This is a genomic window from Bradyrhizobium sp. LTSP849 (genome assembly GCF_000938255.1).
GTDB lineage: Bacteria > Pseudomonadota > Alphaproteobacteria > Rhizobiales > Xanthobacteraceae > Bradyrhizobium.
This window is the reverse complement of record NZ_JYMR01000051.1, coordinates 57672-171710: the sequence shown is the minus strand read 5'-3', so window position 1 is coordinate 171710 and position 114039 is coordinate 57672. Positions and strand designations below refer to the sequence as shown.

The 114039-nt window shown below is 63.7% G+C and carries 109 protein-coding genes (2 of these 109 running past the window's edge); 45 read left to right on the top strand and 64 right to left on the bottom strand.

Translation table 11 applies throughout. The annotated features are described in order from the left end of the window. On the bottom strand, positions 1-1237 hold the 5' portion of the coding sequence (locus UB31_RS29440) for an ABC transporter substrate-binding protein (RefSeq protein ID WP_050044879.1). It extends 665 nt beyond the left edge of the window; 1237 of the gene's 1902 nt are visible here — the first part of the coding sequence; it begins with the start codon at positions 1235-1237; its stop codon lies beyond the left edge, outside the window. A 507-nt stretch (positions 1238-1744) separates the two neighbouring features. Between UB31_RS29440 and UB31_RS29430 the strand changes: the two genes are divergently transcribed. Continuing rightward, on the top strand, positions 1745-3145 hold the full coding sequence (locus UB31_RS29430) for a tannase/feruloyl esterase family alpha/beta hydrolase (protein WP_045008620.1): 1401 nt from the start codon (positions 1745-1747) through the stop codon (positions 3143-3145). 213 nt (positions 3146-3358) lie between these two features. On the opposite strand, the gene UB31_RS29425 is transcribed toward UB31_RS29430, so the two are convergent. The 5 genes from UB31_RS29425 to UB31_RS29405 form a co-directional block, all read right to left on the bottom strand. Continuing rightward, positions 3359-4063, bottom strand: a complete 705-nt coding sequence (locus UB31_RS29425; protein WP_045008621.1) for an ABC transporter ATP-binding protein — start codon at positions 4061-4063, stop codon at positions 3359-3361. Further along, on the bottom strand, positions 4056-4832 hold the full coding sequence (locus UB31_RS29420) for an ABC transporter ATP-binding protein (protein ID WP_045008622.1): 777 nt from the start codon (positions 4830-4832) through the stop codon (positions 4056-4058). The genes UB31_RS29425 and UB31_RS29420 overlap by 8 nt, the downstream gene beginning before the upstream one ends. Further along, positions 4832-5773, bottom strand: coding sequence for a branched-chain amino acid ABC transporter permease (locus UB31_RS29415; protein ID WP_045008623.1), 942 nt, complete (start codon positions 5771-5773; stop codon positions 4832-4834). The genes UB31_RS29420 and UB31_RS29415 overlap by 1 nt, the downstream gene beginning before the upstream one ends. 3 nt (positions 5774-5776) lie before the next feature. Next, on the bottom strand, positions 5777-6649 hold the full coding sequence (locus tag UB31_RS29410; protein WP_045013414.1) for a branched-chain amino acid ABC transporter permease: 873 nt from the start codon (positions 6647-6649) through the stop codon (positions 5777-5779). A gap of 92 nt (positions 6650-6741) precedes the next feature. Beyond that, positions 6742-7923, bottom strand: a complete 1182-nt coding sequence (locus UB31_RS29405) for an ABC transporter substrate-binding protein (RefSeq protein ID WP_045008625.1) — start codon at positions 7921-7923, stop codon at positions 6742-6744. Between the two features lie 154 nt (positions 7924-8077). On the opposite strand from UB31_RS29405, the gene paaG reads away from it, so the two are divergent. Genes paaG through paaZ form a run of 3 tightly spaced genes read left to right on the top strand, consistent with a single transcriptional unit; the run spans position 8078 to position 12341 of the window. After that, entirely contained in the window at positions 8078-8869 is a 792-nt protein-coding gene (gene paaG, locus UB31_RS29400; RefSeq protein WP_045008862.1) for a 2-(1,2-epoxy-1,2-dihydrophenyl)acetyl-CoA isomerase PaaG, read from the top strand. Between the two features lie 52 nt (positions 8870-8921). Next, entirely contained in the window at positions 8922-10256 is a 1335-nt protein-coding gene (gene paaK, locus UB31_RS29395) for a phenylacetate--CoA ligase PaaK (RefSeq protein WP_045008626.1), read from the top strand. Positions 10257-10262: 6 nt separating this feature from the next. Further along, positions 10263-12341 (top strand): phenylacetic acid degradation bifunctional protein PaaZ, encoded by a 2079-nt coding sequence (gene paaZ / locus UB31_RS29390; RefSeq protein ID WP_502691294.1) that lies wholly within the window; start codon positions 10263-10265, stop codon positions 12339-12341. A 42-nt stretch (positions 12342-12383) separates the two neighbouring features. Here the strand turns inward: paaZ and UB31_RS29385 are convergent, their stop codons facing one another. Next, positions 12384-13043, bottom strand: coding sequence for a TetR/AcrR family transcriptional regulator (locus UB31_RS29385; protein WP_045008627.1), 660 nt, complete (start codon positions 13041-13043; stop codon positions 12384-12386). Positions 13044-13283: 240 nt separating this feature from the next. Continuing rightward, complete coding sequence (locus UB31_RS43060; protein WP_502691296.1) at positions 13284-13547, bottom strand: phage integrase central domain-containing protein; 264 nt, start codon at positions 13545-13547, stop codon at positions 13284-13286. A 141-nt stretch (positions 13548-13688) separates the two neighbouring features. On the opposite strand from UB31_RS43060, the gene UB31_RS29380 reads away from it, so the two are divergent. The 8 genes from UB31_RS29380 to UB31_RS29345 all read left to right on the top strand — a co-directional run bounded on the left by UB31_RS29380 (position 13689) and on the right by UB31_RS29345 (position 20932). Continuing rightward, a complete protein-coding gene (locus UB31_RS29380; RefSeq protein WP_197087466.1) occupies positions 13689-13919 on the top strand; it encodes a hypothetical protein in 231 nt (76 codons plus the stop codon). A 37-nt stretch (positions 13920-13956) separates the two neighbouring features. Beyond that, complete coding sequence (locus UB31_RS29375; RefSeq protein WP_045008629.1) at positions 13957-14355, top strand: hypothetical protein; 399 nt, start codon at positions 13957-13959, stop codon at positions 14353-14355. 520 nt (positions 14356-14875) lie between these two features. Further along, positions 14876-15781 (top strand): STAS domain-containing protein, encoded by a 906-nt coding sequence (locus tag UB31_RS29370; RefSeq protein WP_045008630.1) that lies wholly within the window; start codon positions 14876-14878, stop codon positions 15779-15781. A gap of 2 nt (positions 15782-15783) precedes the next feature. After that, on the top strand, positions 15784-16173 hold the full coding sequence (locus tag UB31_RS29365) for an STAS domain-containing protein (RefSeq protein ID WP_045008631.1): 390 nt from the start codon (positions 15784-15786) through the stop codon (positions 16171-16173). Next, entirely contained in the window at positions 16154-16558 is a 405-nt protein-coding gene (locus UB31_RS29360) for an anti-sigma regulatory factor (protein WP_045008632.1), read from the top strand. Before UB31_RS29365 ends, UB31_RS29360 begins: the two co-directional genes overlap by 20 nt. Then, on the top strand, positions 16558-17550 hold the full coding sequence (locus tag UB31_RS29355; RefSeq protein WP_045013413.1) for an ATP-binding SpoIIE family protein phosphatase: 993 nt from the start codon (positions 16558-16560) through the stop codon (positions 17548-17550). The genes UB31_RS29360 and UB31_RS29355 overlap by 1 nt, the downstream gene beginning before the upstream one ends. 5 nt (positions 17551-17555) lie before the next feature. After that, entirely contained in the window at positions 17556-19325 is a 1770-nt protein-coding gene (locus UB31_RS29350; protein ID WP_245306098.1) for an ATP-binding protein, read from the top strand. Continuing rightward, positions 19322-20932, top strand: a complete 1611-nt coding sequence (locus UB31_RS29345; protein WP_045013411.1) for a response regulator — start codon at positions 19322-19324, stop codon at positions 20930-20932. The genes UB31_RS29350 and UB31_RS29345 overlap by 4 nt, the downstream gene beginning before the upstream one ends. Positions 20933-20942: 10 nt before the next feature. On the opposite strand, the gene UB31_RS29340 is transcribed toward UB31_RS29345, so the two are convergent. Both UB31_RS29340 and UB31_RS29335 read right to left on the bottom strand, forming a co-directional pair. Beyond that, positions 20943-21509 carry an SET domain-containing protein gene (locus tag UB31_RS29340; protein ID WP_045013410.1) on the bottom strand — a complete coding sequence of 189 codons (567 nt, stop codon included), beginning with the start codon at positions 21507-21509 and terminating at the stop codon, positions 20943-20945. Positions 21510-21733: 224 nt separating this feature from the next. Continuing rightward, entirely contained in the window at positions 21734-22456 is a 723-nt protein-coding gene (locus UB31_RS29335; protein ID WP_045013409.1) for a TetR/AcrR family transcriptional regulator, read from the bottom strand. 108 nt (positions 22457-22564) lie between these two features. Here UB31_RS29335 and UB31_RS29330 point away from each other — a divergent pair, with 108 nt between their 5' ends. The 5 genes from UB31_RS29330 (at position 22565) to UB31_RS29310 (ending at position 26110) form a co-directional block, all read left to right on the top strand. Next, a complete protein-coding gene (locus UB31_RS29330; protein WP_045013408.1) occupies positions 22565-23962 on the top strand; it encodes a carotenoid oxygenase family protein in 1398 nt (465 codons plus the stop codon). A gap of 43 nt (positions 23963-24005) precedes the next feature. Next, positions 24006-24488 carry an MAPEG family protein gene (locus tag UB31_RS29325; protein WP_050044878.1) on the top strand — a complete coding sequence of 161 codons (483 nt, stop codon included), beginning with the start codon at positions 24006-24008 and terminating at the stop codon, positions 24486-24488. A gap of 76 nt (positions 24489-24564) precedes the next feature. After that, entirely contained in the window at positions 24565-25140 is a 576-nt protein-coding gene (locus tag UB31_RS29320; protein ID WP_045013407.1) for a hypothetical protein, read from the top strand. A 12-nt stretch (positions 25141-25152) separates the two neighbouring features. Continuing rightward, positions 25153-25707 (top strand): inner membrane-spanning protein YciB, encoded by a 555-nt coding sequence (locus tag UB31_RS29315; RefSeq protein WP_045008640.1) that lies wholly within the window; start codon positions 25153-25155, stop codon positions 25705-25707. 106 nt (positions 25708-25813) lie between these two features. Beyond that, positions 25814-26110, top strand: coding sequence for a hypothetical protein (locus UB31_RS29310; protein WP_045013406.1), 297 nt, complete (start codon positions 25814-25816; stop codon positions 26108-26110). Between the two features lie 120 nt (positions 26111-26230). On the opposite strand, the gene UB31_RS29305 is transcribed toward UB31_RS29310, so the two are convergent. Both UB31_RS29305 and UB31_RS42880 read right to left on the bottom strand, forming a co-directional pair. Next, entirely contained in the window at positions 26231-27886 is a 1656-nt protein-coding gene (locus tag UB31_RS29305) for a fumarate hydratase (protein ID WP_045013405.1), read from the bottom strand. 251 nt (positions 27887-28137) lie between these two features. Then, the gene (locus UB31_RS42880; RefSeq protein WP_283806053.1) at positions 28138-28305 is read right to left on the bottom strand and encodes a type II toxin-antitoxin system RelE/ParE family toxin; all 168 of its coding nucleotides are present in this window, start codon (positions 28303-28305) and stop codon (positions 28138-28140) included. A 309-nt stretch (positions 28306-28614) separates the two neighbouring features. Here UB31_RS42880 and UB31_RS29295 point away from each other — a divergent pair, with 309 nt between their 5' ends. The 3 genes from UB31_RS29295 (at position 28615) to UB31_RS29290 (ending at position 30279) form a co-directional block, all read left to right on the top strand. Beyond that, positions 28615-29094: a hypothetical protein gene (locus tag UB31_RS29295; RefSeq protein WP_045008865.1), complete on the top strand. Its 480-nt coding sequence runs from the start codon at positions 28615-28617 to the stop codon at positions 29092-29094. A gap of 220 nt (positions 29095-29314) precedes the next feature. Continuing rightward, entirely contained in the window at positions 29315-29488 is a 174-nt protein-coding gene (locus UB31_RS42275; RefSeq protein WP_197087467.1) for a hypothetical protein, read from the top strand. 116 nt (positions 29489-29604) lie between these two features. After that, positions 29605-30279 carry a methyltransferase family protein gene (locus tag UB31_RS29290; protein ID WP_045013404.1) on the top strand — a complete coding sequence of 225 codons (675 nt, stop codon included), beginning with the start codon at positions 29605-29607 and terminating at the stop codon, positions 30277-30279. A gap of 1 nt (position 30280) precedes the next feature. Here UB31_RS29290 and UB31_RS29285 read toward each other — a convergent pair whose 3' ends face one another. Further along, on the bottom strand, positions 30281-30988 hold the full coding sequence (locus UB31_RS29285; RefSeq protein ID WP_045013403.1) for a glutathione S-transferase: 708 nt from the start codon (positions 30986-30988) through the stop codon (positions 30281-30283). Between the two features lie 193 nt (positions 30989-31181). Then, on the bottom strand, positions 31182-31853 hold the full coding sequence (locus UB31_RS29280) for a hypothetical protein (protein WP_045013402.1): 672 nt from the start codon (positions 31851-31853) through the stop codon (positions 31182-31184). Between the two features lie 308 nt (positions 31854-32161). On the opposite strand from UB31_RS29280, the gene UB31_RS29275 reads away from it, so the two are divergent. The 4 genes from UB31_RS29275 (at position 32162) to UB31_RS29260 (ending at position 35689) form a co-directional block, all read left to right on the top strand. After that, positions 32162-33163, top strand: a complete 1002-nt coding sequence (locus UB31_RS29275; protein WP_045013401.1) for an NrtA/SsuA/CpmA family ABC transporter substrate-binding protein — start codon at positions 32162-32164, stop codon at positions 33161-33163. Positions 33164-33177: 14 nt separating this feature from the next. After that, a complete protein-coding gene (locus UB31_RS29270) occupies positions 33178-34002 on the top strand; it encodes an ABC transporter permease (RefSeq protein WP_245306097.1) in 825 nt (274 codons plus the stop codon). A 20-nt stretch (positions 34003-34022) separates the two neighbouring features. Further along, a complete protein-coding gene (locus tag UB31_RS29265; protein WP_045013400.1) occupies positions 34023-34862 on the top strand; it encodes an ABC transporter ATP-binding protein in 840 nt (279 codons plus the stop codon). A 101-nt stretch (positions 34863-34963) separates the two neighbouring features. After that, the gene (locus tag UB31_RS29260) at positions 34964-35689 is read left to right on the top strand and encodes a Crp/Fnr family transcriptional regulator (RefSeq protein WP_045008649.1); all 726 of its coding nucleotides are present in this window, start codon (positions 34964-34966) and stop codon (positions 35687-35689) included. 10 nt (positions 35690-35699) lie between these two features. Here the strand turns inward: UB31_RS29260 and atzF are convergent, their stop codons facing one another. From atzF to flgB, 9 genes are all read right to left on the bottom strand, one after another. After that, complete coding sequence (atzF, locus tag UB31_RS29255) at positions 35700-37085, bottom strand: allophanate hydrolase (RefSeq protein WP_045013399.1); 1386 nt, start codon at positions 37083-37085, stop codon at positions 35700-35702. Between the two features lie 168 nt (positions 37086-37253). Continuing rightward, positions 37254-38246 (bottom strand): Tim44 domain-containing protein, encoded by a 993-nt coding sequence (locus UB31_RS29250; RefSeq protein WP_045013398.1) that lies wholly within the window; start codon positions 38244-38246, stop codon positions 37254-37256. A 314-nt stretch (positions 38247-38560) separates the two neighbouring features. After that, the gene (cckA, locus tag UB31_RS29245) at positions 38561-41134 is read right to left on the bottom strand and encodes a cell cycle histidine kinase CckA (RefSeq protein WP_045013397.1); all 2574 of its coding nucleotides are present in this window, start codon (positions 41132-41134) and stop codon (positions 38561-38563) included. 154 nt (positions 41135-41288) lie between these two features. Next, positions 41289-42368, bottom strand: a complete 1080-nt coding sequence (gene flhB, locus UB31_RS29240; protein ID WP_045008653.1) for a flagellar biosynthesis protein FlhB — start codon at positions 42366-42368, stop codon at positions 41289-41291. Positions 42369-42379: 11 nt separating this feature from the next. Next, entirely contained in the window at positions 42380-43150 is a 771-nt protein-coding gene (gene fliR / locus UB31_RS29235; RefSeq protein WP_045008654.1) for a flagellar biosynthetic protein FliR, read from the bottom strand. A 17-nt stretch (positions 43151-43167) separates the two neighbouring features. Continuing rightward, a complete protein-coding gene (gene fliQ / locus UB31_RS29230) occupies positions 43168-43431 on the bottom strand; it encodes a flagellar biosynthesis protein FliQ (RefSeq protein WP_007612284.1) in 264 nt (87 codons plus the stop codon). A gap of 156 nt (positions 43432-43587) precedes the next feature. Continuing rightward, on the bottom strand, positions 43588-43896 hold the full coding sequence (gene fliE, locus UB31_RS29225) for a flagellar hook-basal body complex protein FliE (protein ID WP_045008655.1): 309 nt from the start codon (positions 43894-43896) through the stop codon (positions 43588-43590). A gap of 16 nt (positions 43897-43912) precedes the next feature. Beyond that, the gene (gene flgC, locus UB31_RS29220) at positions 43913-44338 is read right to left on the bottom strand and encodes a flagellar basal body rod protein FlgC (RefSeq protein ID WP_045008656.1); all 426 of its coding nucleotides are present in this window, start codon (positions 44336-44338) and stop codon (positions 43913-43915) included. 18 nt (positions 44339-44356) lie between these two features. After that, positions 44357-44761: a flagellar basal body rod protein FlgB gene (gene flgB, locus UB31_RS29215; RefSeq protein WP_045008657.1), complete on the bottom strand. Its 405-nt coding sequence runs from the start codon at positions 44759-44761 to the stop codon at positions 44357-44359. 351 nt (positions 44762-45112) lie between these two features. On the opposite strand from flgB, the gene UB31_RS29210 reads away from it, so the two are divergent. Together UB31_RS29210 and fliP are read left to right on the top strand one after the other, a co-directional pair. Continuing rightward, the gene (locus UB31_RS29210; RefSeq protein WP_045013396.1) at positions 45113-46081 is read left to right on the top strand and encodes a flagellar biosynthetic protein FliO; all 969 of its coding nucleotides are present in this window, start codon (positions 45113-45115) and stop codon (positions 46079-46081) included. After that, positions 46078-46833 (top strand): flagellar type III secretion system pore protein FliP, encoded by a 756-nt coding sequence (gene fliP, locus UB31_RS29205; protein WP_045008659.1) that lies wholly within the window; start codon positions 46078-46080, stop codon positions 46831-46833. The genes UB31_RS29210 and fliP overlap by 4 nt, the downstream gene beginning before the upstream one ends. Before the next feature lie 165 nt (positions 46834-46998). Here fliP and UB31_RS29200 read toward each other — a convergent pair whose 3' ends face one another. The 8 genes from UB31_RS29200 to fliL all read right to left on the bottom strand — a co-directional run bounded on the left by UB31_RS29200 (position 46999) and on the right by fliL (position 54848). Next, positions 46999-47235: a hypothetical protein gene (locus UB31_RS29200; RefSeq protein WP_045013395.1), complete on the bottom strand. Its 237-nt coding sequence runs from the start codon at positions 47233-47235 to the stop codon at positions 46999-47001. Positions 47236-47335: 100 nt separating this feature from the next. After that, positions 47336-47617 (bottom strand): helix-turn-helix domain-containing protein, encoded by a 282-nt coding sequence (locus UB31_RS29195; RefSeq protein WP_045013394.1) that lies wholly within the window; start codon positions 47615-47617, stop codon positions 47336-47338. Further along, on the bottom strand, positions 47614-47937 hold the full coding sequence (locus tag UB31_RS29190) for a type II toxin-antitoxin system RelE/ParE family toxin (protein ID WP_045013393.1): 324 nt from the start codon (positions 47935-47937) through the stop codon (positions 47614-47616). Before UB31_RS29190 ends, UB31_RS29195 begins: the two co-directional genes overlap by 4 nt. Before the next feature lie 98 nt (positions 47938-48035). Continuing rightward, entirely contained in the window at positions 48036-51812 is a 3777-nt protein-coding gene (locus UB31_RS29185) for a tetratricopeptide repeat protein (protein WP_045013392.1), read from the bottom strand. Positions 51813-51914: 102 nt separating this feature from the next. Next, on the bottom strand, positions 51915-52673 hold the full coding sequence (locus tag UB31_RS29180) for a MotE family protein (RefSeq protein ID WP_045008661.1): 759 nt from the start codon (positions 52671-52673) through the stop codon (positions 51915-51917). 9 nt (positions 52674-52682) lie between these two features. Beyond that, the gene (locus UB31_RS29175; protein WP_045008662.1) at positions 52683-53129 is read right to left on the bottom strand and encodes a DUF6468 domain-containing protein; all 447 of its coding nucleotides are present in this window, start codon (positions 53127-53129) and stop codon (positions 52683-52685) included. After that, complete coding sequence (gene fliM / locus UB31_RS29170) at positions 53126-54328, bottom strand: flagellar motor switch protein FliM (protein WP_045008663.1); 1203 nt, start codon at positions 54326-54328, stop codon at positions 53126-53128. Before fliM ends, UB31_RS29175 begins: the two co-directional genes overlap by 4 nt. A gap of 19 nt (positions 54329-54347) precedes the next feature. Further along, the gene (gene fliL, locus UB31_RS29165) at positions 54348-54848 is read right to left on the bottom strand and encodes a flagellar basal body-associated protein FliL (protein ID WP_045013391.1); all 501 of its coding nucleotides are present in this window, start codon (positions 54846-54848) and stop codon (positions 54348-54350) included. Positions 54849-55233: 385 nt separating this feature from the next. On the opposite strand from fliL, the gene flgF reads away from it, so the two are divergent. From flgF to UB31_RS29140, 5 genes are all read left to right on the top strand, one after another. Continuing rightward, entirely contained in the window at positions 55234-55995 is a 762-nt protein-coding gene (gene flgF, locus UB31_RS29160) for a flagellar basal-body rod protein FlgF (protein ID WP_045013390.1), read from the top strand. A gap of 16 nt (positions 55996-56011) precedes the next feature. Further along, positions 56012-56800 carry a flagellar basal-body rod protein FlgG gene (gene flgG / locus UB31_RS29155; protein WP_045008666.1) on the top strand — a complete coding sequence of 263 codons (789 nt, stop codon included), beginning with the start codon at positions 56012-56014 and terminating at the stop codon, positions 56798-56800. A gap of 10 nt (positions 56801-56810) precedes the next feature. Beyond that, the gene (gene flgA / locus UB31_RS29150; RefSeq protein ID WP_045008868.1) at positions 56811-57929 is read left to right on the top strand and encodes a flagellar basal body P-ring formation chaperone FlgA; all 1119 of its coding nucleotides are present in this window, start codon (positions 56811-56813) and stop codon (positions 57927-57929) included. 3 nt (positions 57930-57932) lie between these two features. Further along, positions 57933-58700 carry a flagellar basal body L-ring protein FlgH gene (gene flgH, locus UB31_RS29145; protein WP_045008667.1) on the top strand — a complete coding sequence of 256 codons (768 nt, stop codon included), beginning with the start codon at positions 57933-57935 and terminating at the stop codon, positions 58698-58700. Positions 58701-59021: 321 nt separating this feature from the next. After that, positions 59022-59840 carry an N-acyl homoserine lactonase family protein gene (locus UB31_RS29140; protein WP_045013389.1) on the top strand — a complete coding sequence of 273 codons (819 nt, stop codon included), beginning with the start codon at positions 59022-59024 and terminating at the stop codon, positions 59838-59840. Between the two features lie 183 nt (positions 59841-60023). Here the strand turns inward: UB31_RS29140 and UB31_RS29135 are convergent, their stop codons facing one another. After that, positions 60024-60803, bottom strand: coding sequence for a 2-keto-4-pentenoate hydratase (locus tag UB31_RS29135; RefSeq protein ID WP_045013388.1), 780 nt, complete (start codon positions 60801-60803; stop codon positions 60024-60026). 83 nt (positions 60804-60886) lie between these two features. Further along, complete coding sequence (locus UB31_RS29130) at positions 60887-61915, bottom strand: SDR family oxidoreductase (protein WP_045013387.1); 1029 nt, start codon at positions 61913-61915, stop codon at positions 60887-60889. A 114-nt stretch (positions 61916-62029) separates the two neighbouring features. Here UB31_RS29130 and UB31_RS29125 point away from each other — a divergent pair, with 114 nt between their 5' ends. Further along, positions 62030-62422, top strand: a complete 393-nt coding sequence (locus UB31_RS29125; RefSeq protein ID WP_045013386.1) for a winged helix-turn-helix transcriptional regulator — start codon at positions 62030-62032, stop codon at positions 62420-62422. 280 nt (positions 62423-62702) lie between these two features. On the opposite strand, the gene dksA is transcribed toward UB31_RS29125, so the two are convergent. Together dksA and UB31_RS29115 are read right to left on the bottom strand one after the other, a co-directional pair. After that, complete coding sequence (gene dksA / locus UB31_RS29120; RefSeq protein ID WP_008554760.1) at positions 62703-63068, bottom strand: RNA polymerase-binding protein DksA; 366 nt, start codon at positions 63066-63068, stop codon at positions 62703-62705. A gap of 226 nt (positions 63069-63294) precedes the next feature. After that, on the bottom strand, positions 63295-63906 hold the full coding sequence (locus UB31_RS29115) for an NAD(P)-dependent oxidoreductase (RefSeq protein WP_045013385.1): 612 nt from the start codon (positions 63904-63906) through the stop codon (positions 63295-63297). Between the two features lie 156 nt (positions 63907-64062). On the opposite strand from UB31_RS29115, the gene UB31_RS29110 reads away from it, so the two are divergent. Then, positions 64063-64434, top strand: a complete 372-nt coding sequence (locus UB31_RS29110) for a winged helix-turn-helix transcriptional regulator (RefSeq protein WP_045008673.1) — start codon at positions 64063-64065, stop codon at positions 64432-64434. Between the two features lie 37 nt (positions 64435-64471). Here the strand turns inward: UB31_RS29110 and UB31_RS29105 are convergent, their stop codons facing one another. Continuing rightward, positions 64472-64885 carry a flagellar assembly protein FliX gene (locus UB31_RS29105; RefSeq protein WP_045013384.1) on the bottom strand — a complete coding sequence of 138 codons (414 nt, stop codon included), beginning with the start codon at positions 64883-64885 and terminating at the stop codon, positions 64472-64474. A gap of 268 nt (positions 64886-65153) precedes the next feature. Here UB31_RS29105 and UB31_RS29100 point away from each other — a divergent pair, with 268 nt between their 5' ends. The 4 genes from UB31_RS29100 to UB31_RS29085 all read left to right on the top strand — a co-directional run bounded on the left by UB31_RS29100 (position 65154) and on the right by UB31_RS29085 (position 67674). Continuing rightward, a complete protein-coding gene (locus tag UB31_RS29100) occupies positions 65154-66278 on the top strand; it encodes a flagellar basal body P-ring protein FlgI (protein ID WP_045013383.1) in 1125 nt (374 codons plus the stop codon). After that, the gene (gene flgJ, locus UB31_RS29095; protein ID WP_045008676.1) at positions 66278-66646 is read left to right on the top strand and encodes a flagellar assembly peptidoglycan hydrolase FlgJ; all 369 of its coding nucleotides are present in this window, start codon (positions 66278-66280) and stop codon (positions 66644-66646) included. Before UB31_RS29100 ends, flgJ begins: the two co-directional genes overlap by 1 nt. Positions 66647-66657: 11 nt before the next feature. Next, complete coding sequence (locus tag UB31_RS29090; protein WP_045008677.1) at positions 66658-67155, top strand: hypothetical protein; 498 nt, start codon at positions 66658-66660, stop codon at positions 67153-67155. Positions 67156-67314: 159 nt separating this feature from the next. Beyond that, entirely contained in the window at positions 67315-67674 is a 360-nt protein-coding gene (locus tag UB31_RS29085; RefSeq protein WP_045013382.1) for a hypothetical protein, read from the top strand. A 3-nt stretch (positions 67675-67677) separates the two neighbouring features. On the opposite strand, the gene UB31_RS29080 is transcribed toward UB31_RS29085, so the two are convergent. From UB31_RS29080 to UB31_RS29055, 6 genes are all read right to left on the bottom strand, one after another. Then, entirely contained in the window at positions 67678-68046 is a 369-nt protein-coding gene (locus tag UB31_RS29080; RefSeq protein ID WP_045008679.1) for a hypothetical protein, read from the bottom strand. Between the two features lie 12 nt (positions 68047-68058). Further along, positions 68059-68427 carry a flagellar biosynthesis regulator FlaF gene (gene flaF, locus UB31_RS29075; protein ID WP_045008680.1) on the bottom strand — a complete coding sequence of 123 codons (369 nt, stop codon included), beginning with the start codon at positions 68425-68427 and terminating at the stop codon, positions 68059-68061. A 293-nt stretch (positions 68428-68720) separates the two neighbouring features. After that, a complete protein-coding gene (locus UB31_RS29070; protein WP_045013381.1) occupies positions 68721-71006 on the bottom strand; it encodes a DUF1522 domain-containing protein in 2286 nt (761 codons plus the stop codon). A 248-nt stretch (positions 71007-71254) separates the two neighbouring features. After that, positions 71255-73537 (bottom strand): DUF1522 domain-containing protein, encoded by a 2283-nt coding sequence (locus UB31_RS29065; RefSeq protein ID WP_045013380.1) that lies wholly within the window; start codon positions 73535-73537, stop codon positions 71255-71257. 323 nt (positions 73538-73860) lie between these two features. Then, a complete protein-coding gene (locus tag UB31_RS29060; RefSeq protein WP_045013379.1) occupies positions 73861-76143 on the bottom strand; it encodes a DUF1522 domain-containing protein in 2283 nt (760 codons plus the stop codon). Positions 76144-76502: 359 nt separating this feature from the next. Further along, on the bottom strand, positions 76503-78782 hold the full coding sequence (locus tag UB31_RS29055) for a DUF1522 domain-containing protein (protein WP_045013378.1): 2280 nt from the start codon (positions 78780-78782) through the stop codon (positions 76503-76505). A gap of 320 nt (positions 78783-79102) precedes the next feature. Between UB31_RS29055 and flbT the strand changes: the two genes are divergently transcribed. Beyond that, positions 79103-79528 carry a flagellar biosynthesis repressor FlbT gene (gene flbT, locus UB31_RS29050; RefSeq protein WP_045008685.1) on the top strand — a complete coding sequence of 142 codons (426 nt, stop codon included), beginning with the start codon at positions 79103-79105 and terminating at the stop codon, positions 79526-79528. A gap of 85 nt (positions 79529-79613) precedes the next feature. Here the strand turns inward: flbT and UB31_RS29045 are convergent, their stop codons facing one another. The 9 genes from UB31_RS29045 to UB31_RS29005 form a co-directional block, all read right to left on the bottom strand. Continuing rightward, positions 79614-81113, bottom strand: coding sequence for a pyridoxal phosphate-dependent decarboxylase family protein (locus tag UB31_RS29045; RefSeq protein WP_045013377.1), 1500 nt, complete (start codon positions 81111-81113; stop codon positions 79614-79616). Continuing rightward, complete coding sequence (locus UB31_RS29040; RefSeq protein WP_045013376.1) at positions 81110-82363, bottom strand: ATP-grasp domain-containing protein; 1254 nt, start codon at positions 82361-82363, stop codon at positions 81110-81112. Before UB31_RS29040 ends, UB31_RS29045 begins: the two co-directional genes overlap by 4 nt. A 1-nt stretch (position 82364) precedes the next feature. Next, positions 82365-84014 carry a hypothetical protein gene (locus UB31_RS29035; RefSeq protein ID WP_045013375.1) on the bottom strand — a complete coding sequence of 550 codons (1650 nt, stop codon included), beginning with the start codon at positions 84012-84014 and terminating at the stop codon, positions 82365-82367. Then, positions 84004-84786, bottom strand: coding sequence for a hypothetical protein (locus tag UB31_RS29030; protein ID WP_045013374.1), 783 nt, complete (start codon positions 84784-84786; stop codon positions 84004-84006). Before UB31_RS29030 ends, UB31_RS29035 begins: the two co-directional genes overlap by 11 nt. 71 nt (positions 84787-84857) lie before the next feature. After that, entirely contained in the window at positions 84858-86750 is a 1893-nt protein-coding gene (locus UB31_RS29025; protein WP_045013373.1) for a flagellar protein, read from the bottom strand. Positions 86751-86770: 20 nt separating this feature from the next. Beyond that, positions 86771-88651: a flagellar hook-associated protein FlgK gene (flgK, locus tag UB31_RS29020; RefSeq protein ID WP_045013372.1), complete on the bottom strand. Its 1881-nt coding sequence runs from the start codon at positions 88649-88651 to the stop codon at positions 86771-86773. A gap of 35 nt (positions 88652-88686) precedes the next feature. After that, a complete protein-coding gene (locus tag UB31_RS29015; protein ID WP_045013371.1) occupies positions 88687-90945 on the bottom strand; it encodes a flagellar hook-basal body complex protein in 2259 nt (752 codons plus the stop codon). Positions 90946-91184: 239 nt separating this feature from the next. Continuing rightward, a complete protein-coding gene (gene msrB / locus UB31_RS29010; RefSeq protein WP_045013517.1) occupies positions 91185-91697 on the bottom strand; it encodes a peptide-methionine (R)-S-oxide reductase MsrB in 513 nt (170 codons plus the stop codon). A gap of 86 nt (positions 91698-91783) precedes the next feature. Next, positions 91784-93241: an NAD(P)/FAD-dependent oxidoreductase gene (locus UB31_RS29005; protein ID WP_045013370.1), complete on the bottom strand. Its 1458-nt coding sequence runs from the start codon at positions 93239-93241 to the stop codon at positions 91784-91786. Between the two features lie 93 nt (positions 93242-93334). Between UB31_RS29005 and UB31_RS29000 the strand changes: the two genes are divergently transcribed. The 3 genes from UB31_RS29000 to UB31_RS28990 all read left to right on the top strand — a co-directional run bounded on the left by UB31_RS29000 (position 93335) and on the right by UB31_RS28990 (position 94974). Further along, complete coding sequence (locus UB31_RS29000) at positions 93335-93871, top strand: SixA phosphatase family protein (protein WP_045013369.1); 537 nt, start codon at positions 93335-93337, stop codon at positions 93869-93871. A gap of 71 nt (positions 93872-93942) precedes the next feature. Then, entirely contained in the window at positions 93943-94368 is a 426-nt protein-coding gene (locus UB31_RS28995; protein WP_045008695.1) for a universal stress protein, read from the top strand. 144 nt (positions 94369-94512) lie between these two features. Beyond that, positions 94513-94974: a hypothetical protein gene (locus UB31_RS28990; RefSeq protein WP_045013368.1), complete on the top strand. Its 462-nt coding sequence runs from the start codon at positions 94513-94515 to the stop codon at positions 94972-94974. Between the two features lie 22 nt (positions 94975-94996). Here the strand turns inward: UB31_RS28990 and UB31_RS28985 are convergent, their stop codons facing one another. From UB31_RS28985 to UB31_RS28945, 8 genes are all read right to left on the bottom strand, one after another. After that, positions 94997-95671 carry a bestrophin-like domain gene (locus tag UB31_RS28985; RefSeq protein WP_045013367.1) on the bottom strand — a complete coding sequence of 225 codons (675 nt, stop codon included), beginning with the start codon at positions 95669-95671 and terminating at the stop codon, positions 94997-94999. 86 nt (positions 95672-95757) lie between these two features. Continuing rightward, positions 95758-96798 (bottom strand): SphA family protein, encoded by a 1041-nt coding sequence (locus tag UB31_RS28980; protein ID WP_045008870.1) that lies wholly within the window; start codon positions 96796-96798, stop codon positions 95758-95760. Positions 96799-96827: 29 nt separating this feature from the next. Beyond that, a complete protein-coding gene (locus UB31_RS28975) occupies positions 96828-98147 on the bottom strand; it encodes a TAXI family TRAP transporter solute-binding subunit (protein WP_045013366.1) in 1320 nt (439 codons plus the stop codon). Positions 98148-98248: 101 nt separating this feature from the next. Continuing rightward, positions 98249-99253, bottom strand: a complete 1005-nt coding sequence (locus tag UB31_RS28970; protein WP_045013365.1) for an HAD family hydrolase — start codon at positions 99251-99253, stop codon at positions 98249-98251. A gap of 54 nt (positions 99254-99307) precedes the next feature. Further along, positions 99308-101023: an arylsulfatase gene (locus tag UB31_RS28965; protein ID WP_502691291.1), complete on the bottom strand. Its 1716-nt coding sequence runs from the start codon at positions 101021-101023 to the stop codon at positions 99308-99310. A 51-nt stretch (positions 101024-101074) separates the two neighbouring features. Beyond that, entirely contained in the window at positions 101075-102049 is a 975-nt protein-coding gene (locus UB31_RS28960; RefSeq protein WP_045013364.1) for a formylglycine-generating enzyme family protein, read from the bottom strand. A 340-nt stretch (positions 102050-102389) separates the two neighbouring features. Next, the gene (locus UB31_RS28955; protein WP_045008701.1) at positions 102390-102737 is read right to left on the bottom strand and encodes a hypothetical protein; all 348 of its coding nucleotides are present in this window, start codon (positions 102735-102737) and stop codon (positions 102390-102392) included. A 1055-nt stretch (positions 102738-103792) separates the two neighbouring features. After that, positions 103793-104029: a DUF1127 domain-containing protein gene (locus UB31_RS28945; protein WP_045008702.1), complete on the bottom strand. Its 237-nt coding sequence runs from the start codon at positions 104027-104029 to the stop codon at positions 103793-103795. 185 nt (positions 104030-104214) lie between these two features. Here UB31_RS28945 and UB31_RS28940 point away from each other — a divergent pair, with 185 nt between their 5' ends. Then, positions 104215-105558 (top strand): aminotransferase-like domain-containing protein, encoded by a 1344-nt coding sequence (locus UB31_RS28940; RefSeq protein ID WP_045013363.1) that lies wholly within the window; start codon positions 104215-104217, stop codon positions 105556-105558. Between the two features lie 8 nt (positions 105559-105566). Here the strand turns inward: UB31_RS28940 and UB31_RS28935 are convergent, their stop codons facing one another. Then, the gene (locus tag UB31_RS28935) at positions 105567-106166 is read right to left on the bottom strand and encodes a YdcF family protein (RefSeq protein WP_045013362.1); all 600 of its coding nucleotides are present in this window, start codon (positions 106164-106166) and stop codon (positions 105567-105569) included. 62 nt (positions 106167-106228) lie between these two features. Further along, positions 106229-106816 (bottom strand): hypothetical protein, encoded by a 588-nt coding sequence (locus tag UB31_RS28930; RefSeq protein ID WP_045013514.1) that lies wholly within the window; start codon positions 106814-106816, stop codon positions 106229-106231. Between the two features lie 65 nt (positions 106817-106881). Here UB31_RS28930 and UB31_RS28925 point away from each other — a divergent pair, with 65 nt between their 5' ends. Then, the gene (locus tag UB31_RS28925; RefSeq protein WP_045008705.1) at positions 106882-107316 is read left to right on the top strand and encodes a hypothetical protein; all 435 of its coding nucleotides are present in this window, start codon (positions 106882-106884) and stop codon (positions 107314-107316) included. 8 nt (positions 107317-107324) lie between these two features. Here the strand turns inward: UB31_RS28925 and UB31_RS28920 are convergent, their stop codons facing one another. The 3 genes from UB31_RS28920 to UB31_RS28910 form a co-directional block, all read right to left on the bottom strand. Continuing rightward, positions 107325-109724, bottom strand: coding sequence for a bifunctional diguanylate cyclase/phosphodiesterase (locus tag UB31_RS28920; protein WP_045013361.1), 2400 nt, complete (start codon positions 109722-109724; stop codon positions 107325-107327). Between the two features lie 125 nt (positions 109725-109849). Further along, positions 109850-111259, bottom strand: coding sequence for an MFS transporter (locus tag UB31_RS28915; protein WP_045013360.1), 1410 nt, complete (start codon positions 111257-111259; stop codon positions 109850-109852). A 143-nt stretch (positions 111260-111402) separates the two neighbouring features. Beyond that, positions 111403-111909, bottom strand: coding sequence for a YciE/YciF ferroxidase family protein (locus UB31_RS28910; protein WP_045013513.1), 507 nt, complete (start codon positions 111907-111909; stop codon positions 111403-111405). Positions 111910-112354: 445 nt separating this feature from the next. Between UB31_RS28910 and UB31_RS28905 the strand changes: the two genes are divergently transcribed. Continuing rightward, a complete protein-coding gene (locus tag UB31_RS28905) occupies positions 112355-113437 on the top strand; it encodes a lysylphosphatidylglycerol synthase transmembrane domain-containing protein (protein ID WP_045013359.1) in 1083 nt (360 codons plus the stop codon). A 91-nt stretch (positions 113438-113528) separates the two neighbouring features. Next, positions 113529-114039 carry the 5' end (the start) of an SGNH/GDSL hydrolase family protein gene (locus UB31_RS28900; protein ID WP_045013512.1) on the top strand. It continues 1442 nt past the right edge of the window, so only the first 511 of its 1953 coding nucleotides appear in the window; its start codon is at positions 113529-113531; its stop codon lies off the right edge, out of view.

The window sequence follows — 114039 nt, the reverse complement described above, 5'->3', positions numbered from 1 at the left end:
CGATTTCCGCGGGATCGGACGGGATCTGCTCGCCCATTGAAGGCCGCAGCATCTCGGCGATCTGCTTGCCTATCATTGGATCGTACGGCTTGATCTTGCGCTTGCCGGTGTCGATCTCAAAACCCTTGAGCCATTCTTCCATCGGCTGATGATAGGTTGCCGGATGGGCGCCAGTCGGCGGCACGCCGATGGCCGTTATGGTGGCGGCGCCGCGATAGGCCGCCATCGACACCGCCTTGATGTCGATCAAGAGCGCCAACGCCCAGCGCACGTCAGGATTCCTGAACAGCTCGTTCTGGGTGTTGAAGATCACCGCCGGGAGCGTCGGATCGGGATGGCCATAGGGAAAACCCTTGAACCAGGCCCGCGTTACCTTGCTTTGCTTGGCGAGAGCAAACATGCCCTCGGGCGCGATGTCATGGATCACATCGAGTTCGTGGTTGAGCTGCGCAATGACCCGCTTGTCCGGTGGGCCGGGATCGATGTAGGCGAGATATTTCGGCCCCGGCTTGCCGTACCGCCCGAGCGTGGTGCGCTGCCAGTCGTCGCGCAATTGCCAGATGTACCATTTGCCATCGGGATCGTAGCTGTTGAGCACATAGGCGCCGAGCGAAACCGGCTTGTTGAAATCGAACCTGGTCGGGTCTGCCTCCTTCTCGAAAACATGCTTGGGCAGGATCCACACCGCTCCCCATCGCACCGTGAAGTTGGCGTGGAAGCGTGAGTTTGGCTTCTTGAGCTTGAACACCACCGTATAAGGATCCGGCGCATCGACGGTCGCCACGTTGCTGGCCAGCACCGCGCTGAAACGCATCCCAGGATTCTTGATCTGCGTCGTGACCGTTGAGACGACATCATCGGCGGTGAACTCGATTCCGTCACTCCAATAGATCCCCTTGCGGAGCTTCGCCGTCATCTCGGTGAAATCGGCATTGTATTGCGGCTTGTCGGCGGCCAGCGAATTGTCCCAGACGCCGTCGAGGCCGCTCTCGGGATCAATGTACCAGAGCGTATCGAGGGCGACCTGCTGCAATCCGTTCGACTGCGATCCGGCATTGATGGCCCAGATATTGAACCATCCGGCGTTCTTGACGGTCCCTTCGGGGTTTTCCAGGATCAGCAATTCCTTCCTGGGGATGTTCTGCGGAATGCCCTGCGCATGGCCCGAAGTCGCCAACAGGAACGGCAACGGCAGGAGAACGCACGCAACCAGCAGAAGTGCACGAATGCAGCGCATCGTCTTCCTCCCGGTGCAGTTTGTCTCGACACGGTTGCGAAGAATGCTAGAGGCGTCAAAAACCAGGGACAATAGAAATTTTGGTCGAGAACGAAGAGCGGCTGCCCCTGCCCGGATCGCACGTGCTCATAGGTGTCCGGTTTGCGCCAGGCCTACCTGGCCCCGCGAGGTCTCGTCTCGAATTGCGCGGACGCTTCATGGGTCCGCCCTGGCATTTCCCGCGAAATTTGCTCCGCCCCGCAAAAGCTCTTGCATTGACCGACCGGACGGTCAATCTTAGCCACACAATAGGTCTCCCTATCGGGGAGCCAAATTTCAACAGGGAGGGTACCAATGAGCAGACGCGGCTCGCGCTCGAACTCATCTCGTTTGGCATCGGCTGGAGTTGCATTCGCGGGATCATTGCTGGCTGCCAGCGCCTCAGCCGCTGGCCAGGCGCCTACCACAACCCCATGCGCCGCTCTCGCGTCGCTATCGATCCCAAACACGACGATCACCAGCGCTTCCATGGTTCCCGCCAATGGCGCGACGCCGGCCTATTGCAACGTGCTCGCCACCGTTGCGCCTCAGACCGACATCCAGGTGCGGATGCCGGCGAATTGGAAGGGGCGGTATCTCCATCTCGGCGGCGGCGGTTTCGACGGTACGATCGCGACAAATGCACCCGCGGCCTACAACGTGAACCTGCTCGCCCAGGGTTACACCATCGGCGCTTCCAATGGCGGGCACCGGGCGGCGCAGTATCCCGGCCCCACCTTCGCCGGCGACCAACAACTCGTCCTCGGATACGCCTACACCGCGATCGGCGACACCGACACGGTCGCCCGTGCGCTGATCCATGCCTATTACGGCAAGCCCGCACATTATCGGTATTTCGATGGCTGCTCGAACGGCGGCAAGAATGCATCCGTCGCCGCCGAGCGATTCGGCAAGGACTATGATGGCGTGATCGGCGGTGACGGCGTTTGGGGCCATGCCTATGAGCGCGGCGGCGGCGGCGACATGGCCGGCCTGACAGCCGTGTGGGCCCGCGTCGTCAACGTCACGAGCACCGTCAATCCGGCAACTTTCCCGGCGAAGCTGACAGCGCTCTACAACGCGCAAATCGCAAAGTGCGATGCGCTCGACGGAATTGCCGACGGCATCATCTCCAACCCCGGCAAATGCCATTTCGACCCGGCAGCGCTGGCGTGCGCCAAGGGCGCCGACACGCCGTCATGCCTGACGGCAGCCGAGGTGACGGCGGTCAAGACACTCCAGAGCGATCTGCTGCTCAATCATGAGGTGGTCGGAGCACCCTACGGCCTCGGTAACCTCGTGAGCGGGCTGAGTGCGGTGGCCGGTGGCGGGCAAGGGCTCGGTCAGGGCTTCCTGGCCATGGCTTACAACAACCCGGCATTTCCCATTTCGAGCTTCGATCTCCAGAGGGACTTCTCATACATCACGAACCGGTTCGACATGATCGACGACATGACGGGTTCGCTGCGCGGCATTGCCAAATATGTCGGCGAAGGCGGCAAGCTGATCGTCTGGACCGGCGGCGAGGACCCGCTGGTACCGGCCGCCGGTTCGGTGCGGTTCGTCGAGCGCCTTCGGGAGGCCGTTGACGATCGCGGCAGGGAGAATGTCCGCCTGTACACCCTGCCCGGCGTCACCCATTGCGGTGGAGGCCCCGGTGCCGACACCATCGATCTGCTGACGCCGATCGCCAATTGGGTGGAAAATGCCGACCGGCCGAAGCAGTTGATCGCCTCGAAACTCAATGCCGCTGGCGCAGTGACCTTTACGCGCCCGCTCTGCCCGTTCCCGCAATGGCCGAAATACACGGGAGGCAACGGTAACAGTGCATCGAGCTTCACTTGCGCCAGACCTGACAACGACGACAGGCGCGTGGGGTGGGATCGCTAGGTCCAATCGGACCGAAGCGGCGTTGAAGCTGCATCGATCAAAAAAAGCCCGCTGCCCAAAGGCAGCGGGTACGGTCACGACATCGCGACCCAGTTGAGGGGAGGAAACGCCCCACGTACGGCGGAAGCGAGGCTCCCGCCACCGTCCGACGCCGCGAAAGGCCCCGGACGATTCCACGACATCCCGACGTGCGCAAAGCCGGCGAATGATGTCTTACTCAAATCCCAAATACGCGTTCTTGACTTTCGGATCGGACAGCAGCGCCGACGCCTTGTCGGAAAAGGCGATGCGGCCGGTCTCGATCACATAACCACGATCGGATATCTCCAAGGCCGCCGCCGCGTTCTGCTCGACCAGCAGCACCGTGACGCCATCGGCGCGTAGCGCTGCGATCGCGGCAAGGATCTGATCGACCAGCAGTGGCGAAAGCCCGAGCGAAGGCTCGTCCAGCAGGAGAAGTTTTGGCTTGCCCATCAGCGCGCGCCCGATCGCGAGCATCTGCTGCTGTCCGCCGGACAGTCCGCCCGCGAGCAGATGCCGCTTCTCGTGCAGGACCGGAAACATCGCGTAGACTCGCTGACGATCGGTCTCGATCTCCTTGTCGCGGCGGACGTAGCCGCCCAGACTGAGATTGTCCTCGACGCTCAACGGGCCGAACACGTGCCGGCCTTCCGGCGATTGCACCATGCCGCGCCTGACGCGGGCGTGCGCGGGCAGCCGCTCGATCCGTTCGCCGAGAAATTTGATGGAGCCGCCCGTGATCGGTTGCACCCCGGACAGCGCTCGCATCAACGTCGTCTTGCCGGCGCCGTTGGATCCGATCAGGGCCACGACTTCGCCAGCCTGAACCTCGAGGTTGACGCCCTTGAGCACTTCGATGCGTCCGTAGGCGCTGTGCAGATTTTCGATCTCAAGCACCCTGCACCTCCTTCGCGCCGCGGTTGCCAAGATAGGCTTGATGGACCACCGGGTTCGCGCGCACTTCGGCCGGCGTTCCTTCGGCGAGGAACCTGCCGCGGTCCAGCACGAGAATGCGATGCGAGATTTTCATGACGAGCTTCATGTCGTGCTCGACCAGGACGACCGCGATGCCCTTGTCGGCGACGCGGCAGATCAGCCGGTCGATGTCCTCGGTCTCGACCGCGTTGCACCCGGCAGCCGGCTCGTCGAGCAGCAACACGCGGGGACCTGTGGCCAGCGCGCGCGCGATCTCGAGCCGCTTGCATCCGCCGTATGAAAGGTCGCCGGCGAGCACATCCGCCTTGTCGCGAAGACCGACCTCGTCCAGCAATTGCAGCGCGGCCTCCCGCGTCTCTCGATTCTGTCGCCCGACGGAAGGCAGCCGCAACAGGTCGGCAAAGAGATTGCGGCGCTCCTTGAGGTGGCGGCCGACCATGACGTTCTGCACCACGGTCATGCGCTGGAAGATCTGGAGGTTCTGGAAGGTGCGCGACAGGCCGCGCGCCGCGAGCGCGTCCGGACCGAGGCTCGTAACGTCCTCTCCGCCCAGCTCGACGCTGCCGTGACTGGCGACATAGACGCCGGATATCACGTTGAACAGCGTCGTCTTGCCCGCCCCGTTCGGGCCGATCACCGTCAGGATCTGGCCCGCGCTGGCGGAGAAGCTGACGTCGTCGATGGCCTTCAGCGCCCCGAACGATATCCCGATGTTCTTGACCGCCAGCATCACCGCGCGCTCGCGATGAGCTTCGACGCCATCGGAACGATGCCGTCACGCATGAAGACCATCGCAACGATGATGATGAATCCCAGCATCAGATTCTCGTATTCCTGAAACACAGTCAGCGCCTGCGGCAACACGACGAGGACCGCCGCGCCGACGATGCTGCCGACGATGGAGCCCAAGCCCCCGAGCACCACCATCGTCACCAGCTCGACCGAATGCTGGAAGCCGGCCAGATCGGGATTGACGAAGCCGTTCATCATGGCGAGCAGCGAGCCGGCGATCGAGGCGTAGACGGCGGCGATGACGAAGGCCCGCAGCTTGAGTCCGGCGACGTCGATGCCGACGACACGCGCCGCGACCTCGCTGTCGTGCAGCGCCAGAAGGGCCCGCCCCGTCGGCGTGTCGTCGAGATTGAGCGCGATCCACGCGCCCAGCAGCAGGAACGCGCCGGACAGCCAGTACCAGGCGTATGCAGTTCCGATGCGCCACCCGAACACGGTCAGCTTCGCAACCGGCATGCCGTCCGGCCCGCCGGTCCAGCGGCTTTCCGTCGTGATGACGAGCGCGACCAGCACGCCGAAACCCAGCGTCGCGATCGCGAGATAATGTCCCTTCAGGCGAAGGATCGGCCTCCCGACGAGATAGGCCAGCAGTCCCGAGACACAAGCGCCGATCACGAGCGACGCCCACGACGGCAGGCCGAGATGGGCAGGCCCGATCGCCGTCGAATAGGCGCCGATGCCGAAGAAGGCGGCGTGACCGAGACTGACCTGGCCGGCCTTGCCCATCAGAACGTTCAATCCGATGGACGCGAACGCGGACACCCAGACCAGCGAAGCGACCCGGAGGTAGTAGCTCGACGGAAAAGTGAATGGGAGGATGGCGATGACGACAGCGAGCGCCGCCACGATAGCGTAGCGATTGTTGAGCAACGCGGTCATCGCCTAGACCCGATCCACGGTGCGCCGGCCGAGCAGTCCCTGCGGCATGGCGAAAAGGATCACAAGGATCATCACGAATGCGAATCCGTCCTTGTAGGTCGAACTGACATAGCCGGCACCCAGGGTCTCCAGCAGACCAAGGAGCAGGCCGCCGACGACGGCACCGAGCGGATTTCCCATTCCGCCCAGCATGGCCGCGGCAAACCCTTTCAGCGCCATCATGGTCCCGACGTCGTAGCTCGTCAGCGTGATCGGCGTGACGAGGATGCCCGCGATCGCGCCGATCGCAGCCGATCCGCCGAAAGCCAGGGCCATGATCGTGGCCGTGTTGATGCCCACCAGGCGCGCAGCGAGGCGGCTGGCGGAGGTCGCCAGCACCGCCTTCCCGACCAGAGTTTTCTCGAGGAAGACGTACAGGATCAGGACGGCCGTCGCCGTCCCGCCCAGCACCCAAAAGCTCTGCGACTGAATCGAGGCGCCGAGCACATCGATTGGAGCATCGCCGGAGAACGCCGGCAGCCTGTGGAATTGCTTGTCGAACGCAATCTGCGCGGCCCCCTTCAGGAGGATCGAAGCACCGATCGTGATGATGATGATCGAGACCGCCGACGCGCCTCGCGCCGGGGCGATCGCGAGCCAATAGAGCAACAGCCCGACCGCGACGGCGACGGATACTGCAATCAACGCAGCCACCGGCAACGGAATGCCGGCGGCCGAGGCGAACACCGTCACCATCCCGCCGAGCATCACGAATTCGCCCTGCGCGAAGTTCACGACGTCGGAGGCGTTGTAGATCAGCGTGAAGCCGAGCGCGACCAGCGCATAGACGGCGCCGACCGTAAGTCCCGAAAAGAAGAGCTGGAGGAATTCAGACATGCTCGCGTAACGGCCTCTCTCTGCCGGTGTGGCGCCGCGAGAATTCACGGCGCCATCGGAGGCACTTCAGATACTGTTGGAGTCGCCTCGGTTCAGCTTCCGGGCTGGATCAGCGTCCAATCCCCGCCCTTGATCTCCAGCATCCGGAACGCCGAAAGATCGAGACCGAGATGGTCGGTCGGAGACATCGTCACGATTCCTCCCGTGCCCACGAAGCCCTTGGTTTTTTCGATCTCGTCGCGCACCTTGCCGGAATCGGCCGAATTCGCGCGCTTCATGGCGTCGACCAGGATGAAGAGCCCGTCATAGGCATGACCGCCGAACGTCGAGACCGGCTGCTTGGCCGATGCCTCGTAGGTCTGCTTGTAGTCCACCACGATCTTCTTTTGCGGATCGGTATCAGGCAACTTGTCGCCGACCAGAAGCGCGGCGGCCGGAAGCCGGACGCCGTCGGCAGCAGATCCTGCGAGTTCGATGAAGCTCTTCGAGGCAACGCCATGGCTCTCGTAGAGCGGCGTTGCCGACATTCCTAGCTGCGCATAGTTGCGGGTGACGATCGCCGGGCCCTGTCCGAAGCCGGGATTGACCACCGCTTGAATCCCGGCAGTGTTCTTGATCTTGGTCAACTGTGCCGTCATGTCGGTATCGCGCGGGCCGTAGGTCTCATCGGCGACGACCTGGATGCCATAATTTCCGGCGACCTTGAGACACTGCGCCCTCATCGAGGTCCCGAAGCCATCGGTACCGGAGATCATCGCGATCTTGGTGAAGGTGCGGAGCTTGAGGTTCTCAAAGATCTTCTCGCACGCCATCTTGTCCGTATGCGGCGTCTTGAAGACATACTGGCGCACGGGATCGACGACCTCGATGGCACCCGCGAGTGAAATGAACGGCACCTTGGCTTCCTCGAATACGGGGATCATCGCCATCGTCGTGCCGGTGGTCGAGCCCCCCACCATCGCGGAGACCTTGTCGTCTTCGACCAGACGCGTGGCGAAGGTGCGTGCCTTGTTGGCGTCGCCGCCGTCGTCATACACGACGAGCTCGATCTTCTTGCCAGCGACGCCGCCCACGGCGTTGATCTTGTCGACGTACAATTTCAGGGTCTTTTCCTCGGGATCCCCCAGGAACGACGCGGGCCCCGTGACCGAAAGCACCGATCCGATCTTGATCGTCTCCGCGGCGTAGGCCGGGCCGCAAATAGCGAGTCCCAAAATGGAGAAGCCCAGCAGGCAGCGGGCCGCGCGTCGATTGAACTGATTCAGATCCGGCATTTTCGTCGATCCCTCCCGTGTCGGGAACCCTTCGGTTCCGCTGATATTGTTGTCCGGACAATTACTATTGACCGACCGGTTGGTCAATAGTAATTCATCGGACGATTTCAATTCTCAGATCGCGGCCGTCAGAAGCCGCTTGCGGGAGGTGGACGTGGAGAAAGACCTGATATTGACCGAGGTCAGGGACGGCTATCGCGTGCTCACGCTCAACCGGCCCGACCGGCTCAATTCCTTCACCTCGGCGATGCACACCACGCTCATCGCCGCATTGTCCGAGGCGGAGTACGACAAGACCTGCCGCGCCTTGATCCTGACCGGAGCGGGACGCGGCTTCTGCGCGGGCCAGGATCTTTCCGACGGGGTCTTCACGCCGGGCGAGACCCCGGATCTCTCGGTCCCCATTGCGAAGTACTACAATCCGCTGGTGCGCAAGCTGCGCCACATGCCGCTCCCGGTCATCTGTGCCGTCAACGGAATAGCCGCGGGCGCCGGCGCGAACGTCGCGTTCGCGTGCGACATCGTCATTGCCGCGCGCTCGGCCAAGTTCAGTCAACCCTTTGCCAAGCTCGGTCTCGTCCCAGACGCGGGCGGCACCTGGTCTCTGCCTCGCCTCGTCGGCGGCGCCCGGGCTCGCGCGCTCGCGCTGCTCGCAGAGACCATTCCAGCGGAAAAGGCCGAAGCCTGGGGAATGATCTGGAAGACTTTGGACGACTCCGAGCTGATGGCGGAGGCCCATCGGCTCGGCACCTATTTCGCGAGCCAGCCCACCGATGGACTGGCGCTGATCAAGCAGGCCTTCGTCGCCTCCGAGACCAACAGCCTCGACCAGCAACTCGATCTCGAACGCGACCTGCAAGGCCAGGCCGGCCGGACCGCCGACTACGCGGAAGGCGTCAGTGCGTTTCTGGAGAAGCGTCCTCCGAACTTCGCGGGACGGCGTTAGGCGACCACGCGACTGTCTTCCGACCCGAGACCGAAAACCCGGAGTCTCCTCCTTGTTGCACATCCCCTTGCGTAAGCTCGACGAGCTCAAGCCTCGATCGACCGATCTCGACCGTTTCGAAAAGGCGACCACTGACGAGCTGCGGGCATGGCAGCGCGACCAGATGCTGTGGTCGCTCCGGCACGCCTATGAGAACGTTCCGCACTATCGCGCCAAGTTCAATCTGGCGGGCGTGCGTCCGGACGACCTCAAGGGCCTCGAGGATCTCGCGAAGTTTCCCTTCACCACGAAGTCCGATCTTCGCGACAATTACCCGTTCGGCATGTTTGCCGTTCCGAGACAGAACGTCGCGCGCATCCACGCCTCGTCCGGCACCACGGGCCAACCGACGGTCGTCGGATACACCAAGCGCGACATCGAGATCTGGAGCGACGTGGTGGCGCGGTCGATCCGCGCCGCCGGCGGACGGCCCGGGATGAGGCTGCACAATGCCTACGGATACGGATTGTTCACGGGCGGGCTCGGTGCGCATTACGGCGCCGAACGTCTCGGCTGCACCGTGATCCCGATCTCCGGCGGGATGACCGAGCGTCAGGTGCAGCTCATCCACGATTTCGAGCCCGAGATCATCATGGTGACGCCGTCCTACATGCTGGCGATCCTCGATGAGTTCCGAAAGCAGGGCCTCGACCCGCGGAAATCCTCGCTACGGATCGGCATCTTCGGCGCCGAGCCCTGGACCAACGCCATGCGGGAGGAGATTGAAGAGGCCTTTGATCTTCACGCCGTCGACATCTATGGTCTCTCAGAAGTCATGGGACCGGGGGTCGCGAGCGAATGCGTCGAGACCAAGGACGGTCTCCATATCTGGGAGGATCACTTCTATCCCGAGGTGATCGATCCCACGACCGGAAGGGTCCTGCCGGACGGTGAAGAGGGCGAGCTGGTTTTCACGTCGCTGACGAAGGAAGCGCTGCCGATCATCCGCTATCGCACGCGCGACCTGACCCGCCTGCTTCCCGGCACGGCCAGGACCATGCGCCGCATGGAAAAGGTCACCGGCCGCACCGACGACATGATCATCCTTCGCGGCGTGAATGTATTTCCAACCCGGATCGAGGAGATTATCCTCACGGTGGACGGACTGTCGCCTCACTTCCAGATCGTCCTCACCAGGGAGGGCCGCATGGACCAGATGGAAATCAGGGTGGAGGCGCGCCCCGATGCGCTCGAGCCGGACGTCCGTCTCGCCGCCGCGACCCGGCTCGAACATTTCGTCAAGAACACCGTCGGCGTCTCCGCCCGCGTCTGCGTCCTCGATCCCGAGGGCATCGAGCGCTCGGCTGGAAAGGCAAGACGCATCATCGATCAAAGACCAAGGGAGTAGATCTCGATGACACAGCCTCGAACTAACGGCGTGCTGCCGGGCCAATCGGCAGAAGACGTCGTGAGGCTCGCGAGCTTCATCCGCGGCAACTGGTCAGCCGGCCAGGATTCGACGGACGTGCTCAGCGCCGTCACCGGCGACGTCGTGGCGCACGCAACCAGCGGCGGCTTCGACATGCGCGACATGCTGGCTTACGGGCGCACGGTCGGCGGCCGCAATCTGCGACGGCTGACCTTCCATCAACGTGCCGCCATGCTGAAGAAGCTTGCCGAGCATCTCAACGAACGCAAGGAACCGCTCTACAAGCTTTCGTTCCAGACCGGCGCCACGCGCACCGACGCCATGATCGACGTCGACGGCGGTATCGGCACGCTGTTCGCCTATGCCGGCAAGGGCCGCCGCGAATTGCCAAATTCGACGTTCCTGCTGGACGGAGAGATCGAAGGGCTGTCCAAGGGCGGGACGTTCGCCGGCCAGCACGTCGTGATGCCGCTGCGCGGCGTAGCGGTCCACATCAACGCCTTCAACTTCCCCTGCTGGGGTCTGCTCGAGAAGCTGGCCCCTGCCCTGCTCGCGGGCATTCCCGTGGTCACCAAGCCCGCGACAGTGACGTCCTACGTCGCGCACGAACTGGTGCGGACTATCATCGCGTCCGGCATCCTGCCCGAGGGCGCGCTCCAGTTCGTCGTCGGCTCGACCGGGGACCTGTTCGACCATTTGACCTGCCAGGACCTGGTGTCCTTTACGGGTTCGGCCGACACGTCGCAGAAGCTGCAACGCCACCCGGTCATCTCGCGTGAAGCCGTCCGCTTCATCGCGGAGCGGGATTCGCTCAACGCCGCGATTCTCGCGCCGGATGCGACGCCCGGAAGCCCCGAGTTCGACCTGTTCGTCAAGGAAGTGGCGAAGGAGATGACGGTGAAGGCGGGGCAGAAATGCACAGCCATCCGCCGTGCGCTTGCGCCCAAGGCACACATCGATGCGGTCGTAGCGGCACTGCGCGAACGCCTGTCGAAGGTGACGGTCGGCAATCCTGAACTCGATTCCGTCAGGATGGGACCGCTGGTTGGGCTCGCTCAGAGAAGCGACGTGCTGGCCAATCTGCACAAGCTCCGTACCGAAGCGGAGATCGTCGCCGGAGACCTCGACGATTTCCGGCCGATCCAGGGCGACGCCTCGCGAGGCGCGTTCCTTCCTCCCATTCTGCTGCATTGTCCCAATCCGCGAGACGCAGCCCACGTCCATGAGATCGAGGCGTTCGGTCCGGTCTGCACCGTCATGGGTTACGACGATCTGGAGGATGCCGTCGCGCTCGCGAACCGCGGCGGCGGCAGTCTCGTCGCCTCCGTTTACACCCACGACACCGCGACGGCCGCCGAGCTCACCTTCGGCATCGGCACCTTCCATGGACGCATGGTCTTCATCGACCGCGACTGCGCCAAGGAGCAGACTGGCCACGGCTCGCCCCTGCCGCAAATGGTCCATGGTGGCCCCGGCCGGGCCGGCGGAGGCGAGGAGCTGGGCGGCGTCCGCAGCCTGCATCACTACATGCAGCGTTCCGCGTTGCAGGGCTCGCCCGCGATGCTTACCGGCATCACCGGACGATGGTCCAAGGGTGCTCCCGTTCTCGACGGGGACCGCCATCCATTCCGATATCATTTCGAGGATCTCGAGATCGGCCGCACCTTCATCTCGAAGGAGCGCACGATCACGCTCGACGACATCGAACATTTCGCGCACTTCACCGGCGACACCTTCTATGCCCACATGGACGAGGAAGCGACCAAGGGGCATCCGTTCTTTCCGGGCCGCGTCGCCCACGGATATCTTCTGCTGTCGTTCGCGGCCGGTCTGTTCGTCGATCCCGAGTATGGTCCGGTGCTGGCCAATTACGGCCTCGACTCCCTGCGCTTCCTGAAGCCGGTGCAACCCGGAGAGGCCATCAAGGTCAGGCTGACGGCAAAGGAGAAGGCCCCGCGCAACAAGCAATATGGCGAGGTCCGCTGGGACGTCGAGATCACGACCGGCACGGGTGAAACCGCCGCCACCTACGAGCTGCTGACGATGAACGCCATGCGAACCTAGGAGCTGGAAGAAGCCGCAGCGAAGCTGCGGGAGGAAGAGCGGCTAAAGCAGCTCTTTCTGCCGCCCCTTGCTCGCCGGCTTCGACTTGCCGTTCGATCGCGTCAGCGTCGCCGCCGCGTCGGCCGCTCCGGACAGGACGAGGCGCGTGACGAACTCCGCATATTCGGCCCGCGTCATCGAACCGCCTTCGCGGAACCAGAGATAGTGCCAGTTCAGCATCCCGAAAACCGTCATGGTCAACGGCTTCAACACGCGCTTGTGGTTCACGCTGGGTCGCGCGGCGGCCAGCGCGTCGGCGAGGATATCGACAAGGATCCTCTCCTTCGCCAATAGCGGTTGCTGCTTGTCCTTCGGCAGAAGCTTGAGGCTGGCGATCTGCACCTGATGCTCGGCATCGGCATGCCGGTATTGTTCGAGGAAAGTCCCGATGACCGTCTTCAACCGCGCCTGGGGCGTTGCGGTCTCGTCGTCGGCCTTCTGGACGGCCGCGACCAGCTTTTCGAGATGGGCCGAGAGGATGTCGAAAAGAAGCGCCTCCTTGTCCTGATAGTAGTGATAGAGCAGCGCCTTCGAAACGTTACAGCCGTCCGCGATCGTATTCATGGACGTTCCGACGTAGCCCGATTCCGCGAACAGCTGGGCCGAACGGTGCAGGATAAGGAGACGCTTGTCGTCGTAATCCTTCGCGCGGGAGCGAGCCATATCCTGTTCCATTCTCTGCCAAATCGGCGCTCAATATCTCAGTGATAAATCAATAAAGATAAATTTCCAAACCATGCAACAGCCGGCCCTGCGCATGCGGGTGGCGCTCCAATGGACTATTGACCGACCATACGGTCAATATTACACGGTGTCGGTGGGCCATTTGGGCCAGATGACCGGCTTGTTTGCCGGATCGGCGTTTCAACGCTTGATGATAACGCCTCTTGTCGAAGCAACCGCTCATGACGCGGAATCTTCGCGAATCGGATCGACCGATGTGAGCGCGCGACAGACGCGGAATGGGTTGTAGCCATCACCTTCGAGATCGGCGTAGTCGCAGACTTGCTCACCGATACTGTGGACCCGGTCACGGGTCTCTAACTTGCCCTCGACCTGCATCGCTCGGAAGAAGGCAAGCACGTCAGGTCGCTTGATGTCTTGCCGGTAGAGCTTGCCGAAACGCTTCTTTAGAACAAACCGTGACGGACACCGATGTACGCAAATACCTGCTTTTCAGGGGATTTTCGCAACTCGTGAACAGCATCGAACATCCTAGCTCGACTTCGAATAGGCGCCGCTTTTACCCTCGAGGTAATCGAATTGGGCCTCGGACCAGCGCATCTTCGGTCGCAACAGGAGATGACCATGATCGCGCTGCTGCTCTACCGGACCGTCGCTGACCACCTTGCGCCCTGGGCGATGACGTTCGCAACCCTGATGCTCGCCCGCAGCCTCAACATGCCCGAGCCGCTGGTGCATTCGACCGGCGACTATGTCGTCGCGCGCGTCATCGCCTTCGAGCATGGCGTCGGCAAGAGCCTCTGCCCCTTCCGCCTCGCCCGCCAGCTGCGCGCCTGGTGGCGCTGTTTGCACTGAGTTCACCCCAAGCCCAACCCAACCATGGAGACCCCAGATGATCGACGCATCCACCTTCCTTCGCCGCACCCTGCTCGCCGACGCCATCTTCAGCGGCATCGCCGCGCTCGGCTTCACCTTCGGCGCAGGCGCGTTTGCAACGCTGTTCAACCTGCCCGAGCCGCTGCTGCGCGAGACCGGCTTGTTCCTCATCGCCTACACCGCACTGGTCGGCTGGCTCGCCTCGCGCGCGGTGATGCCGAAACCACTGGTGCTGCTGGTCGTGGTCGGCAATGCCGCCTGGACGGTCGGCAGCATCGCGCTGCTGTTCTCGGGTGCGGTGTCGCCGAACCTCCTCGGCGAGCTCATGGTGATAGCGCAGGCAATCGCGACCGGCGTATTCGCCGAGCTGCAATATGTTGGGCTGCGGAAGAGTGGGGATGCGGTCACGGCGTAAACCTTCGTGTCCCGGACGCCCTGCAACGCCTTTACCATTGCTGCGCCGCGTCCGGGGCACGAGAGGTGAGTGAAGCGCACGCCTGTCTCCACATCGTCATAGCGAGCCGAGCGAAGCAATCCAGAATTCCTCCGTGGTGATGGTCTGGATTGCTTCGCTCCGCTCGCAATGACGGCGTGTGCAGTAACGCCATTCACTTCCAACTTACATCACAAATCGCTGACACACCTTCGCGTCCTAGCGGCTGCCTTCGCCATCGGCCGGTGATGTTAGGATAATAAGTCGGCTGCCAGTTGGTTGTCAGGAGTTACACCAGCGGCCGTAGCCCGGCACCCGCGGAACTAATGGTTCCCTCGCACGTTGGGAACCTACGGTCTCAGCCCTCTCGCTGGGCGATCATGTTGCCGAGGGCAACGAATTACCAAACAATTCAGCAGGATGCAGGCGGGTGCATTTGCCACCGGAGAGCCGCCCACTCTCAACGAGTGGCCGCGGTTAGGTGTGATGAAGGAGAACAATAATGGCCGCGCAGGCGGGAGTTGGCGTCGCATCGCTCGTGTCACGAAACGAGAAAACCATTCTTCCGGAATGGGTCGAATTGCAGAAGAAGGCCGGCATTCTCCACACCGGCCGCATTTCCGAAGGCGAGTTGCAGTCGCAGTCCAGAAACTTCCTGCATTTGCTGCACGAGGCACTGACGCAGGGCGGGACCGACACCTCCGGCGCGGCTTACGAGCCCGCAAGGGCCATGCTCGCCGATCTCTCGCGAACCCGCGCATTGCAGGGCTTTTCTCCGAGCGAAACTGCGACGTTCATCTTTTCGCTGAAGCAGCCGCTGTTCAACGCGCTCAATCGCGACGGGACGCTGTCCGCGGAGCAGATCGCGTCGACGGTCTCGACGTCAACGGCATTGCTCGACGAACTCGGCCTGTTCACGCTGGAGATCTTCCAGAAAAGCCGCGAAGAGATCATCGTCCGCCAGCAGCGTGAGATCGCGGAATTGTCGACACCGGTCGTCAAATTGTGGGAGGGCATTCTCGCCCTGCCCCTGATCGGTACGCTCGACAGCCAGCGCACGCAGGTGGTGATGGAAAATCTCCTGCAGACCATCGTCGATGACGAGGCCGAGATCGCGATCATCGATATCACCGGCGTGCCGACGGTCGATACGCTCACGGCCCAGCACCTCCTGAAGACAGTCGCTGCCGCGCGCCTGATGGGCGCCGATTGCATGATCAGCGGGATCAGGCCCCAGATTGCCCAGACGATGGTGCATCTCGGCGTCGAGCTGAACGTGATCTCGAAGGCCTCGCTGGCCGACGCGTTCGCAGTCGCGTTGCGACAAACCGGGCGTGCCGTCGTGAAGACGAGGAGAATCGAGGGATTCGCACTTCCGGGGAAGAAGAGCGGCGGGCAGGACGCCTGACGATGGATCGCATCCCTATTCTCAAGTTCGGTAACGCGCTGCTCGTCACCATCCAGGTCGACATGCACGACCGGCTGGCAACGGCGCTGGAAGAAGATCTGACCAGCAAGATCGTCGCCCACAATTCGCGCGGCGTTCTGATCGACATTTCGGCGCTGGAGATCGTCGACAGCTTCATCGGCCGGATGCTGGACAACATTGCCGCGGTCTCGCGCATTCTCGACGCGGACACCGTCGTTGTCGGAATGCGGCCCGCCGTCGCGATCACGCTGGTCGAGCTTGGCCTGTCGCTGACGGGCGTCAAGACCGCACTGAACGTCGAGCGCGGCATGGCCTTGATCCACGATCGCCTCGCCGGGTCGGAGGCAGACGATGCCGACGACCAAGACTGACCGTGTCGCGATCAAGATCTCCGATGACGTGGTTCGGGTGAGGCAATTGACCCGGGCGCTGTCGGTCGAGGTCGGACTGAGCCTGGTCGATCAGACCAAGATCGTCACGGCGTCCAGTGAGCTCGCGCGCAACACGCTGGACTATGGCGGAGGTGGCGAAGTGACGGCAGAGATCGTCGAACAAGGCGGCCGCCGTGGCGTCCGGCTGACGTTCGAGGACAAAGGCCCCGGCATTGCGGATATCGAGCAGGCCCTCAAGGACGGCTTTACGTCCGGCAAGGGCATGGGTCTCGGCCTCGGCGGCGCCAAACGGCTGTGCAACGAATTTTCCATCGACTCCAGGCCCGGCGAAGGCACCAAAGTCACCATTGCACGTTGGAAGTGATGATGAAATCCGTCGGCGTCAACGATCAAAGCGGCGTCGCGGAGGCAAGGCGGGCAGCAACCGATCTCGCCCAACGCGTGGGCTTCACAGAGACCGACAAAGGCAGGCTCGCCCTGGTCGCGACCGAACTTTCAACCAACCTCGTCAAGCACGGGTCGGGCGGGGAAATTCTCGTCGGAACCTATGAGGACAACGAAGGCCAGGGCATTGAAATCCTCGCGCTCGATAAGGGTGCCGGCATGAGCAATGTCGCAGCCTGCTTGGAGGACGGGTATTCCAGTGCAGGCACCGCGGGCCGCGGCCTCGGCGCGGTCATACGGCAATCCCACTACGTCAACATCGGCTCGTGGCCCGGCGTGGGGACCGCCGTGCTGGCGCGCGTAGCGCCTGGCACGCCCCCTTCCATCAAGCCGCCGACTGTCCCAACCTGGGGCGGCGTCTCCATCGCCAAGGCCGGCGAGGATGCCTGCGGCGACGCCTGGAGCGTGTCCAATGCGGGCAATGTCCGCACCCTCCTCGTGGTTGACGGCTTGGGGCACGGACCGGAAGCCTCGGACGCAGCCGTCGAAGCCGTCCGGCTGTTCCATCGCTACAACGGCCACACCGTCGCGACCCTGATCGACTACATCCATGGCGGCCTGCGCGCGACGCGCGGAGCAGCCGTCTCGATCGCGCGCTTCGACCCCGCCACAAAGAACATCAACTTCTCCGGGATCGGCAATGTCGCCGGCGTCATCATCACCGCCGGCGAGACCAAACGGATGGTATCGATGGCCGGAACGGCGGGCTTCAACACGCGGAAGATCCGGGCGTTCGACTACCCGTTTGCTCAGGGCCTGATCATCCTGCATTCGGACGGGCTGGCCTCAAGCTGGACGGTGGACCGTTATCCCAATCTGGCGGCACTGCACCCGTCGCTGATCGCCGCGATCCTCTATCGCGATTTCACCCGGGTTCGCGACGACGCGACCGTGCTCGTGGCCAAATGGTGAAGCTCATGGCGGCATCGTCCAAACTCTGGCCCATCGTCACCGTGCCGATCGAGAACGAGAGCGACGTCGTCGCCGTCCGCCAGCGCGCCCATCGCGTCGCCGATATGCTGGGGTTCGAACGGCAGGACCAGACCCGGATCGCCACCGCGGTCTCCGAGCTTGCGCGCAATGCTTATGGCTATGCCGGCGGCGGTCGCGCGGAGTTCATTCTCGATGCCGCCACGACGCCGCAGCGTTTCGCCATTCGCATCTGCGACAACGGACCGGGCATCGACAATCTCCAGCTCATCCTCGACGGACAATACCGTTCGCCGAGCGGCATGGGGCTCGGTCTGATCGGCGCACGCCGGCTGATGGATACTTTCAGCATCGATTCCAATCCTGGCAAGGGGACGACCGTCGAGGTCGGACACAAACTGCCACTCCGCGTCGCGCCATGGCCGCGGGCCAAACTCACCGACATCGTATCCAGCCTGAAGAAGGAAACGTCGTCCGATCCGCTTGCGGCTCTGCGAGAGCAGAACCGCGAATTGATGCAAAACCTGGAAGAGCTGCGACGCCGGGAAGAGGAAAGCCAGCAGCTCAACCAGGAGCTCGGCGACACCAACCGCGGCGTGGTGGCGCTCTATGCCGAGCTCGACGGCCGGGCCGAGCAATTGCGGCAGGCCAGCGAACTCAAGACGCGCTTCCTCTCGAACATGAGTCACGAATTCAGGACGCCCTTGAATTCGGTGCTGGCGCTGTCGCGCCTGCTGCTCGACCGCATCGACGGCGACCTGACGCCGGAGCAGGAACGCCAGGTCGGCTATATCAGGCGCTCGGCCGAAAGCCTGCTCGACCTCGTCAACGACATGCTGGATCTCGCCAAGGTCGAGGCCGGTAAGGCTGAGATCAAGCCGGTCCGGTTCGCGGTGACGAGCCTGTTCGGCGCGTTGCGTGGGGCGCTGCGCCCGCTCCTGACCAGTACGGCCGTCGAGCTGCTGTTCGAATCTCCAAAGGACCTGCCGCCGCTCTGCACTGATGAAGCAAAGGTGGCGCAGATCCTGCGCAATTTGATCTCAAACGCGCTCAAATTCACAGAAGAAGGCGAAGTGCGGGTAACCGCGCGCACGGGCGACAACGGCGCCAGCGTCGTCTTCTCCGTTCGCGACACCGGCATCGGGATCGCGCCGGAGCACCATGAACGCATTTTCGAGGAGTTCTCGCAGGTCGATACCAAGCTCCAGAGAAAGGTGAAGGGCACTGGCCTCGGCCTGCCCCTGTCGCGTTCGCTGGCACGCCTGTTGGGCGGCGACCTCACGGTCGAGAGCGGCCAGGGCCAGGGCTCTGTCTTCTCACTGAAGATTCCGGCTTCGCTGGGCGAGCCGGGGCGCGAAATGCTGACGCGCTCCGCCGACGACAGCAAGAGCGTGCTGCTGATCGATGACGACGAAACCTTCCGCTACGTCATGCGACAGATCGTCGGCAACGAGACGCGCTATGATTTCATCGAGGCAGACGGCGGCGAGGAAGGATTGCGGCTCGCCCGCGAGAAAAAGCCCGACGTCATCGTGCTCGACCTGCAAATGCCGGCGGTGGATGGCTTCACCGTGCTGCAACAGCTGGCCGCCGACGATCGCACCAACGGCATCCCCATCGTCGTCTCGACCTCGATGACGATCGACGCCTCGCTGAGGTCGCGGCTACCCGAGCACGTGCGGCTGATCTCCAAGAACGCGATCTCCCGCGAAAGCGTGTCCTCATTCCTGCGCGACGCCGTCCAGGGTGTCTCATGAGCGCCGGCGAAAAAATCGTCATCCTGAATGTCGACGATCTTGAATCGCAGCGCTATGTGAAGACACGCGACCTGCATGCTGCCGGATTTGCCGTGATCGAGGCGCAGACCGGCGCGGAAGCGCTTCGCCTGATCGAGCAGCACAGGCCGCCTCTCGTGCTGCTTGACGTTCAGTTGCCCGACATCAGCGGCTTCGAAGTCTGCGCCTTCATCAAGACGAAGTGGCCGGAAGTGATGGTGTTGCAGACGTCAGCGACATTCACGGCGTCCGAAGACCGCGTCAGCGGACTGAACGCCGGCGCCGATTCCTATCTCGTGCAACCCGCCGAACCGGTCGAGCTTGCCGCCGCGATCAACGCCCTGCTGCGGGTCCGCCGCTCCGAGGATGCCTTGCGCGCGTTGAACGCCACGCTGGACAAGCAGGTTCAGGCGCGCACCGAAGAACTCGAGCAGGCCAACCGGAAACTCCGTGAGGAGGTCGTGCAGCGCCAAAAGGCCGAGTCGCAGCTGTTGCAGTCCCAGAAGATGGAGGCGGTCGGACAGCTGACGGGCGGGCTTGCGCACGATTTCAACAATCTCCTGACCGCGGTCGTGGGCAATCTCGACCTGATCCGCGCCCGGGCGACCGAGCCGCGCATTGCCAGGCTTGCGGAGAACGCCTTCAAGGCCGCCGAACGCGGCTCGAAGCTGACCGCGCAATTGCTGGCGTTTTCGCGGACCCAGAAGCTTGCCACCGAATCCGTGGATCTCAATCGCCTGATCATGGACGGGTACGAACTGCTCAAGCAGTCGCTCGGGGCCAACATCGCGATGCAGACCGATCTCCACCCGAGCGCGCCTTGCGTGGTCGCCGATTACAACCAGCTTGAAGTCAGCCTTCTCAATCTCGCAATCAATGCGCGAGATGCGATGCCGGAGGGCGGGATCCTGACGATCACCACGGCCTGCGACGCCACCGACGATCGCAAGGTCGTGCTGTCGGTGACGGACACCGGGACCGGCATGTCGCCGGAGGTGATCGCGCGCGCCTTCGATCCGTTTTTCACGACCAAGCCTCCCGGCAAGGGAACGGGCCTGGGATTATCCCAAGTCTACGGACTTGTGCGACAGATGGGCGGCGACGTCGCCATCAAGAGCGAGATCGGCAAAGGCACCTCGATCCAGCTATTGCTTCGCCGGTCGAATGTCAGCACGGAGACGGCCACCGAAGCCCAAGGCGCCGCCGAACGCGGACATGCGGAGCGCATTCTGATCGTGGACGACGATCACGACGTCCGCGGTCTCATGACCGACTTCCTGTCCGATATCGGATACGTCGTTCACGAAGCGGACCATGGCGCCGCGGCGCTTGCCTTGCAAAAGACGGTGAACCCGCAATTGATGATCATCGACTTTTCGATGCCGGGCACCAATGGCGCCGAGGTCGTCAAGGCGGCGCGGGCCGTGCAGCCATCCCTGCCCGTCCTGTTCGTCAGCGGCTATGCTGACTCCGCTGCGCTGGAAGCGGCGATGGGGACTGCACCGTTCTTGCGCAAGCCGTTCCGGCCTGCCGAGCTGGCCTCGGCCGTGCGGACGACGCTTGATGCAGGTGGCGGAAGCAAGCCGTGATCGAGAGAAGCTACGCCTTCGCCCGGCCGACCTTGCCGGCGAAATGCTTGCCGTTCAGCTTCTTCTTTTTCGCCGCGGCGCCCTTCGCGCCCGCCTTCAGCGCTTTACGCTCCGCGCGGGCCTTCACCTTGGCGCGTTCGGCCCGCTCTTCGGCACGCAGCTTCTTGCGCTTGGCCTCGCAGGAGGGGCACTTGCAGCCGATCGGCTTCAGATAGGCTTTAAAATAGTCGGTGCCGTAATCGTAGTTGATCTCGTCGCCCGGCTCGATGTTCCTGATGGCGCGGATGAAGACCTTGCGCTCGCGCGGGCGGACGTCGGATTCGGAGTTGGGCCGGCAGGAATGGTTGATGTAGCGGGCGAGATTCTTGCGCACCGAGCCGTCGATGGTCCAGCGGCCGTTCAGCTCGAACAAATACTTGTTCTCGATGTCGTCATGCTCGGGGATGCGCGAATCCAGGATCGGTCCGTAATAACGGATGATCCGGGTCCCCTTCTTGATCGGTTTGGTGGCGAAGAGGCCAAGCCCGGTCTTGGAGCGGCCGACGCGATAGGGCTTTTGCGACGAGATGGCTGGCATGATCAGAAGTAAGGAGGACGCGAACGAGGCTGAGTGAGCCCAAGCGAAGTCGCTCTTCTAGAACGATTCCGTGCCGCTGTCAGGTATCTCCCGCGCTTGTTTGAACCTTGCCCACAATGAAGATGTCCGAAGCGTGGAGTTCCCGGACATCCGCGCATCATGTTTGCCCTTGCAGGCGCCCAATCCGTGAGCAGCATCTACAATACAGCCAAAAGACTGCGGCGCTAAGCCGGCAGCTTTCCTGTCACGGTCGACTTCAGAATCGCTTCCAGCAGCTGCTCGGCCGTCGTGCCCGCGGGCAGCCGCTCCAAAATATCCTCGAGCCGCCCGTCCAGCAGCAGCATGGTGAAGCCGTGCACCATCGACCAGGCCCGTGCGATCGCGGCGCCCTGCTCGATTGTCAGCGCATCGCCGCTGATCTGCTCCTGCCGCATCGCGCCGATCGCGTTGGCAAGCCCGGCGAAGGAGGATTCGGCCGCCTCGTGCAGCGACGGCCTGGAATAGTCGAGACGCTCGGTGCGGAACATCAGCCCGTACATGCCGGGATGGGCCTGGGCATAGGCGACATAGGCCTTTGGCCGCGCCAGCGCGCGCGACAGCGACGTGGTCGCGGAGTCGCACGCCGATGCCATCGCCGCATTGAACTGGCGGAAGCCAATCGCTGCGAGCTCGCTGACGAGCCCGGTGAGGTCGCCGAAATGATGCGTCGGCGCGGCATGCGAGACCCCCGCCTCGCGTGCGACCGCGCGCAGCGTCAGGCCAGCCAACCCGTCGCGTTCCAGCACGCGTTCGGCAGCCTGGAGCAGCGCCTCGCGCAGGGCGCCGTGGTGATAGGGCGTCTCGGCCTTCGCGCTCGCCTGGCGTCGCGCCGGACGTGCTGCCGATGCCGTCTTCTTCGGGGGGCGCGCGAGGCGCGCCGTTTCTGTCTTGGTGTCGCTCTTGCCCATGGGCCAAGCTATATGACGCAATATTGACAGTGTAAAGATTTCGCTTGACGAATGAAGCGGTCGGCACTATCTCATCTTTACGATGTAAAGATAAGGGAGAGATGCGCCGTGCAACAGGACGCCACCGCTGAGCGCCGCAACAATATCGCGCCGATCCCGTTCGAGGCGGATGCGCCTGTCCTCAAGATCATTGGCGAATTGCCGCGCGAACTCAACGGCACTCTCTATCGCAACGGCCCCAATCCGCAGTTCGAGGCGCCCGGCGCGCACTGGTTCGTCGGCGACGGCATGCTGCATGCCTTTCGCCTCGAGAGCGGGCGCGCCAGCTACCGCAACCGCTGGGTCCGAACGCCGAAATGGCTCGCCGAGCACGATGCCGGCCGCGCGCTGTTTGGCGGATTCGGCCGCAAGCTGCCGGATGCGCCGGCAGACCTCACCGACGGCGGCGTCGCCAACACCAACATCATCTTCCATGCCGGCAAGCTGCTCGCGCTGGAAGAGGCGCATCTGCCGACCGAGATCGAGCCGGGCACGCTCGCAACACGCGGCTATCACAATTATCAGGGTCGCGTCGCCGGCAGTTTTACCGCGCATCCGAAGATCGATCCCATCACCGGCGAGCTGGTGTTCTTCGGCTATAATGCGGCGGGGCCGTTGACATCAGCTCTCTCCTACGGATCGATCGATGCGTCCGGCAAGGCGACGCGCTTCGAGCGCTTCGAGGCGCCCTATGCCAGCATGGTGCACGACTTCATTGTCACCGAGAACCACGTGCTGTTTCCGATCCTGCCCATCACCGGCAGCATGGAGCGCGCGACGAGCGGGCGGCCGCCTTACGCCTGGGAGCCGGAGAAAGGCGCCTATGTCGGCGTGATGAAGCGCAGCGGCACGGCAAAGGACATCGTCTGGTTCCGCGGTGAAGCCTGCTACGTCTTCCACATCATGAATGCTTGGGAGGACGGCAACCGCATCATCGCCGACGTCATGCAGTTCGAGGAGGCGCCGCTGTTTCCGCATCCTGACGGGCGGCCGACCAATCCCGAGAAATCCTTTGCGCGCCATTGCCGCTGGACCTTCGATCTCTCAGGCAATACCGACCGCTTCCAGCAGACTTATCTCGACGATCTCACCGGCGAATTCCCGCGCATCGACGATCGCCGCGCCGGGCTGAAGAGCCGGCACGGCTGGTACGCCTGCGCTAATCCAAAACTGCCGAGGTTCGGCGCGCTGTCCGGCATCGTTCATGTCGACGGCAATGGAACGCGACTCGGCCATTATCTGCTGCCGACCGGCGACACCATCTCCGAACCGGTGTTCGTCGAGCGATCGAAGGATGCGGCGGAAGGCGACGGCTGGCTGCTGGCGGTGGTCTGGCGCGCGCGTGAAAACCGCAGCGACCTCGCCGTGTTCAACGCCACCGACATCGAGGCCGGGCCCGCCGCGCTGGTGCAGCTCGGCCATCGCGTGCCGGACGGCTTTCACGGCAATTGGGTGGGGGCGCAGTAGCTCCCTCCCCGTCGTTGCGGATGCATCACCAGGGAGGCTTCGCATGCACATGCCCGCGATCACCGCGAACTATCTCGCCATCCTCGCCTTGATCTACGCAACGCTCGCGCTCCAGGTGATCCGGCTGCGGAGGAGCAGCGAGGCTCCCTTCAACGACGGCGGCAATGCGAGCCTGCGCAGCGCGATCCGCGCCCACGGCAATTTCATGGAATACGTCCCCATCATCGCACTGATGGTCGCGCTGCTCGAAATGTCCGGCGCGTCGCCCTTGCGCATCCACATGCTGATGGGCGCCCTTTTGCTGTCGCGGCTGCTGCATCCGCTCGGCATGTACGCGACGCCGGGATCGCTGCGGTTCCTGATCTGCCGCGGCGGCGGCATCTTCCTGACCATCGGCCTCTTGATCTCTTGCGCGCTGACCATCCTGTCGCGCCTGCCCTGGGCCGCGGTCGCCGACGAAATCTCGGATCAAGCCATTGCAACAATTCAGTTTTTACAAGTCATTCACGTCATTTTGACACTGTAAAGATTTCGCTTGACCCAGTGCCGGCGCTGAACTAGTTATCTTTACACCGTAAAGATTGGCTCGACCGAGGCGGCCCATGACGATTTTCCTGATCCTTGCCCCCTATGGCGTCTACACTTTCCTGATGTTCGCGACGTCGGCCACCATCAGCGTGTTCGCGGCCTCCGCGATCTGCCTCGCGACAATCGCGATCGACGTTGTGCGCGGCCGCTCGGTGAAGATTTTAGCCGCGGGCTCGGCGATCCTGTTCGCCGCAATCGGCCTCACCCTCGCGCTGTTCGATTCGAAGCTCGGCACGCTCGGTGTCAAGCTCTCGGTCGATATCGGCATCTTTGTCATTTCGCTCGGCTCAATGCTCGCGCGCCGTCCCTTCACGCTGCAATATGCGATCGAATCCGTTCCGGCCGAGACCGCGGCGATGCCCGGCTTTCTCACCGCCAATTACATCATCACAAGCGCATGGACCGCCGCCGCCTTGTTGATGATGGCCGCCAACATCGTGCTGCTCTACTTCCCGGGCCTGCCGGTTTGGCTGGGTCTCGCGGTCGCCTTCGCCGCCCGCAACAGCGCGATCTACTTCACAAAGTGGTATCCCGAATATCGCCAGATCAAGTACGGTGCGCCGGCCGGCGCGCTGCCGAACAGGCACTGACAGGGATCGACGATGAAGGACGTATTCGCCCGCCTCGCCTCCGACTTCCTGTCGGCCATCGTCTTCCTGGTGATCTATCTCATCACCGACAACGTCATCCTGGCGACGTCGGTGGCGATTGCCGGCGCGATCGCGCAAGTGATCTATGCCCGCGTCAGGAAACAGCAGCTCAGCTACATGACCTACGCGAGCCTCGCGCTCGTCGTCGTGCTGGGCACGATCACGCTGCTGACCAACGATCCCCGCTTCATGCTGGCGAAACCCTCGATCGCGCATTTCGCAATCGGCGCGATCATGCTCAAGCGCGGCTGGATGCTGCGCTACATGCCGCCGATCGTCACGGAGACCGCGCCGGAATATGTGACGGCCGCGGGCTATGCCTGGGCTGCGCTGATGTTCGCAATCGGCGCCGGCACGATCGCGGTCGCCTCGACCGGCGATCTGAAACTGTGGGCGTTCTACATCTCGGTGGTTGCCGGCGGCGCCAAGATTTTGGCCTTTGCGGTGCAGTATGTCGTGCTCCGGCTCGTCGTCACCAGCCGCCGGCGCGCCGCCGCCCGCGCTTGATCGCCTCAACGGGGCGTTAGGCGGCCACCGCGAGTTGCGCTATACGCTCGGCCCAGGACTGGCTGCGGATCGTCGTGGCCCGCCGGGATCTGTTCGGGAGACGCGAATGGCCGTAGACGGCAACTGGAATCTGACCATGACCACGCCCATGGGCGAGCGCCAGGCGACGCTGACCCTGCTGAGCTCCGGCGGCACGCTGACGGGCACGCAGGGCGCGGAAGGCAATACCGCCGAGATCTTCGACGGCACCATCAGCGGCGACGCCGTCAATTGGAAGGTTTCCATCACCAATCCGATGCCGTTGACGCTCGAGTTCATCGGAAAGATTTCCGGCGACAGCATGAGCGGCGAAATGGGCATCGGCCCGATGGGCAGTTTTCCGTTCACGGGCGTGAAGGCTTGATCTTCTCCCTCGCCCCACTCCCCGCGTAAGACTTCCGTGAGACCTTTACCCCCGGATCGCACCGGACGATGCTTCGCATCGCCGAGGCGATCCGACCTCTCCCGCAAGCGGGAAAGCAAGCTAGCCCAAATTCAACTCCTTGAAGAAGTCATTCCCCTTGTCATCAATGATGATGAACGCGGGGAAGTCGACGACTTCAATGCGCCAGATCGCTTCCATGCCGAGCTCGGGATATTCGAGCACCTCGACCTTCTTGATGCAGTGCTCGGCGAGGTTCGCCGCCGCACCGCCGATCGAGCCGAGATAGAAGCCGCCATACTTCTTGCAGGCTTCGCGCACCGCAGGCGCGCGATTGCCCTTCGCCACCATCACCATCGAGCCGCCGGCGGCCTGGAACTGATCGACGAAGGAATCCATGCGGCCTGCCGTGGTCGGGCCGAACGCGCCGGAAGCGTAGCCCTCGGGCGTCTTGGCCGGGCCGGCGTAATAGACCGGATGGTTCTTGAAGTAATCCGGCAGCGGCTCGCCCTTCTCCAGCCGCTCGCGCAGCTTGGCATGCGCGGAGTCGCGCGCCACGATCATGGTGCCGGTCATCGAGACCCGGGTCTTGATCGGGTTTTTCGAGAACGTCGCCAGAATGTCCTTCATCGGCTGGTTGAGGTCGATCTTGACGACCTCGCCGCCGAGCGACTGCTCGACCTGCGGCAGATATTGCGCCGGGTTATGCTCGAGCTCCTCGAGATAGACGCCGTCCTTGGTGATCTTGCCGAGCACCTGGCGATCGGCCGAACAGGACACGCCGAGCCCGATCGGCAGCGAGGCGCCATGACGCGGCAGGCGGATCACGCGCACGTCGTGGCAGAAATACTTTCCGCCGAACTGCGCGCCGACGCCGAGCGACTGCGTCATCTTCAGAATTTCCTGCTCCATCTCGAGATCGCGGAACGCGTTGCCATCGGGCGAGCCGTGCGTCGGCAGCGCATCGAGATAGCGGGCGGACGCCAGCTTCACCGTCTTCATGCAGAGCTCGGCCGAGGTGCCGCCGATCACGATCGCGAGGTGATAGGGCGGGCATGCCGCGGTGCCCAGCGTCAAGACCTTCTCCTTCAAGAAAGCGAGCAGCCGGTCCTTGGTCAGCACCGAGGGCGTGGCCTGGAACAGGAAGCTCTTGTTGGCGGAGCCGCCGCCCTTCGCCATGAACATGAACTTGTAGGCGTCATTGCCCTCGGCATAGATCTCGCACTGCGCCGGCATGTTGTTGGCGGTGTTCTTCTCCTCGTACATCGACAGCGGCGCGACCTGCGAGTAGCGCAAATTGCGGCGCAGGTAAGCATCGCGCGCGCCTTCCGACAGCGCAGCTTCGTCGTCGCCGTCGGTGATGACGTTGCAACCCTTCTTGCCCATGATGATCGCGGTGCCGGTGTCCTGGCACATCGGCAGCACGCCGCCGGCGGCGATATTGGCGTTCTTCAAAAAGTCCAGCGCGACAAACTTGTCGTTCGGGCTCGCCTCGCCGTCCTCCAGGATCGCGCGGAGCTGCTTGAGATGGCCGGGCCGCAAGTAATGGTTGATGTCGCCGAAAGCCGCCTCCGACAGCGCCCGCAGCGCCTCGCGCGATACCACCAGCATATCCTTGCCCAAAACCTTCTCGACCCGGACACCCTCGGCCGTGATCTTCTTGTAGGGCGTCTCGTCCTTGCCCAGCGGGAACAGCGGGGTGTGCTTGTAGGGCGGAACGGGCTTTGACTGGTCGGGGAAAGCGGAGGGAGCGTTCATGGGGCGGGTCTCGGGTTTTGGAGCCCTCGCGCGGGCCCCTAGCATAGAAGCGTTCTAAGCTTTTTTGCCGCAAAGGGAAGGGAGCGAATCGCCGACGGTCGTCCCGCTCTCGCATAGGGGGCAACATCTACCGGCGGCCCTCCTAAACGCCTCGTTCCTGTGCGCCGTGAAAGACCGCAGCGATCACAACCCGGCGGTGTAGTTCATCGACCTGATAGACCACGAGATAGGGCAATCGTGGCACCACCCATTCATAGAACCAGGCCAGCGTGCCCCATGAAAGGAAAGGAAGTCAGCAGTCCGATACTCTTGAAAAGTCGGTCCGTAACCTTCTTCGCTGCGACAGGGCTGTCTTGCGCGATCCAGTTGAAGATGCCCTCGAGATCAGCGATAGCCTGATCGTCGAAGACAAGGTCCATCGACATTTACGAGCCGAAGCGCTCGACGCGAGCGCGGGCCTCGGCGAGAGAGAGAGCAATTTGCGGTTTGGATCAGCGATCCGGCGACGCACTTCTGCGTAGTCCAACAACGCGCCGGCTGCGGCGTCTTGCTCACCTTCCGGAAGTTGCTCGATTTGGCGAATAGCCTCTTCTAGGAGCTTTGTCATAGGGCCAACATAGCACGCCGGACGAGCTAGAACAGCCACTCCGCCCGTGGAAATGCACCTGCTCACCCTTGCACTTCGCGCGCGCCGACGCTTGAATACGCCCTTCAAGGGGCTTTTCATCATGATTTTCAAACTGAACGTCCGCGGCGCGATTCTGGTCGCCGCCGCAATCACCGGCCTTGTCACCCTCGCCGCGCCTGCGCGTGCGGACCAGTGCGACGACATCGCCAAGCAGCTCGCGAGCGGCATCGACGGGCTGAAGGTCAACTTCAAGGCCGCCAACATCATCTATCTGACCCACCCGGCGGCGAAGGAGCTGTCGCTCGGCTGCCAGGCCCAGGGACAGACCTATTCCAACGAGCTCTATGCCAAGGGCGATCGCAAGCCGACGCCGAAGTTTTTTGATCTGGTCGCATCCGCCGCAGCCATCACCTTCACGCTGCCGAAGGACGACACCACGACCGGCGCGACACGCTGCCTGAAGCGCATGGGCCTGTTGCGCGGCGACAAGGTGTCGATGCGCTACAAGCGCCTCAACATGGAGTGCACGCGTACGAAAACGGACGCCGCGATCACGATCACGCGGCCGAAGGACGAGTAGGCGCGCACGCACGCTGACCGTGGGGCATAGTCCGGTTACCGCGGACATAGTCCGGCCGTATCGCGACGCCGCCCGCCACACACTCCGTCATTGCGAATCGAGCGCTCGCGGAAACAGGAGCAGTGCCTCGCCAGATCCATCGCATTTTAACGATTGGCTTGACGGAAGTTTCGTCGCCCGCAGGGCAGGATCAATTGTTTCAACCTGTGAGGATTTGTGGATGAGCGTTTCCAGCGTTGCGCCGCCTCCTGTAACGATCGTGGTCCCGAGCTACGACACGACCAAGCAGCAGGACGACCAGGCCAAGACCAACGACAACGACCCGACCCATCAGCCGACGCCGCCCGCGCCGCTGCCGCCGGGCCAGGGCACGCGGATCGATCAGCTGGCCTGATCCGGCTGGCCTGCGATGGATCGCCCGATCCGGCTGATCGGGCCTTTCGCGTCTCCGGCCGCATCTTTGCCGGATAGCGACGCTATACTCGTGCAAGACTGCCCGGGGAACCGCGCATGATCGCACGCCTGCTCTTGCAGAACACGATTCTCATCGCCGCGATGGGTGCGCTGCTGTTCGCCGCCGCCGGCACGCTGCATTGGCCTGGCGCCTGGGCGTTCCTCGTCATCTCTGTTTTGCTTGGCCCGCTCTGCGGCTGGTGGCTGTACCGGATCGATCCGGCACTTCTGGCCGAGCGTCTGCGGCCCGTTCTTCAGAAAGGCCAGCCGGCCGCCGACAAGGCCTTCATGGTCGTGTTCATCGCGGCGATGCTGGGCTGGCTCGTCGCGATGGGGCTCGACCGGCGCCATCTTGCATCACACATGCCGCTCGCATTGCACGCGCTCGGCGTCGTGCTGTACCTCGCCTCGACGCTGTTCACGCTGTGGGTATTCCGCGAGAACTCGTTCGCAGCACCGGTAGTGAAGCTGCAAGCCGAGCGCGCACAGCGCGTGATCTCGACCGGACCCTACGCCCATGTCCGTCACCCCATGTACAGCGGCATGATCCTGTTCTTTGCCGGCGTATCGCTGATACTCGGCTCATGGTGGGGACTTGCGATGGCGCCGGTCTTTCTCGTGCTGTTTACGGTTCGCATCCGCATTGAGGAGCGCACGCTGCGCGAGGGCCTGCCCGGCTATGCTGACTATGCGACGCGGGTGCGCTATCGGCTGCTCCCGGGCGTGTGGTAGCTTAGCTGTCGAGCTCCTTGTAGCGGCGGAAGATGCCCTGCTCGTTGAAGGGGATGCGGCGCTCGCTTGCGAGATAGGCCTTGATGTTCGGCCGCGCCGCCACGCGGTCGTGCAGGCTGACGAGGCCGGGGATGTCGCCTTCGAACGCCTTCATGCGCTTCGGAAAGGCGTAGCGCAGGCCGTCGATAATCTGGAACAGCGAGAGATCGACGTAAGTCAGCCTGCGCCCGGTGACATAAGTGCCGCCATTGTCGTCGAGAAGCTGTTCGAAATAGCCGAGATATTTCGGCACGCGCTCGCTCCAGAAATCGGCCGTGCGCTTCTTCGCCGCCGGCTTCTGGTCTTCGTAATAGAGCGAGGGTCCGAGCGGGTGATGGGTGTCGTGGATCTCCAGCACGAAATCGGTGATGGTGAGCTGGAGCTGGTGCACCCAGAGTTTGCCGGCTTCCGTCTTCGGCGCAAGCCCGTGGCGGGCGCCGAGATAGAGCAGGATATTCGCGGTCTGGCCGATGACGAGCTTTCCGGCCTTCAGGAACGGCGGCGCAAACGGCGGCGTGCCCTTATGCGCGTCCATCATCTTCATCATCGCACCGCTGCCGCGCGGCCCCCGCGCGACGTCGAGATAAACCGCACCCGCCTCCTCCAGCGCCAGCCGCACATATTCACCGCGGCCCTGGATCTCGGGCCAGTAATAGAGCTCGTATTTCATGGGGGGTCCGTGCGGGTGGGGGCGATTGCTATCAATGTAGCATGCGTCATCGGGTTCCGTCAGCGTGGGACGGAGTGACTCTCGCTGAACACTCCATCATTGCGCGCGCAGCGAAGCAATCCAGAGTCCCTCCGCGGAGACAGTCTGGATTGCTTCGCTACACTCGCAAGGACGAATGAGGGAGCTCAGTGTCTTAGTTCACCGCAAAACAATACAGCAGTCCGTCACCGCCGGTGCTCTTCAGATCAGCCTGCGAGCAGCCGCCATCGGGTCCGCGCGAGGGGTGTGCGGAGTTCCAGGATTTGACCGTCGGATTGGTCGCAGGACCGTTGATGTCGGAGTGGCCGAGCATCGCGGCGCCTTGCGTGCTCGACGTCCAGTTTTTGCAGGTGCGGTCGTCGGAGCCCACAAACGCGGTGCCGTCGGGCTGCGATCCCGTGAGAATATCGTGCCGATTGGGCTGGTCGCCATAGCCGTTCACAATCTCGCCCTTCTCGGTCAGCGCTGTTTCCTTGTTGATCTTGTTGGCGCTGTGCAAATCGGCCACGTCCTTGGCGACTGCGGCGCCCTTCGCATTCTGCCACGGTCCCTTGCCGATGCGGTCGCGCGCGTTGACGGCCGGCTTGCCGTCGGCAGCCTGCGTCGAGAGATAGGCTCGCCAACTCCTGGTGCCCGCACCGGCCGATTGCGCGAGCTTCTGGCATTGGGCGTCGGCACCGTCGAGGCCGCCAAGATCGGCACCCTTACCCGGCCCGCTCGAGGTCACGAAGAACGTCATGTCGGCCGACTGAGCCCGCACCGCTGGACTTACGAAGACCGCGAGCGCAACGCCTGCTGGCACGATGACCCTGGCAATAATGCTCATCCTATCCTCCCGGTTGTTCCTGCGACTGCCCCTGGCCAGCCCAGCTTTGATCTCCTGACATGAACCCATCACGACGGGCATTATTCCGGCGGGCACGCGCGTCACCTCGAGCGGCGCGGGACCGGTCGCCCCGAACGCCATGTCGATTAATTGCTTCCCGAGACCGTAGCGCCGGGCGAGCATGCCGACGTGGGCCGATCCTCAAGCGATCGCCCAGGGGAGGATGCGGGAGTCTGTTGCGGAACCGTTCAGGGCGGTATCCGCGATTATCGGGGCTGCCGCCGGGCGCGGCGCGAGGGGAGATCGTCATGCACTGGAACACCGTCCGCCCGATCGCGGCAATTGCCGGCTATGCCGCGCTTTGCTGCCTTGCCATCGGTCCGGACTGCGCCTCGGCCGCGGAATTGCTCAAAGCCCGGCTTGCGCAAAACCTCGGACCGATCTCCGGCCTTGCGATCGTCGCCAAATCGAAGGGGATTTTCGAAAAGAACGGACTGGACATCGCGGTCTCGAACTTCACGTCCGGCAAGCAGTGCCTGGACACCGTGGCCGGGGGCGGCGCGGACATCGCGACGACGGCGGAGGCGCCGGTCACCGCTTCGGCAATGGCAAACCAGCCCATCGCCTTCGTCGCCGGCATGGAGTATTCCGACCTCAAGACGGTCGTTGCGGCCAAGGCCGGCATCAAGACCAAGGCAGATCTTCGCGGCAAGCGAATCGCATTCACTGCCGGCACCGGCAGCGAGGTTTACACGGCGACTTTGTTGAAGTCGGCGGGATTGACCCCCAAGGATGTCACCCTCGTCAACCTGCGGCCGCAGGAAATGCTGCCGGCACTTGCAGCAGGAAGCATCGATGCGTTCGACACTTGGGAACCCCACATCGCCAACGCGAAGAAGGCCCTGGGCGAAGCCATCGCTGAGCTCGATACAACGGGCACTTACTCCGAGACGTTCAACATCGTCGTCATGAGGCCCTATCTGGACGCCAACCCTGCGGTGGTTGAGAAGTTCATCGCCGCACTGATCGATGCCGAGGTCTGGATGAAGGCACACCCGGATGAAGCGATCACGGTCGTGGCGGACGCGGTCGGCATGAAGCGGGACGAACTCGCCCCCATCTGGGCCGACTACGTTTACCGGGTGCGTCTCGACGACCGGCTGATCGAAATTCTCAAGACCCACTCCGCATGGCGCCTCGAGAGCGGCAACCATCCTCCGGGAGCGGCGATGCCCGACTTCAGCAAGGTCGTCGTCACCGAGCCGCTGAAGAAGGTCGCCCCCGAACGCGTCACCCTTTCGTGGAAATAGGCGCCCGCACAGCCATGCAGGACGGCACTTCAGCACGACTAGAGATTGCTCTCCGCACTGACGGTCGCGGTCGGCGGCCGGATTCAGCTCGTCTTCGCCGCCTCAATATTCTGGTCGGAGCGCTTTCGCTTCCCTTGTTCATCGGCCTCTGGGAACTGGTCTCACGTTCCGGGACCGTCAACATGGTGCTGTTTCCACCGCCGACGGTGGTCGCTGCGGCCGTCCTTGAGTGGATACGAAGCGGACAGTTCCTTGGCGATCTGCTGGCCAGCCTCTTTCGCGTGACCACGGGATTCATCGTGGGCGGCGCGCTCGGCATCCTGCTTGGTATCCTCACCGGCCAATTCCCTATTATTTCGAGCTTGCTGTCCCCGTTATTCCATATCCTGCGGCCAATTCCGCCGATTGCTTTCGTGCCGATCGTCATCCTCTGGTTCGGCCTGTCGGAGACGGGAAAACTGTTCCTCGTCGTATGGGGCGTGTTCTTCACGGTTTGGCTTTCGACCCATATCGGCGTGCAGAAGGTCGACCGCGGCCTGATTCGGGCGGCGTTGATGCTCGGCACGCCCCGGCGGCAGATGCTCCAAGAGATCGTGCTGCTGGGCGCGCTTCCCTACATCGTGGTCGGGTTGCGCACCGCCGTCAGCATCTCCTTTTACACGCTTGTCGCGGCCGAACTTGCAGGTGCTTTCGCCGGCATCGTCTACAGGATCGAGATTGCGCAGCAGAATTTGCAAACGGGCCAGGTCATGGGCGGGCTCGCAACGCTCGGGTTGATTTCGTTCATTGCCGACCGGCTGTTTGCGGCTCTTGCGGAACGTACTGTCTGGTGGCGTTGATGTCGGGACCTCGATCGATCATGAAACTGGCTCTGGCAAGTTCGTCAGCCTCCGTCGAGTCGGCGCGGAAACAACCGGCCATTCAAGTCTCGAACCTGAGCATCGTTTTTGACACCAACCGCGGGCAGACCATCGCGGTGGATCGCGTTTCCTTTGACGTGGCACCTGGCGAGTTCGTTTGCATCGTCGGGCCCTCCGGCTGCGGCAAGTCGACGGTGCTCAATACGATCGCCGGACTGGAGGTGCCGTTTGAAGGCGACATCCTGGTCGAGGGCTCGCGTGTCTACAGCCCGCGACCCGACGTGGGCATGGTGTTCCAGCAGCCGCATCTTTTCCCCTGGAAGTCCGTCCGCAGGAACATCGCTCACGGCCCCAGAATGCTTGGGAAGTCCAGGACGGAGGCGAATGCCATCGCCGACGATCTGATCGCGATGGTCGGTCTCAAGCGTTTCGCAGACGCCTATCCGAACACCCTGTCCGGCGGCATGCAACAGCGCGTCGCGATCGCGCGAGCACTGGCCAATCAGCCCCGCGTGCTGCTCATGGACGAGCCCTTCGGGGCCCTCGACGCGCAGACCCGGGCGGTGATGCAAGACAATCTGCTGGAGCTGCGCGACCGGATCAAGGCGACAATCGTGTTCGTCACGCATGACATCGATGAAGCCATCGTGCTGGCCGACCGCGTTCTCATCATGAGCGCGGGGCCCGGCCGCATCCTGCGCGAAGTCGCAGTCAAGCTGCCGCGCCCGCGGTCGAGCTCTATCATGGTCGAGCCAATTTATCTTTCCCTCAAGAAGGATTGTCTCGACGTCATCCGCGCAGAAGGGTTGCGGGCGTTCAATCAGTCGGACGCGAGCTGATCGCCAAGAACTCGCAAAGAACGCGCAGATCGAGAAGCCGACCGCAGCGCGCTGGCATGGTTCTTGAATAATCGATGCCGGGTCTCACAGCGGAGCCGGCTATGCACAGGGCGAACAGCGCGATAGCGGCAGGTGTGATGCTGGCTGAATCGGACAATCTCGTCAGGCCGCTGCCCGGCTTGCTGGACGGTCTCAACCGGGCTGATTGCAATCGCTTGCGTGCGATCGGACGCGAGAAGGCCCTGGAAGCCGGCCAGCTGGTTTGGTCGCAGGGCGACGCACAGGCCGGGATCTACCTGATCAGCGAGGGGCGCATACGCAGCTACTATGCGGCGCCGTCGGGGCGCGAGGTCACACTCGCCTACTGGTTTCCCGGCAACTTTGTCGGCGGCCCCGACATATTCGGAACGGGCCCGCACATGTGGACATCGGTTGCGGCCGAACGCAGCCGGATGACGTTCATGCCCGGGCCGGCGCTACGGCGGCTTGCGCTGGAATCGCCGGCGATCGCCGTCGCCTTGCTGGATGCCCTGGCCTTCAAGGCGAGATGCTATTCGGCGATGGCCCAGATGCTCGGGACGCGCTCGGTAACCGAGCGGCTGCATAGCCTGCTGATCTTCCTGTCGCACGTCTACGGCGTGAAGCGCGACAACGAGATCGTCGTCGGCATGCCGTTTACCCACGGCGATCTCGCCAATCTCATCGGGTCCACCCGCCAATGGGTGACGGTGCAACTCGCGCGGCTCCAGGAGGAAGGCGTGATCAGGTACGACAGATCCGTGATTTCGATCCTGGATCTTTCGATGCTCGGGCAGGAGACGGAATAATACCCGCCCTTCAGCCGCCAGATTTCACTTCGAACGCCGCTTGGCCTGCACTGGCCTCGAACCGCCGTGCCAGTCCGATCAGCGCGCGATCATGCCAGGCCGGCGCCAGCAGGGTCACGCCCATGGGCATGCCGTTCGGCAGTGTCGCGTTCGGAACCGCCACGCCGCAGAGATCGAGCAGATTGGCAAAGTAGGAGTAGTAGCCGAGGCGATTGTTCAGGGTGAGCGGATCGCGATCCATCTCCTCCAGCGTGAACGGCCGCGGTGCGGTCGGGACCACCAGCGCATCAATCCCCGCAAAGATCGCCTCGGCGTCGCGGCGAAGCCGGTGCAACCGGTGAATGGCACCAAACGTGTCGATTGCCGAATAGCCGGCGGCTGAGCCCAGCACGGTCCTTGTGACATCAAGCAGGAAGCCGGAATCGATGTCCATAAGCGAAGCGATGGCCGAGTGCCGCTCCGCGACCCAGGGTCCGCTGAACATCAATTCCCCGGCTTGGCGGAACGGGGCGAAGTCCACCTCAATCGCTGTTCCTCCGATCTGCGCAAAACGCGCGCAGGCGCGCTCATAGAGCTCGCCGCATTCCGGCATGCCGAAGCATTCGAGATCGGCCGACGCAATGCGGCCGAACCGGAACGATGGCACCGTCCCGCTGGCGAAAGAAAAGGCCTTGGGCAGTCGGCTGTAGGGATCTTCGAAATCGAACCCTTCGATAATTTCGAGGATCGCCTCGCCATCGCTGACGGTATTGCAGAACACCGAAACGCAATCGATCGTCGGACAATTCGGCACCAGCCCGCGTGATGACACCAGCCCGACGGTCGGCTTGATCCCGACGATGTTGTTGAAGCCGGCAGGTATGCGGCCTGACCCGCCGGTATCGGTGCCGAGCGCGAACGCAACGTGCCCGGCCGCCACGGCGACCGCGGACCCGGAACTGGAGCCGCCCGCAATATAGCGCGCATCGGCAACCGACGCGCAGGGGCCATAGGGCGAACGCGCGCCGGACAGGCCTGTGGCGAACTGATCGAGATTGGTCTTCCCAAGGCAAATTGCGCCGGCCGCGGTGAGGCGTTCGACGCTGTGCGCGGAATGCCACGGCGTATAGCTGAACGCCGGGCATGCGGCAGTGGTCGGCATTCCCTCGACATCGATATTGTCCTTCACACCAAAGGGAATACCGAGCAGCGGAAGATTTTCGCCTGTCCGCGCGCGCGCCACGAGCTTGCGACATGCTTCGAGCGCTTCCTCCCGCGGGCGGAGATAGATCCAGCAATTGCGGTCGCGCTCGGCCTCGATCCGGTCATACGCCGTTTCGATCGCCTCCAGCGGCAGGGACGAATTCCAGGCGATGGTTTCGTGATTGGTCCTGGAGCGCGCGACAGACTGACTCACCGAATATCTCCTTCTCTAACTAGCAGGAGCGAAATTGCGGGAGCTCGGCGCGGGCAACAAGCAATTAAATGCTTCGCGCAAATGGTCTGCCGTATCAGGATATAGGCGGCTCAAAGAAAAAGGCGCCGTGCCGGAGCACGACGCCCTGGTTTCTGATGTCGCGAGCGATCAGTTGGTCTGCTGGATCGCCGACAATTCCCATGCGCTGCCCGGGCGGCGGGCAAACGTCCAGACTTCGGTGATCTCGCCGGGCTGCTCGCTGCCGGCGACGATCGCACCGGTGTTGCGGTCGACCGTCTTGTCGGTGAGCGCGAAGCGCATCGCCACCGTCGCATAGTCGGTCTCGCCTTCGCGCCAGGCCTCAGCGAGGTCGCCCTGCAACAGCTTCACGTTGGACGTCTTGTTGACGACATTGCGCGCGCGGTTCTCTGTGAGATCCTTCTCCAAATAGGAGACCATTTCCGGCGTCGCGAGCGTGTGCAGTTTTGCAACGTCCTCGTTCGACCAGGCAGCCTGGATATCGCCGAGCAAGCGCTCGAACGCCTCATAGTCGTCCGGCTTGATTTCGAGCGGCGCATTGTTGGCGCCAAAGCCAAAGCCGCCACCAAGACCGCTGCGATAGCTCGTCTGCGGTCCCGGACCGGCGCCAGCATCAGCACCGGCATAGGCCGCCTGCGGCGCGTTGCGGCGCTGCCACCAGGACATCGCCAACCGCACCACGAACACGACGAGCACGATCTGGATGATCAAGCCGAGGATCGACGACAGGCCGCCGAGGCCACCGAACAGGCCGCCACCGAACAGCATGCCCAGAAGGCCCGCGCCGAGGAAGCCTGCCGCGAGGCCGCCCAGGAAGCCGCCGCCGCGGCCGAACAGGCCGCCGCGCGCGGGCGCTGAGGCAGCCGAGTTCATGCCGGCGCCCGGCTGGGTGAAGGTGCGGTTGAACTGCGAGGTCGAGCCCGGGGCGGTCGAGGTCGACGGCGGGGCCGAGAAGGTCCGCGAGCCGCGCGAACCCGACGAGAAGCCGCCGCCGACGCGAGCGTCAGCCGACGAGATCGCCAGCGCGGCCGGCAGCGCGAGCGCCAGCACCACGGCGATCGTCTTCACGAGACGGCGGGACCATTGCGAGAAATTCATGTTCGTTTCCCAAATCCCCAGCATGGGGATGTGCTCCTAAGATGGGCAGACTTCACCAAAAAGGAAGGTGGTTTCGGACCCCCCGGCTGCGGCCCTCAGTCGCGGGGATGGGGCAAAAGTCGATATTTGGCGGGGGTTTGGCGGGAATCTGGAGGGCTGTGGTCGCCGGTTACCGGCGGGTTATACGCGATATCTGCGCGATGTCGTCCTGGCGAAAGCCAGGACCCATTCCCCCAAGAGTTAGTTTTGCGAAGATTGGTCGTTCGGGATTGGCACCGGGGTCGACCGATAGATCACGCGGTATGGGTCCTGGCCTTCGCCAGGACGACAGCTGATCCTCACCCCTGCTTCGCCATCGTCTCCTTCACCGCCGCCACGAGCTGGCTGAGCGTGAATGGTTTTGGCAGGAAGTCGAACTGCTGGCCCTCGGGCAGGCTCTTCTCGAAGGCGTCTTCGGCGTAGCCGGAGACGAAGATGAACTTGATGTCGGGGTTCTTCTCGCGCATTGCCTTGAGCAAGCTCGGGCCGTCCATCTCCGGCATGACGACGTCGGAGACGACGAGATCGATGCCGCCGCTCTGTTCCGCCAGCACCTCCATCGCCTCGACGCCGTTCTCGGCCTCGACCACGGTGTAGCCGCGTGAGCGCAGGCCGCGAGCGTTCAGCGCGCGCAGGCCCTCTTCGTCTTCCACCAACAGGATGGTGCCTTGTCCGGTGAGATCGGCGCGCGGCTTGGCTTCCGCCGCAAGCGCGGCGTCCTTGGCGGCACCATGGGTCACCGCCGCCGGCTGCTCGACCTGCACCTCCGGCTCCGCATGATGGCGCGGCAGGAAGATGTGAAACGAGGTGCCCTGCCCCGGCTCGGAATCGACGTAGATGAAGCCGCCGGTCTGCTTGACGATGCCGTAGACGGTCGAAAGTCCAAGACCAGTGCCCTTGCCGACTTCCTTGGTGGAGAAGAACGGCTCAAAAATCTTGTCGCGGATGTCGGCGGGAATGCCGGTGCCGGTGTCGGCGACCTCGATCCGGACATAGTCCGCCGCCGGCATGCCCTTGTAGGCAAGCTTGCCCGCGTCCTCGGTGGCAACGTTGGCGGTACGGATGATCAGCTTGCCGCCGTCGGGCATCGCGTCGCGCGCATTGACCGCGAGATTGACGATCACCTGCTCGAACTGGGAGACGTCGACCTTCACCGGCCAGAGATCGCGGCCGTGGATCAGGTCGAGCTTAACCTTCTCGCCGATCAGCCGGCGCAGCAGCATGGTGAGATCGCTTAGCGCATCGCCGAGATCGAGCACCTGCGGCCGCAGAGTCTGCCGCCGCGAGAACGCGAGCAACTGCCGCACCAGCGTCGCAGCGCGCGTCGCGTTCTGCTTGATCTGCATGATGTCCTGGAACGACGGATCGGTCGGCTTGTGCGCGTTCAGCAGGAAGTCGTTCGCCATCATGATGGCGGACAGCACGTTGTTGAAGTCGTGGGCGATGCCGCCGGCGAGCTGGCCGACCGTCTCCATCTTCTGCGACTGGTTGATCTGGTTCTCCAGCGCGCGCCGCTCGGTGGTCTCGAGCATATGGACGATCGCAGCTTCCGCGTCGTTCTCACCCCCGTCGACCGGCGTGACGAAGAACTGGCCCCAGCGCTCCTTGGTGCCTTCCAGCGCGACCTCGACCGGCGCGATATCGGCCTGGTTTTCGGCAGCCTGGTTGATGGCCGCGATCAGCAGATGCCGGTCGCGCGAACTGACCGCGCGGAAGATCGACTTGCTGGCGCTGTCGAGGCCGAGGGCTTGCCCGAGCTTGGCGTAGCGGGCATTCGCGCGCACGACATTGCCGCCGCGATCGACGGTGGCGATCGCCATCGGCGTGTGATCGAAGAAGCGCATGAAGCGCACTTCGGCGGCGCGGTCGGGATCGCTGCGCTCGTCGCGGGCACGGCTGATGACCAGCGTGCGCGACGGCCCGGGCGCGCCGTCGGCGCCGAAGGCGAGCTTGTGATAGAGCCGCACCGGCATGGTCTTGCCGGTGCGCATGCGCAGGTCGATGTCGAAGACTTCGGTCTTCACCTCGCCCGGCACCGCCACGATCGAGCTGAGCAGCGAGGCGCCGTCGCCGGAGACGATGTCGGCGAGCTTCAAGCCGCCGGAACCGATCTCGGCGAGGTCGTGGTCGAGCCAGTTCGCCAGCGTCGCGTTGACATAGGCGAGCTCCCCGGCGGGATTGACCGAGAAGAAGCCGCACGGCGCGTGATCGAGATATTCGATCGCGTGCTGAAGTTCCTGGAACACATCCTCCTGGCGTTCGCGGTCGCGGGTGATGTCGGCGATCGACCACACCGCATATTTGGCCTCGCGCTTGCCCGTGCCGAGCGGACGGACCCGCATCCGCAGCCAGCGGCCCTGGCTGCCGTCATGGCCGGAGATGCGCACCTCTTCCTGCTGCCGCTTGCCTTCGCGGGCCGCCTTGAGCAGGCGGAACACCGCTTCGGAGACGTCGGGATTGCCGATGAAGACGCGCTCGACGGGACGGACGTCCTGCGGACCGGGAGCGCCGGTCAGCGTCAGATAGGCCGCATTGGAATAGACCACATGGCCACGCGGATCGGTGACCGCGAGACCATCGAAGGCGTGATCGGCGATGCGCCCCATCACGGGATCGTCGAGATTGCGGTCGACGAAGCGGATGATGCCGGCGGCAAACGCAAACAGGTTGAACAGGCCGATCATCGCCAGCACGGCGAGGATGCCGAGGATATAGGGCTGCGCCTGCGCACGCCCGAGCGTCATCAGCCCGATGGCGACCGCGACGAGGCCGGTGGCTACCAGCAGCACCAGCGCAATGCTGCCCGAGCGTGGCGACGGCTCATGCGCCGCAACGGGCTCGCGTGACAGGTCGTGGTCGGTCTCGGCAGTCATTTCACGCTGGTACAGCCTGTCGGCAGAGAATCAAGGCGCTACGGGGCACGTGGGGTCCTCCCTGCCTGAATCGGACCCGCAGGCGCAAGGGCGGCAGGAGCGAAAGGTACGCTGATTCCCAGTTTACGGCCATTTCCGGTACTTTTCGGGGGTTTTATTGCCGTGCGGCACTAAATCCGCGCTTCATCCGCATGACGTAGCCGATGACTTCGGCGACTGCGTGGTAGTGCTCCATCGGGATTTCCTGGTCGATTTCAACCGTGGCGTAGAGCGCGCGGGCCAACGGCACGTTCTCGACGATCGGAATGTCGTGCTCGCGCGCGATTTCGCGGATCTTGAAGGCGAGGTTGTCGACGCCCTTGGCGACGCAGATCGGCGCCGACATGCCGCGCTCGTAGGACAGCGCGATCGAATAGTGGGTCGGGTTGGTGATGATCACCGAGGCTTTTGGAACCGCCTGCATCATGCGCTTCTTGGAGCGCTGCTGCCGCAACTGCCTGATCTTGCCCTTGATGTGCGGGTCGCCTTCGGACTGCTTGAACTCGTCCTTGATCTCCTGGAGCGACATCTTCTGCCGCTGGAACCAGCTGCGATACTGGAAGAAGTAGTCGCCGATCGCGATGATCGCGAGTGCCGCAACCACCGCGCCGAGCAGATGGACGGTCATGCTGGTGATGGCGCCCATCATGGCGGACGGATCGAGATGGACCATCGCCTCCATGCGATGCCGCTCCGGCCACAGAATCGCCGTCATGACCACGCCGAGCACGACCAGCTTGCCGATGCCTTTCAGGAAGTTCGCGGCCGCCTGCTTGCCGAAGATGCGCTTGAAGCCGGCGGCGGGTGAGAGCTTGCTGAATTTCGGCGTGAGGGATTCGGCCGACCACACCAGCCGGTGCTGGAGCACGTTGCCGGCAATCGCCGCCAGCACCAGCATCAGCAGGGGTATGCCGACGGCCGCGAGCACCGCGACTTCGACCTGCTGCATCAGCGCAAGCAGGTTCCCGGGATCGGTCTTGATCATCCAGGAATTGGCGAGCAGGTTGCGCATCGGCGTCACAAGCCCGCTGCCGACCGACCCGGAGAAGGTCGAGATCACGAGCGTGCCGCCCGCGATCATGAACCAGGTATTGATCTCCTGGCTCTTGGCGACGTCGCCGCGTTCGAGCGCCTGGTCAAGACGCTTTTGCGTCGGGTCTTCTGTTTGACTCTCTGGATCGTTGTCTTCCGCCATCGATCACCCTGTCACTTGAGCGGCATCATCTGGTGCATCACACCGATGAAGTAATCGAGGTAGGTGCCCATCATCGCCGTGAGCACCATGGCCAGCACCATGAAGCCTGCGAAGATCGACAGCGGCACGCCGACGAAATAGACCTGCATCTGCGGCATCAGCCGCGCCAGCACGCCAAGACCGATATTGAAGACGAGGCCGAACACCAGGAACGGCCCGGAAAGCTGCAAGCCGAGCAGGAACGCCGCGGAAAAGGCCCTTGTGGCAAGCGAAGCAACGTCGCCGCTCGATACGGTCTCGCCCGGCGCAAAGATCGCGTAGCTGTCGTTCAATGCCGCGATCACCAGATGATGGCTGTCGGTGGCAAACAACAGCGTCACCCCGAGCATGGTCAGGAAGTTGCCGACCAGCACGCCCTGCTGCCCCTGGGTCGGATCGACCGAGGTGACGAAGCCGAGCCCCATCTGCTGCGCGATCACGGCGCCCGCGACTTGCAGGGCCGAGAGCGTCACGCGCGCGGTTGCGCCCAGCACGATGCCGATCACGATCTCATGCAGCATCAAGACCAGCATCGGCGCAAGCGAACCCATGTCGACATGGTAGGCATCGCGATGCAGCGGCAGGATGATCAGCGTGAGCAGAAGCGCGATCGACAGCTTCACCCGTGTCGGGATGTTGGTCTCGCCGAGCCCCGGCAGCAGCATCACCATCGCACCGACCCGGGCGAAGGCGAGCATGAAGGCCGCGGCGAGCGCCGGCAGCAGCGAGACGTCGATGCGCATGACCGAGGCATTGTGCCTCAGCCGCCGATGATTCGCGACGATATCCGCAGCATGTGGGAATGGAGTGCGTCGGCCATGAAGGGCAGCGCCAACAACATCGTGGCAAAGATAGCCAGAATCTTCGGCACGTAGATCAGCGTCTGCTCCTGGATCTGCGTCAGCGCCTGGAACAGCGACACCACCACGCCGACCACGAGCCCCACCACCATCAGCGGCGATGACACGATCACGATCGTCCAGATCGCATCGCGCGCGACGTCGAGGGTTTCAGGTCCGGTCATTACAGAATTCCCTTATTCAAACTTCTTCCCCACCGCTCCGGCGAGGACCACACAGTCCCTCCCCGTCATTGCGAGCGAAGCGAAGCAATCCAGACTGCCGCCGCGGAAAGACTCTGGATTGCTTCGCTTCGCTCGCAATGACGACGGAGGCCAAGATCAGATCGGCATCTTCATGATGTCTTCATAGGCCGCGATCACGCGGTCGCGGACCGAGACCAGCGTGGACACCGCAACGTCGGTGTCGGCCACCGCCGTCACCACGTCCATCACGTTGGCCTTGCCGGCGGCCATCGCCACCGTCTGCGCGTCGGACTTGCGGCCGGACTCCATGACGCTGCCGACGGCGTCTTTCAGCATCGACGCAAAGGATTGCCCGTTTGCCTCGCTGCCCTTGCCGGCACCGCTGTTTTCCAGCACGCGGGCGAGGTTGGCGTAAGCATTGGCTGCGATTGTCGGTGTTGCCATGGCCTAGGATTCCCGTTCAGCTCTTGAGGATGTCGAGCGTGCGCTGGATCATCCGGCGCGTCGCACTGATGATGTTGACATTGGCCTCGTAGGACCGCTGCGCATCGCGCATGTCGGTCATCTCGACCACCGAATTCACGTTGGGATATTTGACGTTGCCGCTGGCGTCCGCAGCCGGACTGCTCGGCTCGTATTTGACGCGAAAGTTGGACTGGTCGGGCTTGATCTTTCCCAGCGTGACGACTTGCGCATCGAGCGTGCGGTCGAGCGCGGAGGAGAACGTCGGCACCTTGCGCCGGTAGGGATCGCCGCCGGCGGTCTGCGAGGTCGAATCCGCATTCGCGATGTTTTCCGAGATCACCCGCATGCGCCCGGCTTGTGCGCGCAACCCGGAGGTTGCGATCGCCATCGAACGGGCAAAGTCGCTGCTGTCATTGGCCATAATGCACCTCCTCTAGCTCTAGCCCTTGCCGATCGCGGTCTTCAGAAGATGCAGGCTCTTCGAATAGAGCGAGGTCACCGCCGCATAATCCATCTGGTTGCTGGCGGACTTCATCATCTCTTCCTCGAGATTGACGGCGTTGCCCGCAGGGCGGGTCTCGAAGCCCGCATTCTTGTTCTGGTCGAAGCTCGAGGCCGCGCCGGACGGCGTCATGTGGGAAGCGCTGGTGACGGCCATGGCCAAGGGCCCCGTCGAGCCTGCTGGAACGCCGGTCTTGTCGAATTTCGGCTCGACCAGGTCGCGTGGCCGGAAACTGGGCGTGTCGGAATTGGAGACGTTCTCGGACAGGACGCGCTGGCGTTCCTGGTGCCACTGCATCTTGGTGCGAAGCGCCGACAGCACCGGGAGATCGTTGATGGACATCGTTGCGGCTCCTTCCGCCTCGCAGGACCCATGGTCCGAAGCTAGGCAGAATTTGCCGCGTGTATGGTTAACAGGTGGTTAAGGCGCGGGAGATGCATGTTTCCGGCTGGGACATGTATTGCGGCCCCCGTGATTCTACCCATTCCAAAAGCCGCATTAACCCAACCGTTTGGCCGCGCGTGCACAGGCCAAGAAGTCGTTTTGGATCGGGCGATTCATAGGTTATTAAGGGTTGGGGACGGCAAAACTTGCCGCGGGACGTTAAGAGATCGCAGTTTTTGGGGCATCGCACGCCGGTGGTCGGCGCATCGACCATAGGCACGAGAGAAGCGCCATTTACCGGGGACAGGTATGAACGGTAGCCCTATCACTTTCATCGTCGCGTTCATCGTCGTACTGGCGTTGATCGGCGTCGCCGCGTGGCTGGTCCGCCGATTCGCGACCACCCGGCTCGGCGCCAATACCCAGCGCGGCAGAATGCCCCGGCTCGCCGTGATCGACGCGGCCGCGGTCGATGGCCGCCGGCGCCTGGTGCTGGTCCGGCGCGACAATGTCGAGCATCTCCTGATGATCGGCGGCCCGACCGACATCGTCGTCGAACCGAACATCGTCCGCGCCGCGGCTGGCCGCGACCAGCTTCCGCAGCGCTCCAATGCCGCCGAACCGCCGCGCCTCGCCCCGATGCCCGACACCAGCAGCTGGGCCGACGAAGCGCCGCGGCCCGAAGTGCTCGACCATCCCGAGCCGCAAATGCCCGAGCCGCCGCCGCGGCCCGCGCGTCCCTCCTTCGCCGACGAAGTCCGCCGGCCGGCCCCTGCTCTGGCCGAGCGCCGCAGCGATCGCAGCGATCCCTTGGCCGGCTTTACGCCTGAGCCGATCGCCCCGCGTCCCGAGCGCGAACTGCGTCCGGACCCGGTGCCGCCGCGCATTGCCCGCAGCGAACCGCCATTGATGCCGCGCCCGCCGCGCCAGAGCGAGCCAATGAAGGTGCCGCCGGTGCGCGCCGAGCGCACGGCCGCGCCCCCGCCTCCTCCGCCTGTGCCCCAAGCTCCGCCCGTTCCGCCGCCGGCCGCTGCCGCGCCGTCGAGCGCCGAACAAAATCTCGCCGAAATGGCCCAGCGCCTCGAAGCCGCCCTGCGCCGTCCGGCCGGCGAGACGGTCGCGCCTCCGGTTGCGCCTGAGCCGCCGGCAGCTCCGCCGCGCGTGGCACGCAGCGAGCCACCGGCCCCGCCGGTCAGGCCGGCTCCGGAGAAGACCAGCTTTGAGAATCTCGAAGACGAGATGGCCTCGCTGCTCGGCCGTCCGAAGCCGTCTTCGTGAGGCTGCAGGCCCTCCCGCGTAGAGTTTTCTTTTTTTCTGTCCTGATCGCCGCGGCTTCGCTCGCGATGCCTGCGCACGCGCAGGACATCAGCATCAATCTCGGCAGCCAGGGCGGCGGCGGCGTCACCGAGCGCGCGATCCAGCTCATCGCGCTGCTCACGGTGCTGTCGATTGCGCCGTCGATCCTGATCATGATGACGTCGTTCACGCGCATCGTGGTCGTGCTGTCGTTGTTGCGCACCGCGATGGGCACGGCGACCGCGCCGCCGAACTCGGTGATCCTCGCGCTCGCAATGTTCCTCACCTTCTTCGTGATGGGACCGGTGCTGCAAAAATCCTACGACGACGGCATCCGCCCGCTCGTCGCCAACCAGATCAGTGTCGAGGACGCGCTCCAGCGCGCCTCCGTGCCCTTGCGCGGCTTCATGCAGAAGAACGTGCGCGAGAAGGACCTGAAACTCTTCCTTGATCTCTCCGGCGAGCCGCCGCCCGCCACGCCCGACGAGCTCGCGCTGCGCATCCTCGTCCCCGCCTTCATGATCTCGGAGCTGAAGCGCGCTTTCGAGATCGGCTTCCTGCTGTTCCTCCCGTTCCTGATCATCGACCTCGTCGTCGCCTCCGTGCTGATGTCGATGGGCATGATGATGCTGCCACCCGCAACGATCTCGCTGCCGTTCAAGCTGATCTTCTTCGTGCTGGTCGACGGCTGGTCGCTGGTAGCGGGGAGTTTGGTGCAGAGTTACGGGGGGTGAGGCTTTCTCCTCGTCATTGCGAGCGCAGCGAAGCAATCCAGACTGCCTCTGCGGAAAGATTCTGGATTGCCTCGCTGCGCTCGCAATGACGAGAATGTGGCTGCGTGCCGGGCCGTACTTCGCGCGGAATGACCCGGCATCAGAGCAAGCGAACGACGACGCCCCCTACCCCTTCACGTCATATTGTTTGCTGAGGTGATCGCCGATCTGCACCAGCATGGCGACGCTTTCGGGGAAGCCGGGCTTGTCTCGCGTCGCCTGATCGGCATCGGCGCGGAACTCCCAGCTGTCGCCGTCGCGGATGATCGAGACGGTCATGCCCTCGGGGCCGTCGGCATGGACCTTCAATTCGGCCCGGGCCATCGCAATGAGTTCGGCTTCGGTCTTGGCAGGCTTGCTCATATCCCTCTCCCGGCAATGGAGCTACAAATTGCCGCCTCGTCAGGCGGCTGTCGAGACGGCGAAAGGTTGCACGTTTCCGATTACCTCGTGTTGACGTGCCTCACGCCGCTGAGAGCCTCACATGCATTTTGCTGCCAGTTGCCTCGGCGAAGCGCAAAAGGGTCTTGGTGCTGGGCAGCGTCTGACCGTTTTCGAGCCGGGCAATCGTGGATTGACTGGTACCCATCCGGGCCGCGAGTTCCGTCTGGGAAAGACCGGCCCGCAGGCGGGCACGGAGCAACTCGGCAGCGATCTCGAACTCCGGCGCCAGCGCATCGTATTCCGCCTTGACCTTCGGGTTGGCGAGCAAACGCGCCTTCAGCTTTTCAAACGCGATCGTCATTTGATCTCCTTTGCCCTTCGAAGCGCGAGCTCGATCTCCGGACGCGGCGTCTTCTGTGTCTTCTTCACAAATGCACGCATGACGATTACCCTGCGTCCGATTGCCGTAACGTACAGTGCCCGGGCAATTCCATCACGACCCGTCAGCCGCAATTCCCAGAGCTTGCCTTCCAGATGCTTCACGTGTGGTTCGCCGAGGCTCTCGAGCCCTGCAGAAGCGATGCGGTCCGCAAAACGCAGAAATCGTGCCTGCATATCGGCCGGAAGAGCCGCAATCTCCGCGGCAACGGTTTCATCGAGGATTTCGACCCGCCAGGACACTTCCCCACATTATCTCATTTTTGATATCTTGGAAAGCGCAAAGAAGCTCCCCGCCGCCACGGCAATCCGTTCCGCTCTCAGCGATCAGTGTTGCGAAGTTACCGCGTCATCTTGATCTGCCGCACGACGGGGATCGTGGGCAGCGAGCCGGTGTGGTCGGTCTCGTCCTTGGCCTGTGGGGCGGCCGGTGCGCGGGCGGTGGCGTCGGGGAAGCGCTGCTTCATGTCGCGCAAGAAGCCGTCGAGCGTGTCGACACTGGCAGCGAGCTTGGCGATGTCGGCGAATTCGGCGCTTGAAGCCCCTGCCGGCTTGCTGGCGATGTCGAAGGCGAGCCGGTCGGCGCTCTCGCTCATCAAGGGCGCGTATTTCTCGCGGAAGCGCGACAGCCCGATCGAGTCATCGGCGAGCGCGTAGCCGACCGCGGCGCGGATGATGTCGCTCTTCTCCACCGCATTGAGCGGCTTGAAGTCGCGGAAGCGCTCGCCGTAGTAGAGCTCGATCTGCTCGGCGGATTCGCGCCAGCGCCGCGCCGCCCAGAAGATGTCCGAGCGCAGGCGGAGCACCTCGCGGCCCGAAACGTTGGAGACGATGTCGAGCGCGAGATCGTGGCGGCCGACGTCGCTCTGCGCGCGGGCTTCCAACAGCAGGCGCTGCTGCCGCAACTCGCCGGAGAGGTCGCTGATGCGGCTCGCGCGCAGCGCCGTGATTGCCATGTCCGGCTTGCGGTTGGCCAGATAGATCATGGACAGGCGCGCGGCGACCTGCGCGCGCGCGGCGCCTTCGAGGCGGTGGTCGACCTGGTATTGCAGAAGCTCGGCGGCCTGGTCGAGCAGATCGATCGAGGCGAGGCGATCGGCAAGACGGCGGATCAGCTCGTCGCCGCGGCGGCCGATCGGCGTCAGCTCGCGGAACTCGTAGAACATCCCTAGTGCCTCGACCGGCGGCAGCTCGTCGCCCTTCGGACCCAGGAAGATCTGCGTGAACAGGTCGGAGGCGAGGTCCTGGGCCTGGCGCGAGGCTTCTGCGTTCGGCTGGAGTTTGGTCGCGGTGCGCGCCGCCGTGAGCGCGTCGCGGTAGCGCCCATTCTCCGAGTACATCTGCGACAGCATCTGGAGCGTCTTGACCTCGATCGAGTCGCCACGCCAGGTCATTGACAGCGTCTCGAGCTCGCGCAGCGCGTCTTCCTTGCTGATCTCGTCGCGCTTCTGCCGCAGCGCGATTTCGAGCTGCTTGGCTTCGGCCGCCGCCGGCCGATCGTTCGAAGCGACCGCGAATTTGTAGTCGTCGAGCGCGTCCTTGTCGTGGCCGAGCGCCTCGGCAAGCCGGCCGCGCAGTACGGCAAAGCCTGGCGCGGCCTCAGGGGACACGCCGACCACTTCGAGCTCGCCGCGGCGCTTGGAGGCGCCGGCGTAGTCCTTCACCTCGAGCGAGGCGCGCATCGCGTCCATCGTCACGATGCGCTGGATGTCGAGCGGCAACGAAGCGATGGCGAACTCGACGTTCTTGAACTTCTCGCGCGCGTCGGCCCATTTGCCCTGGCGCGCATAGGCGAGCGCCTTCCAGAGCTGGGAATCGTGGCTGTTGCCGATCACGGGATTGGCGAGATCCTTCAGGCCCTGCGCCGGCCGGCCGATCAGGATGCTCGCGATCGCATGCATGATCAGCGCGCTGCTCTCCTCCTTGTTGAGGGGATCGGTCAGCATCACGTCGGTGACCGACTTGGCCTCGTGATACATGCTGCGCGACATGTAGAATTGCGCGAGATCGAGCCGCGGCAGCGAGCGCTGCGCCGGCTCGACGGCCGAGATCGCCGTGATCAGATCGCTCTGGCGCGTCCAGAAATCTTCCGACTGGCCCTTGCGCCAGCCCTCGGGATTGAAGATCGGCCGCACTGCGGTCGGCGCCCGCTCGGCCGAGACGTCGACCGGCGAAAGCGTCAGGCCGCCCTTCTTGCCGAGAATGACCTTGTCGGATCCGACCTCGACGCCGATCTCATCGGAGTTCGGCCGGATTGCGATGCCGTGCGCAGATTCGAGCAGCGAGAGATCGACGAGGTCCTGCCGCTTGATGAAGCCGCGGACCGGCCGCCCTCCCGTGACGACGTAGAGCGTGTCGCCGGCATCGGGATCGGTGAGCTTATGCAGGAGGCCCGGGTTGGCAAAGGGGATTGCAATATTGGCGAGCGCAGGATCGGTGATGTTGCGCGACATCATCAGCGGCAGCGGCGTCGCCTGGATCTTGTCGGCGAGCGTGAGCAGCCAGTTTGTCTCCTTGCCGACCTCCTCACTGGTCAGGGAATAGACCAGCGGACGGGTGAGACGGATGCGCACCGCCTGCCCCTTCTCGAGCGGCATGCGGGCGACATCGCCGATCATCGCGCCGCCTCTGGTGCGGATCGCCTCGAGGTCGATCGGCTTTTGCGAGTCGAACACCAGCCACACTGTGTCGCCGCGGCGGAACGCCGCCGCCGGCGTTGCGACCTGAAGCGGGAACGTCACGCGCAGGCCGTCGCTGTCGCGCCGTACGTCGACGCTGGCTGCAGCGGGCGCCGGCGCGGCTTGAGCCTCAACAGGTGCAGCCCTGGGCGCCTCCTTGAGAGTTTCCTTCGGAGTTTCCTTGGCTGCTTCCTGGGGCTCTTGCTTGATCGGCTCCTTCGCAGCTTCCTTCACGACCTCTTTGGGCGCTTCGTTCACCACGGGCTTGGCGGGCGCGACAGGTGCGGCGGCTTCCATTGCGGGCTGCGCGGGCTTGGACGCTTCCGTGACATGCGGAGCTTCTGTAGAGGTTATTGCCGGTGCCGGCTTCGGTGCCTCAGCGGGTGGCGTTGCGGCGGGCGCTTCCGGCTTGCCTTCGGGCTTCACCTCGATTTTAGCTTCGCGCGCGATCGTCTCCGAGGTTGGTGGCGTGATCTCGCTATGGGCGTCCTTCGGCTTCGCGGCCGCCGGCTTTTCCGCAGCGCGCGCCGGTCCGTGACCACCGGATTCGGCCTTCGCGATCGCAGCTTCAGGCGTTGCAGCCGTCTTGCTCTTGTCGGGCTGGAAGGCGACGTCGACGACGTAGTTCTTATCGTCGCGGAAGGAGTGCACGTCGGAATCGCCGATCAACAATATCTCGACCGACGTCGTGTCGATATCGGCCTTCTGCTTGATTGAGGCAACGTTCGGCGGTGCCGCGACGACGGCATCTGCGAGGTCGAAACTGAGATTGGCGTTGAAGGCGAGCGTGAGCTTCTGCTCGTTGAGCACGGAGGAGACACCGACGCCGTCGGGCATCTCGAACACGAAGCGCACGAAGGTCGGCTGCACCGAGGCACGCACGCGGATCGGCGGCCGCTTCTTGGTTTCGGCCGCGGCGCGCTGGGCGCGCAGCGCCCGCTCGGCGACGCGCGCGCGCTCGGCGAGTTCTTTCACCACGTCCATCGGCAGGCTTGGCGGCGGCCCCTTCCAGCCCTCCGGCAGCAGGTCGACGAAGGTGCGCTCGCCGGCATTCATGGTGTTGACGGTGACGCGCCGCGCCAGCGACAGCCTTATGGCGCCGCCATCGGGATCACGCCGGGCGGAGTTGACGTAATCGGGCGCGCCTTCCGGAATGCGATCGACGGGAACGTCGACGGGCCGGTCGAAGCGGATGATGAGGATGGAGCCGGCGGTCGTCACCTCGGAGGGAATGTCCTCGCCGAGCTTGATCACGAGACGGGCAAAGCCGCCGCCGGCCGAAAAACTCGCCTCGCCGCGGACCGCATCGGCCGCGCGGGCGGCGCTGAGGCCGATCAGGAGGCAGGCCGCCAGCACAGGCACGCTGCGGACATGGCGCGACAACCCCAGCGCCAGGGCGCGGGCTCGCGACAACAATCCAGCGGCAGCCTCTCGCGCCATTGGCAGCATTTCTTCCGGTTCGGCGGTCCATGCCGGCACTGGCGCCGGCCCGTGCCGTCGACTGTAGATTTTGCCAATTAAGGACTTCTTAAGTATGAGCCCTCAATTCGGCTTTTGGGTTGGCTTGCCGTCGATCTTGGGGAGATCGCCGGCAGAAGCGGACTGATCCCCGCCGCCATTGGCACGGCGCGCCATCTCGACCGTCAGCCGCTCGGCGGCCTCGGGCGACATCAGGCCGAGGATATCGGACATCTTTCGCGGCGCGATCTGGGTGGCGATCTCGATCAGCACGCCCATCTCGAGGCGGTCGAACACCCGCGCGGCGTCCTTCGGCTTCATGCCTTCATATGTGGTGATGAGGCCCTTCATGCGCTGGGCTTCGGCGGCCTTCTGCTCGGCCTGCGTCGCGGAGATGCGGGATTCCACCGCCTTCATCTCCTCGACCTTATTCTCGATGCGCTTCTCGGCCGACTTCAGCAGGCTCTCGCGGATGTCGATCTCGCGCTGGCGAGCCTCGATCTCCTGGCGGCGCGACTGTAACCGTTCCAGGATCGCGCGCTCCGAGGCCGAGACCTGCGGCTGGGCCTCCTCCACCTTGACCATGGTGCCCTCGGGCTTGGACTCGGGAGCAGCGGGCTTCGGCGGCTCCGGCGCACCATGGGTCGAACCGGTGATGTCAGGGTCCTCCCGCCCGGTCGGGAAGTTCAGATTCTCCTGCGCCCAGGACTTCTTCACGGTGTTCGGCTGGTAGTCGAAGACATAGCCGCCATTGATCACGAGGCCCGCGACCTTCAGCGTGGCGAGACCTGCGACCGCAACCAGGACGACCGGAATGACGCGGATGTTACGAAAGGACTTCATACCCTGACTTTATGCGGCAAGACCGTTGGACCTTCGGCGTTCGGAGAATGCCTCGGCCGCAGCCGCCACCGCCTTCGCGGCTGACGGCTTGGCCGCGGGCGCGGCGGCAACTTCCGGATTCGTCACGGGACGCGCGGCGATCGCGATCTTGGAGAGGCGGCGCACCACGTTGTCGGCTTCGCCGAGCTGCTTGTAGAGCTGCTCGGACATCTGCGTGGCGGCAGCAAGCTGGCTGCCGAGATTCTCGTTGACGTCGCGCACAGCGAGCTTCAGCCCGCCGATCGCGCGCTCGGCGATCTCGGTCGCGGTGATCAGCTCGCCGATCACCGCTTTCAGCGAATGCTCGTCCGCCTTCAGCCGCGTCAGCCGCTTGTTGAGCAGGATGCAGTAGCCGATCGTGAGCATCAGCAGGATAGCCACCAGCGTTTCGATCGCCATTCCTAGAGAGTGGTTCATGGGGCCTCCATCATCTTGTTCTGCTCGTCCACCTTCTCGAACATCGCAAGTGTCGTACTTGGCTTGCGCAGGGGTTTCGTCACCCGAATCGCGACGCGGTCGCCGACCCGGCCCATCCGTCCCTCGGTCAGGGTGACGTCGCCGCAGCGGACGGTGACGTTGGCATCAGCGCGCATGTCCAGCGGCAGCGTGTCGCCGACCTTCAGCCGCATCAGCTGCTTGAGCGGAATGTCGGCCTCATAGAGCACGGCATCGACGGCGATCTCGGCCTGGTTGATCTCGGTGGCGAAATGGCCCTCCCAGATCGTGTCGCGGCCGAATTTTTCGCCCATGAACATCTGGAGCAGAACGGCCCGGATCGGCTCGATGGTCGCGTAAGGCAGCAGCAGCTCGATGTTGCCGCCGCGATCTTCCATGTCGATACGCAGGCGCACCAGGATGGCGGCATTGGCGGGACGGCTGATCGCGGCGAAACGCGGGTTGGTCTCGAGCCGGTCGATCGTGAAGGTCACCGGCGACAACGGCCGGAACGCCTGCTCGGCGTCGGCCAGCACCACCTCGACCAGCCGCTTGACCAGCTCGGTCTCGATCGTGGTGTAGGGCCGGCCCTCGATCCGGAGCTGGCTCGCGCCGCGGCGACCGCCGAGCAGCACGTCGATCATCGAATAGATCAGGCTGGAGTCGACCACCGCCATGCCGAAATTGTCCCACTCCTCGGCCTTGAACACCGTGAGCACGGCCGGCAGCGGGATCGAGTTCATGTAGTCGCCGAAGCGCACCGAGGTGATGCGGTCGAGCGAGACTTCGACGTTGTCGGAGGTGAAATTGCGCAAGCTTGTCGTCAGCAACCGCACCAGGCGGTCGAAGACGATTTCGAGCATCGGCAGACGCTCGTAGGAGACCATCGCCGAATCGATGATCGCGCGAATGCCGGAATGGTCGTCGAGCGTGACGTCGCCGACGGTGAAGCCGAGGAGATTGTCGATCTCCTCCTGCGACAGAACCCGCTCGCCGGAGTTCTTGCCGGTGCCGAGATCGCGGCTGCCGTCCTCGACCATGGCCGCCCATTGCAGGGCCATGGTCTCGGATAATTCGTTTTCGGCAGCAGCCTTTGCGGCCTCCGCGGGATCCTCGGAATCGAGCGAGGCCTCCCATTGGGCGGCAATTGCATCCTGGTCCGGTTGGTCGTTGCCTGCCATGATCCCTAGCCCACCATGCTCACTGGATCACGACTTCCTTGAACAGCACCGCGCTGACCTGAACCGGCGCGACCGCCGCGTTGACACGCTTGGTCAGCTCTTCCTTGAGGCGGAAGATGCCGGCGGAGCCGTTGAGATCGGAGGAACGAAGCTCGCGCACATAGGTCTGGAAGATATCGGTGATGCGCGGCATCGTCGGCTTGATCGCCTCGATCTGCTTCTCTTCCTTGAGTTCCAGCACGATCTTAAGCTTCAGATATTGCACGCGCTCGCCGGGCGCGCCGGCGAGGTTGACCATCATGTCGGGCACGTCGACGAAAGCCGGCGGCTTCGGCGGGGGTGCGACCTCGGCATGGTGCTCGTCGTCGCCGTGACGGAAGAAGAAGAACCAGGTCGCAGCGCCGCCGCCGAGGACGGCGAGCAGGCCGATGGCCATGATGATGAGCTTGAGCTTGTTCTTCGGCGGAGCGGCTTCCGCGCCGTCGGCGCCTGCGCCGCCTTCCGCTTCATTCTCTGCCATGGTCGATCGGGCTCGCTCATCTCAAAAAGGGTCGAAAGAGCGAAGCCTCCTGGCAGACAGTGACGCGATACAAATGCCCCGGCGCTAAGCGCTCCTCTTACCTGCAAACGCTACGGTAATAATGGTTAACGGAACCTTTCGTTTGGGCTTCCACTAGGAAAAATCTGCCGGGCAAACATGGCTAACAGAACCTTTCTGCCTCCCGCCCGCACTCCCGGGAAAATAGCCAAGCCGTTGCAATCATGTAATTTTCCGCGTTGGCACGGCTTTCGCTGAGAGAGCACCGAGACCCGATGGTTTGGGAGAACCGGATGGTCTCGTTCACGGGGTCGGCCAAGGCGCTTGGGAGAGCGAGGTGGCGGATCTCACTCAGGGGAGATCTCCGATGCAGAACGCGCTTCTGATCGGCCTGTCACGGCAAATGACGTTGGAGCGGCAGATGGATGTCATCGCCAACAACGTCGCCAACGTTAACACCAACGGCTTCAAGGCCGACCATTCGCTGTTCGAGGAGTTTCTCAACTCGAACGCGCATGAGGACAATTTCGTCAGCTCCGACCGCCGGGTGTCCTATGTGCAGGACCGCGGCACCTACCGCGATATCGGCCAGGGACCGATGGAGCCGACCAACAACCCGCTCGACATGGCGATCAACGGCAACGCCTATTTCGCGGTGCAGGCCAATGGCGGCGAACGCTACACCCGCGACGGCAAGTTCTCGCTCAACAACACCGGCCAGCTCGTCACCTCGGACGGCAACCTCGTGCTCGGCACCGGCGGCCCGATCACCTTCCAGCCGACCGATCACGACATCAACGTCGCGCCCGACGGCACCGTCACGGTGCTCGAAGGCACGGCAAAGACCGACTCGATCCGCGGCAAGGTCCGCATGGTGTCGTTCGACGATCCGGCCAAGCTGACCAAGCTCGGCGCCAATCTCTACAGCGCCGGCTCGGCCAACCAGCAGGCCGACACCAAGTCCACCGTGCAACAGGGCTACATCGAGAAGTCGAACGTGAATTCGGTCGGCGAGATGAGCCACATGGTCGAGGTCATGCGCAGCTACACCGCCGTCGCCAACCTGCTCCAGCAGCAAAGCGACCTCCACAAATCGGCGATCGAAAAACTCGCCGACGTTCCGGCCTGATTGAGGAAAAACTGACATGCAGGCGCTTCACACCGCAGCGACCGGAATGGCGGCACAGGAACTCAACGTTCAGGTGATCTCCAACAACATCGCCAACCTCCGCACCACCGGCTTCAAGAAGCAGACCGCAGCGTTCCAGGACCTGATCTACGAGCACGTCCGCCGCGTCGGCGCCCAGTCGTCCGACCAGGGCACCATCCTGCCCGTCGGCGTCGACATCGGCGGCGGCGTCAAGACCGTCGGCACGCCGCGCAGCATGACGCAAGGCACGCTGTCGCAGACCGGCAACGATCTCGACACGGCGGTCTCGGGCGAAGGCTTCTTCAAGATCCTGATGCCCGATGGCACCTACCAGTACACCCGCGACGGCACCTTCCAGATGGACAATCAGGGCCGCATCGTTACTGCGCAGGGCAACCCGGTGCAGCCCACGATCACGATCCCGAACAACGCCTCGGGCCTCACCGTCAACGTGCAAGGCCAGGTCTCGGTGACGCTGCCGGGCTCGTCGACCTCGACCATCCTCGGCCAGATCGGCCTGACCCGCTTCATCAACAAGGCGGGCCTCCAGCCCGTCGGCAGCAACCAGTTCACCGAGACGCCCTCCTCGGGCCCGCCGCAGGACGGCACGGCAACCGCAGAAGGCTACGGCAGCATCACTCAGGGCAGCCTCGAGCAGGCCAACGTCGACGTCGTCTCCGAGATGAGCGACCTGATCGCCGCGCAGCGCGCCTACGAGATGAACGCCAAGGTGATCAGCGCCGCAGACCAGATGATGCAATCGACCACGGCGTTGTTCCGCTGAGGTAATGACGATGATCCGTACCACGCTCGCCACCATCTCCGCCCTGCTCGTGCTGGCGCTGCCGGCGCAGGCCGCCGACGACGGCATCGCCGCGCCGACGCTGCGCGCCAGCATCACCGTCACCTCCGACGTGGTGCGGGTCGGCGATCTCATCGACAATGCCGGCTCGGCCGCGCTGATCCCGGTCTACCGCTCGCCCGATCTCGGCACCACCGGCGCGCTGCCGGTCGCCCAGGTCCTGAGCGTGCTGCGTGCCAAGCAGGTGATCGGCGTGATGACCGGCGACATCAAGGAGGTGTCGGTCACCCGCCTCGCCCGCACGCTCGCCAACAAGGATCTCGAAAACGCGATCGCCTCCGCGCTCGAGCGTCGCTTCGGCCTCGGCGAGGCCGCCAACATCACCGTCACCTTCGACCGCGGCGTCTCCGACATGCGCCTCGACGCCGGCAACACCGGCACGCTCCAGCCGGTCGCGACCCGCTACGACGCGCGCAGCGGCCGTTTCGACATCGCCTTCGAGGTCAGCAACGACAACAATCCGACGCCGACCAAGCTGCGCTTCACCGGCACCGCGATCGAGACCGTCGAGGTCGCCGTCCTGACCCGCGACATCGAACGCAGCGAGATGCTGAAATCTTCCGACGTCGCGCAGGAGCGCCGGCCGAAGGCGGAAGTCACGGGCGAAGCCGCCACGCGCGAGCGCACTGTCGGCATGCAGCTGCGCCGGCCGATGCGCGCGGGCACGCCGATCCGCGTCGCCGACATCGCAAAGCCCGAATTCGTGCAGCGCGACCAGAATGTCACCATCATCTACCAGGTGCCGGGCCTCTACCTCACCACGCGCGGCAAGGCGATCGAAAGCGGCGCCGAGGGCGATATCGTCAACGTGCTCAACGTGCAGACCAAGCGCACCCTGACCGGCGTCGTCACCGCCCGCGGCCAGATCACGGTGCAGGGTGTGAGTCAGGCCCCACCGATGGCGCCCGCGGTCGAGCCGGCGGACCAGACCTCGTCACTCCAGCGCGACGTGCCGACACCGGCAGCTCCAGCACCGGTGTCGCCGACCAAAGTCTCGCAAGCCCAGATCCCGCCAGCCCAATTCGTGCAAGCTCAAGCAAAGTCAGAGTAAGTCATGTCCGCTTTCAGTTCGGCTTCCCGTCGTCGTCGCGTTGCGCTTTCCGGCCTGCTGCTCGCAACCTCAGCACTGGCGAGCGGCTGCTCATCGATCGACCGTCTGTCGCAGATCGGCGAACAACCGAAGATGTCGGCGATCGACAATCCGACGACGCAGCCCGGCTACAAGCCGGTGCAGATGCCGATGCCGAAACCGGAAGTCGCCTCCTACAATCCGAACTCGCTGTGGCGCAACGGCAGCCGCGCCTTCTTCAAGGACCAGCGCGCGACCCATGTCGGCGACCTCCTGACCGTGACCGTGAACATCACCGACAAGGCCAACATCGCCAACGAGACCCAGCGCAGCCGCACCAACTCTGAAGACTCAGGCATCACCGATTTCATCGGCGCCAAGACGCTCGGCGCCCAGGCGCAGAAGGTGCTGCCCGGCCGCATCCTCACCGCCGACTCCACCGCCTCCAGCGACGGCAAGGGTTCGGTCAATCGCCAGGAAGCGTTGCAAACCAACGTTGCCGCGGTCGTCACCCAGGTGCTGCCGAACGGCAACCTCGTGGTCGAAGGTAAGCAGGAGATCCGCGTCAACTTCGAGATCCGCGAGCTCGTGGTCGCCGGCATCGTCCGCCCCGAAGACATCCAGAGCGACAACACCATCGATTCCAGCAAGATCGCGCAGGCCCGCATCGCCTATGGCGGCCGCGGCCAGATCATGGACGTGCAGCAACCGCGCTACGGCCAGCAGGTCATGGACGTGCTGCTGCCCTTCTAGCCTTCTTTAAGAGCTCCCACATCGTGTTCGCGAACCTAGGCGCGAACGACGATGTACTACGCGGCCTCCGGTAGCTCCCCTGCCGGAGGCCGCATATTTTGCGGTGTCGCGATTGCGAGCCGCGAGTTTGCAAGCAGCCGCGGCGCTGAGGCGCCGCAATTCACTCCGTCGTTGCGAGCGCGAGCGAGCAATCCAGAATGCCACCGGCGATACAGTCTGGTGTTTTCGAATGTATGCTGTGCCCGGAATCCGCGGCGCGCTGAATGTCTTGAACGCCGTTACAAAAGATTACGCCTCACCGTTTCATCAATGGAAAAAACAATGAATCGAATGCTGATCAAGCTTGCCGTTAGCACCACTCTGCTCTCCGGCATTGCGGTGCCTGTGCAAGCAGCGCCTGAGCTATCGCTGGCCCGCATCGATTGCGGCACGCCGCAGGCGCCGACAGCCGTCAACGAGCGTTTCGCGGATATTTACGCCCACGGCGATCTCAAGCTTCAGTTCGTCTACAGCTGCTACCTCATCAAGCATGGTGACGATTACATGCTGTGGGACACAGGCCATGCCATGACGGCACCCAATGTCGCACCCAAGGTGAGCCTGGTCGACAACCTCGCCAAGATCGACGTCAAGCCCGACCAGATCAAATATGTCGGTATCAGCCATTATCACGCCGATCACACCGGCCAGATCGCTTCATTCCCGAAAGCAACATTGCTGATTGGCGCCAGGGAATGGGATGCGATCTCCAGCCCCAAGCCGCCAGAGGGCGCCAACTTCAAGCCGTTCGAGAGCTGGATCAAGGGCGAGAGCAAGGTCGAGCCGCAAGCCATCGACAAGGACGTGTTCGGCGACGGCACGGTGATCATGCTGCGCACGCCGGGGCATACCGCAGGCCATTCCAGTCTGCTGGTCAAGCTCTCGCAGATGGGCCCCGTCATCATCACCGGCGACGCGGCCCACTTCCGCGAGAACTTCGAGTCGGACGGCGTGCCCTCATTCAACTACGATCGGGCCCAGACCGTGGCTTCAATCGAGCGTCTCAAGAAGATCGCGACAAATCTCAAAGCCACGGTCATCATCCAGCACGATGCGCGCGACGTCGAGAAGCTGCCGGTATTTCCCGCGTTCGCCAAATAAATGCGAACTCAAGCTTGCGCGTCATTGCGAGCCACCGGGTCCGCGCGGAGCGCGGCCCGATGACAGGCTCCGCGAAGCAATCCGGACTGCCGCCGAGAAAAGACTCTGGATTGCTTCGTCGCGTCAGCGCAAAATTGCTTCGCAATTTTGTCGCGGGCTGCTCGCAATGACCATGGAGAGAGGTCAGCTAAACTCGGCCTCCACCACGCCCAGCCCCTCCAGCTCCATCCGCACTGTGTCGCCGGCCTTCAGCCACAGCGTCTTCACCAGGCTTCCCGTCAGCACGAGCTGCCCCGCATGCAGGCCTTTGCCCTCGGCGGCGAGATGGTTGGCGAGCCAGGCGAGCGCGTTGTGGGGATGGCCGAGCACGTCGGCGCCGGTGCCGTGGCTCACTTCCTCACCGTTGACCAGAGCGCGGCCTTTGACCGCCTTCAGGTCCGGCACCGACGAGCGCGGAACCGACGGCCCCAGCACACAGCCGGCCGCGAAGAAATCGTCGGCAATGAGTGTCGGCGCGCCCATCGTCTCCCACTTCACGTAGCGGTCGTCGACGATCTCGATTGCGGGATGATAGGCCTCGACGGCCTCGCCGACCCATTCGGCCGTGAATGGCGCCTCGCCGGCGGCAAGATCGCGCTTCAGCCGGACCGCGATCTCGCATTCGACGCCGACGCGGACATAGTCGGACGCGGCGAGCTTGACGCCACTTTCGTGCACGCCCTTCTGGAACACGCCGCCGCCGCAGGGATGCGGGATGCCGATATAATCCTGCATCACCTGGCTGGTGCAGCCGATCTTGTAGCCGACGAGCGGGCCGACATGCGGCAGCAGCAGATCATGCAGCGCGCGCTGGACCTGATAGCCCTCGGCCTCGTCGGCCGGGGGAACCTCGAGCGCCGCGAGCGGCGCATGGTTGCGGCGCGCCAGCGCGATCGCCTTTGCGGCTTGGAGAATTTTATCCATCGGCGCCGCCTCCCACGCTACGCGATCACGCGCGGCAGTGGAGCATCCCCGCCCGGGCCTGACAAGCGCGGGTAGCGGGTGGCTTACGCCTTGACCAGGCCGAGCCGGATCAGGCTCTCGGCCGTCGAGAGGATCGCCTCTTCGTTGGAACGAGCCGTCCAGCCGAGCAGCGACTTCGCCTTGGCACTGGTGGAGTCGCGCACCTTGCCGAGCATCGGCGCCACGGCGCGCAGCATCGGAATCCGGGTCGCGGCCAGGCGCACCACCCAATCCGGCGCTTGCAAGCGCGGAACCCGGCGGGCCCTGGGGCCTAGCTCCCGCCGCAGCACTTTGGCGATGTCCAGGAGCGACAGCGTTCCGCCAGACGCTGCGATGAAGCGCTCGCCCCTGGCCTCCGGCGCGGTCATTGCCCTCAGGTGCAGGTCGGCCACGTCGCGCACGTCGACCGGGCCGAAATAGATCCGCGGCACCGCCGGCGCGGCACCGTTGAGCAGCAGTTTGACGATCTCGATCGAGCCGGAAAAATCCGGCCCCAGCACAGGACCGAAAATGGCGGCGGGGTTGACGACGGAGAGCTCCAGCCCGCCGCCCTCGCGCGTGACGAAATCCCAGGCCGCCCGCTCGGCCAGCGTCTTGGATTTGATGTAAGGCTGCGCCGCCATGCCGTCGAGATTGGTCCAGTCCGTCTCGTCGAACGGTTTTGCCCGCGGCGGGTGGCCATAGGCGATCGCCCCCACCGACGAGGTAATGACGACGCGCTTGACGCCGGCATCACGCGCGGCGCGCAGCACCCGCAGCGTGCCGTCGCGGGCCGGGATGATCATCTCGTTCTCGTCCGTGGGGACGCTGGTCGACAATGGCGAGGCGACGTGCAGCACGTAGTCACATCCCTCAACCGCCTCGCGCCAGCCCTCATCCCGGGTGAGGTCGGCGGTGAAGAAGGACAGGCTTTCCGGCGCAACTGCCCCGCCCTCGCGCAGCATCGCCAGCACATCGTCCTGTCGGTCCGGCCGGCGCACCGTCGTCTGCACCGCGTGGCCGGCGGCCAGGAGCTGCAGGACGACATGGATGCCGACGAAGCCAGAGCCGCCGGTGACCAGAACAGTGCTCATTGCCCAAATACCCTCGTTGTCCGGGCCGGCAGATTGTTCCGCCAAGGCCCTGCTCAGGGCGGCGTCTGGTCACTATCTCTCGGGGGAACAAGTAGACTGAATTTCGAGACCAGTATGGAAAACCTGACCACCGCCCCTTGCGGCAACGATTGCGACTGCACCCCCGACGCTGCTCAGCTCGCCGATTTCAGTCGCGCCATCCATGCACTCGGCGGCAAATGGAAGCTCGAGATCCTGTCGTCGCTGATGCACGGCGCAATGCGCTTCGGCGCATTACGCCGGTCGGTCGCAGGCATCACCCAGCACATGCTGACCACGCAGCTCCGCGAGCTCGAGCTGGACGGTTTGGTGTTGCGGACCGCCTTCCCCGGGAAGCCGCTCCGGGTCGAGTATGAGTTGACGGATGCGGCCTACGGGCTGGAGCCGACCTTTAAGGAAATGTTGAGCTGGTCGAGGCTTTATGGAGGCGCGCGCCTTGCGGCCTCGCAGGTGACGCAAGAGGCGTGATTGCAGCGCTACTTGATGCGGCTCGATCAACGACTCAACATCCGAGTCGATCTCGTTGATGCGACTCGCAAAACCTCCCGCACCTGAAGTGAAGGCTGTTTCTCATCTGAACTCACGTGAGCTTGGAGGATTAGACTCTAGCCCATTGATCGTGATTCACTTTTCGGATTGCGGTCACGAGCTGACGCGCGCCGCAGCAAGGCGCAGGCAACATGCTGATCGCGGCGCGAAGCGGCGCCTTGTTTCCAAAAACAAAGAGCCGCACGCGGCGGCTCGGACTCTATTCGTCGCGATAGACCTTCTCGCGTTTCTCGTGGCGCTCCTGCGCTTCCACCGAGAGCGTCGCGATGGGCCGGGCCTCGAGCCGCTTCAACGAGATCGGCTCGCCGGTATCCTCGCAATAGCCGTAGGTGTTGTCCTCGATCCGCTGGAGCGCGGCGTCGATCTTGGCGATCAACTTGCGCTGGCGGTCGCGGGCGCGGAGTTCGATGGCGCGGTCGGTTTCGGACGAAGCCCGATCGGCGAGATCGGGGTGGTTCACATTCTCCTCCTGCAAGGCTTGCAGGGTGAGCTTGGACTCTTTGAGGATCTCATCCTTCCAGGCGAGGAGCTTCAAACGGAAGTACTCCTTCTGCCGGTCGTTCATGAAAGGCTCTTTTTCGGTCGGTCGGTAGTTTTTCAACTTTTCCAAGGGCGGCCTATCTTCTGAAGCAACGACTCGTGAACGGAACGAAGTCCGTTGAGCCGGGGCTTATATAGCGCCCTCCCGTGACAGACAATATTTCCTTAATCGGTCGGTTACCGCCCCCAAGCCCTTGCACACGAAGGTTTATCCGGAAGACCTCGGGGGCGGCCTAGAACTCGGTCAGAACTCAGTAGCCGACCGTGAAACGCTGCCTCGAATGGGCCGGCCGCTCGACCTCATCGGCCAGGGCTATGGCGTAGTCGGCAAAGCTGATCCAGCTCTTGCCGCTCGCATCTGCGAGAAGCTGGTCGGTCCCGAGCCGGAACTTGCCCGTCTGCTCCCCCTCGACGAACAGCGCCGATGGCGAGATGAAGGTCCAGTTCAGGTCCTTTTCCTGCCGCAGCAGGTCGAGAAAGGCGGAGCCCGCCTCCGCCTCGGCCTTGTATTGGGCCGGAAAACCGGGGGTTGTAACCAGTTTTACCCCGGGAGCGACCTCCAGGCTGCCGGCCCCGCCGACGACGAGATAACATCCGACCCGGGATGCCTTGGCAGCTCCAATCAGCTTGTGCGCGTCGCTGGCCAGGAAGTGCACGGAACTCACAGCGACGTCATGCCCGGCCCACAGCTTGGTCAGGCCGGCCTGATCGAGCACGTCCCCCTTGGTCGGCATGACGTTCGGCAGCGCGGCGATCTTCTCGGGGTTCCGTGCGATGGCGGTGACGCTATGCCCGCGGCGGGACAGTTCCTTGGTGATCTCCGACCCGGCCCGGCCCGAGGCGCCGGCAACTGCGATTTTCATGGAGGCTCCTTTTCTTTGGTAACTAATAGAAACTAGATATCAAAAAGAATGCTAGTGTTAAGAGAGCACTTTGTGCTTACCTGATTACGCAGGAGTAACCGGCAAGAGCTACCGACAGGAGCAGCCGGCAACCGGAACGGAGCACGAGGATCGGAGATGAAACCCAACGTCTATGCAGCAGACTGTCCGACCCGCCGGATTCTCGACCGCGTCGGCGACAAATGGGCGGTGCTGATCCTGTTGCTGCTGCGCGAGGAGCCGATGCGCTTCAATCAGTTGCGCCGCACGATTGAAGGCATTTCGCAAAAGATGCTGAGCCAGGTTCTCAAGTCGCTCGAACGCGACGGCCTGATCAAGCGCCGCGCCATCGCGACCGTGCCGGTGACGGTGGAATATTCGATCACGCAGCTCGGCGTAACACTCGCCGGTGCCGTCGATCCTCTGCGCGATTGGGCCGAGCAAAATCTGAAAGACGTGCTGGCCGCCCAGCGTCGCTATGATTCACAGCAAAAGGAAGAAGCGGCGTAAGGCCGTTCCGCGAGCGCTTCAGATTGCCGGATAACGACTACGCCTGCCCGGCCTTCGCGAGCTCGACCTCGACGCGCAGCTCGATCTCGGAGAGCACGGCATCGAGGCCGGGATCGCCGGAGGACGATTTCAGGTTCGCCGCAGCATCGCGCAGCCGCATTACGGTCGACGCGTCGAGATTGCCGGACAAAAGTCCCATCTTGAGATCGTCGAGCACGTCGAGCGCGGTCTTGCCGCGGGTGACCGAGCGTTTGCGGCGCTCGACCGGATCTTCCTCGATACCTTGCATCGCGAGCAGCGCATCGATGTTCGCGGACGCCTTGGGCGCGGCAGCTGCCCGTGTCTCCTGTGCCGACGACGTATCCGGCAACGCGAAGGTGCCGGAGCTCGTCCGCCTGGCCTGGTTGGCCGGCGTTCCCAGCGTGGTGCCGTTCGGTCCGTAGATGCGCATCGAAGCAATCCGGGTGATCGATGCGGGAGCTTCACCGTTTTATGGTTAACGACGCGTAAACAGCCCGGCAAAATCTGCCGACAGGCGGCAGTTTCGCTCCTCAAGGCGAACACGGTCTGGCATCGACCGAAAGAGATTTATTCAACCTATTCAATCACCTGCCCCCGCTGCCCCGCGTTGGCACAGCCCTCGCAAGGACAGCGTCGGACCAGCTCGTCATGGGAGTGTCGGGACGGTCCGAGATTTGAGGAGCCTCGGGGAGCAGAGGATGCCAGGCGTTCGTTGGGTCAGGATTCTTGGAGTGGCTTGCGCCGCGCTGTCAGCGCTGGTGCTCTCCGTCGCGTCCGCAAACGCGACCTCGCGCATCAAGGATCTCGCCAATATCGAAGGCGTGCGGCAGAACCAGCTCATCGGCTATGGCCTCGTCGTCGGCCTCAACGGCACCGGCGACACCCTCAACAACATCCCCTTCACCAAGCAGTCGCTGCAAGCCATGCTCGAGCGCATGGGCGTCAACATCCGCGGCGCCACCATCCGCACCGGCAACGTCGCCGCCGTGATGGTGACCGGCAACCTGCCGGCCTTCGCGACACAAGGCACGCGCATGGACGTCACCGTCTCCGCGCTCGGCGACGCCAAGGACCTGCGAGGCGGCACCCTGCTCGTCACCCCCCTCCTCGGCGCCGACGGCAACGTCTATGCGGTCGGCCAGGGCTCGCTCGCGATCTCCGGCTTCCAGGCCGAAGGCGAAGCGGCGAAAATCGTGCGCGGCGTTCCCACCGTCGGGCGCATCGCTAACGGCGCAATCATTGAGCGCGAGATCGAGTTCGCGCTCAATCGCCTGCCGAACGTGCGCCTCGCACTGCGCAACGCCGACTTCACCACCGCCAAGCGCATTGCGGCCGCGATCAACGACTATCTCGGCGTCAAGAGCGCCGAACCGATCGATCCCTCGACGGTGCAGCTTTCGATCCCGCCGGAGTTCAAGGGCAACGTGGTCGCCTTCCTCACCGAGATCGAGCAGCTCCAGGTCGATCCTGATCTGGCCGCCAAGATCGTCATCGACGAACGCTCCGGCATCATCGTGATGGGCCGCGACGTCCGCGTCGCAACCGTCGCAGTCGCGCAAGGCAATCTCACGGTCACGATCTCCGAGAGCCCGCAGGTAAGCCAGCCCAATCCGCTGTCGCGGGGACGGACGGTGGTCACCCCGAGGACCGGCGTCAGCGTCACGGAGGACGGCAAGAAGTTCGCCGTCGTCAAGGACGGCGTCTCGCTCCAGCAGCTCGTCGATGGCCTCAACGGCCTCGGCATCGGCCCCCGCGACCTCATCAGCATCCTCCAGGCGATCAAGGCCGCCGGCGCGATCGAAGCCGACATCGAGGTGATGTGATGCATATCGGCACAACCACCACCGCCTCCGTCGCAAACCCGGCCTTCACGGTGGAAAGCCGCAACGGCCGGCCCGATTTCGAGCTCGCCGCAGCGCTGCAAAAGGTCTCGCCGCAGCAGCAGGCCAAGTCGCAGAAGACCGCCACCGATTTCGAGGGCATGTTTCTCAACAGCATGTTCGCGCAGATGACCTCGGGCCTGAAGGGCGAAGGCCCGTTCGGCGACACGCCGGGCACCGGCGTGTGGCGTTCGATGCTGACCGAGCAATATTCCAAGAACTTCGCCAGCGCCGGCGGGGTCGGTGTCGCCCGCGACGTCTACCGCACCCTGATCATGCAGCAGGCAAAAACCACTCTTCGTACGGCATAAGGTCAAACGAGATGAACCGCTTCAGCCCGTCACGTCAGCCGATGCCAGCGCAGCGCCCGAGCAACACGCCCGAAAGCGCCGCGGCGCGCAAGCTCGCCGAGGACCTGATGGACGCGATGAGCGCCTTGCTCGGCCTGATCGAGCGCGAGACCGAGCTCGTGCGCGCTGGCAAGGTCCGCGAAGCGATGACGCTCGAGAGCCAGAAGCAGGAGCTGTCACGGCGCTACGTCGGGGCCGTCAGCCAGTTGAAGGCGAACCAGGCCCAGCTCGCGAAATCCGCGCCCGAACTGCTCTCGACGCTGCATCGGCACCACGACGCCTTCCGCGCGATGCTTCAGGTCAACCTCACCGTGCTCGCGACCGCGCATGCGGTCTCCGAGAGCGTCGTGCGCGGCGTCAATGCCGAGATCCAGAAGCGCAACGTGCCGAACACCTATACGGCGGCGGGGCGCCGCGCCACGCCAGGCCCGCGCCACATCACTCCGCTCGCGGTCAGCCGCTCGCTCTGAGCGCAGACGAAAACAGCTTACAATTTTACGAAAAACCGCGCGGCGATCTCGTCGCGCGGTTAGGCACGTTTCCTTACCGGGTCTTCAAACCTGGTGTTCCATGGTTGCGTATTGAGAGGGGTTGGGATTTGACTCACACGAGGCAACCAGGAGGCTGCCATGAGTACAGATTTCAGCATCAGGCCGGTGGGGATACCGGCACCAGCGCAGATCGTGACGACGTCGAATACGGCGGCGAACGATGCCGTGCAAACCGATTTGCCAGCGAGCCAGACGGTGGCCGCAGGCGATGCGGCCGCACCCGCGCGCAATGATCTGCCGAGCAACGAAAACGTTTCGCGCCAGGTCGTGTTCGACCAGGCGGCGGCATCCTTCGTCTTCCAGGTCCTCAACGAGAAGACCGACGCGGTGGTGAATCAGTTTCCGGACGAGGCGATGCTGCGCCGCCGGGCCTATTTCCATGCGCAGGATCTGAAGTCCGAGCCCTCGCGTCCGCTCAATACGGACCTCAGCGCCTGACGATCACGTGTCGAGCGTGGCCTGGGCCGTGTCGAGATAGGTCGAGCCGGTCGCGGGATCGGTGACGACGTTCTTGATCTGGGCCTGACCGGTGTCGGTCAGCGTGAACTTCGTATTGCCGAAACGGAACGAAGAATCCTTGATCAGGACCTGCTGGTACTGTGACGTCCCGTCGCTCTGATAGTGGACCTGCGCGCGAAACCCGTCGACCTGCGAAACGTTGAGCGAGAATTTCTTGCCGTCGGGATAAGTACCGGTCCAATTGCCCTGGTACAGAGACGAATCGACTGCGACGTATTTGGACGAGCCTGTCGTGGTCGAAAGAACGTTGGACTTATACGCGGTCGACAAGATGCTCATGATGTCGGCCATAACAAGCCTCCGTCACGGCCGGCCGGACAGGCCGGCGGCGATATTGCGGTTGATCTCGATCAGCGGACGGAAGTGATCGAACTGCGGGCTCATCTGGAGCGCCGCGGTCTGGCTCAGCACGAACACGCTGATATTCGCGATCTTCTGCCGGACGTCGAGCGGCTGCGGATTGTTGTCGCGCATCGCCTCGCTGAGGAAGATCGTCCAGAGCTTGCGGTTGAACATCAGGGCATGCGTGGTCTGCTCGCTGAACGGGTCGGCGTTGTTGACCGCGTCCTGGAGCTTGTTCGCTGCCTTCAGCAAAGTTTGCGCCTCGATGTCGCGAGGAGATGCGGTGGTCGTTGCAACACGCGCGTAGGCCGAGGCAGCAGAATTCGACATCAATCACACCTTGGAAGCTTCCTAGCCCGTTGAACAGGCTTAAGGATTTCTTTCCCAACCCTAGGCAGTACCGCTTAAGATTTGCTTACGTGTGCGCTTGGAAGCACTCCGGAGTATTACGGGTCGTGGAGTCCTTCGTCAGCCCAACGCTAAATGCCCGCATGCATGCTGTAAACGTGCTTCGCATGACGCGCGTCAATCTGAGCTAATCTTGTCTTAGCGATCTCCCTCAAAAGAACGGCGGGGCATTAGCCCCGCCGCGATATCTCGAGTGGCGATCTTGCGCTGCGATATTAGCGGAGCAGCTGGAGTACGCTCTGCTGCGACTGGTTGGCGAGCGACAGCGCGGAGACCGCGATGGACTGGCGGGTCGACAGCGCCTGGCTGTTGGCCGCCTCTTCGTTCGTATCGGCGAGCGTCAGGTTGGACGAGCCGGTTTGCAGCACGTTGATCAGGTTCTTGGAGAAGTCCTGACGGACCTGCACGATCGAGAGGTTCGAACCGAGCGCGGAACCTTCCGATCGCAACGTGCTCGAGGCCGCGTTCAGGCTGGTCAGCACCTTGTTGGTGGCACCGTTGTCGATGAAGTCCGTGCCGGGCACGAGATTGCTGAGGCCGAGACCCGCCGAGTTGAAGACCACACCGTTGATGCCGAGCGTGGAGCTGCCGGTCTCGTTGAAGACCAACTTGAGCGTATCGCCGTTCAGAAGGTTCACACCGTTGAAGGACGAGTCCTGCGACGTGGTGTCGATCTGCGCCAGGATGTTGTTGAACTGGCTGACCAGGCCGGAGCGCGCCGTCTGTGCGACGGGATCCTGGATTGGCGGCTGCGCGGTGGTAAAGGCGAGCACGCCAGTGAGGGTGCCGCCGACCGCGCCGCCGGCGGTGCTTGAGCCGAGGGTCGAGGATGCGTATTCGTTGACGGTGGTCACCGTCAGCACGCCGTTGGCGTCGATCGTCGCTGTCAGGTGATTCGCCTGAAGCTGGACGTTGAGCTGGTCGAGCGTCTTGACCGTGCCGTTGGTGCCGTCGCCGAAGGTGACGTTGACCGGCGTGCCACCGTTAAAGGACGAGAAAGTCAGGGTCTTGCCGCTGACACCACCAACGCCGGAGGTGCGCGCCGCGCTGAAGGCGGTCGCCGTTCCGGTGTTGCCGCTGAGGCCGAAGGCGTTGAGCGCGTTGCCGGTGCCGGTGATCGAGAGGTCGGCATTGATGCCGGTCGAGAGCGCCAGCTGGCCGCTGGAGTTGACCGACGACGGGATCTGGCCCGCGGTGGTCGAGAGAGTTGCGGCGCCGTTGAAGAGGCTGGCGGTCTTCACCCCGGTCGCAAGGTCAATCGAGTTGAGCAGGTCGGTCAGATTGGCGCTCTGGAGATAAACGGTCGAGTTGCCGTTGCCGTCGGTGACGACGTTGCCGTTGACGCCATAGCCGGTCGCCACGCTTGCCGCCGACTGCGGCGTCTGCGCGTTCTTGAAGGTGATGGTGTGACCGTCGACGTTCAGCGTCGAACCGTCCTGGACCAGGGAGCCCAGCGAGCCCGAGGTCGTGGACCGGTTCGCGGTCACACTGGCATTGCCCGCGCCGGTCGCGGCGGTCAGGCCGAGGGCGTGGAGGAAGTCGGCATTACCCGTCACGCTCAGATCGGCGCCGGTCGAGCTCTTCAGCGTGACCACGCCCGTAGTAATGGAGGACGGTGTTTGGACCGTACCGACAGTCGCGCCGCTTGTCGCAATTGTTGCGGCACCTGCGCTGATCGTCGCGGTCTTGACGCCGCTCGCCAAGTCGATCGCGCTGAGGACGTCGTTGACGGTCGCCTTGGGCGCCGCCGCCGTTCCCTCATAGACGATCGAATTGCCGTTGCCGTCGGTGGCAATGCTTCCGCTGGCGTTGAGGCCCCAGCCGGTCGGCTGCGTCGTCGGAGCGGGGCCGGTGCGGAAGGTGATGGTCTTGCCGTTCACCGTGATGGTGTCGCCGTCCGCCGGCGGCGTGCTGAACGTGCTGGATGTCGTGGTGCCGAGCAGCGTGTTGGTGCCGCCGAGCGCGGTGGTACCGTCAGCGGCGGTCGCCGCAACACCCGTCGTCGTGCCGGCGTTTGAACCCAGCGAGGCGCCGAGCGCCGCGGCCGCCGTCACCGGTGTGACGCCGCCGGCCGCACCGGTGTAGAGCACGTTGCTGTTGGCGGTCGCGCTTGCATAAGATGTCGTGCCGCGCAGGTCCGCCGGTGTCGCACCCGGGATTGTGGTCGAGACGTTGGACTTGGTGGAGTAGCCGACCGTGGTCTGGAGCGCCTGGTTGGCGATCGATTTCGCGCTGTCGATCAGCTTCTGGAGCGAGGTGATGCCGGTATTGGCCGCCTGGAGCACCTGCACACCGTTATTGATGCCGTCCAGGAGGTTGCTGATGTCGCTCGCCCGGTTGTCCAGCCCCTGCGCTGTGAAGAAGTTGGTGGGATTATCGAGCGCGGTGTTGACCTTTTTGCCGGTCGAAAGCCGCTCCTGCGTCGTGGCCAGCAAGTCGGCCGTCGACTGCAGCGACAACAGGTTCTGGCGAACAGACGCCGAGAGAACGATGTTGGACATTGGCAGGTCTTCCTCTTGAAGCGCAGAACCAGGTACGAATCGGGCTCGCCGGTCTGGAAGGCGGCCTTTTGTCCAGTTTTAGGGGCTGTCCTTTAAAGTATGGTTAACGCCGCTTTAAGCGATACGGTTAACGAAAGGTTAACGCCCTGCCCGGCCACGGATCGGCGGATCCGGAACGCCTGTAGGCAACGAAAAACGGCGGGGCCGAAGCCCCGCCGCTGTATCTGTCTTGCGATGTCTGCCGCGATTTAGCGGAGCAGCTGGAGCACGCTCTGCTGCGACGTGTTGGCCAGCGACAGCGCGGAGACCGCGATCGACTGACGGGTCGACAGTGCCTGGCTGTTCGCCGCTTCGACGTTGGTGTCCGCCAGGGTCAGGTTCGACGAACCGGTCTGCAGCACGTTGATCAGGTTCTTGTTGAAGTCCTGACGAACCTGCACCACCGAGAGGTTCGAACCGAGCGCCGAGGCTTCCGAGCGCAGCGTGCTCGACGCGGCGTTCAGATTGGTCAGCACCTTGTTGGACGCCGCGTTGTCGATGAAGTCGACGCCGACGGTCAGTGCAGCGAGGCCCAGACCCTTGGAGTTGTAGGTCACGCCGGTGATGTTGAGGTTGGACTTGCCGGTCTCGTCGAACACCAGCTTGAGCTGGTCGCCGTTCAACAGGTTGACGCCGTTGAACGAGGAGTCCTGCGAGGTCGTGTCGATCTGGTTCAGGATGTTGTTGTACTGAGAGACCAGATTGGCGCGGGCCGTCTGCGCAACCGCATCCTGGATGGGATTGGAAGCCGTCGAGAACGTCAGCGCGGCAGTGAGCGTGCCGCCGATTCCACCGCCCGCAGTGGTCGAGCCGATGGTCGAGGACGCGTAGTCGTTGGAAGCGGTAATGGTGAGCTGACCGTTGGCGTCGATCGTGGCGGCCAGGTTGTTGGCCTGAAGCGCCGTGTTGAGCTGGTCGAGCGTCTTGACCGTGCCGTTGGTGCCATCGCCGAAGGTGACGTTGACCGCCGTGCCGCCATTGAAGGAAGCGAAGGTCAAGGTCTTGCCGGCGATGCCGCCGATGCCGGAAGTACGAGCCGCGGTGAAGGCGGTCGCCGAGCCGGTGTTACCGGCCAGCCCGAACACATTCAATGCATTGCCGCTGCCGGTGATCGACAAATCGGCATTGACGCCGGTCGAGAGCTTGAGCTGACCGGAGGTATTGATCGTCGAGTTCGACTGGCCAGTGGCGGTCGCAAGCGTTGCAGTGCCGTTGGCGTTGATTGTCGCGGTCTGCACGCCGGTGGCAAGGTCGATCGCCTTCAGCACGTCGTTGACCGTGCCGGCCTGGAGATAGACCGTCGAGTTGCCGTTGCCGTCGGTGACGACCGCACCGCTCGCACCAAAACCGCTGCCGACGGCCGGAGCACCGGTCGAGCCAGGGGTCGGCGCGTTCTTGAAGATGATGACGTGGCCGTCGACGTTCAGCGTCGAACCGTCCGCAATCGTCGCACCGAGCGAGCTCGCGCTCGTGGTCCGGTTGACGTTCACGGAAGCATTGCCCGCGCCCGAAGACGTCGTCAGGCCGAGAGCATTGAGCAGGTCAGCCTTGCCGGTGACGCTCAGATCCGCACCCGTAGAGCTTTCCAGCGTGACCTTGCTGGCGCCGACGCTCGAAATGGTCTGGTTGACGCTGTTGGTGATCGTCGCAGCACCTGCGGTGATCGAAGCCGTCCTCACGCCGCTGGCCAGATCGATCGCACTCAAGAGATCGTTGACGGTCGCAGCCGGCGTACCCGAGGTGCCGAGATAGACGGTGGTGTTGCCGCTGCCGTCGGTGACGAGGTTGCCGCTGACGCCCGAGCCGGACGCAACCGCGGTCGAGGTCGGAGCCGTGCCCGCGCGGAAGGTGATGGTCTTGCCGTTGACGGTGAGCGTGTCGCCGTCGGCCGGCTGGGCGTTGCCGACCAAGCCGGTCGCGCTGGTGCCGCTGGCGGCGATCAGGGTGATGGTGCCAGTCAGGGCGGTGGTGCCGCCGGCGCCGGTCGTTGCCGTCGAACCCGTCAGGGCGCCGATGGTGGCGCCGAGGGTCGTGGTGCCGCTCGCCGCCGTGGTGCCACCCGCCGCGCCGTCATACAGCACGTTGCTGTTTGCAGTTGCGCTGGCAAAGGAGGTGGTGCCACGCAGGTCGGCCGCCGTCGCACCCGCGATCGTGGTGGAGACGTTGGACTTGGTGGAGTAGCCGACGGTTGTCTGGAGCGCCTGGTTGGCGATCGACTTCGCGGAATCGATCAGCTTCTGCAGCGAGGTCAGGCCGGTGTTGGCGGCCTGGAGCACCTGCACGCCGTTGGCGATGCCATCGAGCAGATTGTTGATGTCGCTGGCGCGGTTGTCGAGCGACTGTGCCGTGAAGAAGTTGGTGGGATTGTCCAGGGCCGAGTTGACGCTCTTGCCGGTCGACAGACGGTTCTGTGTGGTGGCGAGCAGATCAGCAGTGGACTGGAGGGAGAGCAGGTTCTGGCGAACCGACGCAGAGAGAACAATACCGGACATGACTTTGACCCTTCTGGCTTACGCGTCTTCGTTCGATCGCTTCGGATCGAGTGACAGGGCCAGCGTGCCGCGACATGGCTAACAAAGGGTGAAACGAGACGCGCCCGCATAAGCGCCGGTTCACCATAAACCGACGGAAGGCGCGGGCAGGGTCAGCAATCGGTCTGAAATCATTAGCGATTTTTCGCGCTTACGCTCCATTAACCATAACCGCTGGTTACTTTTTCGAGGCCGGGACCAGTGCCTCCCCCATCATCGAGACAAAAAGAAAGCGGCGGGGCCGAAGCCCCGCCGCTCTATTGTCTTGCGATGTTGTCCGCTTATTAGCGGAGCAGCTGGAGCACGCTCTGCTGCGACTGGTTGGCCAGCGACAGCGCGGAGACCGCGATCGACTGACGGGTCGACAGTGCCTGGCTGTTCGCCGCTTCGACGTTGGTGTCCGCCAGGGTCAGGTTCGACGAACCGGTCTGCAGCACGTTGATCAGGTTCTTGTTGAAGTCCTGACGAACCTGCACGATCGTCAGGTTCGAACCGAGGCTCGAGGCTTCCGAACGCAGCGTGCTCGACGCCGAGTTCAAATTGGTCAGAACCTTGTTTGTGGCGGCGTTGTCGATGAAGTCGACACCGCCGGTCAGCGCAGCGAGGCCGAGACCCTTGGAGTTGTAGGTTACGCCGGTGATGCTCAGGTTCGACTTGCCGGTCTCGTCGAACACCAGCTTGAGCTGGTCGCCGTTCAACAGGTTGACACCGTTGAACGAGGAGTCCTGCGAGGTCGAGTCGATCTGCTGGAGGATGTTGTTGTACTGAGACACCAGGTTCGAACGCGAGGTCTGCGCAACCGTGTCCTGGACGGGGCTGGAAGCCGTCGAGAACGTCAGCGACGAGGTCAGCGTGCCGCCGATCGCACCACCCGCGGCGCTCGAACCGATGGTCGAGGACGCGAAGTCGTTGGTGGTCGAGACCGTCAGCAGGCCGTTGGCGTCGATCGTCGCGGTCAGGTTGTTGGCCTGAAGCTGCGAATTGAGCTGATCGAGCGTCTTGACCGAACCGTTGGTGCCGTCGCCGAAGGTGACATTGACCGCCGTGCCGCCATTGAAGGAGGCGAAGGTCAAGGTCTTGCCGGTGAGGCCACCAACGCCCGAGGTACGCGCCGCGGTAAAGGCGGTCGAGGTCCCGGTGTTGCCGGCGAAGCCGAGCGCGTTCAGCGCATTGCCGGTGCCGGTGATCGACAGATCGGCATTGACGCCGGTCGAGATCTTGAGCTGACCCGAAGCGTTGATCGACGAGTTGGTTTGGCCAGTTGCGGTCAGAAGCGTCGCAGTGCCGTTGGCGTTGACCGTCGCGGTCTGCACGCCGCTGGCAAGATCGATCGCCTTCAACACGTCGTTGACCGTGCCGGCCTGGAGATAGACTGTCGAGTTGCCGGCACCGTCGGTGAGGACGTTACCGCTGGCACCGAAGCCGCTCGGAACGCTCGGAGCACCGGTCGAGCCCGGGATCGGCGCGTTCTTGAAGGTGATGACATGGCCGTCGACGTTCAGCGTCGAACCGTCCGCGATCGTCGCACCGAGCGAGCTCGCGCTCGTGGTCCGGTTGACGTTCACGGAAGCGTTGCCGCCGCCCACTGCCGTGGTCAGGCCGAGAGCATTGAGCAGGTCAGCCTTGCCGGTGACGCTCAGATCCGCACCCGTCGAGCTCTCCAGCGTGACCTTGCTGCCGCTAACGCCCGAAATGGTCTGGTTGACGCTGTTGGTGATCGTCGCAGCACCTGCGGTGATCGAAGCCGTCCTCACGCCGCTGGCCAGATCGATCGCACTCAAGAGATCGTTGACGGTCGCAGCCGGCGTACCCGAGGTGCCGAGATAGACGGTGGTGTTGCCGCTGCCGTCGGTGACGAGGTTGCCGCTGACGCCCGAACCGGACGCAACCGCAGTGCTCGCCGGGGCAGCGCCCGCACGGAAGGTGATGGTCTTGCCGTTGACGGTCAGCGTGTCGCCGTCGGCGGGCTGGGCGTTGCCGGCCAGGCCGGTCGCACTGGTGCCGCTGGCGGCGATCAGGGTGATGGTGCCAGTCAGGGCGGTGGTGCCGCCGGCGCCGGTCGTTGCCGTCGAACCCGTCAGGGCGCCGATGGTGGCGCCGAGGGTCGTGGTGCCGCTCGCCGCCGTGGTGCCGCCCGCCGCGCCGTCAAACAGCACGTTGCTGCTCGCAGTCGCGCTGGCAAAGGAGGTGGTGCCGCGCAGGTCGGCCGCCGTCGCACCCGCGATCGTGGTGGAGACGTTGGACTTGGTGGAGTAACCGACCGTGGTCTGCAGCGCCTGGTTGGCGATCGACTTCGCGGAGTCGATCAGCTTCTGCAGCGAGGTGATGCCGGTGTTGGCGGCCTGGAGCACCTGCACGCCGTTGGCGATGCCATCGAGGAGGTTGTTGATGTCGCTGGCGCGGTTGTCGAGCGACTGTGCCGTGAAGAAGTTGGTCGGATTGTCCAGGGCCGAGTTGACGCTCTTGCCGGTCGACAGACGGCTCTGGGTGGTGGCGAGAAGATCAGCGGTGGACTGGAGAGAGAGCAGGTTCTGACGAACCGATGAGGAGAGAACAATACCGGACATTGAGTGTTACCCTTCTGGTACGCAACGCAACAAACTTCGATTAGGATTAATCGATGTCCGGGACGGTGAACGTAGGTGGCTAACAAAGCATGAAGTGTGTCGCGCCAGACCTCGCGTGGATTCACCATATGAGCGATCGGAGCGAAATCGAGCTCATGCGTATCGCCATGATAGAATGATGCTTTTCGTTGCAGCCGCCAGCCATTTGCTACTTGTCAACCATAACTCAGAGTGAGCAATCGGCTGCATATGAATGCATCGTCTTCACATCACTGCGCGACGCAAACAACGCCCGGGCAAAAAGAAAGCGGCGGGGCCGAAGCCCCGCCGCTCTATTGTCTTGCGATGTTGTCCGCTTGTTAGCGGAGCAGCTGGAGCACGCTCTGCTGCGACTGGTTGGCCAGCGACAGCGCGGAGACCGCGATCGACTGACGGGTCGACAGCGCCTGGCTGTTCGCCGCTTCGACGTTGGTGTCCGCCAGCGTCAGGTTCGACGAACCGGTCTGCAGCACGTTGATCAGGTTCTTGTTGAAATCCTGACGAACCTGCACCACCGAGAGGTTCGAACCGAGGCTCGACGCTTCCGAGCGCAGCGTGCTCGACGCGGCGTTCAGGTTCGACAACACCTTGTTGGTGGCGGAGTTGTCGATGAAGTCGACACCGCTGGTCAACGAGGCGAGGCCCAGACCCTTGGAGTTGTAGGTCACGCCGGTGATGCTGAGGTTGGACTTGCCGGTCTCGTCGAACACCAGCTTGAGCTGGTCGCCGTTCAACAGGTTGACGCCGTTGAACGAGGAGTCCTGCGAGGTCGTGTCGATCTGGTTCAGGATGTTGTTGTACTGAGAGACCAGATTTGCACGCGAGGTCTGCGCAACCGTGTCCTGGACGGGGCTGGAAGCCGTCGAGAACGTCAGCGACGAGGTCAGCGTGCCGCCGATCGCACCACCCGCGGCGCTCGAACCGATGGTCGAGGACGCGAAGTCGTTGGTGGTCGAGACCGTCAGCAGGCCGTTGGCGTCGATCGTCGCGGTCAGGTTGTTGGCCTGAAGCGCCGTGTTGAGCTGGTCAAGCGTCTTGACCGTGCCGTTGGTGCCGTCGCCGAAGGTGACATTGACCGCCGTGCCGCTGTTGAAGGAGCTGAAGGTCAAGGTCTTGCCGGTGATGCCGCCGACGCCGGAGGTACGAGCCGCGGTGAAGGCGCTCGAGGTCCCGGTGTTGCCGGCAAAGCCGAGCACGTTCAGCGCGTTGCCGGTGCCGGTGATCGACAGATCGGCATTGACGCCGGTCGAGATCTTGAGCTGACCAGACGAATTGATCGTCGAGTTCGACTGGCCAGTTGCGGTCAGAAGCGATGCAGTGCCGTTGGCGTTGACCGTCGCGGTCTGCACGCCAGTGGCAAGGTCGATCGCCTTCAGCACGTCGTTGACCGTGCCGGCCTGGAGATAGACCGTCGAGTTGCCGTTGCCGTCGGTGAGGACGTTACCGCTGGCACCGAAGCCGCTCGGAACGCTCGGAGCACCGGTCGAGCCCGGGATCGGCGCGTTCTTGAAGGTGATGACATGGCCGTCGACGTTCAGCGTCGAACCGTCCGCAATCGTCGCACCGAGCGAGGCGGAACTCGTGGTCCGGTTGACGTTCACGGTGGCATTGCCGCCGCCCACTGCCGTGGTCAGGCCGAGAGCCTTGAGCAGGTCAGCCTTGCCGGTGACGCTCAGATCAGCACCCGTCGAGCTTTCCAGCGTGACCTTGGCGGAGCCGACGCTCGAAATGGTCTGGTTGACGCTGTTGGTGATCGTCGCAGCACCTGCGGTGATCGAAGCCGTCCTCACGCCGCTGGCCAGATCGATCGCACTCAAGAGATCGTTGACGGTCGCAGCCGGCGTACCCGAGGTGCCGAGATAGACGGTGGTGTTGCCGCTGCCGTCGGTGACGAGGTTGCCGCTGACGCCCGAGCCGGACGCAACCGCAGTGCTCGCCGGGGCAGCGCCCGCGCGGAAGGTGATGGTCTTGCCGTTGACGGTGAGCGTGTCGCCGTCGGCGGGCTGGGCGTTGCCGATCAGGCCGGTCGCGCTGGTGCCCGAGGCGGCGATCAGGGTGAGCGTCCCGGACAGCGCTGCGGTGCCGTCACCGGCGGTTCCCGCCGTACCCGTCAGGACGCCGATGGTGGCGCCGAGCGTCGTGGTGCCGCTGGCTGCCGTGGTGCCGCCCGCCGCGCCGTCAAATAGCACGTTGCTGCTTGCAGTCGCGCTGGCAAAGGAGGTGGTGCCACGCAGGTCGGCCGCCGTCGCACCGGAGATCGTGGTGGAGACGTTGGACTTGGTGGAGTAGCCGACCGTGGTCTGGAGCGCCTGGTTGGCGATCGACTTCGCGGAGTCGATCAGCTTCTGCAGCGAGGTGATGCCGGTGTTGGCGGCCTGGAGCACCTGCACGCCGTTGGCGATGCCGTCGAGCAGATTGTTGATGTCGCTGGCGCGGTTGTCGAGCGACTGTGCCGTGAAGAAGTTGGTGGGGCTGTCCAGAGCCGAGTTGACGCTCTTGCCGGTCGACAGACGGTTCTGCGTGGTGGCGAGAAGATCAGCGGTGGACTGGAGGGAGAGCAGGTTCTGACGAACCGATGAGGAGAGAACGATACCGGACATTGGGTGTTACCTTTCTGGTAAACGACGCTTACTGTTACGCGTCTGCTTGGATCTTGATTGATCCAGCGACCGGCGGACCGTGGCGCCGAGAATCTAACGAAGCATGAAATGAAATCGACGCTTTCTCTGAGTCGGCGCGCGATTCGGCCAATCTGCCGATCAGCGACGCTGCCGCGGCCGGCTATTTCGACGTTGATATAATTGAGCTTTTCCGCGGCAATGGCCGGGATTCACAACTCATTAACTAATGTTGATGGAGTATTGCGCCTCGATCCGCCGCAACACACGCTCGGTTACGAAAGCGTTGATGGAGAACAGGCATGGCCCTCAAGGTCGAGCTCAGGCCGCACGAACGCATCATTGTCGGTAACTGCGTAATAACCAACACGGACCAGCGCGCCCGCCTTCTGATCGACGGCGAGAACGTCCCGATCCTGCGCGAGCGCGATATCCTGACGCCCGAGACCGCCGATACGCCGGCCAAGCTCGTCTATCTGGCGGTCCAGCTGATGTACATCTCGCCGGATCCGCAGACCCAGCACGGCACCTACTTCAACCTCGTGCGCGACATCGTCACCGCCGTGCCGAGCTCCTGGCCGATCATCGAGGGCATCAACAACAACATCCTGAACGGCGACCTCTACCGGGCGCTGAAGGATGCCCGCAAGCTGATCGCCTATGAAGAGAAGCTGCGGGACCAATACAACGCCGCGCATCCCGAGGGCGAGGTCAGCTCGGCCGCCTGAATCGCAAGGCCTGATCTCAAGACCCGCGCAAACGACAACGGCCCCGGATCATCTCCGGGGCCGCTGTCGTTTCAGCCGGCTATGGTCACTGCGCCGCGAGCGGCGGCGACTCGGTCTCGATCAGGCCTTCGCCGGTTCGCCGCGTACCAAACTCCAGCACCGCAGCCACCAGCGCGTCGACATCGGTCTGTTCGGTGCGATGATTGACGATCGCCGCGCGGATCGCGAACTTGCCATCCAGCGTCGTGCTCGACGGCGCCGCGATTCCGGATTCCTGAACATCCGCGACAATCTCGCGATTGACCGCATCGTCGGCGCGGTACCGGAAGCAGACGATGTTGAGATTGACCGGCGCGAGCAATTCCAGCCGCGGCTCTGCGAGCACACGCGCTTCGAGATATTTTGCGAGCGCGCAGGTTCGCGTAATCACCGCGCCCAGCCGGTCGGTGCCGAACGTCTTCAGCGTGAACCAGGTCTTCAGCGCGCGGAAGCCGCGCGACAAATCGGGACCAAGATCGCAGGGCCATACGGCGCCGGCCGCAAGCCCCCTCGCCTCGCGGCTCAGATAGGCCGCCGGCTGCGCAAAGGCCTGCCGATGCAGTTCGCCGTCGCGCACCAGCAGGAATCCGGCATCATAGGGCACCTGTCCCCATTTGTGGAAATCGAGCGCGATCGAATCCGCAAGCTCGATGCCGGCGAGCAGCGGCGCGAGCTCGGGCGCCAGGATTGCCAGCGCACCGAAGGCGCCGTCGACGTGAAACCAGATTCCCTCCTCGCGGCACAGTGCCGCGATTGCCCTGAGATCGTCGATCGCGCCGATGTCGACGGTACCGGCAGAAGCCGTGACCAGGAACGGCTTGAAGCCGACCTCACGATCGATCGCGATCTGCGCACGCAGCGCGGCGACATCGATGCGATGATCGGCATCGGTATCGATCTTGCGCAGCGCGTCGGTGCCGAACCCCGCAATGTCCATCGCCCTGGAGATACAGCCATGCGCCGCCTTCGACGCATAGGCCGTGAGCAGCGCGCCATCGTTGCCGATGCCGTGCTGTCGCGCCAGCGCGCCGAGCGCACTGGTGCGTGCGACCAGCACCGCCATCAGGTTGGCCATTGACGTGCCCGTGACGAAGATGCCGCTCGCTCCTTGCGGAAAGCCGAACAGGCCGCGCATCCACTCGACGATCTGGCGCTCGACCTCGATCGGCATGTGATCGCGTCCGCCGAGATTGGCATTGAGACCTGCCGCGAGCATCTCCGCGAGCATACCAACCGCGGTGCCGCCGCCATGCACCCAGCCCATGAAGCCAGGATGGACGTTACCGGTCGCGTAAGGCGCAACGTGCTCGGAGAATTCGCGATAGACCTCGGCCAGGTCGGTGGCCTCGCGCGGCACGTCGGTTCGGACCGCCGCGCGGACCTCATCGGGGATCGGCTGCCAGACTGGACGCGCGCGGACATTGGCGATGCCGTCGATCGCCTCATCCAGCATGCGATGGGCGAGTGCGCGAAACTCGCTCCAGTCCTGCGGATCGAGCGATCCATTCGTGACGGCCGCCTGCGTGTTGCGGATGATCTCGTTCATGCTGCGCTCCCCTCGCCCGCCTTTGCGTGGCGCGACAGCATCGCGGTGAAAGCGGCAAAGATCTTGCGCATCTGCGGCGGCTTGTACGGAAACACTATTGGCGAATCCATGTTGTGCACCACCGCGGTGTTGTCGGCCTCGAAGATCAGAAGCTCGCCGCTCTGGTTCTCGGCGCAATCGACGATGAAATAATCGAGACCGACGCGCCGGCTCATTTCGTCGATCGCATTCTTATGGCGTGCTGCGAAGGCGTGATCGAAATCGAGCATGAAGACGGCTTCTTCAGCGCGCTTCTCCTCGCTGAACGCCATGTAGGCGTTGAGATACCAGATGTCCCAGCGATCGGCGATCGCCATGTGGCAGGCATAAGGCTTGCCATCGACCATGGTGATTCGAATTTTGCGATAGAGGCCGTCGGGGCTCGCATAATTGACGAAACGCGCAACGAAGAAGTCCTGTTCATCGCGCTCGGCGAGATAGGCCGCGAGCGCCGACGCATCATCGAGCTTCGCCAGCCCGACGCCGGCATGCGTGCCGCGCGGCCGCGTGATGATCGGAAAGTGCAGTTCGCTTGCGATGTCCTCGCAAGCGATCTGCCCCTTGGAGAGATCCGCGAGCTGCGCGCGCGTCGCATGGATGGTTGCGGGAATGTCGAGACCTGCAATGCCCATCAGCAACCGATACAACTTGTCGCGATCGAGGTTACCGATGAGATCAGGGCGATTGAGCAGTGGCCGCGGCCAGTGCGGCGCCGCCTTTTCGATGAGTGCGAGCGCCCGCCGGCATTCCTCGGAATCGGATGCAACAACGATGGCGACGTCGTGATCCGGCAGTTGCTCGGGCAGACCGACGCCGTCGACCACATAGAGCGTCAACAGCTCGATGTCGGACTCCTCGAGCAGAAATTCGATTGGCGTGTTGCCGCCCATGTCGATCGCGGCCGCAAGCGCGAGCACGCGCAGGCGCGGCTTCTCGACCGCGCAAGGTGAGCGAAACAACCGATGAAAGGTGAGCACTTCCGCCTGGATGGCAAGTCCCGCCTGCTTGTCACCGAGAAGCTGGACAATCAGCGACAGATCAAGCCCCTCGCCGGCGTGCCCCGCGCCTTCGGAGATCTTGGTGATGAGCTGGTCGCGCAACGGGTGCAGATCCACGCCCTCGAAAGCCTGGCGCGTCAACTGCGCGAAGCCGATCCGCTCGGCATACGGGGCCTCAATGGTGGAGATCGGCGATCGAGCTGGATGTTGCATTTCAAATCCCGAGGACAGGCATATCCGGCGATACCGCGCCGGCGGCGCGGTCGAGCAGCAGTTCGATCTTCACCACGACATGGGCGATTTGATCGAGTACATGCTGAAGATTGCGTCGCGCTTGCGCCTCGTCCGCAGACCAGGCTTCCGTCACGAGCCGCGCGCCGACGCACAGCCGCAGCACGGCCTGCGGTGCATGATCTGGCCGCTCCAGCCGGACCGGTTGGCCGACAAGGCAACGTTGCGCTGCGATCTGCCGGGCGGCCGCGCTATCGTTGATGTCATCGTTCATGTCGCGCGCCAGCGCGCGATGGACGGCGCTGGTGTCGGCGATGGAGACGGGCTCACCGTCGCGCAGCAGCGCGAACGGAAAGATCGTGGTGTGGGCGAATTCCTCGTCATCGACGCCGGCCTTGTCGCTCGCGGTCGGAACGGCCCGAAGCGACGGCGACAACGCGATCATGCTGTCGATACCGGCCGCAAGCTCGGCCATAGCCTTGGCGCGGAACGCTCCCGGCACCGCATAATAGCTGCCGATCTCCGCGAGCGCCGCCTCCCAGCGTAGCCATTGACCGAAATTCGGCCGGCGCTCAAAGCGCGAGCGCAGCGTCGTCCACGCCGTCGGCCAGTCGCTGCGGCCGGCATAGTCGAAGAAACCAGGCGCGATCTCGCCAACATGGACGAGCGACCGCGACAGACCTTTCGGCACCAGCAGCGCGCCGCTGAAGGCGGGGCCGCCGAAAAACTTCGAGCCGGTGATCAGCACCATGTAGCCACGGTCGAGATAGGACCGCAGCCGCCGGCGCCCTAGCCGCGCCTGGCAGGCATCGACGACGATTTGGACCTTGGCGGGCCAGCGCCGCGCGATCTCGTCGAGGCAGGCCGCGCTTGGCGCGCGCCAGCCGAGTTTTGACGAATCCATGATCTGGAGCAGCACGGGCGCGCCTTGCGCGATCGCGGTCTCGACCGCGCGCAGCACCGCGGCATCCGCATCGGCGCGCATCGCAATGTCGGACGCGGGGTCGAGCAGCGGCACCGCGATGCTTTCGCCGGCGAGGCCCGCGACCGCGCCGTCCTTGCGTACCGCGAAGCCGCTCGCCGTCATCGCACCGAAATGGCGGCCGCGCGCGGTCAGCGCGGTCCCGCTTCCGGTCTGGTCGGCACCGACCACGATCGTCACCGGCAACGCGCCGAGTGCGGCGCGCGCCAGGAACAGCGCGTGAAGCTGGGAATCGGTGCCCGACGGCGAGAACACGATGTCGACGCGCGGCGGCAACTGGAGGTGGCCGCGCAATTCGTGGCGCATGTCCTCGCAGCGCCTGTCGAAGGCAATTTCGACCTCGTCGAACAGCGATTTGTGGACCAATTCCTCGCGCGCAAGCGCAGCGCGATCATAAGCGGCCTGCGAGATCGACGATGCGGTCGATGAGGCGAAATTCCAGACATCCGGCGCGGGCGACGGCGCGCAGCCGTAGGCGTTGACCCGATCTTTCGGATCGAGCGCGAGCCGCTGATCGCCGCCGGAGACAAGCAGTGTATCCAACGGTGTGAAGAGATCGCGCAGGCGGTAGCGCGAGCCGCCGTCGGACGCTCGCTCGGTGTCTGACAGACGGGATGCGCCGGCGCTCATCCCGAAAGGCTCACGCCGCATCGGCCGCGGCCGCAGGGGCCGGTGCGAATTGCGAGGCGATGTCGCCGTGGAACACCGAAGGCCCGACGTGGTCGAGCGAGCTCTGGATATCGGCCCAGATCTCGCCGCCGATATCGGTCCAGCGCTTGCAGAAGGCGAAGTCTTCCGAGAGGTACGTGCCGGTCGCCGGATCGATCATGCATTCGAACAGCGCGAACCGGTTCTGGCTCGCGACAAGCGTGTCGTGCGAATGCTCGCGGAAGAACTGCAAATTCGCATAGTTCGGATGGCGGCACATCGCCTCCAGCGCCTGACGACGGATCATCAGGAAGCCGGTGCCGGCATAGCGCACGCGGGTGAATCCGTTGACCACCACGATGCGGTCGGGATCCTCGATCTCGAGCACGTAATCGAGCGAGGCCGCCGGCACATCGGCCCGGCCGGACTGGATCGCTCGCTTGGCCTTGTCCCAGTTGACCCGCTTGATCGGATAGCACCCGGCGACGACATCAGCCCCGGATTCGATCAGCCGGAACACCTGCTCCGGCTTGAAGCCGATATCGGCATCGATGAACAGGAAATGTGTCGCCTTGGGATCGTCCAGAAACAGTGTGACCAGATTGGCCCTTGCGCGCGTGATCAGCGCGTCGCCGTCCCGCAAATGCACCTTGAGCTCGAGATTGGACATGCCGTGCACGGCGCGCTGGAGCGCGAAGATCGAACTCGCATAAATGGTCGACACCTGCCCGCCGAAGCACGGCGTGGCCACCACCAGTTGCATCCTGTCCGACATCGACGGCTCCGCCCCGCTCAAATCCTCACCAAGAGGTAAACAGGCATGGTTAACGGCGCCTTAATGCGCCCTTACAGGTACTTGACGAGCGAGAGCTGCGCGAGGTTCGCGGTAGTCTGGTAGGACGCCTGGAGCGCATTCTGGAGCGACAGGATTTCGCTCGCGACCTGGTCCGGCGAAGCCGATTCCGCCTGGTCGACGATGTTCTGAAGCTGCGCCTTGGCCTGGGTCTGGCGCGTGGTCGCGTCCTTCATCGTGTTCTGGGCCATCGCGATGTCGGTCTGGATGTCCTCGATCTTCTGCTGCCCGGCCTGCGGCGTCAGTGCCTGCGTCGTGCGCAGGCTCAGCGCCGCGACTTGCGCGCCGGAATATTGCCCGGTCGGCGAGGTCGAGAACGTGCCGTACACGGCAACCGCCTGCAACTGCTTGCGGATCGCGTCCTCGTCGGCCTGCGCGCCATATTGCACCGTGACGGAATCGTCGACCCGTGCCACCGCGGTCGAGCGCGGCGAGCCGGGCCCGTCATTGCCGGTGTACCATTTCACGGTATTGGCCGAGCCGTTCACCAGCGTCGTCGCCGAGCTCGCCGGCGTTGAGCCGACGCGCAGAGGCGGCTGGGTAGCGGTGATCGGTGACGAACTGAAGCCCAGCGCGCCCAGCGCGGCGGTCGCACCCGGGGTCGAGCCCGAGATGCTGAGGCTCGCTGCATCGTCGGTGTTGATCGTGATCGAACCGCCATGGATGGTCGACGGCTTCGAGGTCCCCGTGATGGAGTCGATCTTGCTCATCAAGGTCTGGATGCTGTCGGTGACGTTGAGCTGGTTGCCGGTCGCGCCGGAGGCGACGAAGCTGAGCGTGGTGCCGTTGACGGTGATGCTGTCGCCGGCAGAGAAGCCCGGCGCAATCGCGTTCGAGGGCGCCGTGCCGGACAACGCGGTGGTCCCGCTGATCGGTGCCGCTGGAGTGGCCTGGTTGGTCTTGGCGGTGCCAATCGCCGAGCTATCTGTGTTGAAGAAATTGTCGCCGGCCGTCACGGCAGATGCCGCCACCAGCGAGGTGTTGGCGAGCTTCTGGATCGCGGTGTTCAGCGCGGTGTTGAGGTTCGTCGCCGTGTTGGTTGGATTGACGGGGGTGCTTGCATCGATCGCAAAGCTCCCGACCGGCGTCGGCGTCGTGCTGGACGCTGTGAGGTCGATCTGCTCGGTCGAGCCGTCCGGCAGCGTGAACTGCACGCTGAGCTTGTCGCCGTTGTTCGGATTGACGCCGTTGAGATCGACCGAGAACGACACCGGCGAACCGCTCGGGCCGGTGACCGTCGCGCCCGTCAGCGTCGAGGACACCGCGGCGATCTTCAACCCGAACGGCGATCCCGCGACGTCCTCGGACACGTTCACCGAGCTCGGCGTCGGCTGGGTCTGCACCAGCCGCCCCATGCCGTTGGCGCCGAGGTCGGCGGCTTGCCGCTCGGCCATGACGGTCTTCAAGCCGGCCTGCGTCGTGGTGCCGTTGATGATGTCGCCGGCGTTGGCGACCGACTGCGTGTTGTAGGCGGTCCCCGAGAACAGATAGCGGTTACCCGACTGCGTGTTGAGGACGCCGACCATCGAGCCGAACTGGGCGGCGGCGGTGTTCTGCGCGACAGTCTGGCCGTTGACGTTGAGATCCTGCGAGCTCGTGGCGGAGCCCGTCTGCACCGTGTTGCGGATCGTCGTCAGCGACTGGAGCGCTGTGTTGGCGAGGTTGATATTGACGTTGACGTTGGTCATCGTGTCGGTATAGGCGGCGATGTTCGAAAGCTGCGAGCGCGAGGCTATCGCGAAGCCTTCGTTGGTCCCCATCCCGGAATAGTTCTGCGACAGCTTGCCGGTCGAGAGCTGCGTCGACAGGTCGGTGAGCTGCTGATTGATGTTGCGGATCTGCGCGCCGAGGACCGACGAACCGTAGTTGATACTGCTGATCGACATGTTTCAGAGCCCTGTACTAATTACGTTTGAGCCTGGAGCAACGTGGTCATCATGCTCTGCACCACCGACATCACGTGCGCGTTGGCGGCATAGGCATTCTGGAGCTGGATCAAGTTCGACATCTCCGAGTCCAGATTGACGCTGGAGGTCGAGTTGAACTTGGCCTGAAGCGTCGAGACCACGACGCTCTGGCCCTGCTGGAGCGCGGTCGCCTGGGTCGAGGCGTTGCTCTGAACGCTCAGGAATTGCTGGAGGTAGTTCGAGACGCTGCCGGTGAACGGCTGGCTCGCCGAGCCGAGACCGGTCTGCGGCGAATAGGAGAACACCGTATTGGTGAGCTGCGAGTAGAGATAGTCCGAGCGCGTGGTGTCACCGGTGGGCGTCACCGGCGAGGTGCTGTAGATCGACATTCTGGTCGGGTCGGCGGTGAGCTGTGTGTTTACGGCGATGCGGCCGGCAAGGCCGGTCATCTGCGAGCCCGACGCCGTGATCGCACCGGTGTAGAGCGCCTGGCCGCCGTCGGTGAACAACGGCAGCTGCGGACTGCCGGAGGTCAGCGACGAGATCGTCTTGGTGCTCGACGCCGAGTTGACCTTGGCGAGGCCGGAATTGTCGTCGGTGACGCGCAGCGATGTCGCGGTCGCAGGCGACGGCGACGGTGAGAAGGTCAAGTGCGAGGTAGGCAGCGCTGTGTTGAGCGCGGACGCAATCGCGCCCATGCCGTTCGCGAAATTGACGCCGATCTGCATCGGGTTCGCGTTGGTGGCGTTCTGGAGCGGCAGCGCCGCCGGATCGGTCACGTTCACCAGTGTGATCTGGCGCTGCGTGTTGGTGGAGTCGGTATAGGCAATGTTGACGGTGTTGCCCGGCTGCGCGCCGGCGAGATCGATGTCGAAGCCTGCGGGCGGACCGGAGACCGTGCTGCCGGCCGTGGTCTTGTCCGACAGTGCGCTCGACATCGTCGCGGCGAGCTGATCCACCTGGGTCTGTGCCTGCACCAGCGTCTGGTCGCGCAGCTTCAGATCGGCTGCGATCTGGCCGGAGGAGACCACGCTGTTGCCGGCGACGTCGATCGACGAGCCGTTCGGCAGCTTGATCGTGAGCGCACCGACCCCGGACTTGGCCGGATCGGTGTTGTAGAGCGAGGTCGCCGACAGCGCGCCGACTGAAGCGAAAGAGAATTGCGAAGCGAGCCCCGCGCCGACGAGCTGGATGCCCGTGGTGGTGTAGATGTTGGCCTGGTTCGATCCGTCGGTGGTGACGCGGACGTCGACATATTTCGACAGCGAGTTGATGGCCTGGTCGCGCTGGTCCATCAGCGTTGCCGCGGACGGATCAGTCGAAGCCAGGCCCTGGAGCTTGGTGTTGATGTCGGCGATCTGGTTCATCGCCGCGTTGGCCTGCTGCGCCGAGGTGCCGAGATCCTGCTCGACATTGGAGCGCAGCGACTGGATGCCCTTGGTGGTGACGTTGAGCTGCGTCGCCAGCGCCTGCGCCGCACCGAGCGCCACCGTCTGCGCCGACGACGAGCCCGCGCTCGTGGACAATGCCTGCAACGAGGTGGTGAAATTGTTCAGCGCGGTTTCGAGCGTGCCGCTACCGCCGGGGTTGCCGTAGACATTCTGAAGCTGATTCAGAATGTTGGCCGTCTGGTCGGCGTAGCCGCTGCCACCGGTCTCGATGCGCAGCTGGTTCTGCACATAGGTGTCGATATCCCGGCTGACGCCGGTCGTCTTCGCCGTCGAGCCGAATTCTCCGGTGGTGACCTCGATCTGGTTCGGCGTCTGGGCGACGTAACCCGGCGTCTGCGAATTCGCGACGTTCGACGAGACGATCGACAGCGCAGCCTGGTTGGCACGCAGACCGCTCATCGCACTGGCAAGGGCTGAACTCAAACCCATGGTGACTTGCCGCCTTTGGTTACGTTACGCGTTGATCAGCGCAACACGTTCAAGAGGTCCTGCACCATCGAATTCGCGGTCGTGATCACCTTGGTGTTGGCCGAGTAGGCCTGCTGGGTCACGATCAGCTTGGTGAATTCGTCGGCGATGTCGGTGTTGGATCCCTCCAGCGACGAGCCGCTGATGGAGCCCGAAGCGCCGGCAATCGCCGGACCGGACTGGTCGGTCACGGAATAGGCGCCGCCGTCCAGCGCCTTGAGGTAATTGGTGCCGTTGAAGTGCGACAGCGTCACTTGCGCGAGGTCGAGGTTCTGGCCGTTAGAGAAGGTGCCGACCACGATGCCGCTGTTGTTGACGGCGACGGAGCGGAGCTGACCGGCGGCGTAGCCGTTCTGCGTGATGGTGTTGATCGTCACCGCACCGCTGGTGCTCGCATATTGCGTTAATCCCCCCGTGGAGATGTTGAAGGCGACCGAACCGAGCGATTGCCCGCTGACGCTGACGTTGGGGATGGTGATGCCCGAACCGCTCGGCGAAGTGAGCGAGCCGTCGCTGGCAAAGGTGAAAGCCTGGCCTGTATTGACCCAGCCGACCGTCGTGCCGGTCGCGTTCGGGTCGGTCTGATAGAACATGTTCCAGGTGTCGGCATGACCCGCGCCGAGCGACGCACTGTCGGTCTTGGCCCAGCGCAATTGCAGGTTCACCGGCGTGCCAGCTGCGTTGTAGGCGGTCACGGCACCGCCGCTGATCGATTCCTTGGTGAAGGTGGAGATGTCGTTGCCGATCACGGTGCCGGTGCCGGCGGTGCCGCCGCCGCCGCGATTCTTGGAAATGGTTGTGGTGAAGCCGAGCGCGGCAAAGGCGGCGCTGTTGGAGCTGGAGACCGACAGGTCGGAGACGGTGCCGGTGTTCAGCGTGACCACACCGCCGCTGCTGACCGAAGACCCTGAGGCGCCGGAGAGAGCGTCGATCTTGCCGAGCAGGGTCGTGATGTTGTCGGTGATATTGATCTGGTTTGGACCGGACGCGCCCGAGGCCATGAACTTCAACTGCTGGCCGTCGACCGTGATGATGTCGTTCGCGGCGAAGCTTGATGAGAGCACTTGGGCGCCGCCCGGCGTCGCACTACCGCTCAGCACAGTGGAGCCCGAAATCGCAGGCGTGGACAGCACGTTGCCGCCGCGCGTCACGCTGCTGAGGCCGAGCGCGGTGGCTGCCGTGCCGCTGCTGATGGATACGTCGGTCGTGGTGCCGCTGCTGATCTGGATGTTCCCACTGGCGGTCAGCGTTGCAGTGACACCGGTGCCACCGGCGGTCTGAATTGCGCTCAGAATATCGGCGACCGTTGTGGTAGTGCCTGAGCCTGAGCCCAGGCCGATCGTGGTGTTGCCGCTGGACGTCGTAACCCCTGTGCTGGTGTCGAAGGTGATGGTGTGGCTGTTGATCGTCAGCGTCTGACCGGTCAGTCCGGCGAGGATGCTCGACGCAAGATGCACGCCAGCGTTCGCATCGAGGGACGTGGTCGTCGATGCCGCAGCCGAAGAGTTGTTCTGAAGCGCGGTCGTGCCCGTCGCACTCGTCGACGAATACGCGGTACGAATATTGCCGGTAGCGGCCGCGCCGGAATCTGTTGCGTTGGCGTAGGGCGCCGGCGGCGTGCCGACTGACAGCGGGTTCGCGGCATAATCCGACGGATTGAGTCCACCAGCAGCCAGCAGCGTGCCGCTCGTCGCGGTCGAGCTCGCCACGGTATTCGGCTGGGTCGGCAGGTTCGCTGCATAGTCGATCGAGGTGGTCGCCTGCGCCGGGACGAAGTTGTTCTGGAATTGCAGCACCGTCGGCACGCTGCCGGTCGGGTTGCCGGTCTTCGGATCGACCGTGACGCCCATCAAATAGTAGCCGGCGCCGTTGACGAGATTGCCGTTGGCATTGACCTGAAAGTCGCCGCGTCGGGTATAGTCGGTGACGCCGTTGAACACCGGCACGTTGTCGACGGTGCCGGTCGCGGCCTGCACGGAAAAGAAGCCGTCCCCGGTGATCGCCATGTTGGTAGCGACCGTGGAAGACGAGATCGTGCCCTGCGTAGTGATGGTCGCCTGTGCATGCGCGGTGACGCCGCCGGCGACCTGCTTGCTCGGCACGGAAGCGTCCGGGATGAGATCCTCGAAGCTGGTCCCGATGCCCTTGTAAGCCGTGGTGGATGAGTTCGCGATGTTGCCGGAAATGTTCTGAAGCGCGTAGGACTGCGCTTGCAGGCCACCCACCGAGGTGTTCATTGCATCGAAGATACCCATAACTTTGTCTCCAGATCCGATCTCGGCGGCCGGCAGACCAATGGCCGCATTCGGAGGAGACGTCGCAAGGCCTATGCCAATGCGGGTATTCTCAGGAAATCAATGACTTAAATAGAGAGGCCCCGGTCGAATGACCGGGGCACAATTGCCGGGCCGGCAACAATTGCCGGGACATCAAAGCGTTTTCAAGCGAAGTGGCTACCGGTTCGCGTGAAGAAAACGCGTCAAACTAAAGAGCCCTACGTTGCCGACGGCGCCGCAGGGTGGAAGACCAGCCCGAAACCGTCGATGCAGTAGCGCAATCCGGTCGGCTTCGGACCGTCGTCGAAGACGTGGCCGAGATGGCCGCCGCAGCGCCGGCAATGCACCTCGGTGCGGAGCATGCCGTAGGTGCGGTCCTCGGTCTTGCCGACATTGCCCTCGATCGGCTGGTAGAAGCTCGGCCAACCCGTGCCACTCTCGAACTTGGTCTCCGAGGCGAACACCGACAGGTCGCAGCCGGCGCAGGCGAAGGTGCCCTTGCGGTGCTCCTTGAGCAGCGGGCTGGTGCCCGGCCGCTCGGTCCCCTCTTTACGCAGGATCTCATATTGCTGCGGCGTAAGCTGGGCGCGCCACTCGGCATCGGTCTTCTCGATCTCGAACTTCTCGGCGGCCTTCTCTCCAGCTTCGGCCGGAGTACCTCTCAGCCAGCGGAAGGCCGAAAGGCCAAACAGGCCGGCGACGGTCGTCAACAGGATGCGGCGATCAAACATGTCTTTCTCCGTGCGCAGGAAGTCCACGCCCTGAGATACGGGTTCTAACGGGAGACGTTACACTTCCAGGCGGGATTTTTCTCAACTTATTGCGAGACACTGCCGTCGTGCACGGCCGGTTCCACGGTTTCGGCCGCAGGCTGCGGCGGTGGGGCCGGCCGCGGTCGAACCCCGGGCGGCGCACGGCGCGGACCGGTGCCGGCGGCCCGGTTGGCCTCCGCCAGCCGCGCCTCGCGTTCCCGGTCCTTGCCCCGCACCCGCTCGCGGTAGCGGGCGAGCGAGCCCGCGGCGGCGGAACTGGCCCTGCCCCAGACTCCGACCAGCTGGCCCGCGACCCGCCCGGTCGCGCCCCCCGCCCAAACCAGCTCGAACGGCGAGAACAGCCGCCAGCGCTCGTCGCCCCACAGGATGCTGCGTGCGATCAGCTGCCCGGCCATGGCGGAGGTGTTCATGCCCTGGCGTCCAAAACCGCTCGCCACCCAGAGGCCTTTGCGCAACTGGCCGATCTGCGGCATGCCATGCACGGTCTGGCCGGTGACGCCACCGAACGTATCGGTGATCTCGACATTGCCAAGCTGCGGGAAGATCGTGCGGATCCTGCGCCTGACGGGACCTGCAAAGCGCTGCGGCCGTGCCGCCCAGGTTGTCTCCGGGCTTTCCCACATCAGGCGATCGCCATCGACGATCCGGAAATGGTCGACGCCGTCGGAATCCATCACCGATCCCTTGAAGGCGATGATCTCATGCACGCGCTCGCCGAGCGGGGCGGTGACGCCGGCATAGCGCCAGACCGGCAGCAGCGTCTCCGACAGCCGCCTCAGGGGGGCGCCGAGATGGATGTTGCCGGCGAGCACGATATGGGTCGCGCGCAGCCGCGCCGAGGGCGTGACGATGCGCTTGCGGATGCCGGAATGGTCGATGCTGACGACCGGCGTATCCTCGAAGATGCGGGCGCCGGCCCGCCGCGCCAGCGCCGCGAGGCCATGCACATATTTGCGGCCGTCGAGCTGGAACGCTTTGGGATAGTAGACGCCGTGAAAGTAATGATCGGTCTTGAGCACCGCGCGGACACGATCGGCCTGCCAGCCCTCGACCTCGGTGTCGAAATCCTCGGCGAGCATCTGCAATCGCCTGATCAGCCGGTCGCCGGCATCGACGTTGGACACTTCCAGCACGCCATTGCTCGGGCCGATGCCCGGCATGTTGTCGTCCGTGGCGTTGGCGCGGACGAACTCGGCGCCCTCCTTCGACAGCGTCCACAATTCACGCGCGTCCTCGAACCCGATGCGCTCGATCAGCTCGGTGAGCGGCAGCGCAAAGCCCGGCATCACGGTGCCGAGCTGGTTGCCGGAGGCGTTCCAGCCGATATGGCGGCCCTCGAGCACCGCGACGCTGGCCCCGAGCCGGGCGGCCTCGAGCGCAATGGAGAGCCCGGCGAGGCCTGCCCCGATGACGCAAATGTCGGCATCGAGGTCGAACGACAGCCGGGCGCGGTCGCGAAAGCCGGCTTCTTCCTGGGACACGCTTGTGAAAGTCTCGCTCATGTCGTTTTCTTAACGGACCAAGCGGGCGCTTGTCACCTTGTCCTCAGCCGGCGCCTGTAGATTATCCTGGATGCGTAACGATTCGAGAATGCCATGCGCCGTTTGATGCTGCTCCGTCACGCCAAGACCGAGACTGACGCGCCGAGCGGCCGTGACCAGGATCGGCGGCTCGACGACCGCGGCCAGAAGGATGCCGCCGAGATCGGTGACTGGATCGCCGCCCATCCACCGGCCCCCGAAACCGTGCTGGTGTCGCACGCCGTCCGGGCCCGGCAGACCTGGGACACCGCCTGGGAGGCGATGAAGGGCCGCGTCGCGGCGCCGCAGGTCGAGATCCTGCCGGAACTCTACGGCGCCGATCCCGCGCAGATTCTGGAAACCATTCGCACTGCAACCACCCCGGCCAATCCCCGGCAATTGCTGCTGGTTGGCCACAATCCCGGCATGCACGAGGCCGCCCTGATGCTGATGGGCAGCGGCGATCCGGCCGGCGCCAAGGCGCTCGCCGACAACCTGCCCACCACGGGGCTTGCGATCTTCGACTTTGACGTCAAGGATTGGGGTGACGTGGCCTACCGCCGCGGCAAACTGGTGCTGTTCGTCAGCCCCAAGCTGCTTCGACTGGGATGAGACGCGCGGGCGCCGTCTCGATCGGTTGATCCGGCTTGATTGCAAGACGACTGGAAGATTTGGAGGCGCAGATGTTCAAGTCCATCCTCGTGCCCATCGACCTCGCCGACACCGATCTGGCAAAGCCGGCGATCGCGACCGCGGCAACGCTGTCGCAGACCTGGAGCGGCGTGGTGCGCCTGCTCAACGTGCTGCCGATGACGCCGGTGATGCTGGCTGAATATGTGCCGGCGGATTTCGACGAGCAGCAGCGCCAGACCTCGGAAGAAGCACTCGCCATCGTCGCGCGCGAATCCGGCATCGACGCGGGGCACATCTCCAGCGTGGTGCGCCAGGGCGGCATCTACCACGAGATCCTGGAGGAAGCCGTGCACATGAAGGCCGAATTAATCGTCATGACCTCGCACCGGCCGGCGATGCGCACCTATTTCCTCGGCTCCAACGCCGGGCACGTGGTGCGTTACGCGAAGTGCTCGGTGCTGGTGGTCAGGCACTAAAGTCTCACGACGAAATCCGTCGTAGCCCGATGGAGCGCAGCGCAATCCGGGGCCGCTCTTTCCGCTTGGATGAAATCCCGGATTGCGCTTCGCTCCATCCGGGCTACAAAACTGGTGGTCAGGCACTGAGCGCGGAGCAATGTCGTGAAGCAGTTGTGGCGGAGATGGACTTACGAAGTCCCGCTCGCGATCGGCGATGCGCTGTGGGAGGTGCTGGTCGTCCAACTGGCGGCGCTGCTGGGCAGGCTGACGGTGCGGCAGGTCGTTGCGTTCATCCCCGTCGTCATTCTCGTGTTGGCCTACTACCATAGGATTCCGATTCCGCCGGAGCTGATGCTGGTGGGCGATCTCCTCGCCTATATCGACATCTTCTCGGTGCTGTTCCTCCTCGGCGTGCTGAGCCGCGTCACGACGATCCTGTTCGCCGTCAGACAGGCGAAGACGCGCATCGCGTTGCTCGTCGGCAGCGTCATCGCGCACTTGCCGCGTCTGGATGTCCGGCATCGGCGCCAGGGTGGCGCTCCGACGAAGCCTCGACGCAGATCCGACCAGTCCGAGGACGATCGAGGTTCTGGCTGCGGGTGGCACCAGATCGCGTTGGCCTGATCCCCGTCCACAAGCTTGTAACTCAAGAAGCCAGTGGCGATAGAGCGGTTCGCAGCGCCTGGCTCGAGATCCCCATCAGCCCCCTGAAGGGGTTTTCCAGTTCCAGAACCAGAAAAATCGCGCAAAGCCAGAACGCCAGAATGACCAGGAATGGCGTTGGAATCGCACCGCTGGTTTGCGCAAACAATTGCAGTCGAATCTGCGCGGCTTCCGTGAAGGCCTGGGTGGCCCGAGATTGCAGCGATCGCTGGAGGTCATTGTTCGGCGACAGCCGCCCCAGTTCGATTTCAAATGCGGATGACTCCGCACTCGATTCGAACCGAACGGGCCTGCCAGCCGCCATCTCTTCCTCGTGCCAGATGCGATCGGCTAGCGGCTGAATGCTCTGGCGCAGAAGGTTTCGCAGATGGGTTGCTTCCGGGCCATACCGCATGAGCAGATCGTCCAGAAGGATGATGGTCGCGGTCATTTGCCTGACCTGATTGGTCTTTTGATCGAACGAATTCTTCGCTGACGCGATCAGCAGACCCAGCACGAGCGCCGTCAAGGTCCCGATCAGGCCCGTCGTCATCTTCACGACTTCTCTGGAGTCCGCAGTCTGATGATGCTCCGACAAGAAAGGTCGAACGGCCATGCCGATCAGGGCGCCACCAAATATCACGGCGAACACAACAAGCGAGATCGATAGATCGTTCATATTTTGTGATCGCTCTGCCTCTTGGGCGGCTGAAACGGTGCTCTGCGCTGGATAGGCGGCTTGGCTGACGGCCCTTGCTGGGCCGATTACTTGTGCACCAGCGTCGGTCGCAGCGGCGGGGCCGCCGCGGCGGGAGACAGTGAGAAAGTAAGCCACGCATTCCAGCCTTCCGGGCGGTTCTCCGCTCCAAATTCCTTGTAGCCCTTGAGATTCAGGTACCCCTGCATGTCGCCGACCGGAAAGATGAAGCCGATTTGCGGTCCTGCCGCGAACACCCGCGACTTGAATTCACCGAGGATCGCGGCCTGGCCGCTATCCGCCGTCAGTTGCTGATAGACGTAACCGACCAGGCCGATAAGGACCTGTTTGGAGACGAATTGCGATGCGCCCCAGTCCAGGTGCCAATCGACGCCACTCTGGTAGTTGGTCACCGGATTAGTGAAATTGTAGGTCAGCCCCGTGACCGCCGAGAATTCATGTCCGGTTGCCGGATTAAAGTAGGTGTAACCGACACCCCCGTCGATCGCTCCATGCCCCAGCCCCAAATTGGCCAGTCTCATCGAACTGTAATTGCCGACCGGAATATCCCCAGTGACATAGGTCATGAAGTTGTTCACCCCAAAATTCCACTTCAATGACATCTGCGGATAGAGGTCGCCAAAGCCAGTGACGGAGTCGCCGATGCTGTCGGTTCGCAGCAAGCTGAAGGGCGGCAGCGAAGCGGACAGCGTTCCATTGACGGTGGCGCTCGTGCGCCCGACGATGGCTGCCATCTGGACCGCCAACTGGCCGCCGAGGACCGGGGTTGCGAACGTGTAGCTCGGGACGAGCAAAGCGAGGTCTGCATCGGCTTTCAGGGTCGCATTCAGGTTAACGTTCAGGTTCGGATTGAGGGTCCCGATCTGAAGTTCGCGGGAACGCGCAACATCGGCACCAGCACTGACGGACGTATGATAATAGACCGTCGCGAACGCCCATCCCGGCTGCCCCGGCGCGGCCGCGAGACTCCCGAATATGCCCGGGAGCCAAAAACTGGTGCCGCTTTCATCGGCCCGCGAAACCGTCGCGGCGATAGAAAGAAGGCCGGCGCATAAAAGGGCGGTGGCTGCAGAAGTTCGGAGCGTCAAATATTTCAAGACCCATCTCCTGTTGCCGCTTAAGCTGCCGAAGCGACTGCAGGTTTCTTCGCCAGCATCGTTCGTCGATCGTGGATCAGGCTCTCGAGCCGGTGGGCGGCGACATTCAACGTCGCGTCGTCCACCGCGCTCTCGTCTCCGCGCGCTGCTTTGGCGCGTTGCGCGCTGAGGATACCGTCGATCTCTTCCTCGACGTCGGAGAGTTCGGCCTCGGTGCCAGCCTTTCGGATACGGCGCCCCAGCGCATAGAGGGAATCCAGCGGACCCTCGCTTTTCGGGCTCCCAAGTCCCAGGAATTTCCAGGCCGCGGCGAAGACGGTCGCAGCGCCTCCCAGGATCATCGGCGTCAAGTAAATCCAGTTGCCATATTCATCCATGAAACTCTGTGTGGTGCTGTTGTAGACGGCTGCCGCTCCGGGATGCAGCGGAAGATAGGCATCCTGGTCGGTGCTGGGCGCGGTGATCTGCGCGAAAATCGGGTCCTCGGCCAGAAGGTCCCTGCGGACGCTCATGATCGTCTGTGTGAGCGTGGCGACCAGATCGGAACCAAGCTTCTTGTTTGCAACCAGGTAGAGCGAAGTCCTCAAGGTGGTGAGGTCATCCTCCGGGACCGGCGGTGCCCCTCGCAAGGTGCCCTTTGGGACGTCGAAACTCTCGTAAGCACGCTCGGTCTCCGCGATTGCCGCGGCGGAATCGATCGCGATGAGGATCGGCAGCGCTTTTGGCCCTTGCTGGGAGAAGCCTCGCACCAGCGACAAATATTTCTGGGCCAAAGGGATCACGACGAGCACCGCGGCGACCTCTTTGGATTCGATGGCTCGCCGCGCATCCGTCAAAGCGATATCCTTGAACGTCTTCTGCCGATCCAGTCCGTATTCCTTGCTCAGCACATCGGCGATTTTGGCATTGGCGTCTCCGCCGATCACCCCGATGCGCCGGCCCTTCAATTTGTCGATGCTATCGATGGTCGACCCCGGCGGCGCGACGACGAGCACGACCATGTGGCTCACGACCACCACAGCTTTCGCTTGTGAAAGGTCACCGACATCGCCGCGAACTACGGCAAGGTCTACTTTGCCTGCCGAAAACGCATTTGCCGCCTCGAGCGCCGTGCCGCTGTCGACAACCTTCAGCCGGACCGGCGCGTTGGTCGTGACGAGTCGGCTTGCCATGGCGGACATCATCTTGGCGGCTTCGCCGTCAATCGAACCGACCGCTACGCTCAAGGTCACCGGACGCGTGTAGTACCGATAAGCGAACAGGCCCGCGCCTGCCGCAAGACCAGACATACCGACGAGCAGGACAAAACGAAGCCACACCGGCAAATTCAGCGAAGTCATGCCTGTCGTCCCCAACACGTCGATCGATTACCGCTGCTGCGCGGCTGACTTTTTTCGTCGTATCGCTTCCCGGCCGGACGGTTTTCAGGCCATTCGGCGCTTCATTTTCCTTCGAACGCGAATACGCGCTTCCAGTCATTCTTCATGTCGACAACGGTCCAGCCCTCCGCCTGAGCGACGTCGAGCGCCTTGTCGAGCCTGCCGACGGAGGAGTTGCGGTCATACGCCCATTCCCGTTCGGCATCGGTGTGGTGCACGATCAAAGCAAAGCGAACGCCGGCTCCTTGTCTCGCCCATTCGAGCATCTGCAGGTCGCCATCGGAGTTGCCGAATGCCGCAATCGGATGACGGCCGATATGCATCTGAATCGCGACGGGCTTGCCAGCCTTGTCGTCGTTGAAATCGAGTTCGGGGAGCTTCATCAGCCGGGGCTTGCCGTCACGCAGCTCGAAACTCAGCTTGCCGCTGCTGCCGACAACCTGCTCGGGTGGAATGCCATAGACGCGTTCGGAGAAGACGCGCATGAAATCGATGCCGCCGCCGGACACGATGAAGGTCTTGAAGCCGTTGGCGCGCAAATAGGCGAGCAATTCAAGCATCGGCTGATACACCATCTCGGTGTAAAGCTTGCCGGTCTTCGGGTGCCTGGCGGTCGCGAGCCAGTCGCCGACGATTTTCTCGAATTCGTCCGTCGTCATGCCGGAATGCGTGACCGTGACGATCTGGAAAATCGCGGCTTCGCCACCGGCAAGCGCGCCCTTGAGGTCACCCTTGAGCAGCGAGGCAAACGGCTCCTTGTCCTTCCACTCCGGATGGAGTGGCGCGAGCGCCTTCACCCGGTCGAGGGCAAAGACGAGCTGAAAATAGAGCGGCTGCTCCGCCCACAACGTGCCGTCATTGTCGAAGGTCGCAATGCGCTCGGCCGGCGGCACGAAGTCCGGCGAGCCCTGCGTGGTGACACGCTCGACGAAAGCCTCGATGGCTTTCTTCGGAGCCGTGTCGTTCCACGACGGCAGCGGCTCCTGGGCAAAGCCAGGAGCCGTCGACGATATCGCGATCGCTGCCACCGCAGCGATGCGGACCCAATTTAACCAGAGCATCTTCATGGGCGAGACCTCGATGGGCCGGTCGGCGGTCGTTCAGTTGCGCCTTTAGTTGGCCTACTTGGCGATCGCATTCCTCGCCGCCGCAATCTTCTCCTTTACGGCATCCAGATTGAAACTCGCGCCCTTTTGCATCGGCGGAAATTCGATGGCGGTCATGGCCAGTTTCTCGACCTCCTGCTGGACGAACACGAAGCGCCAGAATTCATATTTGAACCAGTCGAAGTATTGTTGCGCGCCGTACTTGGTTCCGTTATCCGGCCAGCCGGTGCGTTCGAAAGGATCCAGGCGAAGGTTGATCAGGAAAGGCACGTCGACCTTGCTTTTTTCGCCTAGCCATCCGCTGGGCTGGTCGATGAAACGATACTTGTAGTCATCGATGCGGACGGCACCTAGCTCGCTTTCGCCGAAGTACCAGATTTCGTGCCGGTTCGACGCCCCCTTGCCGGTGATCATGTCCATCTGATTATAGCCGTCGAGATAGCATTTGTAGGTGCGGTCACCGATAACCTTGCCCTTCTTCAGTTCGTCGGCAATGTTCGGGTTGCCGGCGGCGGCCAGCAAGGTCGGAAACCAGTCCAGCCCGGAGATGATACCGTTCTCGATCTTGCCGGCCGGCACCTTGCCGGGCCAGCGGATCATCGCCGGCGCGCGGAAGCCGCCCTCCATGATCGTGCCCTTGCTCTGCGCGAACGGCGTCTGTCCACCATCCGGCCAGGTGAAGACCTCGGTGCCGTTGTCGGTGGTGAAGATGACGATGGTGTTGTCATCCACGCCCATGTCCTTGAGCTTTTGCATCACGATGCCGACATCGTCGTCGAGCTGCGCCATGCCGGCTTCATGAATCGTCCAGCCGTTCTTGGAGTTGCGTAAAGCCTCGTACTTTGGCGACAGATGCGTGACGATGTGCATGCGAGTCGGATTGAGCCACAGGAAGAACGGCTTGTTGTCGGCCTTGGCCTTGTCGATGAACTTGAGGGAAAGGTCACGGATCTCGTCGTCCACGGTCTCCATCCGCTTCGGATAGAGCGTGCCGGCGTCTTCGATCTTCTGCTTGCCGACCTTGCCCCAGCGCGGATCCACCGTGGGATCGTCGACATCGGTCGCATAGGAATGAACCATGTTGCGAGGACCCACCTTGTTGAGCAGTTCCTGCGGATAGGCAGGATGCGCCGGGTCTTCCATCGCGTCGAGGTGATAGAGATAGCCGAAGAACTCGTCGAAACCATGCACTGTCGGCAGAAACTCGTTCTTATCGCCAAGGTGGTTCTTGCCGAATTGGCCGGTGGCGTAGCCCATGCCTTTCAACGCGGCGGCAATGGTCACGGCTTCCGCCGGCAGGCCCGTGGGGGCGCCTGCCTGGCCGACCGTGGTCATGCCGGTGCGGATCGGCAGCTCGCCGGTGATGAAGTTGGCGCGGCCGGCGGTGCAACTCGCCTCGGCGTAATAGTCGGTGAACAGCATGCCCTCTGCGGCGATCTTGTCGAGGTTTGGCGTCCGGCCGGCCATCATGCCACGGTGGTAGGCGCCGATATTCCAGATGCCGATATCGTCCCCCATGATGACGACGATATTTGGTTTCTGCCCGGCGGCGGTTGGCGTAGCTGCTGGTTGTTGGGCTTCTGCAGAGCTTGTCAGCCCAACTGCGGAGAGCGCAGAGGCTGCAACAAGCGAACTGCCGCTCAACAACAGATCGCGGCGTTTCAATCCTTGACCCGTTGGCTTGCTGGTCTCGGGGGCGGGTCGACGCTTGTCGTGGTCATTGTCGCTCATAGAATAATCCTCCTGTGGGATCTTCAAAAGCCGACGTGCACAATCGGGAACTCAGGGTCCGTCACCTTCTCTGATGACGCACCTGAAGCCCACATGGCTCATCGACGTGTCGACCGGCTGTGCGTGGCGCGCCGCCGGCCGGTAGCGGCGGCAGTAGTTTGGCGCGCATAAATGGGAGCCGCCCTTGACGACCTTGCGAGGAATCGTGAGTTGGCGCTGACAGGGGTCGTAGCTGTCGCCTTCGATCCCGCCGCGCGGATTCTCCGGAATGCAGCACGCTTTCGCCGCGTCGCCGATATGCGCGGCCGAATACCAATCGACAGTCCATTCCCAGACATTGCCGATCATGTCCGAGAGGCCGAAGCCGTTCGGCGGAAACGCGTCGACCGGCGAAGTGCGCGCGTAACCGTCGCTTGCGAGGTTCTCGTGAGGGAATTCGCCATGCCAGATGTTGGCCATGTGCCGGCCGCCGGGCATCAACTCTTCGCCCCAGGCAAATTCAGTTTGGCCGAGTCCTCCCGCGGCCGCGTATTCCCACTCGGCCTCGGTCGGCAATTCCTTGCCGGCCCACGCAGCGTATGCAGCAGCGTCTCGATAGACGACGTGCACGACGGGATGATTGTCGAGACCGCGGATCGAGCTGCCCTTGCCATAGGGGCGACGCCAATTGGCGCCGAACTTGAAACTCCACCAGTTGGCGAAATTGCGGAGATCGACGGGATGGTCCGGTGGACTGAAGACGAGCGATCCCGCTTTCAGCATGTGGGCCAATGCGCCCGGATAATCGTTCGGATCGGGAGCGATCTCGGCAAAGGTGACGTATCCCGTCGCTTCAATGAATGCGCGAAACTGCCGGTTCGTCACGGGGGTTCGGTCGATCCAAAAGCTATCGACTGTAACGCGATGAGCGGGCTTCTCCTCGGGGTAGTGCTTGTCAGATCCCATGCGGAACGTACCGCCGGGAATGAGCCGCATGTCGGCTTGCCGCTCAGCAATTGCCCGAGTGCCCACTTCAGAGAGACTCATGATACGCGCGATCCCCTTAAGGCACACGGCTGCTCTCTTCCTGACGGCGAGGCCAAGAAGTTACTGCTGATTATCCCATGCCGCGCTTTTCAATGCGCGCCGGACGCCAATTGAATGTTGAAGAATGCTAGAGCGATTTGAATCGTCGTCCGATAGACATCAAAGGTCTGGACGATTGTCTGCTACCGGACATTGCGCCTGACACGCTGCGGAAGCAAGCATGATTATCCTCGCAATCGCGGATGCCTCGGCCAGTGAAAATTCCGAGTGTTGATCTAAATCAAATCGGGCGGTCGAGGTTCGGATTAGCGGCGGATCCAGTCTTGCGTCGCGATAACGATCAGTTCTTGGGAAGCTTTCGCGCAAACTGTTGATCCTGAAGACAGGTCAACAATTCGACGTAACTGGGCGGCATCGCATTGTCGTCAGCCTTCTCACCAACGGCAACTGACATACACATAGTGCGGTCAGACGCCAAAAAAACCGACCATTGCGTTTGAAGCTGATCTTTTGCCCGTTGCTCGTCGTCCACACAGCGCTTGATTGTCGCGCTCATGCCGGCATTGGGATCGAAAGCCGCCGCGCTATCTACTTTGCAGCCCCGTTGAATGTTGAAAGTCGGCACGGTGTCGGCGACGGTGAAGATCAGCGGTAACGTCAGCACTACTGTCGAGATGTGCGGCAGCATTTTGGTCCTCCTCGCACGGGCGTGTTAGAGACCTGAATTTCCGCAGTCGGGCGCGTTGTAGGCCTGCGCGACGCAACTCTACGCTTGCGCGCCCGCGAAACAATCAAATTCGCAAGTTCAGTCTTGAAGGCAGGGTTCACGACGTGCGACGGGCAAAACAGGGCGCGCGGCGGGCAAGACCACTGTCAAGCCTCGTCAATAAAAATATTCTACTTTACCGAAATTCGGAAAGGGCGTATGTGTCGCCTACTCCGGCCCAAGGAAGAGGGGCGCATCGCGATCGTCACGAACGCGGGCCGGACGGCGGTGGACGCAGGCCACATCGGCGCGAACAGCATCGCAGGGCGGGCAACCGTGAGCGAAGGCATCGCGCACACGACCGGTGTGATCGGCGTACGGCAAAATCGTGTGGTCCTGGCGCCCGGGGTCTGTGCGCCAAGTCTTGCGGTGATGTGGGCTGCCCGACCGGGCGCGTGCATCGATCATCCGCAAGGCGACGGGGGCAATAGTGCATCGCTCCCCGGGGAGAGCGCGACATAAGCCGTAAAACCACTGCGCAGGGAAGGCCGGGATGTCCTGGCTTCACCTGTATGCCGCTGTGCAGATTTCGCAACGCAACTTCGCACAGTGGACCGCGGGTGCCAGCCGGCGCCCGGTCTTCCCTGCGCCCTCTTTCATTTGAGGGCAGTGCAAGGGGCAAAGCTCGGGCAAAACAAGCCGCGAGGGGGCGAAGGCGTGTCTGTTGCTCAGAGATCGAATAAGGATGTCAGCGCGCGCACCAATCTATCACCGTCACCCTGAGGTGCGAACTCTGCGGCGCATATGCGCCGCCGGGCGAGCCTCGAAGGGCGACAGCCCGGCTGCATCTCGGCCGTCTATCCTTCGAGGCTCGCAGCGCAGTGCAGCTGCACTGCGCTGCGCTGCTCGCGCCTCAGGATGACGGAGTTGAAACTGCAACCCCGGAAAGATTCTGGATTGCTTCGCTGCGCTCGCAATAACGATGCTGAGGCATTGTACGTCACCACGCCGGACCTGCCGGGCGTGATGACAGAGTCTTACAGATAACGCGTCAGCTCGGCTTTGAACTGCCCGTAGACGGCGTCTTCGATCTGGCTGCGCGTGATCCCGATGTCGCGCAAAGCGCGGTCGTCGAGCTCGTTCAGCGTCTTGACCGCAGAGCGGTGCTCGAGGCGGTCGAACAGCGCATGGGCGAAATTGGCGAGCGCGCGGAAAAATCCGCCCGATGAGGAGGGGCTTAAACTCCGCCCCGAAGTTTGCGAGATCGTGGTCATTTTTCTTCTCCGGCCTTCTGTCCACGCGGCGAAGGGGATGCCGTTGGCGCAGACGCTGGAAGCATCTGCACCTCATATGCCATCGGATTGCTCTCGCTCTCCTCGGCTCAATCGCGGACCTTGATGGAACTTAAATGCTCCAGTACACTACTCGGAGCAAGTAAAACATTGCTCTCGGTGCAATAATGTCCAAGTTCGAGTACGTGAAGCTTGCCGATGCCATTGCCTCGGATATCTCTAACGGCACGTTAAGGCCCGGCGACCGGCTGCCGCCGCAGCGCAATTTTGCCTATGACCGTGGCATTGCGGTCTCGACCGCCAGCCGGGTTTATACGGAGCTTTTGCGCCGCGGCCTCGTGGTCGGCGAGGTCGGCCGCGGCACCTTCATCTCCGGCGACATCAGGCGCGAGGTCGAGGCGCTGAGCGAGCCGCGCGACGCGCGCATCGACTTCGAGGTCAATTATCCGTTATTGCCTCAGCAATGGGCAATGATAGCCAAGAGCCTCGCGGGGCTCGAACGCGTCGACGCGCTCGAATCCGCGTTGCGGGTCTCGACCAGCACCGGCACCAAGAGCGCGCGCAATGCCGCCGCCGCCTATCTCGCGCGCAAGGATTTTACGCCGCAGGCCGAGCAGATCGTGTTCACCGCCAACGGCAAGCAATCGCTCGCCGCCGCGCTCGCGGCGCTCGTCCCCACCGGCGGCCGCTGCGGCGTCGAGGCGCTGACCTATCCCTACGTCAAGAGCATCGCCGCGCGGTTAGGTGTGACGCTCGTCCCGATTGCGATGGATGAATTCGGCGTGCGGCCCGATGCGATCCAGAAGGCGCACCGCGAAGCGCATCTGTCGGCGCTGTATCTCCAGCCCATCATCCAGAACCCGCTCGGCGTCACCATGAACGCGACGCGGCGCGCCGACATCATGCGCGTCGCCGAAAAGCTCGACCTCACCATCATCGAGGACGCCGTCTACGGCTTCCTCGCCGACGACACGCCGCTGGCCGCGCTCGGGCCGGACCGCTGCATCGTGCTCGACAGCCTGTCCAAGAAGGTCGCGCCGGGACTTGCACTCGGCATCCTCGTCGCGCCGCCGCATCTGCGCGAGAGCGTGATGAGCGCGGTGCGGACCGGCGGCTGGATCGCCTCGGGCCATGCGCTCGCGTCCGGGCAGCGGCTGATGGCCGATGGCACCGTCGCCGAGCTGACTCGGCTGAAACGCATCGACGCCGCGCGCCGGCAGCAGACCGCGGCAAGGCTCTTGGCCGGATACCAGATCTCGGCTGACCCGCGCTCCTATCATCTCTGGCTGACATTGCCGCAGCATTGGCGCTCGCAGACCTTCGTCGCCGCAGCCGCCCGGCGCAGCATCGCGTTGACGCCGTCCTCGACCTTCGCGATTGCGCATGGTCATGCGCCGAATGCAGTGCGCCTCGCGCTCGCCCCACCCTCGCCCGAGCAACTCGATTCCGGCCTGCGCACGCTGGTGTCGCTGCTCGGCACCAAGGAAGAGGATTTTGACTCGACGGAGTAGCTCGCTGCTCAAGCCTCCGGCCATTCCGCGATAAAGCCCCTCGCCTTGTACGGCGCGATCTTGTCCCATTCGTGCAGGACGCGGCGACGAAATTCAGCGTCGGTGTGCCAGCGTTCGCGCGGTGTCGCGAAGTTGTCGACGGTGAGCAGCATCTTGTCGACCTCCGGCCAGTGCCGGTGCAGCGTCATCGGATAGCGCCGCGCGGTCCAGGTATTGCCGAGGCAGATCACGCTGCGGACATTTTGCAGCCCGAGCGCGGCATCGATGATGGGCAGCGAGAGGATCACGTCCTCGCCGGTGTTCATCGCGCGATGCTCCTCGAGGATCCGGTCCGCAGGAATGCCCGCGGCGACCATCGCGGCCTTAATGATGGTGCACTCGGATTGCTCCGAGCCCGGCGTCACGCCGCCACTGACAATCGGCCAGCGGAAATAACCCTCGCGCCACAGCCCTGCGGCGGTGTCGACGCGCAGCGCGACGTCCTCGCGGGTGCCGAACATGAACAACAGATCGGCCGGCAGGAGTGGCGTATCGATGAAATGCGTGCGGTTGATCCTGGCGATCTCATCCGCTGTAGGCAGGCGAGTGCTGCGATCCGTGACTGACATGGCAGCACGATGCGACACCGGCGCAGGGGCGCGAAGTCACGTTTGATTGCGGCCGATTGCACCTAAGGCAACAAGGACCTCGGCACACGATCGAAACTGTAGCTCTGCGGCTGGTTGCGCCGCACGAAACCGCCGACCTGCCAGACGAACAGCGCGGCAAAACCAACGATGAACAGCGCGCCGGCGAATTCACCGATCATCAGCGCGCGGACCAACAGCCCCGTCATTGCGACCGCCAGCACCGCCAGGAATGCGAGCACGGCCGCATAGGTTTTGCGACCGAGGCCGGCGGTCAACTCGGCGCGGCTGCCGGCCTTCGCCATCCGCGCGTGCAGCTCGACGAGAAAATCGCGAAATCCGCTGTCCTGCGGCGCCATCAGCGCTGCGGTCTGCCAACTCGTCGAGAGGATCGCGATGCGGCCGCCGCCCGCACGGCTGACATCGGCGCGAAAACGGTGCTGCTGCATCGAGACGGGGCGGAACGACAGCCGGATCGCGCTGATCTCGTCATAGCGCCAGACGCCCGAACGGCCAGCGACGTGCCAGGACAGGCCCTCGTCGGTCAGCTCGAAGCGATGCGCCGAGCCGATCAGCGACGCCCTGTAGGCATAGCTCGTGGCTGAAGCTGCCTCAGCTCTCGAAACCCGCATCTCGATCATCAATCCCGTCTGCGATCCGCTTGCGCGATCGCCCTCGCCCATCCTACAAGCGAGGCATGGCTGAGACGACCTTTTTTCCGCGCCGCCTGATTCTCGGCGCCGCCGTGATCTCGGGCGTGCTGCTCGCGCTCGCGGTGCACATGCTGGGCGCGCGCTACGGGCTCGACCTCGGCGGCCTGTGGCGATCCGACACGCATGAATTGATGCCGACGGGCGCGGCGATCGCCTGGTGGCTGATCGCAACCGTCGGCTTCTCCGGCGGCTACTTCACGGCGACATTGATGCAGAGCGCCGTCTCCGGCCAGATCCCGCAACGGATGCGGCAATTCCTGATCGCGGTCGGTGTGCTCCTGCTCGCAGGTGCGGGGCAAGCCGCCTCGGCCCCGAGCCCGATCCCGACCATCTCCGGCGTGCTCGCCGGTCTCGCGGCGCTGTGTCTTGGTGCCGTGATGGCGTTCTGCGGCGCGCATTTCGCGCTTCGCCGCGGCTAGACCTTAACTTAGGCCGACGCAAGCAGCCGCGGTCGTGCCAACATCAACGCGACATCGGATGCCGGCCGCGGCATGCTGAACAGATAGCCCTGCGCCTGGGTACAGCCTTCGCGCCTGAGCAGCTCGAGCTGCGCGTCGTTCTCGACGCCCTCCGCGGTGGTCACGATGCCGAGGCTGCGGCCGAGGCCCGTCACCGCACGGATGATCGCCATGGAATCCTGGCGGGTCGCAAGCTCGGATACGAACGAGCGGTCGATCTTGATCTTGTCGAACGGGAAGCTGCGCAGATAGCTCAGCGACGAATAGCCGGTGCCGAAATCGTCGAGCGAGATCCGCACGCCCATGCCGCGCAACTCGTGCAGGGTGGTCAGCGTCGCCTCGCTGTTCTGAAGCAACACGGATTCGGTGATTTCGAGCTCGAGGCGGCGCGCCGCGAGGCCCGATGCCACCAGCGCCTCGGTCACGATTGCGATCAGGTTCGGGCTCTTGAACTGGACCGGCGACAGGTTAACGGCAACATCGACATCGCCCGGCCAGGTTGCCGCGTCCGCGCAGGCGCTGCGCAGCACGAATTCGCCGAGCTGAACGATGAGGCCGGTCTCCTCGGCCAGTGGAATGAAGTTGATGGGCGAGATCAGGCCGCGATGTGGATGGTTCCAGCGCAACAGCGCCTCGAAGGCGACGACGCGATCGCTGGCGACGTCGCGGATCGGCTGATAGTACACCTGGAACTCGTCGCGTTGCAGTGCCGCCCGCAGGTCCATCTCCAGCAAACGTCGCGCCTGTGCGCGTGCATCCATCCCGGTCTCGAAGAAGCGATAGGTGCCGCGGCCGTCCGCCTTGGCGCGGTACAGCGCGAGGTCGGCATTCTTCAGCAATTCGTCCGGATTGGTGCCGTCCTGCGGCGACAGAGAGATGCCGATCGAGACGCCGATCACGATCTGATGGTCGTCGATCTCGTAAGGCGCGGAAATCACCTCGACGAGGCGACCGGCGAGAGCCCTCGCCGCAGCCTCCTCCGACCGGCCGATCTGGACCACGGCGAACTCGTCGCCACCGAGCCGCGCCACGGTGTCGTGCTCGCCGACGGTGGCCTTCAGCCTGCGGCCGACTTCCTTCAGCAGCGCATCGCCAATGGGATGGCCGAGGGAGTCGTTGATGTCCTTGAAGTGATCGAGATCGAGGCAGAGCACTGCGAGCTGGTCGTTCGAACCGGCCCGGCGCAGTCCCTGTTCAAGCTGCTCGTGGAACAGCACGCGGTTCGGCAGATTGGTCAGCGCGTCATGGCGCGCCATGTGCGATATCTTGGCCTGCGCCTCCAGCCACTCGGTGATGTCCTCGAAGGTCGCGACCCAGCCGCCACCCTGCATCGGCTGATTGACGACTCGGATAGAGCGGTCGAACCGGGTCACGACCTGGCTAGTCGTGCGGCCCTCGCGCGCGTCGACGACAAGGCGCGCGAAGAATTCGCCCGCATCGCCCTGCCACTGGCCCTTGGCCTGCTCCTCACGCAGCACGTCGATAAGCAGGCGGCCGGTGAGCGGAATATCGGTGCGGCCGAGCATCGCGGCGTAGCGCTCGTTGAACAGCTGGATCTTGCCTTCCGCATCGAACATGCACAGCCCTTGCGACATGTTCTGGAGCGCGGTGTCGAGCACGACCTGCTGGCGGCCCAATGCTCCCTTGGCGCGGCGGTCGAGCAGCGCCGAGACCAGCGCGATGGCGATGATCGCGACCGCGGCGCTGGCGGTGAGGAAGGACATCGAGGCCGGCGGGATCGACAGCCCGCTGATCGCGATCGTCGGGTCCGGCGTCAGCAGCACCGCGCCCATCGCAGTGAAATGATGTGCGACGATGGCGAGCGTCAGCAGGCCGGTCGCACGCAGTGCATGCGAGCGGTCATCGCGTCGCGACGCGACGAACAGGGCGAGCGCCGCAAAGACGATACCGAACAGGACCGAGGCGACAACCGTGCCTTCGACCCAGCTCACGCGCGCGGGAATCTCCAGTGCCGCCATGCCGGTGTAATGCATCGCCGCGACGCCGCCGCCGACGATGGCGCCGCCGAGGACGACCCACGGTGTCCGCGAGGACGATACCGCGATGCTTAGTCCCACGAAGGTGACGGAGATCGCGAAGATCAACGACAGGATCGTCACCGGAATGTTGTAGGCACCACCGTTGCCCGGCCCGTAGGCCAGCATCGCGATGAAGTGCGTCGCCCAGATGCCGCAGCCGCTGACGACGGCGTCCAGGGAGATCCAGACCAGCCGCCCCGGTCCTTGCGTCGCACGCGCACGATGAAACAGGCTGATCGCCGCCGCGCTGGCAAGCAGGCACACCGCGCCACCAAGCGCGACCAGGCGCCAGTCATGCTGGTCCGTGAGACAGTAAAGAACTTGATACATTGCCAGTTCCTATTCCACCCGCACTAGAACCGGCAGAGGTGGACAGTCGGTAACCGGCTATGTATCGGTTTCGGGAATGGTGAACAGAGAATGTGTGCGGTTGCTCACATTGCTCATCGTCTCGTTCATTTCTGCGCCGGCGCACCAAGCCCGATCGTGGCAGCCGCAAGGAGCAAGACGGCGGCCGAAATAACCAACGCGAGATGCAGGCCCTGCACGAGCGCGCCTTCGCCTGCAATGAGCGAGCCGAACAACGCGACGCCGAGCACGCTGCCGGTTTGCCGCGTGGCGTTCAGGACGCCGGCGGCGATGCCGGAGCGCGCCTTCTCGACACTGCCAAGCAAGGTCGAAGTCAGCGGCGGCACCAACAGGCCGAGCCCGCCGCTGATCGCGATCATCTGCGCGCAGATCGCCCAATAACTCGTCCCGGCTTCGATCCAGAGCAGGCCGAGGCAGCCGAGCGCCGACACGCCGGCGCCGACAACGATGGTCGGGCACGGGCCGATGCGCTCGGCCAGACGCGGCGCCAGCAAATTGACCGGCAGTACCGCGCCCATCATCGGCACAAAGGCGAGCCCGGTCCACCAAGCCGACAGGCCATTGATCCTCTGGAAGTACAGGCTAAGTACGAAGATCAGGCCGTAGATGGCGGTGTTGACGAGGAGGCCGACGATCGTGGTCAGGGTAAACAGTCGGTGACCGAACAAGGATAAGGGCAGCATCGGCTGCGCCGTGCGGCTCTCGCGCCAGACGAACAGCATGGCCAGGACGGCGGCCGCAGCGAAAGCCGAAAGCACGAGCGGATGCCCCCAGCCGAGCGCACCGCCCTCGATGATCGCGCCAGCGAGCGCGCCAAGCGCGCCGATCACCGCGAGTTGACCGGGCAAATCGATCTCGCGCGAGGGCGTGCGCGTGGTCTCAGCGGCATAGCGCCAGCTCAGCCAAAGGCCGGCGAGGCCGATCGGCAGATTGACCAGGAAGATAGCGCGCCACCCGACCAGCGTGATCAGGGCGCCACCGACGAATGGACCTGCTGTGAGCGCCAGGCTCGCGCCGGCGGCCCAGATCGCGACGGCGCGACCACGCTGCTTGTCGTCGGTATAGGCATGGCTCAGCAGCGCCAGCGAATTCGGCACCAGGATCGCGGCGGCCAATCCCTGCACCTGCCGCGCGCCGATCAGCACAACGGCGTTGGGCGACAACGCACAGGCGAGCGAGGCCGCGGTGAAGATGGCAAATCCCGCCATGAAGACGCGCTTGGCGCCGATGCGATCGCCGAGCGCGCCCGCCGTCAGGATGAAGGCGGCAAACGCAATGGTGTAGGCGCTGACCACCCATTGCAGCTCGGCAACTCCGCCGCCGAGCGTCTTGCCCATCGCATCGAGCGCGGTGTTGACGATGGTGACGTCGAGCTGCACCACGCCGTAGCCGAGGCTCATCGCGGCAAGTGTCAGAGAGGTTGCAAGGCGCGATGCGGCGGGTTGGGTGCCGTTCGCGTCGTCGAAGACTTCAAACTTGACGGTATTGGCTCGCATGCTGCCACCTCGATTGCAGCCCCATGCGATATATAGACTCCCCGCCTGCCATCATGCTTCGACAAAGACGGAAGTATGGATGTCGTCGGACAGCGAAAACGCCGCGCGTCGACCGCGCGGCGTTTCGTTAGTAGACGCTTGTGCTAGCTCGCAGCGCGCAGGTTGATCTTGCTCTCGGCCAGCGAAGTCAGCTTCTTGTCGGTCGCCTTTTCCTCCTCGAGCGTCTTGGCGAGCACGGCAGCGCAGTCGGTGCGGCCGAGCTGCTTGGCCCAGGCGATCAGGCTGCCGTAGCGCACGATCTCGTAATGCTCAGCCGCCTGCGCCGCATTGATCAGGGCTGCGTCGAGCACCGCCTTGTCGGCAACTTCGCCGACGGTCTCGTCAGCTTCCTCGATGATGCCGTCGATCGCCGGGCAGTCGACCGCCTTCACCTGAGTTCCGTGCATCTTGAACACTTCCTCGAGCCGCTTCACGTGCTGCTTGGTCTCCTCGAGGTGCGTCAAAAAGCCCTGCTTCAGCTGCGGATCGGTCGCCTTATCTGCCATTTTAGGCAGCGCCTTGGTGAGCTGCTGCTCGGCGTAATAGATGTCCTGCAGCTGATGCACGAACAAATCGTTCATGGTCTTGATGTCTTTTGTGAACAGTCCCATCGTTCCAATCCTCGGAGGTTTCGGGAACACGACGTCATCGGCTTGCATGAGAAGCCGCATGTTTCGATGTGTTCGATTGCTGATGGGTCGCTAACCTGCGCGCGACACTGTCGTTCCAAAAGAGACCTGCGTTCCAAAAGGATCCGCAACGTTTGCGCTGGAACAATGCTTGCCGCGTCAGGATTTGAAACCATGTCAACATATGGACGCGCGATCCCAGCCGGGCCCTCGACTCATATGCTTAACGCGTCTGCCATGTGAACCACGTATGACAGAGGCGGCTGCTCCAACGCAGAACCTATCTTTGTCAAGGGCTGCACAAGTTGCTGTTTTTGCATTAAATGAGCTAGATCATGCCTAGCGATCGGCGCCCACTCTTGGCGACGGTCGTGCCCGACCGGCCAGTGGCCCGATCGGGTCGGTCTTGCCCCCGCCGGGAGGATGAATGCACGGACTACTGCCCGCGCTGAAACGCGGCTTGAAGAGATGGATCGGCTGGCGACGGCTCGGAATTGCCGCGAGCGTGGTGATCATCGCCTTCGCGGTGACCACGCTGGTGCGGACCCTCAAGGGCATCGATACCGGCGTCATCCTGACCGCGTTGACCGAGATCCCCCGCGGCAACATCGGGCTGGCCGCGATCTGCGTGTTCTTCGCGTTCTGTACGCTGACGTTCTACGACTTTTTTGCACTGCGAACGATCGGCAAGAAGCACGTTCCCTACCGCATCGCAGCGCTGTCCAGCTTCACGTCCTATTCGATCGGCCACAACATCGGCGCCACCGTGTTCACCGGCGGCGCAATCCGCTTCCGGATCTATTCGGACTACGGGCTGAACGCGATCGACGTCGCAAAGATCTGCTTCCTCTCCGGCCTGACCTTCTGGCTTGGTAACATCTTCGTGCTGTCGATCGGCATGGTCATCCATCCGGATGCCGCCTCTTACATGGATCAGCTCCCGTCGTCGATCAACCGGCTGATCGCGTTCGGCGGCCTGGCCTCGATCGCCGCCTATCTGGTCTGGCTCTGCATGGGCGAGAAGCGCCGCGAGCTCGGCCAGAAGGGCTGGAAAGTGGTGTTGCCGTCGGCGCCGCTGACCTTGGTGCAGATCCTCATCGGCGTGGTCGATCTCGGCTTCTGCGCGCTGGCCATGTACCTTCTGGTGCCGGCCAATCCGCAGATCGACTTTATGTCGCTCGCCGTGGTGTTCATCCTGGCGACGCTCCTGGGCTTCGCCAGCCATGCCCCCGGCTCGCTTGGCGTGTTCGACGCCGCCATGCTGGTGGCGCTGCCCGAATTCGGCCGGGAGCAGTTGCTTGCGACGCTCTTGGTGTTCCGCATCCTCTATTTCGTGATCCCCTTCGGTCTCGCCATCTCCATCATGGGCGCGCGCGAGCTCTGGATGAACGTGGTCGAGCCTTGGCAGGAGCGGCGGCGGCTGGCGGAGGCCTGCGCGCAGGCCAATCTGCCCAAGCAGGTGACCGCGATGGAGCACGAGCGGTCGCTGCGACAGGCCAGTAAACGATAAGGCGGCCCGCGAACCCGTCAGACAAAGGTTGCGGGCTGAGGAGCAATGCTCTCTTATTTCCGCCTCAACTTTGCCGTTGAAGACGCGGACCATGATCGCTGTACCTCTTCGCACCCTCTCCGCTTGCATCCTGCTGTTTGCCGGGATCCTGACCGTCTCGCCGCTCCAGCGCGTCGCCGCGCAGGACGCCGGCGCCATGCAGATCAATTGGGAGGTGCGCAATCGCTTCCGGCTGTTCCGCGAGGAGCGCGATTTCCTGCTGCATGTCGAGAATGCGCGTAACCGCAGCATCCTTGCCGCCGAGCAGTCGCTGGAGCTCCAGAGTGAAGGCCGCGGCTGGGCGCGCAACATGGTCAACCGGCTCTGCATCGACCTCCAGGGCCGGGTCAACCAGCCCTGCACCCGCGACAACGTCAAAGAGAACTACATCACCCCGATCGACCACCCCGTCACCGTACGCCTGACCGGCGCGGTGCCAGTCGGCGCCACCTGTGCCTGGTCGTTCGACGACGGCGACGGGCCGCAAACCTCGACCTTCGACTGCGCCGAGCCGATCAATCTGCGCGTCCGCTACGGCAAGCAGACGGTCGCGAGCGTCGACG

Coding starts and splice junctions, on each gene's coding strand:
- UB31_RS29430 (WP_045008620.1), top strand. CDS start 1,745: ATGGTTCCCGCCAATGGCGCGACGCCGGCCTATTGCAACGTGCTCGCC.
- UB31_RS29420 (WP_045008622.1), bottom strand. CDS start 4,832: ATGCTGGCGGTCAAGAACATCGGGATATCGTTCGGGGCGCTGAAGGCC.
- UB31_RS29415 (WP_045008623.1), bottom strand. CDS start 5,773: ATGACCGCGTTGCTCAACAATCGCTACGCTATCGTGGCGGCGCTCGCT.
- UB31_RS29410 (WP_045013414.1), bottom strand. CDS start 6,649: ATGTCTGAATTCCTCCAGCTCTTCTTTTCGGGACTTACGGTCGGCGCC.
- UB31_RS29405 (WP_045008625.1), bottom strand. CDS start 7,923: ATGCCGGATCTGAATCAGTTCAATCGACGCGCGGCCCGCTGCCTGCTG.
- paaZ (WP_502691294.1), top strand. CDS start 10,263: ATGACACAGCCTCGAACTAACGGCGTGCTGCCGGGCCAATCGGCAGAA.
- UB31_RS29385 (WP_045008627.1), bottom strand. CDS start 13,043: ATGGCTCGCTCCCGCGCGAAGGATTACGACGACAAGCGTCTCCTTATC.
- UB31_RS29380 (WP_197087466.1), top strand. CDS start 13,689: ATGATCGCGCTGCTGCTCTACCGGACCGTCGCTGACCACCTTGCGCCC.
- UB31_RS29375 (WP_045008629.1), top strand. CDS start 13,957: ATGATCGACGCATCCACCTTCCTTCGCCGCACCCTGCTCGCCGACGCC.
- UB31_RS29370 (WP_045008630.1), top strand. CDS start 14,876: ATGGCCGCGCAGGCGGGAGTTGGCGTCGCATCGCTCGTGTCACGAAAC.
- UB31_RS29365 (WP_045008631.1), top strand. CDS start 15,784: ATGGATCGCATCCCTATTCTCAAGTTCGGTAACGCGCTGCTCGTCACC.
- UB31_RS29360 (WP_045008632.1), top strand. CDS start 16,154: ATGCCGACGACCAAGACTGACCGTGTCGCGATCAAGATCTCCGATGAC.
- UB31_RS29355 (WP_045013413.1), top strand. CDS start 16,558: ATGATGAAATCCGTCGGCGTCAACGATCAAAGCGGCGTCGCGGAGGCA.
- UB31_RS29350 (WP_245306098.1), top strand. CDS start 17,556: ATGGCGGCATCGTCCAAACTCTGGCCCATCGTCACCGTGCCGATCGAG.
- UB31_RS29345 (WP_045013411.1), top strand. CDS start 19,322: ATGAGCGCCGGCGAAAAAATCGTCATCCTGAATGTCGACGATCTTGAA.
- UB31_RS29340 (WP_045013410.1), bottom strand. CDS start 21,509: ATGCCAGCCATCTCGTCGCAAAAGCCCTATCGCGTCGGCCGCTCCAAG.
- UB31_RS29335 (WP_045013409.1), bottom strand. CDS start 22,456: ATGGGCAAGAGCGACACCAAGACAGAAACGGCGCGCCTCGCGCGCCCC.
- UB31_RS29325 (WP_050044878.1), top strand. CDS start 24,006: ATGCACATGCCCGCGATCACCGCGAACTATCTCGCCATCCTCGCCTTG.
- UB31_RS29320 (WP_045013407.1), top strand. CDS start 24,565: ATGACGATTTTCCTGATCCTTGCCCCCTATGGCGTCTACACTTTCCTG.
- UB31_RS29315 (WP_045008640.1), top strand. CDS start 25,153: ATGAAGGACGTATTCGCCCGCCTCGCCTCCGACTTCCTGTCGGCCATC.
- UB31_RS29310 (WP_045013406.1), top strand. CDS start 25,814: ATGGCCGTAGACGGCAACTGGAATCTGACCATGACCACGCCCATGGGC.
- UB31_RS29305 (WP_045013405.1), bottom strand. CDS start 27,886: ATGAACGCTCCCTCCGCTTTCCCCGACCAGTCAAAGCCCGTTCCGCCC.
- UB31_RS42880 (WP_283806053.1), bottom strand. CDS start 28,305: ATGGACCTTGTCTTCGACGATCAGGCTATCGCTGATCTCGAGGGCATC.
- UB31_RS29295 (WP_045008865.1), top strand. CDS start 28,615: ATGATTTTCAAACTGAACGTCCGCGGCGCGATTCTGGTCGCCGCCGCA.
- UB31_RS42275 (WP_197087467.1), top strand. CDS start 29,315: ATGAGCGTTTCCAGCGTTGCGCCGCCTCCTGTAACGATCGTGGTCCCG.
- UB31_RS29290 (WP_045013404.1), top strand. CDS start 29,605: ATGATCGCACGCCTGCTCTTGCAGAACACGATTCTCATCGCCGCGATG.
- UB31_RS29285 (WP_045013403.1), bottom strand. CDS start 30,988: ATGAAATACGAGCTCTATTACTGGCCCGAGATCCAGGGCCGCGGTGAA.
- UB31_RS29280 (WP_045013402.1), bottom strand. CDS start 31,853: ATGAGCATTATTGCCAGGGTCATCGTGCCAGCAGGCGTTGCGCTCGCG.
- UB31_RS29275 (WP_045013401.1), top strand. CDS start 32,162: ATGCACTGGAACACCGTCCGCCCGATCGCGGCAATTGCCGGCTATGCC.
- UB31_RS29270 (WP_245306097.1), top strand. CDS start 33,178: ATGCAGGACGGCACTTCAGCACGACTAGAGATTGCTCTCCGCACTGAC.
- UB31_RS29265 (WP_045013400.1), top strand. CDS start 34,023: ATGAAACTGGCTCTGGCAAGTTCGTCAGCCTCCGTCGAGTCGGCGCGG.
- UB31_RS29260 (WP_045008649.1), top strand. CDS start 34,964: ATGCACAGGGCGAACAGCGCGATAGCGGCAGGTGTGATGCTGGCTGAA.
- UB31_RS29250 (WP_045013398.1), bottom strand. CDS start 38,246: ATGCTGGGGATTTGGGAAACGAACATGAATTTCTCGCAATGGTCCCGC.
- cckA (WP_045013397.1), bottom strand. CDS start 41,134: ATGACTGCCGAGACCGACCACGACCTGTCACGCGAGCCCGTTGCGGCG.
- flhB (WP_045008653.1), bottom strand. CDS start 42,368: ATGGCGGAAGACAACGATCCAGAGAGTCAAACAGAAGACCCGACGCAA.
- fliR (WP_045008654.1), bottom strand. CDS start 43,150: ATGCGCATCGACGTCTCGCTGCTGCCGGCGCTCGCCGCGGCCTTCATG.
- fliQ (WP_007612284.1), bottom strand. CDS start 43,431: ATGACCGGACCTGAAACCCTCGACGTCGCGCGCGATGCGATCTGGACG.
- fliE (WP_045008655.1), bottom strand. CDS start 43,896: ATGGCAACACCGACAATCGCAGCCAATGCTTACGCCAACCTCGCCCGC.
- flgC (WP_045008656.1), bottom strand. CDS start 44,338: ATGGCCAATGACAGCAGCGACTTTGCCCGTTCGATGGCGATCGCAACC.
- flgB (WP_045008657.1), bottom strand. CDS start 44,761: ATGTCCATCAACGATCTCCCGGTGCTGTCGGCGCTTCGCACCAAGATG.
- UB31_RS29210 (WP_045013396.1), top strand. CDS start 45,113: ATGAACGGTAGCCCTATCACTTTCATCGTCGCGTTCATCGTCGTACTG.
- UB31_RS29200 (WP_045013395.1), bottom strand. CDS start 47,235: ATGAGCAAGCCTGCCAAGACCGAAGCCGAACTCATTGCGATGGCCCGG.
- UB31_RS29195 (WP_045013394.1), bottom strand. CDS start 47,617: ATGACGATCGCGTTTGAAAAGCTGAAGGCGCGTTTGCTCGCCAACCCG.
- UB31_RS29185 (WP_045013392.1), bottom strand. CDS start 51,812: ATGGCGCGAGAGGCTGCCGCTGGATTGTTGTCGCGAGCCCGCGCCCTG.
- UB31_RS29180 (WP_045008661.1), bottom strand. CDS start 52,673: ATGAAGTCCTTTCGTAACATCCGCGTCATTCCGGTCGTCCTGGTTGCG.
- UB31_RS29175 (WP_045008662.1), bottom strand. CDS start 53,129: ATGAACCACTCTCTAGGAATGGCGATCGAAACGCTGGTGGCTATCCTG.
- fliM (WP_045008663.1), bottom strand. CDS start 54,328: ATGGCAGGCAACGACCAACCGGACCAGGATGCAATTGCCGCCCAATGG.
- fliL (WP_045013391.1), bottom strand. CDS start 54,848: ATGGCAGAGAATGAAGCGGAAGGCGGCGCAGGCGCCGACGGCGCGGAA.
- flgF (WP_045013390.1), top strand. CDS start 55,234: ATGCAGAACGCGCTTCTGATCGGCCTGTCACGGCAAATGACGTTGGAG.
- flgG (WP_045008666.1), top strand. CDS start 56,012: ATGCAGGCGCTTCACACCGCAGCGACCGGAATGGCGGCACAGGAACTC.
- flgA (WP_045008868.1), top strand. CDS start 56,811: ATGATCCGTACCACGCTCGCCACCATCTCCGCCCTGCTCGTGCTGGCG.
- flgH (WP_045008667.1), top strand. CDS start 57,933: ATGTCCGCTTTCAGTTCGGCTTCCCGTCGTCGTCGCGTTGCGCTTTCC.
- UB31_RS29140 (WP_045013389.1), top strand. CDS start 59,022: ATGAATCGAATGCTGATCAAGCTTGCCGTTAGCACCACTCTGCTCTCC.
- UB31_RS29135 (WP_045013388.1), bottom strand. CDS start 60,803: ATGGATAAAATTCTCCAAGCCGCAAAGGCGATCGCGCTGGCGCGCCGC.
- UB31_RS29130 (WP_045013387.1), bottom strand. CDS start 61,915: ATGAGCACTGTTCTGGTCACCGGCGGCTCTGGCTTCGTCGGCATCCAT.
- UB31_RS29125 (WP_045013386.1), top strand. CDS start 62,030: ATGGAAAACCTGACCACCGCCCCTTGCGGCAACGATTGCGACTGCACC.
- dksA (WP_008554760.1), bottom strand. CDS start 63,068: ATGAACGACCGGCAGAAGGAGTACTTCCGTTTGAAGCTCCTCGCCTGG.
- UB31_RS29115 (WP_045013385.1), bottom strand. CDS start 63,906: ATGAAAATCGCAGTTGCCGGCGCCTCGGGCCGGGCCGGGTCGGAGATC.
- UB31_RS29110 (WP_045008673.1), top strand. CDS start 64,063: ATGAAACCCAACGTCTATGCAGCAGACTGTCCGACCCGCCGGATTCTC.
- UB31_RS29105 (WP_045013384.1), bottom strand. CDS start 64,885: ATGCGCATCTACGGACCGAACGGCACCACGCTGGGAACGCCGGCCAAC.
- UB31_RS29100 (WP_045013383.1), top strand. CDS start 65,154: ATGCCAGGCGTTCGTTGGGTCAGGATTCTTGGAGTGGCTTGCGCCGCG.
- flgJ (WP_045008676.1), top strand. CDS start 66,278: ATGCATATCGGCACAACCACCACCGCCTCCGTCGCAAACCCGGCCTTC.
- UB31_RS29090 (WP_045008677.1), top strand. CDS start 66,658: ATGAACCGCTTCAGCCCGTCACGTCAGCCGATGCCAGCGCAGCGCCCG.
- UB31_RS29085 (WP_045013382.1), top strand. CDS start 67,315: ATGAGTACAGATTTCAGCATCAGGCCGGTGGGGATACCGGCACCAGCG.
- UB31_RS29080 (WP_045008679.1), bottom strand. CDS start 68,046: ATGGCCGACATCATGAGCATCTTGTCGACCGCGTATAAGTCCAACGTT.
- flaF (WP_045008680.1), bottom strand. CDS start 68,427: ATGTCGAATTCTGCTGCCTCGGCCTACGCGCGTGTTGCAACGACCACC.
- UB31_RS29070 (WP_045013381.1), bottom strand. CDS start 71,006: ATGTCCAACATCGTTCTCTCGGCGTCTGTTCGCCAGAACCTGTTGTCG.
- UB31_RS29065 (WP_045013380.1), bottom strand. CDS start 73,537: ATGTCCGGTATTGTTCTCTCTGCGTCGGTTCGCCAGAACCTGCTCTCC.
- UB31_RS29060 (WP_045013379.1), bottom strand. CDS start 76,143: ATGTCCGGTATTGTTCTCTCCTCATCGGTTCGTCAGAACCTGCTCTCT.
- UB31_RS29055 (WP_045013378.1), bottom strand. CDS start 78,782: ATGTCCGGTATCGTTCTCTCCTCATCGGTTCGTCAGAACCTGCTCTCC.
- flbT (WP_045008685.1), top strand. CDS start 79,103: ATGGCCCTCAAGGTCGAGCTCAGGCCGCACGAACGCATCATTGTCGGT.
- UB31_RS29045 (WP_045013377.1), bottom strand. CDS start 81,113: ATGAACGAGATCATCCGCAACACGCAGGCGGCCGTCACGAATGGATCG.
- UB31_RS29040 (WP_045013376.1), bottom strand. CDS start 82,363: ATGCAACATCCAGCTCGATCGCCGATCTCCACCATTGAGGCCCCGTAT.
- UB31_RS29035 (WP_045013375.1), bottom strand. CDS start 84,014: ATGCGGCGTGAGCCTTTCGGGATGAGCGCCGGCGCATCCCGTCTGTCA.
- UB31_RS29030 (WP_045013374.1), bottom strand. CDS start 84,786: ATGTCGGACAGGATGCAACTGGTGGTGGCCACGCCGTGCTTCGGCGGG.
- UB31_RS29025 (WP_045013373.1), bottom strand. CDS start 86,750: ATGTCGATCAGCAGTATCAACTACGGTTCGTCGGTCCTCGGCGCGCAG.
- flgK (WP_045013372.1), bottom strand. CDS start 88,651: ATGGGTTTGAGTTCAGCCCTTGCCAGTGCGATGAGCGGTCTGCGTGCC.
- UB31_RS29015 (WP_045013371.1), bottom strand. CDS start 90,945: ATGGGTATCTTCGATGCAATGAACACCTCGGTGGGTGGCCTGCAAGCG.
- msrB (WP_045013517.1), bottom strand. CDS start 91,697: ATGTTTGATCGCCGCATCCTGTTGACGACCGTCGCCGGCCTGTTTGGC.
- UB31_RS29005 (WP_045013370.1), bottom strand. CDS start 93,241: ATGAGCGAGACTTTCACAAGCGTGTCCCAGGAAGAAGCCGGCTTTCGC.
- UB31_RS29000 (WP_045013369.1), top strand. CDS start 93,335: ATGCGCCGTTTGATGCTGCTCCGTCACGCCAAGACCGAGACTGACGCG.
- UB31_RS28995 (WP_045008695.1), top strand. CDS start 93,943: ATGTTCAAGTCCATCCTCGTGCCCATCGACCTCGCCGACACCGATCTG.
- UB31_RS28985 (WP_045013367.1), bottom strand. CDS start 95,671: ATGAACGATCTATCGATCTCGCTTGTTGTGTTCGCCGTGATATTTGGT.
- UB31_RS28975 (WP_045013366.1), bottom strand. CDS start 98,147: ATGACTTCGCTGAATTTGCCGGTGTGGCTTCGTTTTGTCCTGCTCGTC.
- UB31_RS28970 (WP_045013365.1), bottom strand. CDS start 99,253: ATGAAGATGCTCTGGTTAAATTGGGTCCGCATCGCTGCGGTGGCAGCG.
- UB31_RS28965 (WP_502691291.1), bottom strand. CDS start 101,023: ATGAGCGACAATGACCACGACAAGCGTCGACCCGCCCCCGAGACCAGC.
- UB31_RS28960 (WP_045013364.1), bottom strand. CDS start 102,049: ATGAGTCTCTCTGAAGTGGGCACTCGGGCAATTGCTGAGCGGCAAGCC.
- UB31_RS28955 (WP_045008701.1), bottom strand. CDS start 102,737: ATGCTGCCGCACATCTCGACAGTAGTGCTGACGTTACCGCTGATCTTC.
- UB31_RS28945 (WP_045008702.1), bottom strand. CDS start 104,029: ATGACCACGATCTCGCAAACTTCGGGGCGGAGTTTAAGCCCCTCCTCA.
- UB31_RS28940 (WP_045013363.1), top strand. CDS start 104,215: ATGTCCAAGTTCGAGTACGTGAAGCTTGCCGATGCCATTGCCTCGGAT.
- UB31_RS28935 (WP_045013362.1), bottom strand. CDS start 106,166: ATGTCAGTCACGGATCGCAGCACTCGCCTGCCTACAGCGGATGAGATC.
- UB31_RS28930 (WP_045013514.1), bottom strand. CDS start 106,816: ATGCGGGTTTCGAGAGCTGAGGCAGCTTCAGCCACGAGCTATGCCTAC.
- UB31_RS28925 (WP_045008705.1), top strand. CDS start 106,882: ATGGCTGAGACGACCTTTTTTCCGCGCCGCCTGATTCTCGGCGCCGCC.
- UB31_RS28920 (WP_045013361.1), bottom strand. CDS start 109,724: ATGTATCAAGTTCTTTACTGTCTCACGGACCAGCATGACTGGCGCCTG.
- UB31_RS28915 (WP_045013360.1), bottom strand. CDS start 111,259: ATGCGAGCCAATACCGTCAAGTTTGAAGTCTTCGACGACGCGAACGGC.
- UB31_RS28910 (WP_045013513.1), bottom strand. CDS start 111,909: ATGGGACTGTTCACAAAAGACATCAAGACCATGAACGATTTGTTCGTG.
- UB31_RS28905 (WP_045013359.1), top strand. CDS start 112,355: ATGCACGGACTACTGCCCGCGCTGAAACGCGGCTTGAAGAGATGGATC.